Source organism: Sporosarcina newyorkensis (genome assembly GCF_900167515.1).
Classification (GTDB): Bacteria; Bacillota; Bacilli; order Bacillales_A; family Planococcaceae; genus Sporosarcina; species Sporosarcina newyorkensis.
The window spans coordinates 1-115,343 of record NZ_FUYJ01000003.1; the positions used below are offsets into that span (position 1 = coordinate 1).

The 115,343-nt window shown below is 45.2% G+C and carries 109 protein-coding genes, 1 tRNA gene and 1 riboswitch (1 of these 111 running past the window's edge); of the genes, 22 read left to right on the forward strand and 88 right to left on the reverse strand.

What is annotated here, in order from left to right; translation table 11 throughout:
- The 5 genes from glpX to B5D59_RS06755 all read right to left on the reverse strand — a co-directional run.
- Positions 1 to 642 (reverse strand): class II fructose-bisphosphatase (glpX, locus tag B5D59_RS06730; RefSeq protein ID WP_078817377.1); only part of this gene is annotated, 642 nt, incomplete at its 3' end.
- Between the two features lie 141 nt (positions 643 to 783).
- Positions 784 to 2,061, reverse strand: a complete 1,278-nt coding sequence (locus B5D59_RS06735) for a UDP-N-acetylglucosamine 1-carboxyvinyltransferase (protein ID WP_078817378.1) — start codon at positions 2,059 to 2,061, stop codon at positions 784 to 786.
- 267 nt (positions 2,062 to 2,328) lie between these two features.
- Positions 2,329 to 2,976 carry a fructose-6-phosphate aldolase gene (gene fsa, locus B5D59_RS06745; RefSeq protein WP_009766228.1) on the reverse strand — a complete coding sequence of 216 codons (648 nt, stop codon included), beginning with the start codon at positions 2,974 to 2,976 and terminating at the stop codon, positions 2,329 to 2,331.
- A gap of 99 nt (positions 2,977 to 3,075) precedes the next feature.
- Positions 3,076 to 3,933, reverse strand: coding sequence for a class II fructose-bisphosphate aldolase (locus tag B5D59_RS06750; RefSeq protein ID WP_078817380.1), 858 nt, complete (start codon positions 3,931 to 3,933; stop codon positions 3,076 to 3,078).
- A gap of 95 nt (positions 3,934 to 4,028) precedes the next feature.
- A complete protein-coding gene (locus tag B5D59_RS06755; protein ID WP_040758514.1) occupies positions 4,029 to 4,397 on the reverse strand; it encodes a response regulator in 369 nt (122 codons plus the stop codon).
- Between the two features lie 270 nt (positions 4,398 to 4,667).
- On the opposite strand from B5D59_RS06755, the gene B5D59_RS06760 reads away from it, so the two are divergent.
- Entirely contained in the window at positions 4,668 to 5,183 is a 516-nt protein-coding gene (locus B5D59_RS06760; protein WP_009766231.1) for a DUF2529 family protein, read from the forward strand.
- Positions 5,184 to 5,242: 59 nt separating this feature from the next.
- Here B5D59_RS06760 and B5D59_RS06765 read toward each other — a convergent pair whose 3' ends face one another.
- The 9 genes from B5D59_RS06765 to B5D59_RS06805 form a co-directional block, all read right to left on the reverse strand.
- Entirely contained in the window at positions 5,243 to 6,841 is a 1,599-nt protein-coding gene (locus tag B5D59_RS06765; RefSeq protein ID WP_040758515.1) for a CTP synthase, read from the reverse strand.
- Between the two features lie 172 nt (positions 6,842 to 7,013).
- Positions 7,014 to 7,583, reverse strand: coding sequence for a DNA-directed RNA polymerase subunit delta (rpoE, locus tag B5D59_RS06770; RefSeq protein WP_009766233.1), 570 nt, complete (start codon positions 7,581 to 7,583; stop codon positions 7,014 to 7,016).
- A 508-nt stretch (positions 7,584 to 8,091) separates the two neighbouring features.
- On the reverse strand, positions 8,092 to 11,349 hold the full coding sequence (gene icmF, locus B5D59_RS06775) for a fused isobutyryl-CoA mutase/GTPase IcmF (protein WP_078817381.1): 3,258 nt from the start codon (positions 11,347 to 11,349) through the stop codon (positions 8,092 to 8,094).
- Positions 11,350 to 11,414: 65 nt separating this feature from the next.
- Positions 11,415 to 12,032 (reverse strand): TetR/AcrR family transcriptional regulator, encoded by a 618-nt coding sequence (locus B5D59_RS06780; RefSeq protein ID WP_009766236.1) that lies wholly within the window; start codon positions 12,030 to 12,032, stop codon positions 11,415 to 11,417.
- Positions 12,033 to 12,055: 23 nt separating this feature from the next.
- Positions 12,056 to 13,195 (reverse strand): acyl-CoA dehydrogenase, encoded by a 1,140-nt coding sequence (locus tag B5D59_RS06785; protein ID WP_078817382.1) that lies wholly within the window; start codon positions 13,193 to 13,195, stop codon positions 12,056 to 12,058.
- Positions 13,196 to 13,660: 465 nt separating this feature from the next.
- The gene (locus tag B5D59_RS06790) at positions 13,661 to 14,797 is read right to left on the reverse strand and encodes an acyl-CoA dehydrogenase (RefSeq protein ID WP_078817383.1); all 1,137 of its coding nucleotides are present in this window, start codon (positions 14,795 to 14,797) and stop codon (positions 13,661 to 13,663) included.
- A 138-nt stretch (positions 14,798 to 14,935) separates the two neighbouring features.
- Positions 14,936 to 15,784, reverse strand: coding sequence for a 3-hydroxybutyryl-CoA dehydrogenase (locus tag B5D59_RS06795; protein ID WP_009766239.1), 849 nt, complete (start codon positions 15,782 to 15,784; stop codon positions 14,936 to 14,938).
- Between the two features lie 19 nt (positions 15,785 to 15,803).
- The gene (locus B5D59_RS06800) at positions 15,804 to 16,997 is read right to left on the reverse strand and encodes an acetyl-CoA C-acetyltransferase (RefSeq protein ID WP_078817384.1); all 1,194 of its coding nucleotides are present in this window, start codon (positions 16,995 to 16,997) and stop codon (positions 15,804 to 15,806) included.
- 176 nt (positions 16,998 to 17,173) lie between these two features.
- On the reverse strand, positions 17,174 to 19,375 hold the full coding sequence (locus B5D59_RS06805) for a (Fe-S)-binding protein (RefSeq protein WP_009766241.1): 2,202 nt from the start codon (positions 19,373 to 19,375) through the stop codon (positions 17,174 to 17,176).
- Between the two features lie 274 nt (positions 19,376 to 19,649).
- Here B5D59_RS06805 and B5D59_RS06810 point away from each other — a divergent pair, with 274 nt between their 5' ends.
- Positions 19,650 to 20,849 carry an iron-containing alcohol dehydrogenase gene (locus B5D59_RS06810; protein ID WP_078817385.1) on the forward strand — a complete coding sequence of 400 codons (1,200 nt, stop codon included), beginning with the start codon at positions 19,650 to 19,652 and terminating at the stop codon, positions 20,847 to 20,849.
- Positions 20,850 to 20,955: 106 nt separating this feature from the next.
- On the opposite strand, the gene B5D59_RS06815 is transcribed toward B5D59_RS06810, so the two are convergent.
- The 12 genes from B5D59_RS06815 to B5D59_RS06870 all read right to left on the reverse strand — a co-directional run bounded on the left by B5D59_RS06815 (position 20,956) and on the right by B5D59_RS06870 (position 32,180).
- Positions 20,956 to 21,537 (reverse strand): cob(I)yrinic acid a,c-diamide adenosyltransferase, encoded by a 582-nt coding sequence (locus B5D59_RS06815; RefSeq protein WP_009766244.1) that lies wholly within the window; start codon positions 21,535 to 21,537, stop codon positions 20,956 to 20,958.
- The gene (locus B5D59_RS06820; protein WP_040758520.1) at positions 21,534 to 21,923 is read right to left on the reverse strand and encodes a bifunctional adenosylcobinamide kinase/adenosylcobinamide-phosphate guanylyltransferase; all 390 of its coding nucleotides are present in this window, start codon (positions 21,921 to 21,923) and stop codon (positions 21,534 to 21,536) included. Before B5D59_RS06820 ends, B5D59_RS06815 begins: the two co-directional genes overlap by 4 nt.
- Positions 21,875 to 22,468 carry a histidine phosphatase family protein gene (locus B5D59_RS06825; RefSeq protein ID WP_078817386.1) on the reverse strand — a complete coding sequence of 198 codons (594 nt, stop codon included), beginning with the start codon at positions 22,466 to 22,468 and terminating at the stop codon, positions 21,875 to 21,877. The genes B5D59_RS06820 and B5D59_RS06825 overlap by 49 nt, the downstream gene beginning before the upstream one ends.
- On the reverse strand, positions 22,429 to 23,193 hold the full coding sequence (gene cobS / locus B5D59_RS06830; protein WP_078817387.1) for an adenosylcobinamide-GDP ribazoletransferase: 765 nt from the start codon (positions 23,191 to 23,193) through the stop codon (positions 22,429 to 22,431). Before cobS ends, B5D59_RS06825 begins: the two co-directional genes overlap by 40 nt.
- Entirely contained in the window at positions 23,190 to 23,762 is a 573-nt protein-coding gene (locus tag B5D59_RS06835; protein WP_009766248.1) for a bifunctional adenosylcobinamide kinase/adenosylcobinamide-phosphate guanylyltransferase, read from the reverse strand. Before B5D59_RS06835 ends, cobS begins: the two co-directional genes overlap by 4 nt.
- Positions 23,744 to 24,817, reverse strand: a complete 1,074-nt coding sequence (cobD, locus tag B5D59_RS06840) for a threonine-phosphate decarboxylase CobD (RefSeq protein WP_009766249.1) — start codon at positions 24,815 to 24,817, stop codon at positions 23,744 to 23,746. The genes B5D59_RS06835 and cobD overlap by 19 nt, the downstream gene beginning before the upstream one ends.
- Positions 24,804 to 25,766, reverse strand: coding sequence for an adenosylcobinamide-phosphate synthase CbiB (cbiB, locus tag B5D59_RS06845; RefSeq protein ID WP_040758989.1), 963 nt, complete (start codon positions 25,764 to 25,766; stop codon positions 24,804 to 24,806). Before cbiB ends, cobD begins: the two co-directional genes overlap by 14 nt.
- Positions 25,766 to 27,238 (reverse strand): adenosylcobinamide amidohydrolase, encoded by a 1,473-nt coding sequence (locus tag B5D59_RS06850; RefSeq protein ID WP_009766251.1) that lies wholly within the window; start codon positions 27,236 to 27,238, stop codon positions 25,766 to 25,768. The genes cbiB and B5D59_RS06850 overlap by 1 nt, the downstream gene beginning before the upstream one ends.
- A gap of 1 nt (position 27,239) precedes the next feature.
- Positions 27,240 to 28,232, reverse strand: coding sequence for a FecCD family ABC transporter permease (locus B5D59_RS06855; RefSeq protein ID WP_009766252.1), 993 nt, complete (start codon positions 28,230 to 28,232; stop codon positions 27,240 to 27,242).
- On the reverse strand, positions 28,225 to 29,211 hold the full coding sequence (locus tag B5D59_RS06860; protein ID WP_040758522.1) for an ABC transporter substrate-binding protein: 987 nt from the start codon (positions 29,209 to 29,211) through the stop codon (positions 28,225 to 28,227). Before B5D59_RS06860 ends, B5D59_RS06855 begins: the two co-directional genes overlap by 8 nt.
- Positions 29,212 to 29,355: 144 nt before the next feature.
- Positions 29,356 to 29,486, reverse strand: a riboswitch (cobalamin riboswitch).
- Between the two features lie 601 nt (positions 29,487 to 30,087).
- The gene (gene argS, locus B5D59_RS06865) at positions 30,088 to 31,755 is read right to left on the reverse strand and encodes an arginine--tRNA ligase (RefSeq protein ID WP_078817389.1); all 1,668 of its coding nucleotides are present in this window, start codon (positions 31,753 to 31,755) and stop codon (positions 30,088 to 30,090) included.
- Positions 31,752 to 32,180 carry a YwiB family protein gene (locus tag B5D59_RS06870; RefSeq protein ID WP_078817390.1) on the reverse strand — a complete coding sequence of 143 codons (429 nt, stop codon included), beginning with the start codon at positions 32,178 to 32,180 and terminating at the stop codon, positions 31,752 to 31,754. The genes argS and B5D59_RS06870 overlap by 4 nt, the downstream gene beginning before the upstream one ends.
- 160 nt (positions 32,181 to 32,340) lie before the next feature.
- Between B5D59_RS06870 and B5D59_RS06875 the strand changes: the two genes are divergently transcribed.
- Complete coding sequence (locus tag B5D59_RS06875) at positions 32,341 to 34,395, forward strand: transglycosylase domain-containing protein (protein ID WP_078817391.1); 2,055 nt, start codon at positions 32,341 to 32,343, stop codon at positions 34,393 to 34,395.
- Positions 34,396 to 34,716: 321 nt separating this feature from the next.
- On the opposite strand, the gene B5D59_RS06880 is transcribed toward B5D59_RS06875, so the two are convergent.
- The gene (locus tag B5D59_RS06880) at positions 34,717 to 35,235 is read right to left on the reverse strand and encodes a YwhD family protein (protein WP_078817392.1); all 519 of its coding nucleotides are present in this window, start codon (positions 35,233 to 35,235) and stop codon (positions 34,717 to 34,719) included.
- A gap of 67 nt (positions 35,236 to 35,302) precedes the next feature.
- Here B5D59_RS06880 and B5D59_RS06885 point away from each other — a divergent pair, with 67 nt between their 5' ends.
- Positions 35,303 to 35,488: a 2-hydroxymuconate tautomerase gene (locus tag B5D59_RS06885; protein WP_078817393.1), complete on the forward strand. Its 186-nt coding sequence runs from the start codon at positions 35,303 to 35,305 to the stop codon at positions 35,486 to 35,488.
- A 52-nt stretch (positions 35,489 to 35,540) separates the two neighbouring features.
- Here the strand turns inward: B5D59_RS06885 and B5D59_RS06890 are convergent, their stop codons facing one another.
- Positions 35,541 to 36,047, reverse strand: a complete 507-nt coding sequence (locus tag B5D59_RS06890; RefSeq protein WP_078817394.1) for a YwgA family protein — start codon at positions 36,045 to 36,047, stop codon at positions 35,541 to 35,543.
- A 17-nt stretch (positions 36,048 to 36,064) separates the two neighbouring features.
- Entirely contained in the window at positions 36,065 to 37,357 is a 1,293-nt protein-coding gene (locus B5D59_RS06895; RefSeq protein ID WP_078817395.1) for an HD domain-containing protein, read from the reverse strand.
- 1,083 nt (positions 37,358 to 38,440) lie between these two features.
- Between B5D59_RS06895 and B5D59_RS06900 the strand changes: the two genes are divergently transcribed.
- Positions 38,441 to 39,079 (forward strand): RsfA family transcriptional regulator, encoded by a 639-nt coding sequence (locus B5D59_RS06900; RefSeq protein ID WP_078817396.1) that lies wholly within the window; start codon positions 38,441 to 38,443, stop codon positions 39,077 to 39,079.
- A gap of 21 nt (positions 39,080 to 39,100) precedes the next feature.
- Here the strand turns inward: B5D59_RS06900 and lipL are convergent, their stop codons facing one another.
- Positions 39,101 to 39,937, reverse strand: a complete 837-nt coding sequence (lipL, locus tag B5D59_RS06905; RefSeq protein ID WP_078817397.1) for an octanoyl-[GcvH]:protein N-octanoyltransferase — start codon at positions 39,935 to 39,937, stop codon at positions 39,101 to 39,103.
- Between the two features lie 67 nt (positions 39,938 to 40,004).
- A complete protein-coding gene (gene pta, locus B5D59_RS06910) occupies positions 40,005 to 40,976 on the reverse strand; it encodes a phosphate acetyltransferase (protein WP_078817398.1) in 972 nt (323 codons plus the stop codon).
- A gap of 216 nt (positions 40,977 to 41,192) precedes the next feature.
- Between pta and hemQ the strand changes: the two genes are divergently transcribed.
- The 3 genes from hemQ to gerQ all read left to right on the forward strand — a co-directional run bounded on the left by hemQ (position 41,193) and on the right by gerQ (position 42,991).
- Complete coding sequence (gene hemQ / locus B5D59_RS06915) at positions 41,193 to 41,945, forward strand: hydrogen peroxide-dependent heme synthase (protein WP_078817399.1); 753 nt, start codon at positions 41,193 to 41,195, stop codon at positions 41,943 to 41,945.
- Between the two features lie 263 nt (positions 41,946 to 42,208).
- Positions 42,209 to 42,628 (forward strand): cell wall hydrolase, encoded by a 420-nt coding sequence (locus B5D59_RS06920; protein WP_078817400.1) that lies wholly within the window; start codon positions 42,209 to 42,211, stop codon positions 42,626 to 42,628.
- Positions 42,629 to 42,643: 15 nt separating this feature from the next.
- The gene (gene gerQ, locus B5D59_RS06925) at positions 42,644 to 42,991 is read left to right on the forward strand and encodes a spore coat protein GerQ (protein WP_078817401.1); all 348 of its coding nucleotides are present in this window, start codon (positions 42,644 to 42,646) and stop codon (positions 42,989 to 42,991) included.
- A 66-nt stretch (positions 42,992 to 43,057) separates the two neighbouring features.
- Here gerQ and B5D59_RS06930 read toward each other — a convergent pair whose 3' ends face one another.
- The 5 genes from B5D59_RS06930 to B5D59_RS06950 all read right to left on the reverse strand — a co-directional run bounded on the left by B5D59_RS06930 (position 43,058) and on the right by B5D59_RS06950 (position 45,415).
- Positions 43,058 to 43,438: a DUF423 domain-containing protein gene (locus tag B5D59_RS06930; protein WP_078817402.1), complete on the reverse strand. Its 381-nt coding sequence runs from the start codon at positions 43,436 to 43,438 to the stop codon at positions 43,058 to 43,060.
- A gap of 62 nt (positions 43,439 to 43,500) precedes the next feature.
- Positions 43,501 to 43,773, reverse strand: a complete 273-nt coding sequence (locus B5D59_RS06935; protein WP_078817403.1) for a YwdI family protein — start codon at positions 43,771 to 43,773, stop codon at positions 43,501 to 43,503.
- Entirely contained in the window at positions 43,770 to 43,946 is a 177-nt protein-coding gene (locus B5D59_RS18445; protein ID WP_078817404.1) for a uracil-DNA glycosylase, read from the reverse strand. Before B5D59_RS18445 ends, B5D59_RS06935 begins: the two co-directional genes overlap by 4 nt.
- A gap of 15 nt (positions 43,947 to 43,961) precedes the next feature.
- Positions 43,962 to 44,660, reverse strand: coding sequence for a uracil-DNA glycosylase (locus B5D59_RS06945; RefSeq protein WP_078817405.1), 699 nt, complete (start codon positions 44,658 to 44,660; stop codon positions 43,962 to 43,964).
- Positions 44,660 to 45,415, reverse strand: coding sequence for a DUF4230 domain-containing protein (locus tag B5D59_RS06950; protein ID WP_078817406.1), 756 nt, complete (start codon positions 45,413 to 45,415; stop codon positions 44,660 to 44,662). The genes B5D59_RS06945 and B5D59_RS06950 overlap by 1 nt, the downstream gene beginning before the upstream one ends.
- 978 nt (positions 45,416 to 46,393) lie before the next feature.
- Between B5D59_RS06950 and B5D59_RS06955 the strand changes: the two genes are divergently transcribed.
- Together B5D59_RS06955 and bshB2 are read left to right on the forward strand one after the other, a co-directional pair.
- Positions 46,394 to 46,744 carry a YojF family protein gene (locus tag B5D59_RS06955; protein WP_040758534.1) on the forward strand — a complete coding sequence of 117 codons (351 nt, stop codon included), beginning with the start codon at positions 46,394 to 46,396 and terminating at the stop codon, positions 46,742 to 46,744.
- Positions 46,745 to 46,757: 13 nt separating this feature from the next.
- On the forward strand, positions 46,758 to 47,432 hold the full coding sequence (gene bshB2, locus B5D59_RS06960) for a bacillithiol biosynthesis deacetylase BshB2 (RefSeq protein WP_078817407.1): 675 nt from the start codon (positions 46,758 to 46,760) through the stop codon (positions 47,430 to 47,432).
- A 208-nt stretch (positions 47,433 to 47,640) separates the two neighbouring features.
- Here the strand turns inward: bshB2 and B5D59_RS06965 are convergent, their stop codons facing one another.
- From B5D59_RS06965 to B5D59_RS06985, 5 genes are all read right to left on the reverse strand, one after another.
- The gene (locus tag B5D59_RS06965; RefSeq protein WP_009766275.1) at positions 47,641 to 48,735 is read right to left on the reverse strand and encodes a hypothetical protein; all 1,095 of its coding nucleotides are present in this window, start codon (positions 48,733 to 48,735) and stop codon (positions 47,641 to 47,643) included.
- A gap of 59 nt (positions 48,736 to 48,794) precedes the next feature.
- Positions 48,795 to 49,442, reverse strand: coding sequence for a YczE/YyaS/YitT family protein (locus B5D59_RS06970; RefSeq protein ID WP_040758537.1), 648 nt, complete (start codon positions 49,440 to 49,442; stop codon positions 48,795 to 48,797).
- A gap of 72 nt (positions 49,443 to 49,514) precedes the next feature.
- Positions 49,515 to 50,006: a Cys-tRNA(Pro) deacylase gene (gene ybaK, locus B5D59_RS06975; RefSeq protein ID WP_078817408.1), complete on the reverse strand. Its 492-nt coding sequence runs from the start codon at positions 50,004 to 50,006 to the stop codon at positions 49,515 to 49,517.
- Positions 50,007 to 50,232: 226 nt separating this feature from the next.
- Positions 50,233 to 50,820 (reverse strand): hypothetical protein, encoded by a 588-nt coding sequence (locus tag B5D59_RS06980; RefSeq protein WP_009766278.1) that lies wholly within the window; start codon positions 50,818 to 50,820, stop codon positions 50,233 to 50,235.
- Between the two features lie 533 nt (positions 50,821 to 51,353).
- Positions 51,354 to 53,291 carry a cation:proton antiporter gene (locus tag B5D59_RS06985; RefSeq protein ID WP_078817409.1) on the reverse strand — a complete coding sequence of 646 codons (1,938 nt, stop codon included), beginning with the start codon at positions 53,289 to 53,291 and terminating at the stop codon, positions 51,354 to 51,356.
- Between the two features lie 109 nt (positions 53,292 to 53,400).
- Between B5D59_RS06985 and B5D59_RS06990 the strand changes: the two genes are divergently transcribed.
- Together B5D59_RS06990 and B5D59_RS06995 are read left to right on the forward strand one after the other, a co-directional pair.
- A complete protein-coding gene (locus tag B5D59_RS06990; RefSeq protein ID WP_009766280.1) occupies positions 53,401 to 54,459 on the forward strand; it encodes a CMP-N-acetylneuraminic acid synthetase in 1,059 nt (352 codons plus the stop codon).
- An 11-nt stretch (positions 54,460 to 54,470) separates the two neighbouring features.
- A complete protein-coding gene (locus B5D59_RS06995; protein ID WP_009766281.1) occupies positions 54,471 to 54,659 on the forward strand; it encodes an SE1832 family protein in 189 nt (62 codons plus the stop codon).
- Between the two features lie 225 nt (positions 54,660 to 54,884).
- Here B5D59_RS06995 and B5D59_RS07000 read toward each other — a convergent pair whose 3' ends face one another.
- Both B5D59_RS07000 and B5D59_RS07005 read right to left on the reverse strand, forming a co-directional pair.
- A complete protein-coding gene (locus B5D59_RS07000) occupies positions 54,885 to 55,430 on the reverse strand; it encodes an RNA polymerase sigma factor (RefSeq protein WP_040758544.1) in 546 nt (181 codons plus the stop codon).
- A gap of 223 nt (positions 55,431 to 55,653) precedes the next feature.
- Positions 55,654 to 56,913 carry a hemolysin family protein gene (locus B5D59_RS07005; RefSeq protein ID WP_040758547.1) on the reverse strand — a complete coding sequence of 420 codons (1,260 nt, stop codon included), beginning with the start codon at positions 56,911 to 56,913 and terminating at the stop codon, positions 55,654 to 55,656.
- Positions 56,914 to 57,154: 241 nt separating this feature from the next.
- Here B5D59_RS07005 and B5D59_RS07010 point away from each other — a divergent pair, with 241 nt between their 5' ends.
- Complete coding sequence (locus tag B5D59_RS07010) at positions 57,155 to 58,537, forward strand: dipeptidase (protein ID WP_078817410.1); 1,383 nt, start codon at positions 57,155 to 57,157, stop codon at positions 58,535 to 58,537.
- A 215-nt stretch (positions 58,538 to 58,752) separates the two neighbouring features.
- Here the strand turns inward: B5D59_RS07010 and B5D59_RS07015 are convergent, their stop codons facing one another.
- The 6 genes from B5D59_RS07015 to B5D59_RS07040 form a co-directional block, all read right to left on the reverse strand.
- Complete coding sequence (locus tag B5D59_RS07015) at positions 58,753 to 59,346, reverse strand: nitroreductase family protein (protein ID WP_078817411.1); 594 nt, start codon at positions 59,344 to 59,346, stop codon at positions 58,753 to 58,755.
- A 107-nt stretch (positions 59,347 to 59,453) separates the two neighbouring features.
- On the reverse strand, positions 59,454 to 59,939 hold the full coding sequence (locus tag B5D59_RS07020) for an amidase domain-containing protein (RefSeq protein WP_078817412.1): 486 nt from the start codon (positions 59,937 to 59,939) through the stop codon (positions 59,454 to 59,456).
- Positions 59,940 to 59,984: 45 nt separating this feature from the next.
- Entirely contained in the window at positions 59,985 to 60,713 is a 729-nt protein-coding gene (locus B5D59_RS07025) for an amino acid ABC transporter ATP-binding protein (RefSeq protein ID WP_078817413.1), read from the reverse strand.
- 28 nt (positions 60,714 to 60,741) lie between these two features.
- The gene (locus tag B5D59_RS07030; RefSeq protein WP_078817414.1) at positions 60,742 to 61,407 is read right to left on the reverse strand and encodes an amino acid ABC transporter permease; all 666 of its coding nucleotides are present in this window, start codon (positions 61,405 to 61,407) and stop codon (positions 60,742 to 60,744) included.
- A 1-nt stretch (position 61,408) separates the two neighbouring features.
- A complete protein-coding gene (locus B5D59_RS07035; protein WP_078817415.1) occupies positions 61,409 to 62,233 on the reverse strand; it encodes a transporter substrate-binding domain-containing protein in 825 nt (274 codons plus the stop codon).
- Between the two features lie 329 nt (positions 62,234 to 62,562).
- Positions 62,563 to 62,635: transfer RNA gene (locus B5D59_RS07040), tRNA-Ala, on the reverse strand.
- A 73-nt stretch (positions 62,636 to 62,708) separates the two neighbouring features.
- Between B5D59_RS07040 and B5D59_RS07045 the strand changes: the two genes are divergently transcribed.
- Together B5D59_RS07045 and B5D59_RS07050 are read left to right on the forward strand one after the other, a co-directional pair.
- Positions 62,709 to 63,725: a DUF2804 domain-containing protein gene (locus tag B5D59_RS07045; RefSeq protein WP_078817416.1), complete on the forward strand. Its 1,017-nt coding sequence runs from the start codon at positions 62,709 to 62,711 to the stop codon at positions 63,723 to 63,725.
- Between the two features lie 109 nt (positions 63,726 to 63,834).
- Positions 63,835 to 64,293, forward strand: coding sequence for a YusW family protein (locus tag B5D59_RS07050; RefSeq protein ID WP_078817417.1), 459 nt, complete (start codon positions 63,835 to 63,837; stop codon positions 64,291 to 64,293).
- Between the two features lie 659 nt (positions 64,294 to 64,952).
- Here the strand turns inward: B5D59_RS07050 and B5D59_RS07055 are convergent.
- From B5D59_RS07055 to B5D59_RS07065, 3 genes are all read right to left on the reverse strand, one after another.
- Positions 64,953 to 66,770 (reverse strand): ABC transporter ATP-binding protein, encoded by a 1,818-nt coding sequence (locus B5D59_RS07055; RefSeq protein ID WP_078817418.1) that lies wholly within the window; start codon positions 66,768 to 66,770, stop codon positions 64,953 to 64,955.
- Positions 66,767 to 68,485, reverse strand: coding sequence for an ABC transporter ATP-binding protein (locus tag B5D59_RS07060; protein WP_078817419.1), 1,719 nt, complete (start codon positions 68,483 to 68,485; stop codon positions 66,767 to 66,769). Before B5D59_RS07060 ends, B5D59_RS07055 begins: the two co-directional genes overlap by 4 nt.
- 81 nt (positions 68,486 to 68,566) lie before the next feature.
- Complete coding sequence (locus B5D59_RS07065; protein ID WP_009766297.1) at positions 68,567 to 69,514, reverse strand: DMT family transporter; 948 nt, start codon at positions 69,512 to 69,514, stop codon at positions 68,567 to 68,569.
- 134 nt (positions 69,515 to 69,648) lie between these two features.
- On the opposite strand from B5D59_RS07065, the gene B5D59_RS07070 reads away from it, so the two are divergent.
- A complete protein-coding gene (locus tag B5D59_RS07070; protein WP_078817420.1) occupies positions 69,649 to 71,301 on the forward strand; it encodes a sensor domain-containing protein in 1,653 nt (550 codons plus the stop codon).
- 122 nt (positions 71,302 to 71,423) lie between these two features.
- Here the strand turns inward: B5D59_RS07070 and B5D59_RS07075 are convergent, their stop codons facing one another.
- The 10 genes from B5D59_RS07075 to B5D59_RS07120 all read right to left on the reverse strand — a co-directional run bounded on the left by B5D59_RS07075 (position 71,424) and on the right by B5D59_RS07120 (position 85,334).
- On the reverse strand, positions 71,424 to 73,526 hold the full coding sequence (locus B5D59_RS07075; RefSeq protein ID WP_078817421.1) for a beta-propeller domain-containing protein: 2,103 nt from the start codon (positions 73,524 to 73,526) through the stop codon (positions 71,424 to 71,426).
- A 657-nt stretch (positions 73,527 to 74,183) separates the two neighbouring features.
- Positions 74,184 to 77,186 carry a DPP IV N-terminal domain-containing protein gene (locus B5D59_RS07080; RefSeq protein ID WP_078817422.1) on the reverse strand — a complete coding sequence of 1,001 codons (3,003 nt, stop codon included), beginning with the start codon at positions 77,184 to 77,186 and terminating at the stop codon, positions 74,184 to 74,186.
- Positions 77,187 to 77,664: 478 nt separating this feature from the next.
- Complete coding sequence (locus tag B5D59_RS07085; protein ID WP_078817423.1) at positions 77,665 to 77,958, reverse strand: hypothetical protein; 294 nt, start codon at positions 77,956 to 77,958, stop codon at positions 77,665 to 77,667.
- Between the two features lie 460 nt (positions 77,959 to 78,418).
- Positions 78,419 to 80,629, reverse strand: a complete 2,211-nt coding sequence (locus tag B5D59_RS07090) for a YhgE/Pip domain-containing protein (protein ID WP_245799474.1) — start codon at positions 80,627 to 80,629, stop codon at positions 78,419 to 78,421.
- Positions 80,630 to 80,705: 76 nt separating this feature from the next.
- Complete coding sequence (locus B5D59_RS07095) at positions 80,706 to 81,275, reverse strand: TetR/AcrR family transcriptional regulator (protein WP_078817424.1); 570 nt, start codon at positions 81,273 to 81,275, stop codon at positions 80,706 to 80,708.
- A gap of 272 nt (positions 81,276 to 81,547) precedes the next feature.
- The gene (locus tag B5D59_RS07100; protein WP_078817425.1) at positions 81,548 to 82,183 is read right to left on the reverse strand and encodes a hypothetical protein; all 636 of its coding nucleotides are present in this window, start codon (positions 82,181 to 82,183) and stop codon (positions 81,548 to 81,550) included.
- Entirely contained in the window at positions 82,176 to 82,706 is a 531-nt protein-coding gene (locus tag B5D59_RS07105; RefSeq protein WP_078817426.1) for a sigma-70 family RNA polymerase sigma factor, read from the reverse strand. Before B5D59_RS07105 ends, B5D59_RS07100 begins: the two co-directional genes overlap by 8 nt.
- Before the next feature lie 902 nt (positions 82,707 to 83,608).
- Positions 83,609 to 84,295, reverse strand: coding sequence for a YfjL-like protein (locus B5D59_RS07110; protein ID WP_078817427.1), 687 nt, complete (start codon positions 84,293 to 84,295; stop codon positions 83,609 to 83,611).
- 2 nt (positions 84,296 to 84,297) lie between these two features.
- The gene (locus B5D59_RS07115; RefSeq protein WP_078817428.1) at positions 84,298 to 84,843 is read right to left on the reverse strand and encodes a zf-HC2 domain-containing protein; all 546 of its coding nucleotides are present in this window, start codon (positions 84,841 to 84,843) and stop codon (positions 84,298 to 84,300) included.
- Positions 84,840 to 85,334: an RNA polymerase sigma factor gene (locus B5D59_RS07120; protein ID WP_078817429.1), complete on the reverse strand. Its 495-nt coding sequence runs from the start codon at positions 85,332 to 85,334 to the stop codon at positions 84,840 to 84,842. The genes B5D59_RS07115 and B5D59_RS07120 overlap by 4 nt, the downstream gene beginning before the upstream one ends.
- A 384-nt stretch (positions 85,335 to 85,718) precedes the next feature.
- Between B5D59_RS07120 and B5D59_RS07125 the strand changes: the two genes are divergently transcribed.
- From B5D59_RS07125 to B5D59_RS07140, 3 genes are all read left to right on the forward strand, one after another.
- A complete protein-coding gene (locus B5D59_RS07125; RefSeq protein ID WP_078817430.1) occupies positions 85,719 to 85,913 on the forward strand; it encodes a helix-turn-helix transcriptional regulator in 195 nt (64 codons plus the stop codon).
- Positions 85,914 to 86,393: a hypothetical protein gene (locus tag B5D59_RS07130; protein WP_078817431.1), complete on the forward strand. Its 480-nt coding sequence runs from the start codon at positions 85,914 to 85,916 to the stop codon at positions 86,391 to 86,393.
- 1,052 nt (positions 86,394 to 87,445) lie between these two features.
- Complete coding sequence (locus B5D59_RS07140; protein ID WP_078817433.1) at positions 87,446 to 88,171, forward strand: dihydropteridine reductase; 726 nt, start codon at positions 87,446 to 87,448, stop codon at positions 88,169 to 88,171.
- Between the two features lie 275 nt (positions 88,172 to 88,446).
- Here B5D59_RS07140 and B5D59_RS07145 read toward each other — a convergent pair whose 3' ends face one another.
- Positions 88,447 to 89,631 carry an aminotransferase class I/II-fold pyridoxal phosphate-dependent enzyme gene (locus B5D59_RS07145; protein WP_078817434.1) on the reverse strand — a complete coding sequence of 395 codons (1,185 nt, stop codon included), beginning with the start codon at positions 89,629 to 89,631 and terminating at the stop codon, positions 88,447 to 88,449.
- A 156-nt stretch (positions 89,632 to 89,787) separates the two neighbouring features.
- Between B5D59_RS07145 and B5D59_RS07150 the strand changes: the two genes are divergently transcribed.
- The gene (locus tag B5D59_RS07150) at positions 89,788 to 90,669 is read left to right on the forward strand and encodes an SDR family oxidoreductase (protein WP_078817435.1); all 882 of its coding nucleotides are present in this window, start codon (positions 89,788 to 89,790) and stop codon (positions 90,667 to 90,669) included.
- A 247-nt stretch (positions 90,670 to 90,916) separates the two neighbouring features.
- On the opposite strand, the gene B5D59_RS07155 is transcribed toward B5D59_RS07150, so the two are convergent.
- From B5D59_RS07155 to B5D59_RS07185, 7 genes are all read right to left on the reverse strand, one after another.
- Positions 90,917 to 92,110 (reverse strand): acyl-CoA dehydrogenase family protein, encoded by a 1,194-nt coding sequence (locus tag B5D59_RS07155; RefSeq protein WP_040758566.1) that lies wholly within the window; start codon positions 92,108 to 92,110, stop codon positions 90,917 to 90,919.
- Positions 92,111 to 92,135: 25 nt separating this feature from the next.
- Positions 92,136 to 93,278 (reverse strand): saccharopine dehydrogenase family protein, encoded by a 1,143-nt coding sequence (locus tag B5D59_RS07160; RefSeq protein ID WP_009766312.1) that lies wholly within the window; start codon positions 93,276 to 93,278, stop codon positions 92,136 to 92,138.
- Positions 93,279 to 93,302: 24 nt separating this feature from the next.
- On the reverse strand, positions 93,303 to 94,778 hold the full coding sequence (locus B5D59_RS07165; protein WP_078817436.1) for an aldehyde dehydrogenase family protein: 1,476 nt from the start codon (positions 94,776 to 94,778) through the stop codon (positions 93,303 to 93,305).
- A 188-nt stretch (positions 94,779 to 94,966) separates the two neighbouring features.
- Positions 94,967 to 95,212 (reverse strand): hypothetical protein, encoded by a 246-nt coding sequence (locus B5D59_RS07170; RefSeq protein WP_078817437.1) that lies wholly within the window; start codon positions 95,210 to 95,212, stop codon positions 94,967 to 94,969.
- Between the two features lie 131 nt (positions 95,213 to 95,343).
- Complete coding sequence (locus B5D59_RS07175; protein WP_078817438.1) at positions 95,344 to 95,562, reverse strand: hypothetical protein; 219 nt, start codon at positions 95,560 to 95,562, stop codon at positions 95,344 to 95,346.
- Between the two features lie 173 nt (positions 95,563 to 95,735).
- Entirely contained in the window at positions 95,736 to 97,586 is a 1,851-nt protein-coding gene (locus B5D59_RS07180; RefSeq protein ID WP_139365970.1) for a tetratricopeptide repeat protein, read from the reverse strand.
- Positions 97,587 to 97,665: 79 nt separating this feature from the next.
- Complete coding sequence (locus tag B5D59_RS07185; protein ID WP_078817440.1) at positions 97,666 to 99,168, reverse strand: MDR family MFS transporter; 1,503 nt, start codon at positions 99,166 to 99,168, stop codon at positions 97,666 to 97,668.
- Positions 99,169 to 99,343: 175 nt separating this feature from the next.
- On the opposite strand from B5D59_RS07185, the gene B5D59_RS07190 reads away from it, so the two are divergent.
- Entirely contained in the window at positions 99,344 to 100,228 is an 885-nt protein-coding gene (locus B5D59_RS07190) for a TetR/AcrR family transcriptional regulator (RefSeq protein WP_078817441.1), read from the forward strand.
- Positions 100,229 to 100,278: 50 nt separating this feature from the next.
- On the opposite strand, the gene B5D59_RS07195 is transcribed toward B5D59_RS07190, so the two are convergent.
- The 7 genes from B5D59_RS07195 to B5D59_RS07225 are packed head-to-tail and all read right to left on the reverse strand — an operon-like array spanning position 100,279 to position 105,241.
- Positions 100,279 to 101,241 carry a 2-hydroxyacid dehydrogenase gene (locus B5D59_RS07195; RefSeq protein WP_078817442.1) on the reverse strand — a complete coding sequence of 321 codons (963 nt, stop codon included), beginning with the start codon at positions 101,239 to 101,241 and terminating at the stop codon, positions 100,279 to 100,281.
- 13 nt (positions 101,242 to 101,254) lie between these two features.
- Entirely contained in the window at positions 101,255 to 102,274 is a 1,020-nt protein-coding gene (gene moaA, locus B5D59_RS07200; protein ID WP_078817443.1) for a GTP 3',8-cyclase MoaA, read from the reverse strand.
- Complete coding sequence (gene mobA / locus B5D59_RS07205) at positions 102,271 to 102,873, reverse strand: molybdenum cofactor guanylyltransferase (protein ID WP_176132521.1); 603 nt, start codon at positions 102,871 to 102,873, stop codon at positions 102,271 to 102,273. Before mobA ends, moaA begins: the two co-directional genes overlap by 4 nt.
- Positions 102,840 to 103,073, reverse strand: coding sequence for a molybdopterin converting factor subunit 1 (moaD, locus tag B5D59_RS07210; RefSeq protein ID WP_078817445.1), 234 nt, complete (start codon positions 103,071 to 103,073; stop codon positions 102,840 to 102,842). The genes mobA and moaD overlap by 34 nt, the downstream gene beginning before the upstream one ends.
- 2 nt (positions 103,074 to 103,075) lie before the next feature.
- Complete coding sequence (locus tag B5D59_RS07215; RefSeq protein ID WP_078817446.1) at positions 103,076 to 103,516, reverse strand: molybdenum cofactor biosynthesis protein MoaE; 441 nt, start codon at positions 103,514 to 103,516, stop codon at positions 103,076 to 103,078.
- The gene (mobB, locus tag B5D59_RS07220; protein ID WP_078817447.1) at positions 103,503 to 103,997 is read right to left on the reverse strand and encodes a molybdopterin-guanine dinucleotide biosynthesis protein B; all 495 of its coding nucleotides are present in this window, start codon (positions 103,995 to 103,997) and stop codon (positions 103,503 to 103,505) included. The genes B5D59_RS07215 and mobB overlap by 14 nt, the downstream gene beginning before the upstream one ends.
- Positions 103,985 to 105,241, reverse strand: coding sequence for a molybdopterin molybdotransferase MoeA (locus B5D59_RS07225; protein ID WP_078817448.1), 1,257 nt, complete (start codon positions 105,239 to 105,241; stop codon positions 103,985 to 103,987). The genes mobB and B5D59_RS07225 overlap by 13 nt, the downstream gene beginning before the upstream one ends.
- Before the next feature lie 60 nt (positions 105,242 to 105,301).
- Between B5D59_RS07225 and moaC the strand changes: the two genes are divergently transcribed.
- Positions 105,302 to 105,793 (forward strand): cyclic pyranopterin monophosphate synthase MoaC, encoded by a 492-nt coding sequence (moaC, locus tag B5D59_RS07230; protein WP_078817449.1) that lies wholly within the window; start codon positions 105,302 to 105,304, stop codon positions 105,791 to 105,793.
- A 142-nt stretch (positions 105,794 to 105,935) separates the two neighbouring features.
- On the opposite strand, the gene B5D59_RS07235 is transcribed toward moaC, so the two are convergent.
- The 11 genes from B5D59_RS07235 to B5D59_RS07285 all read right to left on the reverse strand — a co-directional run.
- Complete coding sequence (locus B5D59_RS07235; RefSeq protein WP_078817450.1) at positions 105,936 to 106,457, reverse strand: MogA/MoaB family molybdenum cofactor biosynthesis protein; 522 nt, start codon at positions 106,455 to 106,457, stop codon at positions 105,936 to 105,938.
- 13 nt (positions 106,458 to 106,470) lie between these two features.
- Complete coding sequence (locus B5D59_RS07240; protein WP_078817451.1) at positions 106,471 to 107,490, reverse strand: ThiF family adenylyltransferase; 1,020 nt, start codon at positions 107,488 to 107,490, stop codon at positions 106,471 to 106,473.
- Between the two features lie 42 nt (positions 107,491 to 107,532).
- On the reverse strand, positions 107,533 to 109,047 hold the full coding sequence (locus tag B5D59_RS07245) for an MFS transporter (protein WP_009766328.1): 1,515 nt from the start codon (positions 109,045 to 109,047) through the stop codon (positions 107,533 to 107,535).
- Between the two features lie 70 nt (positions 109,048 to 109,117).
- On the reverse strand, positions 109,118 to 109,651 hold the full coding sequence (locus B5D59_RS07250; RefSeq protein ID WP_078817452.1) for a hemerythrin domain-containing protein: 534 nt from the start codon (positions 109,649 to 109,651) through the stop codon (positions 109,118 to 109,120).
- Positions 109,652 to 109,667: 16 nt separating this feature from the next.
- Entirely contained in the window at positions 109,668 to 110,318 is a 651-nt protein-coding gene (locus B5D59_RS07255) for a response regulator (protein WP_009766330.1), read from the reverse strand.
- Positions 110,299 to 111,381, reverse strand: coding sequence for a sensor histidine kinase (locus B5D59_RS07260; RefSeq protein WP_078817453.1), 1,083 nt, complete (start codon positions 111,379 to 111,381; stop codon positions 110,299 to 110,301). Before B5D59_RS07260 ends, B5D59_RS07255 begins: the two co-directional genes overlap by 20 nt.
- Positions 111,362 to 111,841, reverse strand: a complete 480-nt coding sequence (locus B5D59_RS07265; protein WP_078817454.1) for a GAF domain-containing protein — start codon at positions 111,839 to 111,841, stop codon at positions 111,362 to 111,364. Before B5D59_RS07265 ends, B5D59_RS07260 begins: the two co-directional genes overlap by 20 nt.
- A gap of 30 nt (positions 111,842 to 111,871) precedes the next feature.
- Positions 111,872 to 112,567, reverse strand: coding sequence for a respiratory nitrate reductase subunit gamma (gene narI, locus B5D59_RS07270; RefSeq protein WP_009766333.1), 696 nt, complete (start codon positions 112,565 to 112,567; stop codon positions 111,872 to 111,874).
- Positions 112,560 to 113,129 (reverse strand): nitrate reductase molybdenum cofactor assembly chaperone, encoded by a 570-nt coding sequence (narJ, locus tag B5D59_RS07275; RefSeq protein WP_078817682.1) that lies wholly within the window; start codon positions 113,127 to 113,129, stop codon positions 112,560 to 112,562. Before narJ ends, narI begins: the two co-directional genes overlap by 8 nt.
- Positions 113,122 to 114,732, reverse strand: a complete 1,611-nt coding sequence (gene narH / locus B5D59_RS07280) for a nitrate reductase subunit beta (RefSeq protein ID WP_009766335.1) — start codon at positions 114,730 to 114,732, stop codon at positions 113,122 to 113,124. Before narH ends, narJ begins: the two co-directional genes overlap by 8 nt.
- A protein-coding gene (locus tag B5D59_RS07285) for a nitrate reductase subunit alpha (protein ID WP_078817455.1) crosses the window boundary here: on the reverse strand, positions 114,722 to 115,343 show its 3' portion. Its footprint extends 3,053 nt past the window's final position; only the last 622 of its 3,675 coding nucleotides appear in the window; its start codon lies beyond the right edge, outside the window; its stop codon occupies positions 114,722 to 114,724. The genes narH and B5D59_RS07285 overlap by 11 nt, the downstream gene beginning before the upstream one ends.

The following is a 115,343-nucleotide window of genomic DNA, read 5'->3' on the forward strand; positions in this document are numbered from 1 at the left end:
ACCTTCAGGAGCCCCGCCTCTTCCGAATAAAATATCAACGCCTGTATCGTCAAAAGCCGTATTCAAAGCGCCTGCTACATCGCCGTCTTCAATCAACTTGATACGCGCGCCAGCTTGGCGAATTTCTTCGATAATATCTTTATGACGTTCACGATTTAAGACAGAAGCAACGATATCGGAAACAGATTTATTTTTCGCTTTTGCTACAGCTTTCAAGTTATCTGTAACGGACGCGTCAATATCGATTTTGCCAACTGCTTCCGGACCCACCGCAATTTTATCCATATACATATCAGGTGCATTCAAAAGGTTTCCTTTATCTGCAACAGCAAGTACCGCAAGCGCATTCCAGCCACCAGCAGCGACAATATTCGTACCTTCTACAGGATCGACCGCAACATCCACTGCCGGTCCATGGCCCGTTCCTAGTTCTTCACCGATATAGAGCATTGGCGCTTCATCCATTTCGCCTTCACCAATAACGACAACACCTTCCATCGGAATTGTGTCGAAAACCGTCCGCATGGCTTCTGTTGCTGCATCATCCGCTTCATTCTTCAAACCGCGTCCCATCCAGCGAGCTGCCGCAACGGCTGCCGCTTCTGTAACACGTACTAGTTCCATCGATAAACTACGTTCCATACTGTTTTGTTCCTCCTGTTTGCGGTAAGGCGCTCGACGCGTTTTACCTTCATTTGCCTACGTCCGCATCCATCATTACTTAAATGACTTTACTCTGGATGTGTCGTTGCAGTCTATTATACACGAAATCGATAATTGTCGTCACTCAGAAATAGAAGCTGTTTTGAGTCCTTCTACTTTGTTGATATCAGCACCGAGCATTTTTAGCTTCGGAATAATTTGGCTATAGCCGCGTTCGATATGTTCAATTCCCTGGATTTCTGTTTCTCCGCTGGCGATCAATCCCGCAATTATCAATGCTGCACCAGCCCGCAGATCCGTTGCGCGTACTGTAGCAGCCTGCATTGCTGTCGGTCCGGTAATAATTGCCGAGCGACCTTCCACTCTTCCATCTGCGTTCATTCGGCGAAGTTCATCTATTTGTTTGAACCTTGCCGGATAGATAGTGTCAGTCAGGATTGATGAACCTTCCGCTTGTGTTGATAGCACACAGAACGGCTGTTGGAGATCTGTAGGAAACCCTGGATAGACGAGTGTTTTGACGTCAACCGCCTCGAATTTCTCTGTCTTCGGAATGTAGATTTGTTCTTCTCCGACTTCTACTTTGACGCCCATTTCACGAAGCTTGGCGGTGACTGCTTCAACATGCAGCGGTATGACGTTGTCGATCGTGATGCCGTCTCCGATTGCCGCTGCCATAATCATATAAGTACCCGTTTCGATCCGATCCGGGATGATTGTGTGCTTAGTGCCATGAAGTTTTTCCACACCTTCAATCCGAATGACGTTCGTACCGGCCCCTTTGATATTCGCGCCCATATTCGATAATAATGTCGCTACATCAATGATTTCAGGCTCTTTCGCAGCATTTTCGATAACTGTTTTTCCTTTTGCCGTGACAGCGGCCAACATAATATTAATGGTGGCACCGACACTGACTACGTCCAAATAAATTTTGGCACCGCGCAATTCATCTGCCCGCAAATAAATGGCACCATGTTCATTCGTGACTTTTGCTCCAAGTGCTTCAAAACCTTTGATATGCTGGTCAATCGGCCGAGGTCCTAAGTGACAACCTCCAGGCAAGCCAATCACCGCATGCTTGAACTTGCCGAGCAGCGCGCCCATCATGTAAGAAGAAGCGCGAAGCTTTTTCACGTTGCCATTCGGAAGTGGCATGGAAACGATTTCTGAAGGATCGATCGTCATCTTGCCTTCTTCTATTTCTACATTTCCACCAATCTCTTCCACTAGTTTTTGCAATGTCATAACATCTGAAATCTCCGGAAGACCTGCAATCGTTACAGGTGAGTCAGCAAGAATGGCTGCGGGAATAAGAGCAACCGCACTGTTTTTCGCACCGCTTACTCTCACCTTCCCCTGAAGCCGATTTCCGCCTTTAATTTTGTAAACGTCCATTTCGATCTCCTTTTATTTGAATTCAGCAGTCTACCACACTTCTATATGTGGCGGTAAGAATGCAAATGTTTTTTTCAGTTCAGCGGGTGTTCTAAGGCCCGCTGAATCCAAATAAAAGCCTCCGGCGGATGTCATGGATTTTGTAAGGAGTATAAAATAGGAACGCAGTCTTTGCTCCACATTGTACAGCAAAGACTGCATGACCTGCATCATGCAGGCCTCGATTCAAAATCCAGACGCAATCACACCGCGGCATGATTGATTTCGTCACTTATTCGTTCTAGTTTCCCAGTCTTTCAAAAATTGATCGATTCCTTTAGCTGTTAACGGATGTGCGAATAAACTCTTCAACACGTTGAATGGTGTCGTCGCGATATGAGCTCCTGCTAATGCGGCGGCGGTAATATGCTGAGGGTGTCTGATTGAAGCTGCAATGATTTGTGTATCTAGATCGTGGATTGTGAAAATGTCAGAGATGGTTTCGATTAATTCGACCCCGTTTTGACCAATATCATCCAAGCGCCCAATAAAAGGCGAGACGTATGTTGCGCCTGCACGCGCTGCAAGCAATGCTTGATTGGCACTGAAGACGAGCGTGACATTCGTTTGAATGCCTTCCGCTGCGAACACTGAACAAGCTTTCAATCCTTCAGGCGTCATCGGTAGTTTCACGGTAATATTTTTTGCGATGCTTGCAAGTTTACGTCCTTCTTCAATCATACCTTCCGCGTCGAGCGAAATGACTTCCGCGCTGACAGATCCTGGTACGAGAGCCGTAATTTCTTTTAAGCGATCGTGAAATGAAATATTTTCTTTTGCTACAAGTGAAGGGTTGGTCGTCACGCCGGAAACAATGCCCCAGCTGTGTGCTTCTTTAATTTCATCAAAGTTTGCGGTATCTATGAAAAATTTCAAGTGAATGATCCCCCTGCTAGTTTGTTTTTTGTCTTAATTCAAATATAAAAGAAGGAGACATAATTTGCTCCTCCTTTTTTCTATCCGGTTATTCCTGATTTACGCTTGCTGAGAACTGCCAAATTCACGCATCTTGCCGATGACAGTTTGTTTGATTGCTTCGCGCATTGGGCCAAGATATTTACGTGGATCATACACTTCAGTATCTGCTCCAAGTGTTTCACGCACTGCTTTCGTGCCTTGAATCTGATTTTCAGTGTTGACGTTAATTTTAGATGTGCCCAATGAAATCGCACGTTGGATATCCTTTAACGGAATCCCTGTGCCGCCATGCAATACGAGTGGCAGATCGCTTTGGCTTGAGATCTCTTCCATTTCTTTGAAACCTAAGTTCGGCTCCCCTTTATATGGTCCGTGTACTGAACCAAGCGCTGGAGCTAAGCAATCGATACCTGTCTTTTCCACCAATTCTTTACACTCAGCAGGATCTGCGTAGATCACGCCGTCTGCAATGATGTCGTCTTCCTGTCCACCAACGACTCCAAGTTCAGCTTCTACGGATACGTTATGCTGTTTTGCGAAGTCCACTACCTGCTTCGTGATTTCGATGTTTTCCGCGAGTGGTTTAGAAGATGCATCGATCATGACGGATGTGAACCCGGCTTCAATCGCTTCTTTACATTTTTCGAAGCTGGAACCGTGGTCTAAATGAATGGCAACAGGCACAGTTGTACCGTAATCTTCCATTAGTCCTTTAACCATCATAACAACGGTTTTGAAGCCGCCCATATAACGAGCCGCACCTTCGGAAACTCCTAAAATGACTGGCGATTTTTCCTCTTCAGCAGCCTGCAAAATCGCTTGTGTATATTCTAAATTATTTAAGTTGAATTGACCGATTGCGTATCCTTGCTTTTTTCCTTGAATCATCATTTCTTTCATCGAGACGAGTGGCATGCAAAATTCCTCCTTGAGTTGTCTACGGGTTTCTGTCTGTTTTCATTATACTTTCTGCTCTCTAGCATACCAAATCCACTTCATTATTACTACTGTCATGCGTCCTGTGTTTGCAACCTTTTTAAGACCGTGTCCCGTACTTCAAATATATCAAACGGCTTGGTGAAATGATTGTCAATGCCGAGTCTCCCAGCTTCTTCTGTCAACTCAATTTCACTGTAAGCTGTCATCATCATGACAAGAGCATTTGGAGTTCGCTTTCTAATTTCGCGCAGAACTTCAACACCGTTCATGCCAGGCATTTTCATGTCCAGCAAGATACAGTCTGGTTGCAGGTATTCTAATTTATCCAAGGCTTCTTTTCCATTTGAAGCTAATGTCGTTCCGAGACCTGCTTGTCTGAATATTTCTTCCAACAGCAACCGAATGCCTGGCTGGTCATCAATTATCAATATTTGCTTCAATCCATTCACCTTCTTTATTTATTTCATTAGCAACAAGATTTTGCAACAGTACATACAGTGTAACCGATTTGCTGAGAGGATGAAATTACCTTTTCGAGTTCCAACGCTTTAATCTATTAAAGCGTTCAAGGGAATTTCATATCTAAAGTTTGTCTATACTTCTCTATTGTATATTATTCGCAACAATCCAAAGTTTTCCTTCTTTTTTCAGCAATCTGTTTTTGCACTTCTAACTCTTGTCTAATATACTAAATCTTTGGAGGGATACAATTGAAAATATTAACGACACAGATCAGAGGACTTTTAGAGCGGATCTCAGGATCTCAGGAGGAGGCAATCGAGGAAACAGCTCGGCTGCTTGCACAGGCACTAGTAGGTGAAGGACGGATCATCCTTGCTGCTTTTGATGAGATGGAAGCTGTTACAGCTACCGCTTTACACGGTGCGGAACCATTGCGGCAGGCTGTTCGCTATACTGGCGATATTTCCCTTACTACAGCCGATCGCGTTTGGCTGATTGTTAGAAAGGCAGATCATCCTGCAGCCGTTCAATTGGCAAAACAACTGGCGGATCAATTCATTCCATTCGCTGTATTGGCAGCCGATTCAGCAGAGGACTCCAATGAACTTGCCGATCTTGCTTTAACGTACATATCCACCGGCTTGAAAAAAGGACTTCTTCCCGGACCAACAGGTGAACGCATTGTCGAGCCACACGCACTCGCTGCTCTCTTCATTTATGAAGCTGTAAAACTGTCGCTGGATGAATTATTGGATGATGAATAAGTTAAATAAATGTGAAAAAGCCAACAGAATTCTATAGGATCCTGTCGGCTTTTTCCTTTTTAACGATGATCCAATGCAGCGCGGATAAATTCGCGGAACAATGGTTGTGGGCGTGTCGGACGGGATGCAAACTCCGGATGGAATTGGCAGCCTACGAAGAATGGGTGCTCTTGCAGTTCCATAATTTCGATCAAGCGGCCGTCCGGGCTGATACCAGAAACGATAAAACCAGCTTCTTCCAACTGCGCACGATAAGCTAAATTAATTTCATAACGGTGACGGTGGCGTTCATAAACAAGTTCTTCACCATATGCAGTGTACGCTTTCGTATTTTCTGAAAGTTTACATGGGTATGCGCCAAGACGCAATGTGCTGTCTGCTTCATCCGCCGTACGGCAATCCGGATGGAATGTCGTAATTTGGTGTTCTGTATTTGCGTCAAACTCCAAGGAATGAGCATTTTTCAAGCCAAGAACGTTTCGCGCGATATCGGTTGCTGCTAGTTGCAAACCTAAACTGATTCCAAAAAACGGAACTTTATGTTCGCGTGCATATGTGATCGCTTCGATCTTCCCATCGATTCCGCGATCTCCGAAACCACCTGGAACAAGAATTCCATCGACATCTCCAAGGAATTCTTCAACATTCTCTGCAGTGACTTCTTCGGAATTAATCCACTTGATCTCCACATCTGTATCGAAGGCATAACCTGCGTGACGCATAGCTTCAACAGCAGAAATATACGCATCTTGTAGCTCTACATACTTTCCGACAAGACCGATTTTCACTTTTTCTTTCAGTGATTTAACCAACTTCACAAGTTCTTCAACTTCTGCCAACTCTGGCTGTGGTGTTTCCAATCCAAGGAAATCGACAACAATTTGGTCCATATGTTGTTCGTGCAAACGAAGCGGCACTTCATACAATGTTTCTGCGTCCAGTGCTTCGATCACTTCTTCTGGCTTGATGTTACAGAATAACGCAATTTTATCTTTCATTTCTTGCGGTACAGGGTACTCACTGCGCACCACAATCATATTCGGCTGGATCCCAAGACTTCTCAGTTCCTTAACGCTGTGCTGAGTTGGTTTTGTTTTCATTTCGCCTGCTGCATGGAGGTATGGAATTAATGTGTTATGGATGTACATGACGTCGTCTTTGCCTAAATCTGTCTTCAGCTGGCGGATTGCTTCCAGGTAAGGCAAGGATTCGATATCGCCGACACTTCCCCCGATTTCCGTGATGACTACGTCAGCGTTCAACGTTTCGCCTGCACGTTTAACGAGTTCTTTAATTTCATTTGTAATATGTGGAATTACTTGTACAGTAGCTCCTTTATATTCACCGCTGCGCTCTTTTCGTAAGACTAGGTCATAGACTTTCCCCATAGTGACGTTGGAGTAGCGATTGCATTTAATGTCGATAAAACGCTCGTAATGTCCGATATCGAGATCCGTTTCCGCGCCATCTTCCGTTACGAACACTTCACCGTGCTGGTATGGACTCATCATGCGCGGATCGATATTGATGTATGGGTCGAATTTTTGATTGGTTACTTTCAAACCGCGATTTTTCAGCAATCTCCCGAGTGATGCAGCGTTGATTCCTTTACCTAAGGACGAGACAACGCCGCCCGTAATAAAAATATATTTTGTCATGTGTGGTTCCTCCATTTGTTCTTTTTACATGCTCGAAGGCTAAGATGAAAAATCAAAAAAGCGCCCCAGTTGTAGCATAACTACAATAAGGAGCGCGTATACACGAATTCATGTGTCCTTTTCAGGAGCCCATACAAATCTTATATTTTCAGGCGCCAAAAGTCAAGTCTTGTTATTCTTCTTCCTCGAAGTCTTCCTCTTCTTCATCGTCCTCTTCATCTTCTTCATCAAGGTCGATTTCTTCATCAGGAATTACTTCCAAGTCGTCATCCGGATCAATCAGGTCTTCTTCGATTTCGATAACTTCCTCGTCTTCCTCTTCGTCGTCCACATCTTCCTCGTCTTCTTCGCCGAGTTCTACATATTCTTCATCGAAGAGTTCTTCGTCCTCGTCATCTTCTTCAATCTCTTCTTCGTCATCGTAGTCCTTTTTCTTCTTTTTCTTTTTGCGGACTTTTACGACAGGTGCTGTTTCTTCTTCGATTTGGTCGACTGGATACCATTCGCGTAAGCCCCAGCGGTTGTCTTGGATAGCCAGGAATCTGCCATCAATGTTCAGATCTGTATAGAATTGAACGAGGCGTTCTTTTAGGTCTTTGTCGGAAACACCCGTAAGTTTTTGGATTTCGTCCATCAGTTGCTGTAGGGTAAGAGATTCACGTCGTTCAGTAAGGATTTGGAAAGTAATATTAATGAACGACTCTTCTGCTAATTGTTCTTTTGTCATTTCATGGATATTCAATGTATGGCACGTCCTTTCTTCAACACATAAGCATAGTTTACATTATATACAGTTTGTGTTCCAATATGCTACATTCTTTTGCTTCTCTTTACGTTTCTGTATTCTTTGATAGTCAGACACCCTAGGTAGATGGCTGTGAAGGCGAAGGGTATTACTCCTAGACCGCTGCTATAAAAGATGAATGTGAGAAGAAATAGAAGCACAATTATGATCAAATGATAATACCATCTCACCTTCAACACATCCCTTTCTATTCGTTCTTTTCATTATACAGATAAAATTACCAGTTTATCCACTTTGATGTGAAGTGATTTTGTATGTAGGGTTGTTTATGAGCGCAGAACAAGGTCCTATGAGCGTGGCGAGTGGCTTTACGAGCGTGAAACGGGACTTTATGAGCGCTACGAGTAGTTTTATGAGCGCGGAGCAAAACCTTATGAGCGCCGTTTCACACTCCACCCTGCAATCTCAAAAAAGCTGCGTGATTCACGCAGCTTTCTCGGGGTAATTACATATTTCTTCGGTACTGGCCGCCTACTTCATATAAAGCGTTGGTGATTTGACCTAAGCTTGCGACTTGTACGGTTTTCATCAATTCCGCGAAGACATTGCCTCCTGAAACAGCTGTTTGTTGAAGATTCCGCAGTGCCTGTTCAGCTTCTTCTGCGTGCGCCGACTGGAAAGCCCGCAAGTTGCGGATTTGCGCTTCTTTCTCTTCCTTTGTTGCGCGTGCCAGTTCCATATTGTCGATATCTTCTTCAGATGGCGGATTCGGGTTCAAGTACGTATTGACGCCGATGATCGGCAGCTCACCTGAATGTTTTTTCATTTCGTAGTACATCGATTCTTCCTGGATTTTACCTCGCTGATACTGTGTTTCCATCGAGCCCAGTACGCCCCCGCGGTCATTCAGACGATCGAATTCTTGAAGTACCGCTTCTTCTACTAAGCTTGTCAGCTCCTCGATGACGAATGCTCCTTGCAGAGGATTTTCATTTTTCGACAATCCATGCTCTTTGGTGATAATCATCTGAATCGCCATCGCACGGCGTACAGACTCTTCCGTCGGTGTCGTGATCGCTTCGTCGTACGCATTCGTATGCAGCGAGTTACAGTTATCCTGCAAAGCCATCAATGCCTGCAATGTCGTGCGGATATCGTTGAAGTCGATTTCCTGCGCGTGCAAACTGCGGCCCGAAGTCTGGATATGGTACTTCAACTTTTGGCTGCGTTCATTGGCGCCGTATTTATCGCGCATCGTAACAGCCCAAATGCGACGAGCGACACGTCCAATCACCGTATATTCCGGATCTAGCCCATTCGAGAAGAAAAACGACAGATTCGGTGCAAAATCATCAATATTCATTCCGCGGCTCAAGTAATATTCGACGTACGTGAAGCCGTTCGCCAATGTGAAGGCCAGCTGGGAAATCGGATTCGAGCCTGCTTCCGCGATATGGTAGCCTGAAATCGAAACAGAATAATAGTTACGAACTTTTTTATCAATAAAATACTGCTGGATATCGCCCATCAGTCGCAATGCAAATTCCGTAGAGAAAATACAGGTGTTTTGACCTTGGTCTTCTTTCAGGATGTCCGCCTGCACTGTGCCGCGTACCGTTTGGAATGTCATTTCACGTACATCGGTGAATTCCTCGACAGTCAGCGGACGACCGAGCTCTTGTTCTTTCTTCCGTACTTGCTGATCGACAGCAGCATTCATGAACATTGCCAAGATGATCGGTGCAGGACCGTTGATCGTCATCGAGACCGAAGTGGACGGTGCACAAAGATCAAATCCGGCATAGAGTTTTTTCATATCTTCAAGTGTACAAATACTAACGCCCGATTCGCCGACTTTACCATAAATATCCGGACGTTCATCTGGATCTTCTCCGTAAAGCGTGACGGAGTCGAATGCCGTTGATAAGCGTTTCGCGTCATCGTCTTTCGATACATAATGAAATCTACGGTTCGTACGCTCCGGTGTCCCTTCACCCGCGAATTGGCGCTTCGGATCTTCACCTTCACGTTTGAATGGGAAAACGCCGCCCGTGTAAGGGAATGAGCCCGGCACGTTTTCACTGTAGACCCAGCGTAAGATTTCTCCATAGTCTTTATACTGTGGCAAGACCACTTTCGGTATTTTCAGCCCCGATAGACTGACCGTATTGAGTGCAGTCCTAATCTCTTTATCTCGGATCTTGACGACATATTCGTCTTGTTTATACGACTCTCTCAAAGACTGCCAGTTCTTCAACGTGCGCTTTGATTCACCTGTCAGCTGCTCTTCTATACCTTCTTTTAAACTAGTCAATGAATTCAAGAGCGCTTCATTGGAATCAGCTTCCTTGACAGCTTCAATTGCACCTTCCAATTGGAACAGTCGGCGCGCAAGCTCTTCTTGCTGTTTGGATTTCGCATGGTAATTACGAACGGTCGCGGCGATTTCACGCAAATAATGACTGCGGTCAGGCGGGATGATGACTGTCTGTTTTTGATTCGTCACAGATTCCGCGTAACTTGTTGTCCAGTCGAGGCCAGCTGATTTATTCAACTGTTCGACCAATGCTGCAAACAGAATATTCGTTCCTCTATCATTGAATTGGCTGGCGATCGTACCGAATACCGGCATGTTTTCCAACTCTTCGTCAAATAACAGATGGCTGCGTTGGTACTGCTTGCGGACTTGGCTCAATGCATCTTCAGAGCCTTTACGTTCGAATTTATTGATGACAATCAAATCTGCAAAGTCGATCATATCAATCTTTTCAAGCTGTGTCGGTGCGCCAAATTCACTCGTCATGACATACATCGAGACATCGGAAATGTCCGTAATCTGTGCGTCACCTTGCCCGATACCGCTCGTTTCAACGATGATCAAGTCGTAGCCTGCCGCTTTCGTCACATCAAGCACATCATGAATCGCAGTCGTCAACTCCGAACGTGAACCCCGCGTTGCCAAACTACGCATATAGACGCGGTCAGTGAAAATGGCGTTCATACGGATTCGGTCACCGAGCAACGCACCGCCTGTTTTTTGCTTCGTCGGATCGATGGAAAGAATGGCGACACGTTTATCAGGAAACTCTTGCAAGAAACGTCGAATCAATTCATCAGTTAATGAACTTTTTCCCGCCCCCCCAGTGCCCGTGATTCCGAGTACCGGCGTCTGCTTGGAAAGACTTCGTGCATGCGCAAGCAACTGTTCAGCTGCCTTATCCTTATGCAAATGCTTTTCTTCAACGTAGGTAATCAAATTAGCCAGGATTCCCGGTGTCTCTGCTGTGAGTTTTTCCAGATTGGCTTCTTCATTTTCGGGAGTAGTGGAGAAGTCGGATAGCTCCATGATGCGGTTGATCATTCCTTGAAGACCCATTTTCCGCCCATCCTCCGGAGAGAAGATCCACTGGATGCCATATTCATGCAGCTCTTTGATTTCTTTCGGAATAATGACGCCTCCGCCACCACCGAAGATTTTGATATGAGAAGCACCGCGTTCTTTCAGCAGATCATACATATATTTGAAATACTCAACATGCCCGCCTTGATAAGAAGAAATTGCAATGCCTTGTACGTCTTCCTGAATGGCAGCGTTTACAACTTCCTCGACAGATCGGTTATGTCCAAGATGAATGACTTCCGCTCCGGTCGATTGTAAAATTCTTCGCATGATATTGATTGATGCGTCATGCCCGTCAAATAAACTGGATGCCGTCACAAAACGGATATGGTGCTTTGGTTTGTAAATTTCCTCAGTTGCCATTTGCTCTCCGCCCTTCCTAAACAATGACTTCCGCCACAGAACAAATCCGCAGCGGAGCCTTTTATTTATTTCGCAAGTCCATTAATGATTTGATCCGTCTGTATCTGAATATACCGTTCAAGTGAATAAGTGTTGCGCAGCGCCCATCTTCGGAATGACCACATTTGACCTTGCACAAGAATATGATGCGCTGCGAGCGATACTTCCTCAGGACCGATGCGCAGATTGCCTGCTTCCATACAGCGCCGCACAATCATTTCAAACAATTCCACCATTTCAAGTTCTTTCGTCAGCACATAACGCAGTGCTTCACTCGGCAAGGACTTCGATTCCTGATACATGACGACAAACTCATCGGACATGTCATCAATCAGTTCGTAGTACTTCGCTATCGCCATTCGCAACCCTTCCACCGTGTTGTCATTCGTATCCAATTCAGAAAGACGGATCTTCACTTCGTGATAAATATGGTCACAAACGAGATATAAGACATCTTCCTTCGTACGAATATACTCATACAACGTACCGATGCTGAAGCCGGCTTCCTTGGCGATTTCGCGCGTTGTCGTTCGATGGAACCCTTTCGCGATAAATAGTTTCACGGCGCCTTGGCTAATTTGTTCGCGTCGTTTCTGAATCAAATCTTCGTCTTTCACGGTAGATTTCACTTCATGTTTTGGCATTGGGTCCCTTCCCTTCCCCTCTGTTATTTTGTCAGCATACGAGAGATGACGAGACGTTGAATTTCTTGTGTTCCTTCGTAAATTTGAGTGATCTTCGCGTCACGCATATAGCGTTCCACTGGGTAGTCTTTTGTATAACCATAGCCACCGAATACTTGAACCGCTTCTGTCGTGACTTTCATCGCTGTATCCCCAGCCATTAATTTTGCCATGGCGGATGCCTTACCGTATGGCAGGTCATTGGATTCCAGCCATGCTGCCTGATACGTCAACAGACGGGATGCTTCGATGGAAGTCGCCATGTCTGCCAGCTTGAAGCTGACACCTTGGTTCGCAACAATCGGTTTTCCGAATTGTACACGTTCTTTCGAGTAATTCACCGCTGCATCGAGTGCGCCTTGCGCAATACCGACTGCTTGTGATGCAATCCCATTTCGTCCGCCATCGAGCGTTTTCATTGCGATAATGAATCCGTCGCCTTCTTCGCCGAGAAGGTTCTCTTTCGGCACACGACAGTTATCCAAAACGACTTCTGTAGTAGGTGAAGAACGAATCCCCATTTTCTTCTCTTTCTTACCTACTGAGAATCCTTCAAATGAACTTTCTACAATAAATGCACTCGTCCCTTTATGTTTTGATTCTGGGTCCGTTACAGCAAAGACGATATATGTGTCCGCGATGCCGCCATTGGTGATGAAGATTTTCGAACCATTCAGTACATAGTCATCGCCATCTAGTTTCGCTGTTGTTTTCATACCGCCTGCGTCTGAGCCGGAGCCCGCCTCCGTTAAACAGTATGCACCGACTTTCTTACCTTCCGCAAGAGGACGCAGGTATTTTTGTTTTTGTTCTTCGTTGCCGTATTTGAATAGCGGCCATCCTGCCAGTGAGGTATGTGCGGACAGGACGACGCCTGTGGATGCGCAAACGCGTGAGAGTTCTTCGACCGCGATGACGTAGGCCAGATAGTCGCTGCCGATGCCGCCATATTCTTCAGGCCACGGGATTCCCGTTAGTCCAAGTTCGGCCATTTTGTGAAATATGTTCATGTCGAAGCTTTCGTCTTCGTCGCGCTGTGCCGCGGATGGCGCGACTTCCTTTTCTGCAAAGTCGCGTACCATTTTTCTGATCATTTCATGTTCTTCTGATAGTTTAAAATCCATTTTTTCTCCCACCCTTTATGTTTGTTTAAAGTTGTTTTCTGGTTAACAATGGCTTGTGGTCCGGGGATTTGCGCTGCAGGCGGACGCTTTCCGGAGGGCGTGGCTTGAGCCGCTTCCTTCGCTTCGCTCAGTCCAGGGTCTCAAGGCTCACGCTGATCCTTCCGGAGTCGCCGCCCTCCGCTACAATCCCTAAAAATATATGTTAAGATACTTTGCAAGCTCACTGTAGCTGGTAAGTAATAAAGATAGTCAAGTTCACCCCGGAACGAGCGTATCTTTTGTAGAAACGCACTATTCTAGACTCGAAACGCACCAATCATGGTGAGGAACGAGCGTAACTGTTGTTGCACCGCACCTTTCCTGTTGAGCAACGAACCAAACCTATCTAGGAACGCGCCAATCGTTCGGTGAATCGTGCGTAACTCGTTGTGCAACGAACCAATCCACGTACGTACCGTGCTAAATCTAATTTGTTAAGTGCTTGGCTATGACTACTCTTTGAATTTCGCTGGTGCCTTCGTAGATTTGACATACTTTGGCGTCTCGGAAATAACGTTCTACCGGATAGTCTTCGGTGTAGCCGTAGCCTCCAAAGATTTGGACGGCTTCGATTGAGTTGTCTACGGCTGTTTGGGAGGCGAAGAGTTTGGCCATGGAGGCTTCTTTGCCGCATGATTTGTTTTCTGCCCGTAGCCATGCTGCTCGGTAGACTAGTAGTCGTGCTGCTTCCGTAGCTGTGGCCATGTCGGCTAGTTTGAAGCCTACGCCTTGATTTGCAGCGATTGGTTTGCCGAATTGTTCCCGTTCTTTTGCATAGGCAGTCGCAGCTTCTAGTGAGGCTTCAGCAATGCCCAGTGCTTGGGCTGCGATGCCGATTCGGCCTACATCCAGGTTCGCCATGGCGATTTTGAAGCCCTCACCTTCTGCTCCCAGTCGATTTTCTGCCGGCACTTTCATGTTATCGAAGTTGAGCGCTACGGTTCGCGAGCCATGCAAGCCCATTTTCTTTTCATCTTTGCCGATTGAAAGTCCAGGTGTATCTTGATCTACAATAAATGCCGAGATGCCGTACGTTCCTTTTTCCGGTGCTGTATTGGCGAAAACGATGTAGACATCTGCTTCTCCTCCGTTTGTGATAAACATTTTAGATCCATTCAATACATAGTGATCATCTACTCGTTTCGCTTTGGTTTTCAACGATCCAGCGTCGGACCCCGAAGAGGTTTCCGTCAGACAGAACGCACCTAAGTATTGACCTGACGCCATTTTCGGCAAGTAGCGATTTTTCTGTTCTTCATTACCGAAGTAGAGGATGGGATTCATTCCCACTGAAGTATGAACAGACAAGATGACCCCCATGACAGCGCTTGCTTTAGATAGCTCATGTATGGCGATGATATATGACAGGAAGTCCATTCCGGCCCCCCCATATTTTTCAGGTGCCGTTATCCCCATTAAACCGAGTTCACCCATCTTTTCTAGCAGCTCGCGCGGAAATTCTCCCGCTTCCATCCGTGGAATCCAAGGTTCAATTTCCTTTTTTGCGAAATCACGGACCATTTGGCGCATCATTTGTTGTTCTTCTGATAAGTTGTAATCCATCTTCTTCACCTCTTGCTTCCGGCATTAGTTAATAAATCATTTGTTTGATTACCCATCGTTGATTTCCGTAGAAGGCAGACGCTTTCCACGGAAATAATCTAAGCGAACTTTTTGCTCATGAAAAACTTTACTTCATCATTAATAAGTATAAAACCCGCGTCCGGTCTTCTTGCCGTGCCAGCCTGCCTTAACATACTTACGTAGCAGCGGACATGGACGATACTTTGAATCTCCGAAGCCTTCATAGAGGGTTTCCATAATATATAGACATGTGTCAAGTCCAATGAAATCCGCTAATTGCAGGGGTCCCATCGGATGATTCATTCCCATTTTCATGACATCGTCAATCGCTTCTTTTGTCGCTACACCTTCATACAGTGTGAAGATCGCTTCGTTGATCATCGGCATTAATATGCGATTGGCGACAAAGCCTGGGTAGTCATTTACTTCGACTGGAGTTTTCTTCAGCTTCTTCGTCATCTCTTCCACTGCTTCGTAAACCTCATCGTCTGTTGCGAGTCCGCGGATGATTTCCACTAGCTGCATAACAGGCACCGGATTCATGAAGTGCATGCCGATCACTTTTTCAGGCCGCTTCGTTGCTGCGCCGATTTCGGTAATCGGTAAGGAAGATGTGTTTGAGGCTAAAATCGTATGAGCTGGGGTGATTTTATCCAACTCCGCAAAGATAGATGTTTTCACTTCCATATTTTCGACAGCAGCTTCAATGACGATGTCTGCATTTTTAGCATTTTGTAAATCTAGTGATTTTGTGAAACGGCCGAGGACTGCTTGTTTCTCTTCCTCCGTCATGCGGCCTTTTTCTACGTTGCGCGTTAAGTTTTTCGTGATAACTTGAAAACCGCGTTCGTAGGATTCTTCATTGAGATCGTGAAGTGTTACTTGGTAGCCTGCTTGAGCACAAACTTGTGCGATGCCTCCGCCCATCTGGCCTGCCCCTATGACAAATACTTGCTGGATCGTCATTTATAATGCCTCCTGTCCATTAGTTTTTCGGTACTTCGATCATGATCGCGTCACCTTGCCCGCCGCCTGAACAAATCGCTGCAATGCCGATTCCACCGCCGCGGCGTTTTAGTTCATTGGCAAGTGTTAGGACGACTCGTGCTCCGCTCGCTCCGATCGGATGGCCAAGCGCGACTGCGCCTCCATTGACGTTCACTTTGTCTTCATCCAATCCGGCAATTTGCGAACTGACAAGTGCAACTGCGGCAAAGGCTTCATTGATTTCGAATAAATCGACTTCTTCTAATGACTTCCCTGTTTTCTCAAGTAACGCTTTGATGACGTGACCTGGAGTTTCAGGGAATCGCTCTGGCTCAATCGCAACTTCCGCATGACTTAGAATTACGGCAAGTGGTTCTTTACCTAGTTTTTTCGCTTCGTCTTCATTCATCAGCACGACTGCACATGCTCCGTCATTGACGCCAGGTGCGTTACCCGCTGTAATCGTACCGTCCTTATCGAAAGCCGGGCGCAGTTTCGCCAATGATTCTAGTGAACTACCTTTGCGCGGTGCTTCGTCTTCGAAAACGACAAGTGGCTCGCCTTTACGCTGCGGGATGCTGACCGTTACGATTTCTTCTTTGAAAAATCCATTATCCATGGCAGCAAGCGCGCGTTCATGGCTTCTTAATGACCATTCATCTTGCTTTTCGCGGCTCAATGAAAATTCATTCGCTGTGCTGTTGCCGTATGTACCCATATGAACACGGTCGGGTGAAAACGCACAGGATAGTCCGTCGTAAATCATGCCATCGACGAGCGTCGCATTGCCCATCTTCAGACCGGATCGAGCGCCCGGCAAATAATATGGAGCATTGGACATCGATTCCATTCCGCCTGCTACGATGACGTTTTCTTCCCCTAATCGAATCAACTGATCGCCAAGCGTAATACTGCGCATTCCGGAAGCGCATACTTTATTGATTGTTTCCGTCTTGACATTATAAGGAATACCACCTTTTGTCGCCGCCTGTCTTGAAGGTATCTGGCCTTGCCCTGCTTGCAATACAGTTCCCATGATCACTTCATCGACTTGGTCGGCTTGAACCCCTGACTTCTCCAATGCAGCCTTGATCGCCACTCCCCCTAGATCGCTGGCTGTCCGCGAGTGCAACGCGCCCCCTAATTTCCCAAATGGTGTTCTTGCACCTTGTAAAATAACAGTTCTCGTCATTCCATTCCCTCCCATTTTATACTGACTGAACGCTCACTCGACTAGATCTCGATAAAAAGAGGGTACTAAGACCCTCTGATTTATCTATTATCTAATTTGTCTGCGTTTTAGATACTCTAATTGTACTGTATTATCATGTTATTCGCAATATTTTAATTTGACATTCTATCCGTGTTTTACGGTGTTTCATCCACCTTTTCGACCGTTGCAGCCATTTCAGTCTCCAACTCTAGTTCTTCAACTAGTTCCTCCGCTGTTTCAGGTTCTAACTGTTGTTCACCGAAAATCGAACGTTCCAGCAATTCCGCGATATCGTATGTGCCGACTTGCTCTTCCACTTCCACAGCTTTTGTTCCGTCAGATAGCATCGTCAAACAATATGGACAACCAGAAGAAATGATTCCCGGGCTGACTTCGAGCGCCTGCTCGGTACGCGCCACGTTGACGCGCTGACCTGTATCTTCTTCCATCCACATCATCCCGCCGCCTGCTCCACAGCACATGCCGTCCTGACGATTCCGTTTCATTTCGACCAATTGCACTCCAGGAATTGCTTTAAGGATTTCCCGCGGCTGGTCATAGACATCGTTGTAGCGTCCTAGATAACAAGAGTCATGGAACGTGATCGTTTCATCGATTGCATGCTTCGGAACTAATTTGCCCGCCATCACCAACTCATACAATAATTCCGTATGGTGCTTAACGATTGCTTGCAATCCGAAATCCGGATACTCATTCTTAAAAATATTGTATGCATGCGGATCGATCGTGACAATTTTCGAGACGTTTGCTTTCTCGAATTCTGCAATATTAGCAGTCGCCAGTTCCTGGAATAAAAATTCATTTCCTAAGCGGCGTGGCGTATCTCCTGAGTTCTTCTCTTTGTTGCCGAGAATCGCAAAGCTTACGCCCGCTTCATTCAATAGATGTGCGAAAGATAATGCGATTTTCTGCGAACGGTTATCAAATGCACCCATCGAACCGACCCATAGCAAGTATTCGAAGTCCTCGCCTGCTTTTTTCGCTTCTTTCACTGTCGGGATGTGCAAGTCAGGACGAGCATCTCTCCAGTTCTCCTTCTCTTTACGGTTCAAGCCCCACGGATTCCCTTGACGTTCGATGTTGGTCATCGCGCGTTGAGCGTCCGCATCCATCTTTCCTTCTGTCATCACAAGATAACGGCGAAGGTCGATGATTTTATCGACGTGTTCGTTCATAACCGGGCATTGGTCTTCACAGTTACGGCACGTCGTACATGCCCAAATTTCTTCCTCTGTAATGACGTCGCCAATCAATGAAGGACTGTACAATTCATCGATGGAGACACCTTCCGCTCCCGCTGCGAGTGCCAGTTGATTACCTTTTGTCTGAGTGAACATCAGTTGCGGCACCCATGGCTTTTGCTTTGTCATAACAGCGCCTGTATTCGTCAAGTGGTCACGTAATTTCGTAATCAAATCCATCGGTGACAACATTTTCCCTGTACCCGTTGCCGGACACATATTTGTACAGCGTCCACATTCTACACATGCGTAGAAGTCGATCATTTGAGCTTGTGTAAAGTCTGTGATCTTACCTACTCCAAGTGGAGGCATGTCCTCTTCATCTTCAATTTCCTCGAGCGCTGCAAAATCAATTGGCTTCAAGTGGCCGGCATTGTCGAGACGATGGAAGTAAACGTTTACAGGACCCGCGATCAAGTGCGCGTGTTTCGATTGCGGCACGTAGACCAAGAATGTCAGCAATGTCAGTAAGTGCACCCACCAGCCTATGAAGAAAACAGCTATTGCTACACCTTCAGGAACTCCGCTGAACGCCATGGCTATAAGCGAGGCCATCGGTTCTGTCCAAGTTGCACCTTCATTGTGCCAAATCATGTTCGCTCCGTTTGCTACAAGCGTAGAAACCATCAATGAACCAATGAAAATAAGGACCAATCCTGATTTCCAACCGCGTTTCAACCGGACAAGTTTCTCAACATAACGGCGATGGAATGCCCATACGACTGCAACTAAAATTAAGAATACGACGATTTCCTGGAAGAAGGTAAACGCGGGATACAATGGGCCTAACGGCAAATGTGATCCAGGTTTTAATCCTTTCCATATTAAATCGATTGCGCCGAATTGAACGAGTAAGAATCCATAGAAAAACAGGACATGGATTGCCCCACTCTTTTTATCTTTCAATAGTTTCTTTTGTCCAAATACGTACACCCAGATTTTTCTGAGACGTTCTTTGACGTTGTGGTCAAATTCTTCTTTTCTTCCTAGTCGAATAAATTCGAACCGGGTTTTCAATAGATAGAGAAATAACCCGACACCATAAACGGTTACTGCTAAAAACAATATCCAGTTTGCGATGAGTAACACATTCATTTTCTTTCTCCCCTTCCTCTGACTCTCCCAAAGACCCCTTACGAGAAATCGCTTACAAGTATTTAATATATGTACAGTGTAATTTATGAATGAGCATTCAGTCAACCATTTTCCGAAAATTTATTTTTAGAATAGTCAATTGTATATGCGAGGAATGCCTCCAAATTCGAAGTGAATCATTAAAAATAATTGAACAATTTAACTACAGTAAATATTCCGACTCTATGCTACTATTTTTATTATACATGAAATAGATTTGAAAGGGGTGGGTTAAATGTACGATTTATATGCCCGTTTGTATCAGCGAACATTTAAGTTGGGGATGAATTTTTTGCCTTGGCGAGATCCGGAGCTGTTGGAAGGACCTGGCAGTCTCGGTCAGTTGCCGCAGAAGATTAAGGATTTGGGGATCGGCATTGTATTGGTCATTACAGATCGGGAAATCGCGAAGCTCCGGTTGATGGATGGGATGTTGTGTGCGCTGGATGCATTGGGAATCAAGTATTTGGTCTATGATCGCACCGTTCCGAATCCGACGATTGATTCTATTGAAGAGGCTCGCAGCTTGTACGTGGCGAATCAATGTGAGGCATTGATTGCGTTTGGTGGTGGTTCACCGATCGATTGCGCGAAGGCTGTCGGTGCTCGGATTGCGAGGCCGGATAAGAGTATTCCTCAATTGAAGGGAATGTTCCGCGTACAAAAAGCTATTCCTCCGTTAATTGCAGTGCCGACTACAGCGGGAACCGGAAGCGAAGCAACATTAGCTGCAGTCGTGACGAATAGTGAGACGCATGAAAAATATGCAATCATGGATACGTCACTGATCCCGCACTATGCCGTGCTTGATCCGTTGCTCACTCTTAAATTACCGCCGGCGATTACAGCGGCTACCGGGATTGATGCGTTGACCCATGCGGTAGAAGCATATATCGGAAAAAGCAATACAAAAAACACGTGGCAGTGGAGCCGAGAGGTTGTTCAGTTGGTTTTCGAGAATTTATTCGAAGCGTATTCCAATGGGAAAAATCTGGAAGCACGCACAAATATGCTAAAGGCGGCTTACTTGGGAGGCAAGGCGTTTACTCGGGCGTATGTCGGCAATGCCCATGCGATAGCACATACGCTGGGCGGATTTTATAATGTCCCCCACGGAAAAGCCAACGCGATCATCTTGCCATATGTTTTGGAGTATTACGGTAAGAGTGTCTACCAACCGCTATCTGAGCTTGCAGATCTTATCGGAATTACGTTGCCAACCGACCCGAAGCAAATGAAAGCGCAGAAGTTCATTGAGGAGATCAAAAAGTTGAATCGTGCGTTGAATATTCCGGACAAGGTGAGTGGTATTGCGGAGAAGGATATCCCTTTGATGGTCAAACGGGCCGCGGCGGAAGCCAATCCATTGTATCCAGTGCCGGAAATTTTGAATAGGAAGCAATTGACGGAGCTTTATTATTTGATTAAGGAGTAGGTTATGAGCGCGGAACACAGGAGTATGAGCGCGAAAAGTCACACAGCACGTCAAAAACAGAGACTTGGGATGACGCGACGCCAACCAAGTCTCTGTTTTTAATTGCTCACTTTTCTTTCTTCTCACTCGTGCGGAATACTTTCGCACTGCGAACGTATTCGTTGTCGGAAATACCAAGGCGTGCGTTGACGATTCGGGCTGCTACGAATAGGTAGTCGGATAATCGATTCAAGTAGCGCTGAACTATCGGGGAAACGTCGTCTGCCGCGTTCATCAGCGTCACCGTCACACGCTCTGCGCGGCGAGTGATCGTGCGGGCGATGTGCAATGTAGCGGCCGCGGACGAGCCGCCAGGCAGGATGAAACGTTCCAGTTCCGGTGCTTCTTCCATCAACTTGTCGATGCGCTCTTCAAGCACAGCAATTGGCGCTTCATCCAACTTATAATGACGCTCTTTCATGACGTTCGCCAAGTCGCCGCCACCGTCGAACAATTCATTTTGGATGGTCTCCAAATCGGTCAGAATATCTGAGAATTTATCGCCTTCCAACTCAGTCATTGCTTTTCCGATAAACGAATTCAATTCATCAATTGTTCCGTATGCTTCTACGCGTAAATCATCCTTTGCGACGCGTCCTCCGATTAAACTTGTCGTGCCTTTATCACCTGTTTTTGTATAGATTTTCATAACAGTCCACTCCTTTTGATAGTTTGGGGAATACCGTACCAAATCCGTATGATGTCTGTTGCTTCTGCAAATAATTGCTGATACAACCGGCCGCACCGATCACGCAAGTCACGTTGTTCTGATCCGAGCGGGACAATGCCGCGGCCCACTTCGGTTAAAATGAACACAGTATCAGGCGAGCTGATTTCGCGAATTGCATGAAGCGATTCCGACTCACTTAATGATGTAGATTGCAGCCAATCATGTAGATCCGAGATGACGAGCCGTTCGCCAGGCGCTGCAGAACCTGCTGTTTCCATTGTACAGAAGAACGATGGTTGATCTCCAATCCAGCGCCTTACATATTCTGTTTTGCCGTTATAGGCACCACCGATAAAGATGTGCATGGCTTCCCTTCTTTCCATTGCTGCTCATTTTCCCACTCGAATTGCCAAACCGAACCGTTCCCTACATGCCATTCCCAGAATGAACGTGAATCCGTTGAGAATGCTTCCAACAGTAATCGAATCACCCCGCCATGTGTCACGACGACCGCTTCATTCGGCAAGTCATACAAGGCGTCGAAGACCCGTGTTTTCACTTGCAGCAAAGTTTCTCCATTACGCGGAGCCACTTGCCACGGTGCTTCCAACCAGCTGCGGTAATCGGTGTCGTCCTTTAATTGTTCATAGGTTTTACCTTCAAAATCTCCAAAGTGGCACTCTCGCCAACGTGAATCCTCATGATAGGCAGCTTCAGGAAAATAGATCGCTGCCGTTTGACGTGTTCTTTGCAGATCACTTCCATACACTTGGTCGACACTGTTCGGAAATTCAACGGGAACTCCTTTAGCACAAGCCAACTCAACATCCGTCCATCCGCAATATTGTCGTTTTTCATTGGCAGCTGTTTTCAAATGCCGAATGATAAATAAACGATAAGGACGAGCCATAAAAGCACCTCCATTCCTTCAATGAACGCGCCGCATAGATCTCCTGTCACACCGCCAAAATGTTTGACGGTCCAACTTCGATAAAACAAAACAGCTATGATTAGTGTCAGCAACGCGACGACGATGATGCCCAATGAACTGTACAGCAATCCTACCCCTACTGCAGTTAGAAGACTGACAGCAGCCGCTGCTGCCACCATACGCTTCCGCAGGAAATGCTGTTTAAAAAAGTACGCCAGGCCGCTTTGCTTCGCTGTTTCTGTCGTTACGAAATAGAAGACCATTGCCGCTCGAGACAAGATCGGCACCGCAACAAGCAAGACCCAGCCATGTTTCATTCCCAAAATTTCCATGAACAGTCCAACCTTTAATCCAAGCAAGACAAGCAGCGAAAGGGTGCCAAATGCGCCGAGTCGGGGGTCTTCCATGATCGTCAGTCGTTTTTCACGGTCTTGATAGGAAAAGAAGGCATCTCCGAGATCTGCGAAGCCGTCCACATGCAGCCCGCCTGTTGCGATGATTCCTGCAATCAGTATGAGCATCGCGGCTAGGAAACTATTGAAATCACTGAAGACCATTGCAGTTCCCGCAAGCAGCAAACCGATTCCCCCGCCAATGAGCGGCAAGGCGATATACATGCCGGACACTTCGTTCTTTCCGAGTGGCAATTCTTTCCTGACAGGCAATGAAGTAAAAAATTGGAGTGCCAATAAAATGCTACTCATCGAACGTCACCCTTCCAAACGACAGGTAATCCGTGATCCATTTCTATTGCCGCGTCCGCGCACTGAACGATTTGCTGGTGCGTCGTGCCGATTGCGTTCCGATAAAATTCTGTTTCTTCATCATAATGCGGCCATTCATCGAGCACTTCATTGGAAACAATGACGAGATGGGCGGCAATCTCTCTAATTTGCTCGATGGTGTGTAACAGTTCACACCTTTTCTGATCTAGACAATCCGGACGTTTCCAACATGGCGCACCGTCTTCAATCCCCTTATACATTTCATTCGTCAACCATGTTGTCAGGCAATCCCACAACACGAAATCGCCCTGTTGTAAAAGAGGAACTACTTGGTGAAGATCCACCGGCTGTTCAATCGTTAGCCAGGCATGGTCTTTCCGGTCATGCTGATGTTTCGCGATCCGTTCTTCCATTTCATGATCAAATGCCACGCCAGACGCAATGTAGACAAGTCGCCCCGTCGCCTGTGCAACGAGCAGTCGTTCAGCATATGCGCTTTTCCCGCTGCGGGCACCGCCGCTAATGAAGGTTACTGTGCCTTGAGCCATTTTGTCATCGCCTCCCGCAGCCGTTCCATCATCGTTTCTGATTTCATGCCAACCCGCAACCATTTTCCTTCCAACCCGAGAAAGTTCTCTGTGTGACGAAGAACCATGCCTTGTTCCAATAAATTTCGATACAACTCTCTCGCATCTCGTTGCGGTTTGAACAGCAGGTAATTCGCTGCCGAATCAATCACTTTGCAATCATGTGCACGCAGGAATCTCACCATCTTCAAACGTTCAGCTTCCGCATATTGAATCGCTTGCTCACGATATGATGCTTCTTGCAAACATAGCACCCCAATTTCAGCAGCCAATCCATTCACATTCCAATGAGGAGCCTGCCGTTTCACATCCGCAATAATTTCAGGATGGGCTACCATATACCCCAGTCGAATTCCAGGTATGGCATACATTTTCGTCATAGAGCGCACAACAATCACGTGAGGATATGCTTCGAGATGCTGAATAAATGAATAGTTTTCATCAACAAAATCAATAAATGCTTCATCCAGCACCACTTCCGTTCCGCTCGACTTGGCTGTAATGATAACTGCCAGCAATTCATCAACGGACGGCAAAATACCTGTTGGATTATTCGGCGTGCATAAATATATGGCCGCTGCACCAGGCAAAGCCTTTTCAATTTCTGCAATGGGCAATGTGAAATCTTCTGCCTCACTCGCCTGAACCGATACAACTTCCGCTCCATTTGCTTCCAATGTAGCGCGGTATTCGGAAAACGCAGGGTCAATCAGCACTACTCGTTTCCCGCGGTAACGCCCGGCAAGCAAGGACAATAATTCTGCTGCACCGTTGCCCACAAGCACTTGCCGTTCGCTGACGCCGTGAAATTGAGCAGCAGCCGCCTTGAATGGTTGACCATCCGGATCGGGGTAATTCATTAATTTCGTTATTAAATACGGCCATGCTTCCACGATCAATGCAGGCGGCCCTGCTGGATTACAGTTCTCGCTAAAATCCAATACTTCATCCGGCACGGACAAACCAAACACCTCGTACAATCTTGAGCTATTCGCGCCATGTTCAGGCAATTGCATACATCAACACTCCAATCGCTGTGAATAGGAACCAGAAGATCCATGAAACGACGTGCATTTGGTTAATGGAAGAGCGGATATGGGAAGCAGATGTCGGAACGAGATCCTTGAGCGGTCCCATCTTCGCGCGTTCCGAAGTCACGCCGCGGTATGTATTTTTACCCCCTAGCTGAATATTCAGTTGCCAAGCTGTTGCAGCTTCCAAATATCCACTGTTCGGACTCGGGTGACGCTTGGCATCACGCAGCCATCCTCTAAAACGTTTACCGAGCGATAAGCCGCCTTCATTCAAAGTGAATAAAACAATCAGCAAGCCCGTAATCCGCGATGGTATGACATTGAACAAATCGTCCATTCGCGCCGACACTTTACCGAATTGCAGATAGCGATCATCTTTATAACCGACCATTGAATCGAGCGTATTGACCGCCTTGTATAGCCAAAGACCCGGTGCTCCGAGCAAGAACGCCCAAAATAACGGAGCCGTAATGCCGTCTGATGTGTTTTCTGATACCGTTTCGATCGTTGCACGTGAAATTTCACCGGCATTTAACTTATCCGTATCTCGCCCGACTATCCAGCTGAGTTTTTCACGCGCTTCTTTCATTTCTCCTGACTGCAATGGTTCATAGACTAGCAGAGCTGCGTCCCGCAAACTCTTTTGCGCAAGTCCCGCTGCAACCAGAATTCCTTCCACCGCAATTCCTGCAAGTAAATGAAGGCGATACGCAAAGCTGACAAGCCAAATGACCAAAAGAAAAGTCACTCCGCAAATGATCAGCCAGAGCAATGCACCTTTCATCGTACGCAGCTTCCCTTTATTCAGCAGCTTCGTCAAATTATGTATCGATGTGCCGATCCACTTCACTGGATGCGGCCAATTAGGAGGATCACCGATGATTCGGTCAAGTACTATGCCAATGGCAATCGCAATAAAATGTGCAGGAATCATTCTGCTTCATCCTTCGCTTGTCGGTACGAATGAATCGCGTGTACAGTGCATTCATAAACCCCACGGCCAATCAATTTCCCAAGCTGCGTAATCGGCCCAGCGTAAGGAAGCGAAGCCCCTTGCTGTGTCGACGCGATCAACAAACTGTCTGTTGAAGTGCCTGTTGCAATCGTCTTTGATTCGGGATCGATGACTTCTTCGTCCTGTAAAGCTTTCGTTTTGGCTTCGGTTGCTGTAATCATCGCTTGAACGAATGCTTCTTCTGACAGTAAGCCATTAATGAAAATCCATGTATTGATTGTGCCAATATACGGCAACTCTTCGCGTTGCCAAGCTTTCGAAACATCCACCGCATTGCCGATTCCTACTGTCACCGCAATCACGATCGATCCGAATTCCGCTTTGAACTCCTGCACGTTGACATACTCTGGGCTGACGGCCGTCATCATCGCGACCGTATCCGTCAGCTGATAATCATATGACAACAAGTAATCCGCCAGCTCACTTTGTACATCATCGCAGTGATAATCGTGCCGCACCCCACGGTTAATAAAGGTTCGATACCAGCCCATGCCCGCATTGTGGACAGCGGATGAAATTGTCTTGAGTGGCTGTTGCGCCTGCAAAACTACATGATCTTCACGAATTTTCACATCTTCTTTCATGATCCGGAACTGCTCTGTTTCTTCTTTCAAATCCGGCAATAGCGTCATTTGCGGTTTCGGCATTTCTGGGTGAGGCTGTGTTTTGACGCGCGCCTCATAAACCGAGCGGATTTCCTGTTCAAGTACAACTTCCTGTGGTGTTCCGATTGCTGCCACTTCACCATTCTTCATTAACAGCAATCGATCACAATAAAGCGCCGCTAAGTTAATATCGTGGAATACAGAAACAACGGTGATGCCCTTTTGATGCGCTTGATTGCGAATGGTATCGAGCAATTGTTGCTGATGCGCAATATCCAGATGATTCGTCGGTTCATCGAGCAATAAAATCGGTGCTTCCTGGGCGAGCGCTTGGGCAACAAATACACGCTGTTGCTCGCCTCCCGACAATAACTCAATCGGCGTATCTTCATAGCGCGTGATACCTGTATAGTTCATCGCTTCCTGTACTGCACGTTCGTCCTGATCGGACCAACTGGAGAACAGCCCGGTCTGATGTGGATATCTCCCGAGCCCGACGGTATCCTTCACCGTATGGGAAAATGCATGGGCATGAAGCTGCGGCAACACTGCCACTTTTCGTGCAAATTGTTTCTGTGTATAAGCGGAAGCGGATTTTCCATCAATCGTGACCTTTCCGCCTTGCTTCGGTAAAATGCCTGAAATAATTTTCAACAGCGTGGATTTCCCACTGCCATTCGGTCCTAAAATTCCAAGGACCTCTCCTTTTTCTACGTGGAATGACACCCCCCGTACAACCGGTTCCTTACCGTATCCTCCTGACACTTCATCTACCTGCAGCATGTCACATCGCTCCTTTTCTGCGTTGCTTGTAAAAGATGTAGGCAAAGACTGGAGCCCCGATAAATGCCGTAATGACACCAACAGGCAGTTCAGCCGGCGAAATAATCGTCCGCGCCACTAAATCACAAATAATCAATAAGGAAGCTCCGTTAAATAAGGACAACGGCAAGACATGCCGATGATCCGACCCCCACATCAAGCGCGTCATATGCGGAACAACCAAGCCGACAAAGCCGATGGTCCCGGAAACTGCAACCGCAGAGCCTGTCAGTACAGAGCCGCCGATCAAAATCATCATTTTACGGCGTTTCACATTGACTCCTAAATGATGTGCACGCTCTTCACCAAATAGCATGGCGTTCAGTTCCCTGCGATTAAGCCAAAGAATGAATGAACCAATGATGAAAAACGGTAACACCATCGTGATATATTTCCAACCGCGCATGGAGACACTACCGAGCAGCCAGCCAATGATTTGGCGCAGCTCTTCTTGTGTTAACGCAATCATCAAGGATAAAACAGAACCTAAAAACGAACCAAAAATAATACCTGTTAAAATGATCGTTTCCATTTTCATTGACCGATCGACCAGACGGGCAAAGCCGATGACCAAGAACATCGTCGCAGCTGCCCCGACCATACTGAAGACGGGTAAGGTAAAGGCGCCTAAGAACGGCAGGGAGATACCAAAAAAGAGTGTAATCACAGCGCCTACAGAGGCACCGGATGACACTCCGAGGGTGTATGGATCTGCTAATGGATTTTTCAACAATCCTTGGAAAGCAGCGCCTGAAATTGCAAGAGATGCGCCGACAATTCCAGCCAGCAGCACACGCGGCATGCGGATTTTCCAAAGAATATTGCTCGCAGTTGCATCTGCATCGTTCCATAGCGTCTCAATCGGTATCTTCACTGTGCCGATCGATACACCGAGCCAAATTGCCACAAGTAGCGTGGCAATTGACACAGTATAGGCGATAGCCGTTTTACTCACCAAACACCTCTGGATAGATCGCTTTTGCATAAGCTTCCAATCCGTCCGCTAAACGCGGACCTGTCCGGCTTGTGATATTTTCATCCACTTGAATGACTTGATCTTCTTTCACTGCAGTGACCGTATCGAAACCGTCACGCTTCTTAATGTTTTCAACAACATCCGGCACATAGCTGTAGGACACAAGAATGACGTCCGGACTTTCATCGACGATCGTTTCAGGACTGATCATCACCCATCCTTCTTCTGTGATGATGTTTTCTGCATTGATTATGTCCAAGAACTGCTGCGGGAATGTGTTTTTACCAGGCGCATAAATTTCTGGTGCATCTGAGTTTTCCACTAACACCGTTTTCTTGTCTGTGATATCCGCTGCTTTCGCTTTGATATCTTCAACCTTTGCTTTCATATCTTCTACGATCTTATTAGCTTCCTCATTTTTATCCATGATTTCGCCGAAGATTTTAATCGTTTCATATGTTTCTTCGAATGTTTCTGCAGTCGGTATAACGACTACCTGGATGCCCGCGTCGCGAATTTGGTTCAAGCCTTCTTCACCAGAGCCTAACATCATATCATGCGCGAAAACGACATCTGGTTTCAATGAAATAACTTTTTCCACGTTGACGTTATAATCTCCGACTTTATCGAGATCTTTCACTTCTTCTGGAAAATCATCGTTTTCCGTGACAGCGATCACTTTATCACCTGCATCGATGCCAAATAAAATTTCTGTATTGCTTGGAATTAACGAGATGACAGTTTCCGGAGCTTTTTCAAATGTGATATCTTCTCCGACTGCATCATTGATTGTATATGGATAGCTGGAAGAATTTCCTCCTGCTTGTTCTTCCTGTTCCGTTTCTGCTGGTTGATCAGAATCGACTGGTGTTTCTTCTTTCTTGCTGTCGTTACCGCATGCTGCAAGCACAAGGACTGCCAGCATCGCTGTCAGCAACAGCTGCCAAAACTTCTTCATGTGATTTCCTCCCTTTGCGTTCATTACTTATTACGTAGTCTGCCGCAGACATAAAAAAAATCCTTCGGTCATTTCGAAGGATTGGACAGGATGAAATCTATGTCAGATTACCACCACTGTGCCTATCCTCGTAGGCTGCTGCGGAACTTCATTTCCTAAAAGGCAGGTACCTGGCTTGTGCATGGAGCACGTACAGTGGCGGGACCGCATCGGCTTTTACCGATTTCCCTTTTCATCTCTATTTGACTTAGAGAACCTTTCGGAATTATGTAATTTGTAATCGTGCTCTATTATACTATAAAACAAACTGTTGTACAGCCGGAGTGCGCGCTAAAGCTTAATTTCACTGCTTAGGAAAGGTGGGCCTGGGTGTTATGTCCAGGGATTTAAGGCAAAGATGTGTTCCTAACGCTTCGCTTTTACTCGCAAAAGCCGTTCTTCGCTACAGCTTTCGCTCCAACCCTAAATAAATAGAGGAGATATAAAGTGAAACCATTGTATGTAATGAGTAAATAAGTATCGCCCATTGAACTCACTTATAAAAAGAATACCTAACGCTATACATTCGCCTCTAGAAGGTATCTATTCTAAGCCACTTTCATTAACCTCTTTACCTCATAATCAAACTAGAAAGACAGAGGACCGAACCAAAGTGTATGCGAACCGAGCCACCCCTCACATTAACCGTGCCAAACCTGGTGCAAACCGGACATTTCCTACACTACGACAAATGTCTAAAAAGTAAAACGGACTTCCTCGGTACTCTCATTGAATGAAAGAGAGTTCCTAGAAAACGAATCAGCATCAGAGCGGAAATAAAAAACAAGCAAGAGTTGTCGATAACTCTTGCTTGGCTTGTTTAATTTGAATCCGGAATTACATCCGTTCAGGTGCTTCTACGCCGACTAGTTTCAATGCATTGGCAATCGTAATGCTTGTTGCAGTGACCAAGGCGAGTCGCGCTTCGGATAGTTCTTTGTTTTCAGGGTCGAGCACTTTATTGGCGTTATAGAAGCTATGGAATGCAGCAGCGAGTTCTTGGATATACGTCGTTATTCGGTGCGGTGCGCGCAGACGCGCGGCGTCGCTGACGAGTTTCGGGAAGTCGCCGATTTTTTTCAACAGCTCCAGTTCTTTTTCGTCTTGCAATTGAGTGACGTTATCTGTTGAAGCTTTTAAGTTTTGCTCTTTTGCTTGACGCAAAATTGAACAGATCCGGGCATGCGCGTATTGTGCATAGTAAACCGGGTTTTCATTGGACTTGGAAACTGCCAGGTCGAGGTCGAAGTCCATTTGGGCATCGCCTGAACGCATAGCGAAGAAATAACGTACGGCATCAAGTCCTACTTCTTCGACTAGTTCACGCAGCGTGACGGCTTTCCCTGTCCGCTTGCTCATCTTGAACTTTTCACCGTCTTTGTATAGCTGAACCATTTGCGCTACTTCCACTTCTAACGTGTCGCGATCGTAACCCAGTGCTTGGATTGCTGCTTTCATACGCGGGATGTAGCCGTGGTGGTCCGCTCCCCAAATATTGATGAGCTTATCGAATCCGCGACGCAGTTTATCTTCGTGGTACGCGATGTCCGGCGTCAAATATGTGAATGAACCGTCTTGTTTTATCAGCACGCGGTCTTTGTCATCGCCAAATGTCGTGGAACGGAACCAAGTTGCTCCCTCTTCTTCATAGACATGGCCATTTTCACGCAGCTTATTCAGCGCTACTTCAATTTTACCGTTGTTGTACAACGATGTTTCAGAGAACCAGTTGTCGAAATGAACTCGGAAATCAGCCAAGTCCTTCTTTAATTTATCCAATTCAATTTGAAGACCGTGCTCACGGAAAAATGCCAGGCGTTCTTCTTCCGGCATTTGTACATAACGGTCGCCATGTTCCTCCGCCAGCCCCTTTGCAATCTCAATGATATCAGGTCCGCGGTAGCCATCTTCTGGCATCTCTTTATCCAAACCGAGCGCTTCGAAGTAACGGACATCAATGGACAATGCCAGGTTATTGATTTGATTTCCTGCATCATTAATATAATATTCACGCGAAACATCATAACCCGCTGCGTCAAGAATATTACAAAGTGAATCGCCTAATGAAGCTCCACGTGCATGTCCAAGGTGCAAATCACCTGTCGGGTTCGCAGAGACGAATTCCACTTGGACTTTCTGCTGCTTACCGCTTTCGGAATGACCATATGCTTCACCTTGATCAAGCACCGATTTGACAACATCTGCGAGACTGTCAGCTTTTAGACGGATATTGAGGAAACCAGGACCTGCAATTTCGATCGTTTGGATTGCCGTGTTAGACGTGTCCAATTGCTCTAAAATCGCCTCTGCAATTGCGCGCGGCGGTTTTTTTGCAAGTTTCGTAAGCTGCATCGCGATATTCGCTGCGTAATCCCCGTTCTCCTTATTTTTCGGTGACTCCAGTTTAATTTCTGGCATCTCTGACTGTTCAACGAGCCCTGTCTTCTCAACCGCCTGCTGCAATGCCTCTTTAATTTCGTGCTGAATTTGTTCCACTGCGTTCATTTCGTTACCTCCGAATAGGTTATTGTCAATTGATATTTCCCTAATAAATTTCCTTCTGCATGCAAATCATAGGTTACTGAAAAAATCCCTGGTGTCCACTGAAGTTTTTTCGTTTCGACCAACAAATCCATGATGGCTGGGCCGTTTCCATATGTACCAAACCTCGCATCATCCGTTCGGAACGGCAATCTCATCTGAACGCCGCCTTTTCGCATGATAAACGCGTCTTCCGCATGAAGCTTCACTGTCGTACGGACAGACGGCATACCTTCTGTCTGTTCTTCAAACAATAGATAGGCCTGTCCTTTTTTTTCAATGATTTGTCCTGTCGCCTGCATTTCATGTGTTTCCGCCGGCTGTCCCGGATGCTGAATTTTAGAACGGAGCTGGACAAGCACCGCTTTTTGCTGTTTTGGCGCTTCCATTCGTTCACCGCCTTATGTAGATAGATTTACTCATTATACACTTCTTTCACTGCCACTTTCAATGTTACCGAATCCAAACTTTTTTGCAGGCGCCGTTTAATCCAAACCAATCCTTCCCATACTAGCAAAAGATACTGAATGGAACGGGATGGGATGTTCAATGAAACGTACCGACTATAAAAAAACGACGAATCGGAAAAAGTATAGAAAGCGTATTTTTTCGATTTCCATAACATTGATTACGGCTGCGGTCACAGTGATGATCGCGTTGAGACTCTACGCTCAAATACTTGGGGCTCCGTCACTGAGCGTTCCGAAGGCTTCGCTATTTTTGGATCAAAATGGTCATCAGATCGGAGATCACTTTTCACAGCAGCGCCGTTACTGGATAAAATTAGACGATGTTTCCCCTTTTTTAGCAGACGCCTTCATCGCGACGGAAGATCGGCAATTTTATGAGCATAATGGTTTTGATTACTCTCGAATTGCAGGAGCTGTTTTGAAAGATGTCAAAACGATGAGTAAAGCGCAGGGTGCCAGTTCGATTACTCAGCAATATGCGAGGAATTTATATTTAACTCATGAGAAGTCCTGGACACGAAAAATTCGGGAAGCACTCTTTGCCTATCGGTTGGAAGTATTTTACGATAAAGATACGATTTTAGAAGGGTATCTGAATACAGTTTATTTCGGTCACGGTATGTATGGTGTGGAAGCAGCAAGCCGTTTCTATTTTTCGAAATCGGCTAATGAGCTAACGTTGGAAGAAGCTGCGACGATCGCAGCAATCGCCAAAGGACCATCGATTTATTCGCCGCTTGATAATCCGGAAAGATCACGCGACCGCCAGCTTCTTGTGTTAAATCAAATGGAAAAGTACGGATACATCACATCTTCTCAAAAAGAACGTGCTTCTACAGGGGCCATCGTGTTGAAAACGGAAAGCTGGAAAGAAACGAAACAAGTCGCACCGTATTTTTTAGATGCGGCCTGGCAGCAAGCAGAGGAAATATTGGCGGAAAAAGGGCGTGTGCCTGCTGAAGGAGGTTGGACGATCCGCACGACGCTGGACCAGCAACATCAGCAAACCGCAGAAAATGTCATCAAAGAATGGATGCCAGAGAACGAATTGCAAGTCGGTTTCGTATCCATGGAGGCAGACACCGGTTATATCACCTCGATGGTCGGCGGTGTGGATTTTGCGGAAAGCTCATTTAACCGGGTCACACAAGCGAAACGACAGCCTGGTTCCGCGATGAAGCCGATCTTGTATGCCGCCGCGCTGGAAAAAGGATTCAACCCGCTGACGTTTATGACTGCGGAGAAGACCATCTTCACGTATGATGACGGTCGCTCAACGTATGAACCGAGCAATATTAACGGGAAATTCGCAGGTAAGCCGATTTCATTGGCACAGGCTATAGCGATTTCGGATAATATTTATGCCGTGAAAACGTTGGAGGAAATTGGCTATAAACAGTACACCAAAATGGCACAGCGTCTCGGCATCGACGTATCGTTCCAGGAATCCCCTGCAGTTGCGCTCGGAACGTCTGACGTGACACTGTTGGAGATGACGACTGCCTATAATCGGATTGCATCAGAAGGTGTTCAAGTCAAACCGCAAATGGTCTTGTCGATTACAGATTCAACCGGGAAAGTGGTTTATGAATATGAGTCAAAGAAACCTAAACAGATCATATCGAAACAAGATGCATTTGTGCTGACGCATTTGATGACGGGGATGTTTGATCCGGTATTCAGCGACTATTTATCCGCTACAGGTTTGTCCATGCGCCCGAAGCAATCACGGCCTTATGCAGCTAAATCCGGCACGACGATTTCCGACCAATACTTGATCGGCTTCTCCCCTTCATTGACGGCGGGGATTTGGACAGGATTCGACCGGGGAAAACAACTCGAAGACTTGAACGACAAAGCCGCTTCGAAAAAGATTTGGATTGATTTTATGGAGAAAGTACACGAAGGCAGCACACCCGAACCGTTTCTGCCTCCATCCGGAGTCCAAGGAGTGATCGTGGATATCGAAACGGGCGGCATAGCAGTCAATGAATGCACAAAGCAGCGACTTATGTACGTCCGTGATAAGGATGTACCGAAAAAACTATGCACCGATCGTTCGTTGCGCGAGCAAAATTCCGGAGAACAGGAAAATTCAAAGATGGAGCTTTTCCCATTTTCATTTTTTGAGTGAATGTATTGATTCTGTCTGCGACGTATTCTCTCAATCAGCTATATTTTTAAAAAGAAAAAAGCCTCGCTCTCCGAATCCGCGGAGAGTGAGGCTTTTTTGACTACAGCAAACCAATTGTATAAATTCGCCCGCTTGGGTTTTGTGGCTTCCTTACACAATATGAATCTGCAATAGTTGTCCTAGTTTACAGCAGCAAAGCTGTATGTTCAGTTTACTTCCTTTCCAGCAGACATTCAACCTCAAAGAGAGTCCAAAACAAATTGTCACATCTTTGACGTATTTGACTGGACATCTGCTGGTACTATTCCCTTGGTCAACGATTTACTCCGTGCGCAGACCTTCATGCAGTTCCGGTGTGCTGCGTTCCCATAGTTCCATATTATGCGTTTGCAAGAAGTCCGCTAAAATCTTCTTAGAACGGTCATCCATATCATCCACCATTATATGTCGTTTCATTGATTTATCCATACGATTCACATGATCGGCCAGAACTTTATAGCCACGTCTCTTTTCGCGATTGACGACCATTTCACAAGCTGTGACACCAGCGTAATAAGGCCCTTCCTCGCGGTAATCAATTGTTACCCAAACGAGCCAATACGGTTTTCCGCCTTCTGAATCCTCGCGATTGATCGTAAATTTGATTCCTCGTTCTGTATCACTGCGGGCATGCATTGCCCCCATTTCTACTTGCGCGGTGCCTGCTTCCACATCAATAATCACTGGTGAAATATTTTCTAATGACAAAGATCCGATGCCAAATCCTTTATGGCCATCTGTCGGGTCATTTTTAATAATCGTAAAGCCTAACTTCGGCTTGGAGTTTTGCTCACTCGCCATATAAATCTCCCTCCATCTCTGTTATTATATGTACTATACCTGAATTTTCTGCTAAGGAGGAAGCAAAATGCCATTCGTAACAGTAAAAATGTTCGAAGGTCGCACAGATGAACAAAAACGTGCACTTTGTGAAAAAGTAACCGAAGCTGTAGTCGAAACAACCGGTGCACCTTCTGAAAATGTCGTTGTCTACATCGAAGAAATGCCGAAGAACCATATGTCCAAGGGCGGCGTCAGAGCAAGCGACCAATAAATGATACGTTAAAAGGATTCCCATCTCGAGAATCCTTTTTTTCTTTGTCGATTCAGCTCGCAGAACAAGCTTGTAATTCTTCAATAAACGCGAAAGCTTGATCCATTTCCTGATCTGTAAAATTCAATTTATTTTTCACGATACGCACTTTAGCGATTTGCTCTTCTTTGTCCAACTGATCGAAAAACAACAACGTCGAAACCAATTCAAGAAAACGAGAAGACTTACCATTCAATCGTTCGATACAGACAGGTAACTGCATTCTCGGTTCCTCTGCCGTGCCAAGGAACTTTGACCCTTCATCTGTCACTTGATAGCAATATTGCTTGTATGACCCCTTGTCTTCAAAACGCTCTGCCAGGAAACCCATTTCACATAATTCCTCTACACGCAGCGTCAACTCCTCCGAATACGGTCCGTACATATGGAGCTCGTACTTTTCCGCAAACGGGAAATCCATCTTCTTCAGGATATAAATCATCTTCTGCATTTTCTTGCGGCCATTCACTTCATTCGCCAACGACACAAACTGAACGATTTTTGCATGCTCTTGCAGCAACTCGCGCAACCCCTCTCTTAACCTCGTAACACTTCCAAAATCTCTTCATGCAATAAATTCGACCCATCCATCAAAATGTCTTCGGGATAGTAAATCTTATGGTCTGTCCTTCGTTTACCTGAAATCGCATCGACGACATCGGACATCCGTGACAGTTCCCGCAAATCTCCATTTTTCATTTGCAAATAAATCGGCACGCGCTCATTCTCTTCGCCAGGCCGGTAAAAATCGTAAGGTAAATCGGATGAAGAATCCGTCACTAAATAATACTCCGGATCAAGTCCCGCTTGTTGGAATAATTTCATAAGTTCGCCGATTTTCATATATTGGGAAGCCGGATCGAATTCGGCATATTGAAACAGACGCCGATTGACAAAGCGATCACACAAGTCCGAGAGTATCGGATCTTCCTCTTCCATCCATAGCTGGAAATACGTCAATAACACACTTTCGTCGAGTGCTATGTATTGTTTCAACTTAAATTCCTTCTCGAAGAACGAAATGAAATGTGTGGGCTCTTGAGTAAATGCATACCCTGTTTCGTGCAAATATCTCGCACGATGCAAAATTTTCATCAAAATGACTTCGGCACTGCGGGAAACCGGATGGAAATACACTTGCCAGTACATTTGATAGCGGCTCATGATGTAATCCTCCACTGCATGCATGCCACTCTCTTTAATGACGACCTGTTCCTCTGTCGGCCGCATGACACGTAAAATGCGCTCCATATCGAAATGACCGTAGGAAACGCCTGTATAATAAGCGTCGCGCTGCAGATAGTCCATCCGATCCGCGTCGATCTGGCTGGATATCAAGCTGACGACAAGTTTATCGGGATAGGTTTTGTTGATGACGTCCGCTACTTTTTGCGGAAAGTCAGGTGATACCCGGCTCAGCACTTCGTGTACCTCTGTCTGACCCAATAAAATTTCCTGTGTGAAGTGTTCGTGGTCCAAATTGAACACTTTTTCGAATGCATGAGAAAACGGACCGTGTCCTAAATCATGCAAAAGGGCCGCACAAAGGGTGACGAGTCGTTGTTCTTCATTCCATTCAGCGCGTCCGCTGAAGCCGTCGTCGATGATGCGGCGAACGATTTCATAGACCCCTAGCGAGTGCTGGAAGCGGCTGTGTTCTGCGCCATGGAACACCAAATAAGTCGTGCCGAGTTGGCGGATTCTGCGCAGCCGTTGGAATTCACGCGTGTTGATGACGTCCCAGATTACGCGGTCACGAACGTGTATGTAGCGATGCACCGGGTCTTTGAAGACTTTCTCTTCCGGCAGTTTTTCATTTTCGTACGCCATGTCGTCACCTCATCCTTCATTCTTTCCAGTATAGCAAAAAACGACGAAAGGTGACATAGACTCAATGGCGGATTTTAGATCAATTTCTGTGCGTTGTGTTCCTACAACGTGTAAAAGATTGGTGTGTGGCTGGCAGGAGTGACGTTACTGAATACACTGCGGTGCTGGCGGATGGTGAGTGCAAGCTAATGATATACCTTCTAGCAAAAACATTTTGTGAGACTTGCCAGATACTAATACAAAAATAATGTAACGTCACTGAACACACTTCGGCGCTGGCGGATGGCTCCCGCAATAAGCCAGTCAGGAAGGTCGCCTGCCTGTCTCATCGCTCCGCCTACCGCTTGTAAGGCGCCTTCGTTTGATGAGTAGAAGGAATAGGTAATCTGTTTTTACAAAAGCTAGCTCTGACTACTAAGTAGTTACTCGCACAGGCTTCGAGACAATCAATAAAGTGTTGTCATTGTACACAATTCCGTACTTACGAATGCCGATTTTTTCTATTTTAAATACCACACTCATTTATCCCAACCGCGCCAGCGGAGCCGCAACTGCGGGGTCGGCCGTAGCCATAAGACAGCTAGCACGCCCTTCGCTAGCTGGCTTATGGCGGGAGGCAATCCCCCAGAGGCGCAGCGGTGACAATGTGCAACCCTTTATCTGTCTTGGATATATTAAAAGTTCGAGCGACGAGACAGACTATAACTAAATGATGTTGCTAAACTTACTTCAACGCTTGCAGAAATCATTTTTTCCTTTTAAAACACCACACTCATTTTTCCCCACCACACCAGCGGAGCCGCAACTGCGGGGTCGGCCGTAGCCGTAAGACAGCTAGCACGCCCTTCGCTAGCTGGCTTATGGCGGGTGGCAATCCCCCAGCGGCGAAGCGGTGACAATGTGCTACCCTTTCTATATACGAAGTCCAAAACAAGTCGAGCAACGACCCAAAACCCTCTCAAAACGGCGCTTTCCACTTTTGCACAATACATATTTCATAGAATTTTGTGAGTCTCTGAATAAATGTTTCGTTGTCTGTCCATAATGGCAGTAGAAAGAGAGTACAAGACAGGAGGCATGGAGATGGTGAAAGTTAGACAAGATGCATGGTTGGAGCAAGATGACGAGCTGTTGGCAGAGACGGTGCTTAGACATGTAAGAGAAGGAAGTACGCAATTGAGCGCGTTCGAGGAAGTTGGGGACGCACTAAACAGGACGGCGGCAGCATGTGGCTTTAGATGGAATGCAGTCGTACGAAGAGAATACGAGGGTGAGTTGGCAGAAGCGAAGAAAGAGAGAAAACAGACGCTGCGTGTGCTAGGTACAGATTTTAAAAGACGAAACCAGCAAATGTACAGCTCAGAAGCAGGAGCAGAAGGCCAAGAAAAAATTCAAGTTCCGCTTTCCGCTTTATCGCTTGATACTGTAATCGCGTATTTGATTCGCATGCATCATAACGGCGGTGCCGACACAGACGCACTTCGCTGGAAACAGACGGCAAAAACTGCGACAGAACAGTTAAAAGCAATGGAAGCAGAATTGGATGGATTGAAAAAAGAGAATCGTACATTAAAAGACGATTACGAACAATTCGTCCAAATCATGAATCGTGCGCGCAGACTCATTGCGCTCAACGAAGAAAACGAGCATGTGGCGCCAATCTTCACGATGGAGCCTAATGGCAATCTAGTGTCATCAAAAGAGCCACCAATCAGTCATTGATTGGTAGCTCTTTTTTCTGTTTCAAGACAACATTTTTTTATTCCGATCCCAAACGCGCTGCAAATAAAAACCGTACAAATCGAGTTCTTCATCCGTTAATCCGCCATGCTGTACATCATCGGTCAAGGATCTCAACAACAATTGCAGACGAATGACTACTTCATTAACCGTCAACTGAGTACCGAGAATTTCCGATAGAGACGCCATCACATCCGGCTGGATATCAGGATAACTGAATTTTGTCGGCTGCCCTTGCAATCCGGTTTCATAGATTTCCCGGATCACCTTCGCCCGTTCTACTCCGCTTCCTTCTATGCACAGGTACACTTGCACAGCCACACCTGAGCGCAAACGCCGCTGCGAGATACCGGCGAACTTCTTACCATCGACACTCAAGTCATAAGAGCCAGGACAATACGAACCGACAATTTCATAGGCTTTAATCTGCTCGCCTAATTCAGGGAACAGTAGTTTTACAAAAGCAAGCATTGCCTCATAGCCTACCGGAATATCGATTGCGGACTTTTCCTCAGAAAAAATCAATGAAACATTCAGTACACCTTCGTCGAGTACCACTGCCAGACCGCCAGAATTACGTACGATCGCTTGGTACCCATTCTGTTCAATTCCTTCAATTGCTTGCTGAATAAAAGGCATGCGATGATCTTGTATGCCTAACACAATCGTTCGATCATGCACCCATGTCCGAACGACTGGCACACTTTTCTGCTGGCCTACCAATTGGCACAATGCATCATCCATCGCAAAAGATTCCAGCGCAGATCTACTGCGCGCCGTGATGGATTCGTCAATGAAACGCCAAGCAGATTGATTCAATAAATTTTTATATTGTGACATGTCCAGTTCTCCCACTGTTGTTCATCTAATATGTATGTAGACGTTTCACAATCTTGGCTTTTGCGGTTTATAAGCTTTGCGCTGCTGTAATAAGTGATAATTTGTAAACATCTTCCGCAGAACAGCCGCGTGACAGATCATTTACAGGCCCATTCAAGCCTTGCAATATCGGTCCGATCGCTTCATATCCACCTAAACGTTCCGTCAACTTATATCCGATATTTCCCGCATCCAATGTCGGGAAGATAAAGACATTCGCATCGCCTTTAATAACGGATTCCGGTGCTTTCTTCGCCGCCACACTTGGAACATAAGCCGCGTCAAATTGGAATTCACCGTCAATCAGCAATTCAGGTGCCATTTCTTGTGCAATCTTCGCCGCTTCAACCACTTTTTCAGTTTCTTCCGTCACGGCAGAACCTTTTGTCGAGAAGGATAGCATCGCAACTCGTGGATCGATACCGAATGCTTTTGCGGTTTTTGTACTTTCCACTGCAATTTCAGCCAATTCATTCGCTGAAGGATTCACTGTGATTGCACAATCTGCGAAAATTAAACGCTGTTCTTCCTTCATCATAATGAACGCGCCGCTTGTCTTCGTTATACCAGGTTTCGTTTTAATGATTTGCAAAGCCGGGCGTACCGTATCCGCTGTCGAATGGGCTGCACCACTCACTAAGCCGTCTACACGTCCTGTATAGATTAACATAGTTCCAAAATAGTTTACATCCTTCACTTGCTCACGTGCTTGCTCAAGCGTTGCTTTCCCGCCGCGGCGCTCCATGAACTTTTCGACCAGCTCATCAAAATAGGAAGCGCTTGCAGGATTGATTAGCTCTACTTCGCTAATGTCGAAACCGCCTTCTTCTGCCGCTTTCCCAACCGCCTCTTCATCGCCCAGTAATAACGGTTTCACGATACCTTCTTGTTGAAGATGTACAGCTGCTTCAAGTATCCTAACGTCTTCCCCTTCCGGCAATACAATTGTCTTTCCCTTTCCTTCCAATCGCTCTCGAATTCCATCAAAAAGATCTGCCATGTGTAAGCCCCACTTTCTGTTATATTTTCCTATTCATCATACCTGAATTAATTGTAGAATTCACTACTACTTACGAAAATTTCAGACATTTTTGTGTGCAGGCACAATTTTGTCATACCTTCGGAGTTACCACCATCTTAATTCTTACTGTCTAAAGTCTGTTTATGCTACACTTGAATGAGAAAACATTTTGTAGTTAAAGGAGACTGAATTCAAGTGAATGAAGCAGCAATTACATTAGACGGTTGGTATGTACTTCATGATTTTCGAACAATGGACTGGGCTTCTTGGAAGTTAATTTCAAAAGAAGAACGTCAAGCAGCAGTCAATGAATTCTTAGCCTATTTGGAGCGTCTGCAACAGGCAGATGAAGCGAAAACAGGCAGTCACGCGTTTTATACAGTCGTTGGGCAAAAAGCCGATTTCATGCTCATGACACTACGTCCGACAATGGATGAATTACAGCAGCTTGAAGCAGAATTCAATAAACTAACGATTGCAGATTACACAATCCCGGCTTACTCTTACGTATCAGTTGTAGAGTTATCAAATTACCTAGCTGGCGAATCAGATGAAGACCCGTATCAAAATCCATATGTGCGCGGCCGTTTGTATCCTGAACTGCCACGCAGTCAATATGTATGTTTCTACCCGATGGATAAGAAACGCGAAGGCGACGATAACTGGTACATGCTCAATATGGATGATCGCAAAAGCTTAATGCGCAGCCATGGCATGATCGGTCGCGGCTACGCTGGAAAAGTGAAGCAAATCATTTCCGGTTCTGTCGGTTTTGACGATTACGAATGGGGCGTCACACTATTCTCCGATGACGTGCTGCAATTCAAGAAACTAGTCTATGAAATGCGTTTTGACGAAGTGAGCGCGCGTTACGGCGTGTTTGGTTCATTCTTTATCGGCACGATTCTAGAAGATGACAAACGAGCTGCATTTTTTGAAGTGAAATAAGAGAGCATTCAGGGCTGTCCGGAACATCATTGCAAAATGATGCCCTGGGCAGCTTTTGTTCTTTTATTACCTCACTTGTCTGTCCACGATCATAAAGCCGCACCAAGCCGCTCATAAAGCTGTTTGCCCCTCTCGCGTCTGATGACTAACCCCTTTCTGTCGACTGGAATCGAGCATAACCCAATACACTAGAAATCCCCGTCCAATTTTTTTGTCATGCCTAGCTTCTTCCGTACATAGGATACAAGCAAGGGGGTTTTGCTTTGGCTGTCATCGCGACAAATGCAAAAGGAATCGATTTGCTCGCTCGTTTAATGCGTGCGGAAGCGGAAGGCGAAGGTGAATTGGGGATGCTCATGGTTGGAAACGTTGGTGTCAATCGTGTGCGTGCCAATTGTCTGGATTTTAAAGGCATTCGTTCGCTCAATGATATGGTATACCAACGACCTGGAGGGTTCGAGGCCACTACGAAAAGTTATTTTTATCAGCGTGTGCGGGAACGTGATCGCAAACTAGCGAAACGCACGATCGATGGAGAACGTTTCCACCCAGCCCAACGCTCCCTGTGGTTTTTCATGCCAACCGGAGACTGCCCAGTCCAATGGTACAACCAGTGGAATACCGGTCGCTACAAATCGCACTGTTTCTACTCCCCGACGGAACAAGACTGCCCACTCATTTAGAGAAAGGATGTTGAAATGGTTCAATATTATTGGAATCCCGGCTATGGTCAACAACAAATGATGCCGCCACAAGTGACCATCCCAAGCGGCAGACCAAACACGCCTCCATTCAGAGAGGAATCGTACATCGAAAATATTTTGAGGTTAAACAGAGGGAAACCTGGAGTCTTTCATTTTTCATTCGAGAATGCCGTAAATGCTGGCGAGAATACAATAGCCGTCAACGGATTGGTCGAGGCGGCCGGACGAGATCACGTGATCCTCAGTGAGACGAACACGGGACGCCGTTACTTATTCCCAATGATCTACTTTGATTATGCAGAATTCGATGAGGAATTGAATTACTTTGATCAAACACCGTAAGTCCATGTGAAAACAACCGCTCATTGCATATGCAATGAGCGGTTGTTTTCATAGTGAAGAAAAACTTCAGTTTCCAAACTTAATTGCAGCTAAAATCAGCATGATCCAGCCAACTATGAACGCCACGCCGCCAATTGGCGTGATTGCACCTAAAATACCGACTCCCGATAAGCTAAGCGCGTAAAGACTGCCTGAAAAAATGATAATACCTGCAAGCAGTAAATAACCAGCCCATGTTAATTGGGTTGATGGTCCAAGCAATGCGCTGCTCATCAAAATGCCCACTGCCAGCAATCCGATGGCATGAAACATTTGATACTGAACCGCAGTTTCCCAAACGGCCAAATAATGTTCAGATAGACGATCTTTCAAAGCGTGGGCACCAAACGCCCCGAAAGCCACTGCGATGGCGGCATTGATGGCCCCTGCTATAATAAAAAATGGCATGATAATTCCTTCTTTCTCGCAACTTGTCAATAACGTACTATACTATATTCTACCATATTCATTCAAAAATCAAACAACGACTCCCCATTTGCGTCTTCTTCACGCAGTGGTTGTTCTTGTAATGTGGAAATCATCTTGATTGTTGAAGGCGCGCTATCAAAAGATGCTACAGGAATAGTGGGTGTGTTAATAGCTGATGCATTGTCGCTCAGCAGTACATTACATAATGCCCGCACAGCATAGACCGCTTCTCTGCGCGTTTGTTCATTTGCCGCATGTTTAGCCAAACGGACTTGCTGCTCCATTTCCTTCAGCAGTTGGTCAGATGAAATCATCGGAATCTCGCTCCCTTTTTCGGTTCAAACTTCAAGCACTCCATACCTGACGAGCGCTTGACAACGATAGATGGCAACATTTTGGTCTTAAATCCATATGCTTTACAACCTCGCGGATTCGCTGGGTCCCATGTCGTGTAGAAATATTGACACTCAAAGCAGTTGACCGCCATTATACCACTTCCTTTCTATCTGTTTAACTGTTCTGCTGATGTTTTGGACCAATCAATCGGTTGGTCCCCCCATTTCCGCAAATAGTCATTCGCCTGAGAAAACGGCCGGCTGCCGAAAAATCCGCGTGCTGCGCTGAATGGGCTTGGATGTACGGATTCAATGATCGCATGCCGCCTGCGGTTGATCAAAGCCTTTTTTTCTTGTGCATGTCGACCCCATAAAATGAAGACAATCGGTTCCCTGCGCAGAGACAATTTACGGATCACTTCATCTGTAAACAGTTCCCACCCCTTCCCGCGATGAGAAGCAGCTGCGCCTTCACGCACCGTCAATGCTGTATTTAACAAAAGTACGCCTTGTTTAGCCCAACCTGTCAACGTGCCGCTGTCAGGGATAGGAACGCCGATATCCGTTGACAACTCCTTGAAAATGTTGCGAAGACTAGGTGGAACCTTAACGCCAGGCTGGACAGAGAAACTCAACCCTTGTGCTTGATTCGGACCATGATAAGGATCTTGCCCTAATATGACGACGCGAACGTCATGATAGGATGTTAACTCAAAAGCGGTCCACATATCTTGCATTTGCGGATAAATAACATGTGTAGCATATTCCGATTGCAAAAATTTCCGTAGCGTTTGATAATACGGCTTATTAAACTCATCCTTCAGCACCGTATCCCAATCATTGTGGAATTTAGGTTGCATCTGCATCACTCCTCAAATTCAATCTCCAACTCATAACCCGCGAATGAAAACATATCTTTCAATGTTTTCTCAGCATTGCGCTCAGCCGTCTGTAGGACGCCTTGTTCAGATGCTTCTTCCAGGATCAAGTTCTTCGCCTCGTTAGCAAGTTCGTATCCTTCTTCTATATCCGCTTTTCCGCGAAATAATCCTGCTACCGAATAAACTTCTACTTGGTCGAAGAAGATTTCTGCTCCTCCAAGAAATTCAGCTGCCGGTACAGTTAAACGAGCTGTCTTCTCGTTTTCATCTATTTTCAAATTATTTTCAGTTATGCCACTGAGGTCAATCCCTGCTTTTACAGATCCGGGGATGACGACCAGTAGATTTCTTTTTGTGCCCGGTAAGTTGACGCCGATGCTTTGACCGAATAATTCATTGTCAGTGCGTTCTACCAATACTTTCGTGTAAGCTTCGGCTGTCGTCAGTTCTTGCAGTTCTTGTACCTGTTCGACGAAAGCACCTTTTTGTTCGGTAAAAGTGGAGCCAAGTTTTATTAGATAGAAGCCGGCGATCGGCAGGATAATGATAGCGGCAACGAGCAGTAGGATGAGGGAGAGGTAGGTTTTTCTCCAAGAGGACCATAGAGTTAGTCCCAGTTTCCAGAATCCTGTTTTGCGCTTGCGTTTAGGCTTCTTTATTTCATCGACCGTGACGGCTGATTGAGCTTCCGCCAGTTCGATTTCTTTTTTCTGTCGCCCAGATGAATCATGCTTGCTCATGGTTCACGACCTTTCTTTATAATAAAGTGAGATTGGACATCAGGCGTGTTGATTAACCAATATTTCACATGATTTTTTTGTGGCCTGTACATTGAAATGCAACTCGCGAGTTATCATCTAGTGAGCGTGGCAGTGGTGTATCCGTGGGGATTTGCGCTCCAGACGGTACGCTTTCCGGAGGGCGTGGCTTGAGCCTCCTCGTCCGCTGCGCTCCCTGCGGGGTCTCAAGACACACGCTGATCCTCTCGGAGTCGACCGTCTTCCGCTCCAATCTCTAAATTGCGTATATCAGCCAATTTGATTTCCGTTTAAAATCCGTTAAAACAACTGGTGCTTTTTAAGTGCTGGAATTCTTCTTTTTTACGAATGAACTCCTTTTCACTCTCTAATTCCCAGACAATAATCATCGCCTTCCAGAACAAAAAGTTGGGGATTTTCCTGGAAGGCGGGGCGACTCTGGGAGGATCAGCGTGACGGGTGAGACCGCCAGGGAGCTTGCGACGGCGGACTCACCGCGCGCCCTCCAGAACACGTCCCCGACTGGAGGGCAAATCCCGAGGACTACACCTTTCTCCTCATTATTTCTTCCTTTTTTCCAAAACAGCACACGAATTAGTTGGCTGAATGCGAAGTGAATAGCTTATAAATTGGCTAATCAACACGCCTGATAGAGCATCTCACTAGCAGACAAAATACCTGATAAATCTACAACTATTTGTACGTTTCACAAGGTAATAAGTTTCATTGGCTGCTAATGTAATTCTATGGAATTTCATGTAATCGGGAGGTTTAGCGATAGGCTTCATTTAAATAAGTTTAGGAAAATTGCACTCGGATTTTTTGTGAGCCATCTAATCGCATTCAAACGAGACTTTCTATATACTGATACTAGATGGACTGCAGACAAATCATTGCACATAATTTGTGCAGTCATTTGTCTGCAGTTCGTGAATGACCGCGCTACATAGGAGGATGGGTATGCAAACTGTTGAAGTAAATCATTTGCAGGAGTTACTGGACTCCTTTGCTAATAAGGACGTATACATTCATTTGGAGACGACAAATGGATCGTATGCTTCTCATTTTCAAGAAGGTTTTTTTAATGCGGGGGCCTTTATCCGCAATATCGTGATTCGCTACGAACTTGGAAAAGTTGCGGGCGACTCCCCTCACCGCATCGGACTAAAATTGCCGAGTGGCTGGATTTACGCACAAGGTATCACACATTATACGATGGATGAGCATGATCGTTTATTAATGGCGGGTCTGGGACCTGACGGCAAACTTGCCGTTGCGCTTGAGATTAGCGAAACGCCATTTGCTTATTAAGAAGGGAGATTTTTTGATGTTGCAGAAAGAACGACATGTATTGGTCATTTTCCCTCACCCTGACGATGAAGCGTTTGGCGTGTCGGGAACGATTTCAAAATATATTGAGATGGGCGTGCCTGTTACATATGCCTGTCTGACACTCGGTGAAATGGGGCGGAATTTAGGGAACCCTCCATTTGCCAACCGCGAAACGCTGCCGCAAGTCCGCAAGCAAGAATTATTGGATGCTTGTGCGGCTATGGGACTGACGGATTTGCGGATGATGGGATTACGTGACAAAACGGTTGAATTCGAGGATCCTGAAAAACTGATCAAGATGATGACCGATTTGATTGAGGAATTAAACCCTTCTCTCGTTATCACATTCCACCCTCAATTAGCTGTGCATCCGGATCACAATGCTACAGGTCTGGCTGTCGTGGATGCTGTGAGGCGGATTCCTGAAGCGAAGCGCCCTACGTTATATGTCAAGGCGTTCGACAATGATACGGTCGAGAAAATCGGTGAACCAGACGTAATTCACCATACTGCTGATATGCGGGAAAAGAAAATCGCTACTTTGCGAGCGCATGCTTCCCAAACTATTTGGATGCTTCCCGATATGGAAAAGCGTTGGGCTGAAGATGATGAAGAAGCACTCGATTGGCTTCACAACGAAGCCTTTTATACGTATAAATTCGACTAAAAAAACCGCAGAAGTTCTGCGGTTTTTTTGCAATGAGATGGATTACAGAAGTAGCATTGGCGCGGTAGTATCGTGGATTGGTTCGGTGCCTGTCGTTTTTGGTTCGGCATGGGGCAATTTTGGTGCGTTCGCAGATTCATTTCGCTCGCTAATCTGCTCGATTGGTGCGGTGGTATAAATATTTGGTGCGTTACTTTCATGGAATATGTTAATTCCCATCCATCGCTTTAATCAGCGCATAAAGACTTTTTAATTTTCCCTCAAACTCTTCAATGTTTAACGTACGGTCCATCTGTACTCTGGCGCTGTTCTGTGCTTTCATGGCTGTTTGCATATAGCCTCCAGCGTCTGCGATCTTCTCTTGATAACGATAGCGGATATCTTCAATTTCTTTCTCAATCTTCTCATCCTCTGCGCATAACGAAACGATATCCACTAATTCGTCGCGAGGACTTTCGGCATCATAGGCATGCGGTTTTGTTGCATCGAAAAGACAAATGGACAGCTCAGGGAATAGGACCAGATCGATACTCGCCGGATCAAGACCACACCAGCCGTAGAGCACATCTATTCCCCTTTTTTCTGCCTCTTCGCCAAGCGCGCGCATCATCGTCGACTTCCCTGTACCTGGTAAACCTTTGATCAGCAATCGACGCCGCATTCGCTTCGTAATCGACGGTATGAAATCGTGCGCCTTGCCAGCGGATAATGAGCCCACGATACGATGGGATATATGCGCTTCTTTTGCCAGTTCAATCGTTCCGAAAATTTCATCCTTCAATTCTTCCGTTATTTCTGTGAGGCGTTCCCAATCCATTCGTTGAATATTGGCCACTTCCCACTCATCATGGATCGCTTTTGCTTCTCTCAGTGCAACCAAAGACTTTTCAAAGCTGCTTTTTCCCTCTTTCAGCAAATTGCCCACTTCACCGTGCTGTTGGAAAAGGTGTTCTTGATGGTAGACATCATAAAAGCAGAATACTTTATGACGCCCGCCTAAATCCACCGGTTCAAATGAAATTGGATGAGATGCTTGCAAGATTAATAAACTTAATTCTTTTACAAAGATCGCATCCGTTTTATCCACATGTCCCGGATTCATGAAACGATCTACGGCATGGCCTCTTTTAACAAAATAGATAGCTAAATCATTCAATGCTTGGGATAAGGAGTGGGTAGGCAGACATTTCAGGAAAATGGTCTTCCTGGATTCCTCCATAAGCTCCCCGTACTTATGCACGATGCCTTCTCCTGTATACGCCGTTCCCATGTATTCTGTAATATGCCCGTATATGCTAACCATCCTTTCTTTCGTCCTTTCATTCTATGTTTAAGCATAAAAAAAAAGCACAGCGTCTCCGCTTATGCTCCTTTGTAATGCCATAATACTTTTTCGTCCTCTTGATCTGTTATCTTCAATAATATCTCACGGCACTGTGGCAGGGCGATTTGTATGAGCTGTCCGCAAAACAGTACGACCAGCAGCGTACCGACCCCAACCGGACCACCAAGTAAAAAGCCAACCAATGTCACTGTCGCTTCGATTCCTGAACGCACCAATCGAAGACTCCAGCCAAATTTCTCGACGAATAATAACATTAAACTGTCCCGCGGTCCCGCTCCAAGATTTGGAGAGACATAGATCCCTACGCCATATGACAGAACCAATACACCTAGCACAAAACTAATGATTTGCGCAGTCAGTGACGTCAGATCGGGCAATAGCCAATTGAAAAAGTCGATAAATAACCCAATCATCATCATATTTAACCAAGTTCCCCATCTAGGCCACTGTCTAAGAACCAATGAGGTAACCGTAACAATTATAAATCCTGTGATGATACTCCAAGAACCGATCGTCAAACCAATATTTTGGAACAGCCCAACATGCAAAACATCCCAAGGACCGATTCCGAGACGCTGTCCTTTTATTGTAAGTGATATACCAAGAGACATGATCATCATTCCACCGATGAAGAAAATCCATCTCCAAGCTAATAAATTGCGCATATACATTCTTCTTTCCTTAGTTGTTACAATCTCTCTCTATCTATTGTAACAGAAAAGCCCCGATATGTTACTTCAATCTTTGACCACATTCACAAACTGGGCCCTTGTCACTTGCGCTAAGTCACTCGGAGTAAGTTTCATCTGCAAGCCGACTTTACCGGCGCTGACATACAGGTAGTCAAGGATTTGTGCCTGCTGGTCAATAAATGTCGGGAATTCCTTTTTCATGCCGACTGGTGAGCAGCCCCCTTTTACGTAGCCTGTTTCTTTCGTTAGCTCTTTCATCGGCAGCATGTCTATTTTTTTGAAGCCGGCTGCTTTTGCGGCTTTTTTCAAGTCAAGTTCGTCGGATACTGGAATGATGAATACGAGCAAGTCTGTTTTGCTAGCCATGGCGACAAGTGTTTTGTAGACGTGTTCCGCAGGTTCGTTGGTTTTACTCGCTACGGAAAGTCCGTCGTTGTGACCGTCTGCTATTTCATAGCTGCGAGTTTCATATTGAATCTGTTCACTTTCAATAATGCGGATTGCATTGGTTTTGATAGATTTGTTTTTCTTTGCCAAGTTCTCGTCTCCTTTTTCGCATAAATCAGCTTTAACACCGTTGATTTCTGTTCCAGATGGGCGCTTTCTGTGAGGCTTGGGATGAGCCCACTGGATTCGCCCACCTTCGACCCCAATCAACTAGAGACGCTGTAAATCCAAAAAGCCCATTTCACTAAGTTTTAGCAAAATAGGCTCCAGTTTAGACATAGCTTTTCAATAACAATGACACAACCGGTTTTTCCAATCAAACACTGATATTCATGGCTGGCGATTCAATTTGGTAGTGGTTGATTTTCGCCTGGTTTTGGAGACTGTAGGCGGAGAATGCGTTGTCGTAACGTTTTTGGATGTGATCCGCTCCTGTGTCGGTCATGACTTCTAAAGGCGTAAACACAGCATTCGAGGCTGACATTTGGTCGCGAATAGTTTTAGCACGGTTGTGCAAGGCCAGTTGCAGTTCTGCCTGGGCAATTTTTGCTGAAGCCTTACTGCCGAGTTGGTAATCTGCTGTCGTAGGTTCTGGCACAGAATATGCTTCTCTTCGAACATCACGCCATAGGTCAATTGTTTCTTCTAAATTGTTTCCAAGCGGGATGGCAATATTCTTTACTTGGCCGGCATCAAGTTTTTGGAATCTCGATTTTTCTTCCGACGCTTGTTCTACAGGTTCTTGTACTCCGCGTAACAGCGCTTCTAGATCTTCTTTTGTTTTATTTGTGTGTTCGCGAAACTCGGATTGCCGTTCATAGGCATTTTCAGCATTCCTTCTGCGGACTGCATCGTATCGTTGCAGTTGTTCGGCAGCGCTTGCAAATCCCATTACAGCATTCATAGCATTCACCTCCGTTTTAAAATTTTCGTTCAGGATTTTTACTTACTATTTTACGCAAAGTCATTTAATTAACCAATCCACCTAAAGAACGCATTCTTAATTATCAATTATTTCATACTGACTTGACATAGTCTTTTTTATTCTGAATCATTCTCATCCAACAGGTTAAAATTACTAGTCTTTGCAGTTTTCATTTCGGGTAGATACCCTTATAAATGGAAAGACAAACCTGCTATATATATCGAAATAAATAACTTACGATCAAAGTAAAACGTTAAATCCGTTGATTTCCGTTGCAGGTGAACGCTTTCCACGGAGCTCGCGGTGAGCTAATCCCGCAGGAAAAGCCGTAACGTAAAACGGCTTTTACGATCAAAAGCATAGTGTTGAAAGCATATCTTTGAATGATCATTAATTTGATATCAGCTGTAAATTTAGTCATTAAAAAACTGCACCTCCAATTGTTAGATTGTGTCTAACAATTGGGGTGCAGTTCAGTTAGGCGTACTTTTTAACATTCTACCAAGGAAGCATCACTCAGCAGTCTTACTGATTTTTGGCGGAGCTTCTCCTGGGATAGCAGGTTTTTCATTCGTCGGTTCTTCTGAAAACTTAGTTTCAACCATCTCTTTTTTGACGTTGGATTTGCCGTCTTTTCCTTCAAGACGATCAATCGTCCGTTCGATCGTTTTATTCGGTGTGGATAACGTGACGATGGTATCTCCAGTTTGTGCTTGCAACTCTTTCTCTGCAGTGTAAAACTCGAGCTCACCATCAGCCCGCATGATATACAGTAAAATGGATTGGTCATCCCTCTCCCGCAAGTACTGCGTGTAACTGTATTGATTCGTTAATAACGTTTTACGGAAAACAAAGCCTGAGGTCATGCGCTCTTCTAATTCGTTGATCGATAAATTGGGTGTGAACAGAAACTGGCCGGTCGTTAAATTGAACTGCTGTCCTGCACTGCGTTTATGCGTGGACGTTTGGAACAGTAAGTCACGCCCGAGATCTGGAGTGAAGTCTGCGCATACATGAGAATTGTAGACGTCCACTTTAGTCATTGCCAATATATACCGATACGGCGTCAAGTCCAAATGGTAGCCGGTATGCTCCGATAAAATATCTCCCATATAGGTCGGGAGACCGATTTTTCGGGCATTGGACAAGCCGCCCCAAGAATCTTCGACAACCAGCACTTGGTGTTCCGCCTCCTGAATGTTCTTGGCAAGTTCCGCTACGAAACGAGAACTTCCGATGAGCACAACGCCAGATTCTTCCGGTGTCGTCAAGTTCAACTTCTTGGCTAACCAGCCAATTGAAAAACCGTGCACGACAACAGTAGAAAATACGAGCGCAAATGTCAACGCCGTCAGTAGTTCGGCATCCTCGTAGCCGTTATCCAGCAAAATGGTCGCAAAATAACCGGACACCGTTAAGGCGACAATTCCTCTAGGAGCAATCCAACCGATCAGTGTCCGCTCCCGATTCGTTAGATCCGTACCGATCGTTGACAACCAAATCGATAGTGGTCGGACAATAAATAACATTGCCAGTACATAAAGCACGATCTTCGGATTCAAAATTTCAATTAAAATATGCGGATCAAGGGAGGCGGTCAACATGACGAAAATTCCGGAGATGAGCAATACGGAGATATTCTCTTTGAAATGCCGGATATCCTGCAAGGTCGTCAGTCGCATATTCGCCATCGTCATCCCCATTGCTGTTACAGCCAGCAAGCCCGTCTCGTGCATAATTTCATCAGAAAGCACAAAGACAAACAGCACGAGGCCGAATAAAATCGGTGCTTTTAAATATTCTGGAATCCTGCCTTTTTCAAACGCTGATCCTAACAAGCGGCTCGTTCCCCATCCAAGGAAGACCGAAAATAGTGAAGCTCCGACGAAGAGCATCATCGCTTTTGCTGTCACTTCATCATTGATAAATTTTATAGTTTCAAATGCGAAAACAGCAAGTAACGCACCAAATGGATCTACTACAATACCTTCCCATTTCAAAATCGCTGCAGGACGCGGTTTCAACCGGGCCTGCCTGAGTAAAGGCAAAATGACAGTAGGACCCGTGACGATGAACAAACCACCGATAATGAAGGCCACTTCCCACGAAAGTCCCGCGATATAATGCGCTGCCAATGAGCCTGCAATCCAGGCAATGAATGCGCCAATCGTTACGATTCGCGCAACCGGCCGCCCAAACCCTTTAATTTCCTTAAAGTCCAGATTCAAACTGCCTTCAAATAAAATAATAGCAACTGCAAATGTAATGATCGGTCCGTACAAGTCACCCATCGATTGCTGGGGATTGATCCATCCGAAAATCGGTCCGACCAGCAAACCGGCAATCGCCATAACTACAATTGCAGGCATCCTTGTACGCCATGCCACCCACTGGGACCCTACACCAATCAATACGACAAACATTAAATCCATCAACAATGAATTAAACATGCAAGGGTCTCCTCCTTCCTTATCTAGCAAGTAAATTCCACCGTTCCCCATTGTAATAAACTCTTTTCCATTTTCATAGGCTAAGAGGAACGTAGCAGGTTCAGAAAGGGTGGTTCCAATCGAACAACAAGTCAAAAAAAAAATTGCGATGTATCTCTCTATAACAGACGGAAAAGGAAGTTATCCTCTCCGACGTGCAGCCTCGTTGGCAAGCATCTTGAAAACTGAAGCAGAAGTCTTCTTTCTGCATGATCGAGAAACAGCAGTTCCTGAAGGTGATTTTGCTTGTTATCCAGTGGAAGGGCCTTCTTCCCTCATTCAGCTTATAACCCATCTGCAACCCGACCTTTTAATTCGAGACAGCGGTGTTAGCCATAAAGAAGAAGTGTCCAAGCTTCAAGATTTAGTCCCTAGTCTGCTGCACTTCGACGATTTTGGCGAAGGAGGACATCTTGCGGATTTAGTCATCCAAACATTATATGCAGAAACACATGAGCCGCTCCCAGACCATTACATCGTCGGCCATGAAATGTTTGCAGCAGACGCTTCACTCAAGCCGCACCACCAGGCGGGATTGAAGGAAAAGCCTTTCGCCTCTTCACCGCATCTCGTCATTTCATTTGGAGACGAGGATCCTGGTAACCTGACCTATCGCGCGTTGAGACATATTAAGCAATTACAAATCCCTCTGCACGTCTCTGTTTTAATTGGCTCAAATTATACTCATGACGTCAGTGAAATTCAAATGATGGCTCTCAGCCGCAGAAATACGAAAGTTCTTCGGTCACCTGACAATCGGGCAGAAATTTATTCGCAGGCAGATATGATTTTATGCGATGCCTGCTATACCCCTTATGAAGTCGCAACAATCGGTGTACCTTGTATTGTCCTTGCCCAAAACGAGTTCGAATCAAACCTGGGCTTCCCTACAGAGAGCCACGGCTTCATCCATCTCGGGCTCGGTCGTAAGGTGACACAGTCAAATTTGCTGAATGCCATCATGGAGCCGTTATTGCATGAGGCACGGAGAGAACGAGCTGTGAAGCGGCAACTTCAGTTGAATGTAGGCAATGGCGAGGAGAAAATCGTGGAGGCGATCCGCTATTTATTGGAGTTTCCAAAACGGACAAGATCAGGATATGTTACACTAAGGGAAAATGGTAGATAGGAGTTTTCCCAATGACTAAAAACCAAATCGAACAAGAGATTGCACAACTCAAAATGGACTACATCGGTTTGCAAGGCGATATCGAAAAACTAGAATCCACAGGTCACAGCAAGATGATCGAAAACGCGGAACGCCGACTAGCCGGCATGGAAGACCGCTTAGCTGAGTTGAACAAGCAGCTGGCTGAAGCAACAGAGTAAAACACCAAGGGGCTGTTCAAACTTTCTGAACAGCCTTTTTCGTTGCCGACAATCATGAATAACCCATTTGCGATCATAAACTCTAGTCAGCCGCTCATAACCAACCTCCTTGCGCTCATACTCCCTCTTCAAGCAATCATAACAGCACGGAACTCGCTCATAAAACCACTGCGCGCGCTCATACACGTACTTTTTCAGCTAAAAAAAGCTCACATAAAGTGAGCTTTAAGCCATAACATATTCCGTTGCTGCTTGGTCCTGCACTAATAGTTCCTTCAAATACTTCTTTGCACGGAACAAACGTGACTTCACCGTGCCGATGGACACTTTCATGATACCGGCAATTTCGACTAATGAATATTGATTGACGTAGAAATACTCGATAGTCTTACGGTAGATACCGTCCAGCTGTCCGATCTTCTGCTGAACCAACATTTGAATATCATTTTGTTCAATCAATTCCACAGGAGTTTTTGCATCACTGGGAACCAAATCTAGAAGCGGAACGTCTAATGTATCAGGCTGGTTCATCACGTACTGGCTGTGTCGTACATTTTTTCGGTAGCGATCTCGGAATGTATTCATACAAATCGTTGTCAACCAAGCTTTCATGCGATTGACTTCGTTCATTTCACCACTGTATCGAACCACTTTCACCCAAACATCTTGCATGAGATCTTCTGCTTCTTCTTTATTTCGAGTCAATTTAAGACATAAATGATATAAGTATCGGCCATATTCTTCATATAATGCGTTTAAGTCAGTATTCATAATAAGTACCTCCGTTTGAACTGGTACCTTTATTATGTCAGACATCTACATTACTAACTATTGCTTTCTCTTTCAGCAACCTTACATTTCTGTAAGGTTGCTTTATCTTTATTCAGCAGAAGACTCCCACCTTTATAGGTGGTAAGATGAATGCAGTTTTTTTCCTGTTCAGAGGGTGTTCAAACGCCTGTTGAACAAAGATAAAGCCTCCGGCGGATGTCACTTAAGCTTCGATTAACTCTTCTTGTTCTTTTGGTTCCTCGCGTTTCGTGATCCGCAAACGCAGAATACGCGTCCTGTCCATCTCTTCAATCTCAAATACTAAAGAGTCGAAAGTGAACTGCTCGCCTTTTTCGGGGATATGTCCAATTTCCGAAAATACAAAACCACCAATCGTTTCATGGTCGGTCGGCAACTCGACATCAAGCAACTCGATCACATCTTCAATCCCGAGACGTCCTTGGCACACCAGACAGTTTTCATCCTTTTCAAAGACCATTGACTCTTCTTCAACGTCCGTTTCGTCTTCTATATCCTGTCCAATCATCTCTTCAATAATATCTTCCTGCGTGACGATCCCCAGTGTTCCGCCGTATTCATCCAGCACGATGGCCATATGCTTTTTCTGTGTCAGCATGCGTTTGAATACCAATTCCACACTCGCTGTCTGCACGACAAATAAAGGTTCATGGTCAATCATTTCTGAGAACTTCTTCTCGGGATACATCGACCATTCAATCAACATTTTCGAATAAAAAATACCGACAACCTTGTCGATACTTTCCTCATATACCGGATAGCGTGTATAAAAATACTGCAGTACAACATCTCGAACGTCTTCATATGTGGAATCCATCGATAAAGAAATGACATCCGTCCGATGGGTTTCCATCACATCCATCACATCTTTTTCACGAAAGTCCAGAACACCTTTCAAACGAATCGATTCATCCTGACCGAACGTTCCTTCAGTAGATGCGATATCTACCATAGAACGTACGTCTTCCTTCGTAAGCGTCGCTTCTGTTACAGCCCCTTTAGAAATCAGTCGAACGAAGAAATTGGTAAACAGGGCCAGTATTGCAGTCAATGGAATGAGTAATTTAACGAGAAATGTAATGGGCGGTGCAACGACATAAGCGATTCGATCCGCGAAAGTAGCAGCGATCGTTTTCGGCAGCACTTCACCGAATATAATCAGAACCACCGTCAGTATTCCCGTCATGATCCCAACACTCAAGCCTTTATCAATTGCGATCATCGTTACGATTGTGGGCATCAAAATGTTCGCGATATTATTGCCGATTAATATGGCCGTAATCATCCGATCCGGCTTTGAAATTAATTGCCGTAATTTAATTGATTTCTTATCCCCTTGATCTGCACGCAGCTGAATCTTCATGCGATTCACAGCAGTCAAAGCGGTTTCACTTCCCGATAAAAAGAAGGACAAAAACAAACAAAGTCCTAATGCAATAAACAATTGCGTCTCCCCCAGCATCTTCTTCATTAAGCTTAGTTAATAAAATATGATATTCCCTAAATTTCTCAACTTCTTATTTCAATAGTATAGCACAAAGTCAAAACGATCCGTTAATTCGAAACAGACCTGCACACCCACTTTTACACATCGTTTCCCTTCTTACTAAGCGTCTAAACCTTATCGTTCATGAAATTCTGCTATACTGTGGAATATAAAATACGTACAGAAATGAGGGCTTCACATGAGCACATTACAAACATTGGATCACTATTTCACAGAAAACCGTGAGCGTCACATGGAAGAACTGAAAGCATTTTTGGAAATTCCAAGCATTAGTGCTTTATCGGAACATCAACCGGATATGCAAAGGGCTGCTGAATGGTTGGCAAGCGCTTTTAAAGACACAGGTCTTGAGAATGTGTCAATTGAGGAAACAGCCGGGCAGCCTGTCGTCTATGCCGACTGGCTGCATGCGGAAAATCAGCCAACTATTCTGATCTATGGCCACTATGATGTACAACCTGTCGATCCCCTTCATTTATGGGAAACACCACCGTTTGAGCCATCCATCCGTGATAATAAATTGTATGCACGCGGTGCGAGTGATGACAAAGGGCAAGTGTTTATGCATGTGAAAGCGATCGAGGCCCTGATGAAATTAGATGGAAAGCTTCCTGTTAACGTTAAGCTCATCATTGAAGGCGAAGAAGAAATCGGAAGCCCTAGCCTCGAAGCGTATATTCGGGAAAATCAGAACAAGCTGGCTGCTGATTTGATCGTCATTTCCGACACAGGTATGTACGGGCCCGGACAACCTGCCATTTGCTACGGACTGCGCGGCTTAGCCGGCGTACAAGTCGATGTGAAAGGTCCTAAAGGAGATCTTCATTCAGGATTGTACGGCGGAGGTGTACAAAATCCAATTCACGCCTTAGTTGAAATCTTGGCTTCGTTCCGAGACAAAGAAGGTACGATTGCGATTGATGGTTTTTATGATCAAGTTCGAGATCTGACAGACGAAGAGCGTTCTGCATGGGCAGCTTTAGACTTCGATAAGGAAGCGATTAAAAAGGAAGTCGGCGTGAAGGAGCTTACCGGCGAACCCGGCTATTCTTATACGGAACGTACGTGGGCTCGTCCTACATTAGAAGTCAATGGCGTATTCGGTGGATTTTCAGGAGAAGGAATCAAAACGGTTCTGCCGTCGGAGGCAGGGGCAAAAATCACTTGCCGATTAGTACCCGATCAAGATCCTGATGATATTGTCGCTAAGTTGCGCGCGCATATCAAAAAACATGAGCCTGTCGGTTGTACGGTGACGGTGACCGATTTCGATAAAGGAAAACCTTATTTGACGCCTTATGACCACGAGGTAATTCAAGCAGCAGGAAGAGCTTATGAACAAGTGTATGGCGTACCGACTGTTTATACCCGTGGCGGCGGTTCCATTCCGATCGTAGCTGCTTTTGATGAAATTCTTAACTTGCCTGTCGTTTTGATGGGCTTCGGTCTCGATACAGAAAACTTCCATGCACCGAATGAACATTTTCATTTGGAAAACTTCGACAAGGGCTTGCGCGTGATCAGCACTTATTATGGAGAAGTTGAAAAGCTTGGGCTTTGAAGTAATAGCGAGCTGTAATTAAAGGAAGCGGTAAGCGGTAAGCGGTAAAAGCATCGTTGATCTGCGTTCCATCTGGAGCGTAAATCCCCGGACAATCAGCCTATATTATTTTGCTTTATTTTTCCCTCTGGCACTATCCAGACCAACTATTTCTGTATTTTGCCTACAAGTCAAAACAGGCTGTCCTCAACAATACGAGGGCAGCCTGTTTTTGTTTATTCCACTGAACCTTCTTCACTGTCGCCGAAATACGTGATGATTTCTTCGACAGGCTTGCGCGGGTTGGCTTTGGGAGCTGCGTCGAAATAGCCGAATTGGAGCATGCTGATGATTCGTTCACCGGGGTGTATACCTAAGCGTTCACGGAATTTCGGGTTGTCCAGGAAGCCTGGTGTCTTCCAGCATGTCCCGATTCCCTTATCCCATGCCAGCAATTGAATGTTTTGAATCAACATGCTAGCTGCCGCGTAATCCTCTAGACGCTCTTTTTGACGAGCGTCTTCAGGCACGATAACAAAAACGGCTGCACTGGCAGACGTAAACTTTTTCATTTGCTTTTCTAAGTCTTCATCCGAAAGCTGCTTCCAGTTCGCCACGCCGAATTCTTTCAACACGTCCAGAATTTGCTCATATTGCTCGCCTGCTGCTACAACTAAGCGCCAAGGATTCCGGTTTCCATGGTTCGGTGCCCAAACGGCATCTTCTATAATTTCTGGTATAATTTCAGGTTCGATTGGCTGTCCGTTAAAGCTTTTGATCGAACGCCTTGAGATAATGGCTTCTCTTACCGATAATGCTTGTTCATTCAAACTCAACCTTCTCCTTTGTAAGTAAAGTATTTAGCTACAAGTATACCCCAACTATATAGGTTGTTACTAGAGGCTAAGCGAAAACACTTCGATTCAACGACCGTGACTCAAGAAAAGTTGTCGTTAATTTTGAAGAAAATATACGTGGCATTGGGCGAATAGGCATAAGAATCTTTATAATCCCACGTTCGGTGATATGCATTATAAGTATGGGCATTGACAAGCGGTATCCTGCCATCTTTAGCTGTGACGATGGTCGAATGATCAAATCGCCCATCGCCCTGGAAGTCATAGGCGATGACGTCACCGAGTCCGAGCTCTTCCGCCGAACCGACTTGCGTAGCTGTCAATCCTTTTTTAGAAGTGGCTAAATACCAGCGCAATGAATGGGCGACGGTGAAACTGAAACTCCACGTCCCATTGCGCATCCACCATCCTTTTTCACGGTTCGGATAGCCATGCATCGGTGCACCGCCTGCCAATAAACACTGCGATATATAATTCGTGCAATCATCCTCCACGATCGGAAAAGCAGGATTTCTGCTATTCCACCATTTATCTGCATATCGGACAGCCGCTAATCGATCATACAAAAAAACCCCTCCTTGCCAAACTATATGACAAGAAAGGGCAGCTCATTAATGATTTAATACTTTAGACAAAAAGTTCCGGGCACGCTCTGTGTTAGGGTTTGAGAAAAACTTGTCAGGTGATGCTTGTTCCACGACTTTTCCTTCTGCCATGAAAATGATTTCATCACAGATCTCTTTCGCGAATCCCATTTCATGGGTCACCACCACCATCGTCATCCCATCTTCTGCCAGCTTACGAATTGCATCCAGCACTTCCGTAACCATTTCAGGATCCAGTGCAGATGTCGGTTCATCAAACAACATCACCCGAGGTTCCATTGCTAACGCTCGAGCAATCGCTACTCTCTGTTGCTGCCCGCCAGACAGTCTATTTGGGTACGCATCAAATTTGTCACCCAAACCTAATGAAGTCAGAAGTTCTTTCCCTCTCTTCTCCGCCTCTCCTTTACTCAGCCCCTTGACGTTTATTGGAGCTAACGTCACATTTTGAAGTGCAGTCAGGAATGGATAGAGATTAAAGCTTTGAAACACAAACCCAATTTCCGATCGCGCTTTATTAATATCTACTTTTTTATCATGGATGGAGATCCCATCTACAATGATTTCTCCATTATCGATTGGTTCTAACGCATTAATTGTACGAATCAACGTGGATTTGCCTGCACCACTCGGACCGATAATCGCCACTACATGGGATTTAGGCACTTCCAACGAAACATCAGTCAGCACTTGATTCGTACCAAATGTTTTATTGACATTTTTTACAGCAATCATTTACGGCACTCCTTCACATCGGCAATCATCAATTTTCCCTCGAAAAAAGTCGTTTTTCAATAACACGGATAATCATGGACAGTGTAAATGTCATAGCAAAATAGACAAAACCAACGAATGTCCATACTTCGATTGAACGGAATGTGGTAGAGACCAGGTTTTTCGCATTCAACGTCAATTCCGTTGCACCAATTACAGAAATTAGTGAAGAGTCTTTAATGAGCATGATAAATTGTGAAGCAAGCGGTGGAAGAACTCGACGGAATGCCTGTGGCAAAACGATGAGCCGCATAGCCTGCCAATAACTCATACCCGAAGAACGGGCCGCTTCCATTTGACCTTTCGGCACACCTTGAATTCCGGAACGAACGATTTCCGCAATGAAGGCTCCTGTAAAAATTGCCAAACCGATGATGGCCCCCCAATAGGAGCCTAACTTCAAAAATTGGCCTAATACAAAGAAAATCCAAATCAGTAAAACTAACAGCGGCACGCCACGCATGACTTCTACATAAGCTGAAGAAATTAGACGGATAAATTTATTCCTGGAGATCCTGCCCATTCCGAATATAATACCGATCGGAATAGCAAGAAGTAAAGCAATCGCTGAAATTTCAAGCGTCTTTAATGTCCCTTCAATAAAAATATCCTTGTTTTGAGAGATGACACTGAAGTCATAATCATAGCTTCCCATATTAATCTTCCGTAACCTTCGTCAGCCAGTCACTTTCTTCAAACCAGCGCGTTCTGGATTCCAATTCTTCCGGGCTATCGATGTAGCCATGCAAAAATGAATTCAACCATTGCAATGTTTCAAAATCATTTTTCTTCACAGCAATCCCCAGATTTTCAGCAGAAAGCAAACCTTCTACCTGATGTACTTGTCCTTCATGCTCCAAGCGCCATACCGCGATAGCCGGCTCATCGTAAACGACTGCGTCAGCTTGTCCTGAACCCATTGCTGTAGCAGCTAAAGGGAAATCTTCAAAGTCCACGACTTCAGCATTTTTGAATTGAGATTTCGCCAGTAACGCACCTGTTGTTCCTACGCCCACTGCAATTTTCTTTCCTTTTACGTCCAGCTCTTCCCAAGACTTAACATCTTTATTGGCAGCTGGAACCATGATCGCCTGACCTGTTTTGTAGTAAGGATCCGACATACCGACCGCCAGTGCACGGTCTCCTCGAATCGTCATCCCTGCGATGACCATATCTACTTCTCCGGTTTGGAGCGCTGGTACTAAGCCGTCAAATACGAATTGTTTAAACTCCACGTCAACTTTCAACCATTCACCAACTGCATTTGCCAAGTCGATGTCATACCCTACATAACCGCCCTCTGTGCTCTTCATCTCAAAAGGGAAATAACCCGGTGCGATCCCGACCACCAGTTTCTTCTTGTCCTGGATGTTCTTTAAGGTGGATTTCTCTGTTGTGCCTGCTCCACCTCCGTCATTATTACTACAGCCTGCAATAATTAATACGAGAATGAGTAAAAGTGCCGAAACTGTCTTTTTCATTCGTTTCCCCTTCTTTCTTTAAAGTGATGTCAATCTTCTAAATTAAAATAATTATAAGTTATTGGAAGAGAGCTGTCTACAGCTGTTTGAATAGTATATTCATAGTGCAATGAATATTTTTTTAACTCAATTGGCTATAGCCTGCTACCGATGTCTTTTAGTATACTTAATATACAACACGGTGAATAAATATACAATAGCTATTATAAAATAATCATAAATTCTCTAATTTTTGAGGATTTATCGGGTAAGAACAGAATTTATTTATCATTAAAAAATGGCAGTTCCCGAAGAAATTCTTCAAGAACTGCCATCTGCTATTCTATATATGGAGCATAGGGGGCTCGAACCCCTGACCTTTGCACTGCCAGCGCAACGCTCTCCCAGCTGAGCTAATGCCCCTCGTTTCTGATACAATATAGAGTATAGCAAGTGTTCGATGAAAAGACAATAGGCAAGAAAGGTGGTAGGACAGATGCAGCATGCAGAAAGAGAACTGACCGAATCCGTGGTATTATGCGATTCAAAGGGTCTTCTCAATCCTGAGTCAATTGGATTTGCCCGAAGTCCTTTAGTAATCAGTAATCTCAAAGGGCAGTTTATGAAAAAGAAAAGGTGGAATTATTGGTGTATTTATGGAGAAGATTTATTATTTTCTACGTCAATTGTTCATCTGGACCATAAAGCTATTTGTCAAATTTACATACTAGATTACGAAACCCAGCGATTCTATGAAAAGTATCTGACCTTGCCACTGGGTAGACGTGTCAAAATGCCCGAAGAACCTTTGAACAGCATCAAGTTCATTCATGACCAACTTACTGTTCAGTTCGTCCACATGCAAGGTGAAACGCATCTGTCTGTCACTATTCCTGACTTCGACAACGAAACGTTGCATGCAGATCTGCACATCATCCATCCTGAAAAAGATGAATCATTGAATGTCGTCATTCCAAAAAGTCGCGACATTTTCCATTTTACTTCCAAACACGCCATTTTACCTACCGGTGGCTTTGTAAAAATTGGCGATCGACGATACGATTTCAATCCCTATTACAGCTTCGCGGTCCATGATTATGGCCGAGGTGTTTGGAGCAGTATGACGGATTGGAGCTGGGCGATGGCATCCCAACGGACAGGCGGAAAACGAGTGGGCTTGAATCTAGGCGGAGGCTGGACAGACGGCACAGGCTTAACAGAAAATGCAGTGTTTGTGGAAGGGACAATGTATAAGATCCACGAAGATGTATTATTTGAAAGAAATATTGAAAACCCCTTAAATCCTTGGCGTATTCAATCAAAATTTTCAAATGATGTCAACTTAACATTCAAACCATTCTTCCAGCAACATACACTTGATCGTTATTGTATTCGCAAGATGTCAGTTAATCAAATGGTTGGTTATTATCACGGAAAGATTCGTCTGCCGAATGATCAAATATTGCCGATCAGACAAATGCTCGGTTCCATTTTACAGCGCACAGATCGATAATCCAGGCATTTAGGCATACTCTATTCTCTTCATACCTTGAATTTGTGGTTTAGCTCCAGCCTTTTCAGGTCATAATATAAGTACTATGAACTTTGAAAGGGTGGCGCTCATGTCATTTTTACGAATGGTATCAATTGTGGGTTTTTCATCAGTTTTAATTTTGGGAGGCTGTTCTTCGAAAAAAGAGGCACCTAATAATGACGATCCGACAATCGGTTACGAAGATGAAGATAAAGGCAGTTCCATTAACACAGGGGACGGTTACGGTTTCACAGACTTCGATTTGTCGATCAAGAAAGACGGCAAGAAGATTGAAGTCGATTATGAAGACGTCAAACCTTCCGATGCGGAATACATCAATGAGTTTCAGGAAGTGAACAAAGAAGGCAACGATGCAATTGATAGTATGCACAAGATGTTTATGGAAGTTCTGCTAGACAGTGATACGACAAAAGAAGAAGCAATCGAGAGAATTTTGAAATGGTACGGACTTGATGATTATGATGAGTTCGAACTAGACGTGAAGTATACAGATAATAAATCGCTAGACATTGAAGAGAAGAAATAACACAAAAAGCCATCGATCCTTCATTGGATCGATGGCTTAATTTATGGATAAACATCAAAATAATAAGTTGGAATCCAAAAACCATGAGTAGTACATTGGCTTACGATACAGACGAGACGCTTTCCGTGGGACGTGGATAAGCCGCTTCCTTCGCTTCGCTCAGTCCGGGGTCTCATCATTCGAGCTAAATCCCTCAGGAAAAGCCGTCACGAAGAACGGCTTTTGCGAGCATAAGCAAAGCGTTGGGAGCAAAATCCTTGCTTTTCGCCCGTCTTTCGCTTCAATCCCTATAATGTGAACTGTTATACATAGCGAACTCACTGTATGTAGTATGAGTTTTCGTTTCTTTGGATTGAAAAAATCTGTGCATATACTTGGACGTTGGTTCATGTATTTACAACTATTCATATTAAGCAATCGACTCACTAACTTCAGGGAAATACGCTAGTTGATCGTAGTGGAAGGCGGCGACTCCTGCGGGATTAGCGCGACAGGTGAGACCCCGCAGGAGCGGTAGCGACGAGGAGGCTCACCGCGCGCCCCGCGGAAAGCGTCCGCCTGGAACATAGATCAACGGTGCCTTTACCCTTCACAACTTTTGGATAAGAACTCACATCATTTATCCCTGATATAACAGCGAACAGATGGCTTTTTTGCATTCAATCTATATTTTCCAGCATGTCGTAGAACATTCCTTTGCGTTCGAGTAACTCCGCATGGCTGCCTGATTCCATGATTTCTCCGTCCGCCAGCACATAGATCCTGTCTGCTTTACGGATCGTGTTCAAGCGATGAGCGATGATGAAGCTAGTCCGGCCTGTAGTCAAGCGTTCCAGCGCCTCTTGTATCGCTAGTTCTGTCACAGTATCGATACTGCTGGTGGCTTCATCCAATAGTAATAACTTTGGATCTGCCACCAACGCGCGGGCAATGGAAAGCAGTTGTTTCTGACCTTGGGAAATTTCTTCTCCTCCTGCAGTCAACACCGTATCATAGCCTTTAGGCAAATTGCTGATGAACGCATGCGCATTCGCCTGCTTTGCGGCTTCTTCCACTTCTTCATCGGTTGCATCCAACTGTCCATAGCGAATATTCTCCCGCACAGTTGCTTCGAATAAAAATGGATCTTGTAAAACGAATGCCATCTGACTGCGCACAGATTGCCGCGGCAGCTGATCGATCGGCACGCCATCCAGCAAGATCTGTCCGCCATCCACTTCATAAAATCGAGAAAGCAACTGCATGATCGTCGTCTTGCCAGCTCCGGTTGCTCCGACAAAAGCGGCCGTTTCGCCTGGTTTGACGTGAAAGTTAATCGAATTGAGAATCACTTCCTCATCGTAGCCAAATGTTACGTCGCGGAACTCAACATCTCCTTGAAGCGTGTAAGTTTGTTCAGCGACCTCATCCTTCTCTACTGGCTCGTCCATAATTGCAAAGACACGTTCCGCTCCTGCGACTGCAGATAACACGGTATTGAATTGATTGGCTAAATCATTGAGAGGTCTTGTGAACTGTCTCGCGTATTCGCTGAAAATAACAATTGTCCCTACCGTTACACCGCCGTACCCTGTCACCGCAAGCAAGCCGCCCACACCGGCCACGATGGCAAACGACATATTATTCAGCGTGTTCATCACTTTCGGAATGAATCCCGAATACGTCTGAGCCCAAAACCCAGCCAATTTTAAACGCTCACTTTTTTCAGCGAATTCGTCAATGACATTCTGCTCTCGAGAAAATGCTTTGACTACACGTTGACCTGATACAGTTTCTTCGATCATTCCATTCAACTCACCAATCGCCCGCTGCTGCTCTTTGAATAAAATACCTGTCCTTCTTGTGATCCAGCGCATCGCAAGAAACATCAACGGCACAATAATCATCGTCAGCAACGTCAATAACGGACTTAAATAGAGCATAATGGACACCGTACCGACCAATGTCAATACACTCGAAAACACTTGGATAAGCGAAGAGTTCAAGGTCTGACTGACACTTTCAATGTCATTGGTCATACGACTCATCAATTCGCCATGCTGTCGTTTATCGAAAAAGCGAATGGGCAACTTCTGCAGCTGACCGAATAAGTGAGTCCGCATCCGATAAACCGTTTGTTGAGCAATACCGACCATCCAGTAGTTCTGCAAGTACGTCGCAACGGAAAAACTGGCATAAACAGTAAGCAACCAGCCGATTTGCATTCCCAAACCATCCACTTTCTTCGGAATGATGTAGCGATCAATAATATTCCCGATCATCAAGGGACCGACCAAAGCTAGAGCAGAACTGGCGAAAACAAGAAACAATACGGCAATGAGCAGACCGCGTTGTTGATCGATTAATCGCCAAATACGCAAGAGTACCGATTTCCAATCGCCTGCCTTCTGAACTTTTTTACGACTGGATTTACTTAAATCATCCTTACCGATAATCGGTTCATAGCCAAATGGCTTGGTAAAAGGCTTCACCATCATTCCACCCCTTCCGCCTGTTGCGACTGCACGATTTTCCGGTAGAAAGAGGAAGAATTCAGCAGTTCATCATGCGTCCCATGACCGACGATTTTTCCATCTGAAAGCAATAACACCGAATCTGCAATTTGTGCGGTCTGAATCTTTTGCGTAACAATGAACATCGTCGTATTTTCCTCCGCGAGAGCTTCCCACAACGCCGCTTCCGTTTTCACATCCAACGCACTGGTGCTATCGTCTAAAATCAAAATCGATGGTTTCCGAATCAACGCACGAGCAATTGACAGACGCTGTTTCTGACCTCCGGATAAATTGACGCCTTTCTGTCCGACTCGTGTGTGATAACCATCGGTAAACCGCATGATCGATTGGTGGATTTGTGCTTTCTTCGCAGCTTCCTCCACTTCCTCCAGACTAGCTCCTTGCTTACCCCACGCTAGATTGTCAATGATTGTCCCGGTAAACAACATAGATTGCTGAGGTACATAGCCAATCATCTTCCGCAACGTATCAAGCTGCCACTCCCCTATTTTCTTGCCGCCGACCAAAATAGTACCATTTGTCGCCTGGAACATCCGCGGTATCAACTGCAACAGTGTAGATTTACCGGAACCTGTCGCGCCCATAATCACAAGCTTTTCACCTGGTCTCACTTCAAAAGATATATCTTGCAGTACATATTCATTCGTATCGGGATAGCGGAATGAAACCTGTTCAAAACGTACTGCGGAAGCACCATCGTATGAATTATCCGTGGCTTCAAGCACCTCCAGCTGATCGTCCGTCGTCAACAATTCTTCCATTCTCTCAGAAGATGCTTTAGCGCGCGAAAAGATCACAATCAAAAAGGAGAACATGGAAAATGCACTCGTCATGCGCATCGCATAGTTGACAATCGCCACAACGTCTCCTACAGGCATTCCGGAATTTCCTACTTCATCCGCTCCGAACCAAAGCACCGCCATGAAACTGGCATTCATAATAAACAACAATACAGGCAAAATCAATTCCATTAAGCGCATTGCATGGACACTGTCTTTCTTCAAGTCTCCAGCAGCTTTTGAAAAACGACTCGTTTCGAATGCGCCACGCAAATAGGCCTTAATCAGCCGAACTGCCTGCAAGTTTTCTTGTACCAATCGATTGACCGAATCAAGACGACGTTGGACTATTCCAAAGAGCCGCACTCCTTTGCGGGCCATGATGACCAGAAAAATCGCTAAAAATGGCGCTCCTGCCAATAAAAAAATGGCTAACTTCGGATTGACAACGAACGCCATGGCAAGACTTCCGAACACCATCAGAGGAGCCCTCGCCATGATGCGCAGCCCCATGAACAATGCATTTTGCACAAGTGTCACATCGCTCGTCAGTCGGGTGATAAGGCTGGATGTCGGAAAGCGTAAAAAAGCAGTGAGCGACATTGTCTGCACTCTTTTAAATAACGCCTGACGCAAGTCAAACCCAAAGCTCTGCGCCGCATGTGAAGCGAAATAGGAGTTGACGACTCCTGAAAAGAGCGCAACGAAGGCAAGGCCCATCATGACAGCTCCCCATAGTCCGACAGCGCCGAGGTCTTCCTGCATGATGCCTTCATCTATAATTTTACCGATCAGCAAAGGTTGGATCAGTTCGACTGCCAATTCCAAAAGCATTAGGAATATAGCGATCATCATAGACCATTTATAAGGTAACGCAAAACGAAAAACCGTCTTCATCTGTTCCACCTCTTACTCCCCAACTGTATTTCATTTATTTTATTATGTCATATTCAATCGCGGGGTGTACAGATGAAGACGCTACATATCATACGGCTCATACGGCACTACCGGCTCTGGCGGCGGCACAGTTTTTTTCTTACTGTCACCGCCTATGGATAACCAAACTACACCGAGCAACATGATTATGGCGCCGCTTATTTGCCACCCTCCCATCATTTGGCCAAGCCAAAGGACCGAGACTACCATTGCTGTGAGCGGTTCGAAACAAGACAGTACACTTGTCTCTACAGGAGTGATGAACGTCATGCTTTGTAAAAACAGGATGAAGGCGAGCGTTCCCATGATGGTGACAAGTAGCAACATTCCCATCATCGGACCATCTAACAGCAAGGAAAGATTCATTAAAAAGGACGGGAGATTGATGATAAACAACACTACCCCGCCGATGAACATCCCCCAGCCCACGACCAGCAATACACCCCATTCAGCCATTAAAACGACTGGATACAACGTATAGAACGTAAAGGCAAATCCAACTACTACTCCCCAAATAATCGCTTCCGTATTCAATGTAATACTGGAAAACGAGCCATTCGTCAGCAGTAGATATAAACCGAATAAAGCTACAACCATGCCGATCACTTGGCCCGCAGGAGGAAAGGACCTCTGTGCAGCGGAGAGTAAAATGATGATGTAGACCGGCGCGACGAATTGAAAAAGCGTGGCCACGACCGCGTCACTATGCGCAATTGTCTGGACGAAGCCGAACTGAACACCCAGCATGCCAAAGACACCGAACATGACCATTTTGCGTAACCAAAGCTTTTGCCTCATTGGCCGTCCCACTTGCACCCCTTTAGCTTTCAATAAGAAGAGGAGAGCAGCGCCGGCAATCATCAAACGCAGAATCAGCAGCATGGAAACGGAAATATCACTATTATGCAAAATCCATTCCATCATGGGTCCTGTAGCCCCCCACAACATGGAACCGACAATAATCATCATTATCCCTTTCAATCGCATCATAAACCATTCCCCCTAATGAAAGAAATCAACTATCCATCATAATTTATAGTATAAAGTTCATACATACTATATAGACATAGATGATTTTTATACTATAATAGTTATATAGTAGAATCGGAAAGGAGCATTCACTAATGAATACAATTAACTTCCCGGAAACTAAAGAACAAACCTCATTAGTCAATAGTCTCGATAAATTTCAGTTAGTCACTCATACAGACAGTGAGGGACTAATAACCTATGCAAACCAAAACTATCTGACGATCAGTGGCTGGACACCTAAACGAATTATTGGGAAATCCATTTGGCAAATGTTCTCAGATGATCCGAAGAACCAACAAACCGTCAACTCGATTTGGGATTGTCTGTTATCCGGAAAGTCATGGTCCGGAAAAGTGGAAAAAATGACTCGCGGAGGCGAACCATTTTATGTTAACACGCTCGCCGTCCCTACCATGTCAGAAGACGGAGAACTGCAATCCACCCTCTTCGTAGAGCTGGATATTACAGAAGATATCCGTCTGCAAGAAAAATTAAGTGAAATCGCGTTTATTGATATAGAGACCGGTCTAATGAGCCGGCATAAACTAGAGCAAGTTGTGAATGAATCGATTAAACTAGGCCAGCATTTCTCATTCGTTTATTTGACGATCGACCATTATTTCTCTATGAAAGAGCAGCAATCCCCAGAATTTGAGACAGAGCTAATTCAAGAGTTCACCAACCGTCTGAAGCGATACTTCCAAGACAGCCCAGTGGCACGCATTGATACGAATAGTTTTGTCGTGCTGACCGCTTTCGGTGATTGGTACATACAAGGTTTGTATGACTTCTTGAAACAACAACCGATTTACTTGAGTCACAATGCACAGACGCTTTCGGTTAGCGGCGGTATCGTTCGGTATCCGGAAGATCAACAAACGTATATGCAGCTATACAAAGTGGCCATAACTGCTGCCGATGATGTCATCAGCCAAGGCGGAGGACGAATTGCTTCGTTGTCTGCTGAATCCCATAAAATTCTGAATCGTCGTTTAGAAATCGATCGAAAAATGTACACTGCATTGGACCGTAATACGTTACAAGTCGCCTATCAGCCCCAACTCGATATCAAAAGCAACAGCATTAATTGCTATGAAGCGTTAATCCGTTGGGAAGATGAAGAGCTGGGTGTCATCAGTCCGGACGAGTTAATTCCTATTGCGGAAGAGAATGGCTTGATCGAAGAAGTTGGTGCATTTGTGGCAGAAGAAGCGATGACGTTTGCGACGAAATGGCATCGCGCCGGCACAGAAATGAACATCTCGATCAACTCTTCCATTCGAGAATCCCTAAATCCACAGTGGAAAAACCGTCTACTCTCTATCTTAAATGAAACAGGCTGTCCGGCAAATAAAGTCTCTTTAGAGTTCACGGAGAAGTTCGCGCTTAAGGCAGAAGAAGAACAATCTGTGATTACCCAAATGTCGGAACTCCAAAGCCTCGGTCTGCAATTTACGCTTGATGATTTCGGCTCAGGCTATGCGTCTCTACGCTATTTACAGCACTTGCCGATCACAAGCATTAAATTTGATCGCGTGTTCATCGACACTTTACTAAGCAATTCGAAAACACAACAATTGATCGAAGGTATGATTCAATTCTCTAAGACAATGAATTTGTATACGATCGCAGAAGGCGTGCGCAATGAACAGCAATTCGAATTGCTGAAAGAAATGGGCATCGACGCGGTCCAAGGTCATTTTATAGGAAAGCCGGTACCTGCAGAGCAGATTGAAATCAAATAACTGTTTTTGACCAAATGAGATGGAGCTCCTTTCATAAAGAAAGGGCTCCATTTTTTTCGTGCAAATTTTAATTGGTACTGCTACTTAAAGCTTAATGGACGAATTGCGAAAAGACAACCTTTTCATTCCTTTTCCAATTCATCTAACAACGTAAAATCATCCAATGAATAGCTTTTTATTTCATTTGCAGCAATCGTGTAAACGGTGTCTCCGCTGTAAAGCAGGCGCTGAACCTCTTTTTCCCAATCCACATAATCGTTTGAAAATTTTTCCGTCAGGTCGGCTTTTTCAATAATTCCTTTGTCTGCCGATATTTCGTAAATCATCGCCCCAGCCTTTTCAGAATTCAAGAAATTTTCACCTTTGACTTCCCGATAGATCGTAACCGGAAATCCGTACAAATTCCTTGCCGGATGTAAAAACAAAGCGTGATGATCATGTTGGACAGGTGAATACGTACCTTGACCGCCAATGATTTCAGTTGCCTTTTCTTTCGGATTCGCGAAGTCCGTGACATCAAACAATGAAATCTTCATACCTTGTGTTTGAATGATCGGCTCGCCACCTTGAGGATTTTTCTTGGCTACTGTTTCGTAACCGAACCCAAGCAAATGCCTTTCGTCCAATGGATGTAAATAGTTGCTGAATCCGGGGATCTTTAATTCACCGAGCACTTCAGGGTTCTGCGGGTCTTCAACGTCCATCACAAATAAAGGATCTGTTTCACGGAATGTCACCATATAGGCTTTATCCCCCATGAACCGTGCCGAATAAATCCTTTCATTTTTCGCAAGATTTTCAACAGATCCAACTTGCTTCATTTGGTTATCTAAGATGAATAAATGGTTTTTCGCGATGTTTTTCTCATCCCAGAGATTGCCTTCCGTTGTGACCGCTCGAAAGTATCCGTTATATTCATCCATGGAAAACTGGTTCAAGATGGTGCCTCTCATTTGCGCTGCCTGCAAGAAATTGATGGCCGTTCCATTCAGCCTAAATTTGAAGACTTCGCTGTTTCCTTGCGTAGCTTGGTTTCCATAGAGAGTGGCTATCAAATAGACATGATCCTTCGACATATAGAGTTGTTCGCCGCTGCCAAGATAGGCCTTCGTCTCGACACCACTCTTGTCACCCGAATGAATATCGAGTGCTGTGATAACAGAATACGACGGTTCCATTGCACCTGGCAAAATGGAGACTTGATCGATCTTCATTGGCTGCACCGAATGGTCGTCCGCGGAGTCAAACACCTTTGGCAACAACTCTTCACCCTCAGGCAAATCGTTCTGAATCCAATACATCGGACGATTATTCGTCACCATATACACATGCCGGCCAATTTTTCGTGTCCCTATGATATAGCCTTCCGCTCCTGTTTCACGAATTAGCTTCGGCTGCTTTCGGTCCGTCACATCGTACACCCGAATCACGGATAACTCTTGTGTCGGCATCATCCGTTTCGCTTCATCAGCGGTAACAGGTTGATCGTGCTGCTTGCTGCCGATGACTACGAGAAGATTGTCGTCTACATATAGTTCTCTTGGATAAAATGTCCCGTCAAAGCCCGTGATGCTGGCATTCACTAGCTTCCTCGGTTTACGGATATCGGTAATGATCAACTGCTCGTAGTTCGTGATATCGTAAATGAATTTACCATCCGTTTTCACAAGATCCGCTTCATCCACACCCTCAACTTGCTGATTCGTTTGAGAATAAGCAGCACCACCTTGGCTAGACGCCTTGTCTTCCGAAGAAGACTCCACTTGGTCATCACTTTGCATAAAATTGTTAGTTTGTTGCTCTGCTTGCCTAAAGAATGTTTCAATCTCTTTAATGGATCCGACAGGCAGGACGGACTCGATCACAGCGAATGAAAACGTGGAGTCCATTGTTCTTTTCCAGCCTCTGAAACTGTTATTCGGCACATGCAGTTCATAGTCTCCAGGCTGCAGCGCTTCCACTTTCAAAGAGGTCCTCCCGCTTCCGTAAGACAGCTCAGCAGAAATTTTTTTCCCATTACGGTCGGTCACGTAAAACTCTGATGCCTCCACACTTGGTTTGACCGGTGCCGTGAAATACACCGTCATCGGCTGGTCGGCAAGTGCCGATCGGGCGGAAGTGGTATTTACTTTCGGCCAGAAAAAGAAACTTGCCAGCATGAGCACACCAACTCCACCGACAGCTATAAACGTCACGATCCATCTGCTCTTGTTCATTTTATTCATCCTCTCTCCACTTGTTGTTATTGGAGTAGACTGAATTTTTCTGATTTGGTTACAGATCGAGTGGAAATAAGACGGAGTGAAGTACCTTGTAAATATTCTTCATCACGGATGCCGTAGCGGCACCATCGCTAGTGTGGTATAGAAAATAAGTGTGGTAAGTGGTATTCGCAAATGCCGAAGTGACTTCAATGACGTTACACTTTTGTTGTCACGTTGCTCGAATTTCAGTGTGTCCAAGAAAGGGTGCGGGGTTGTACACTATCACCGCTGCGCCGCTGTGGGATTGCCTCCCGCCATGAGACAACTAGCAAAGGGCGCTAGCTTACTCATGGCTTCGGCCGACCTCGCAGTTGCGGCTTCGCTTGTACGTACAAATTAATGAGAGTAGTGTTTAAATATAGAAGATACTACAGCAGCCAACTTATTAGTCAGAATCCAAAGTGCAAATAGATATTCATAGTGCTTTCACTTACTAAACGTAGGCGCCTTACAAGCGGTAGGCGGAGTGATGAGACAGAAAGGCGCCCTTCCTGACTGGCTTCATCGCGGGAGTCATCCGCAAGCGCCGAAGTGGGTTCGGTGTAGGATTGGGTTTTAACAAAAACGGCAATTATCCGCTGAAATCGGATAATTGCCGTCCATCATAATTAAAACATATTAATTCGTTTCATCTGTATTCTTATACGGCTCCAAAAGGTTATCCATCAAATACACTTTCCCGTTTTTCATGACCATTTGAACATTAGCAGCATCATCAATATTTTGAAGAGGGTCTCCATCTACGAAAACTAAATCTGCTAATTTCCCTGATTCAATCGTTCCAAGGTCATCTTCCGCTCCGAACCTCTTCGCAGGGAGGTATGTTACTGTCCGCAATGCCTCATAAGGAGTCATGCCATAACGAACCATGGCGCGAATGTTTAAATGAAGACTCACCGCAACATTATCTAGCGGCATATCCGTTCCGCCCAGTATCGTTCCTCCAGCATCCATGATGTCTTTCAGCAAGGATACCTCTCTCTCTAATCCGGTTCTAGTTACGGTCTGGTCAGTCGTTGTAGCATTACTGTAATGTTTGGTGATTGCTTCGTATTGATATGGTGTATACAATGTTTTAACTCTAGGATCTGAAAGTAAAGCTGGATCGAATTCAAGTAACGTTTTTGATGAGAAAAGAGTTGAAGTAACAGCCATTCCCGATTCCGCAGCCAGTTTGGTGACATCTTCATATGAAAGTTTCGTGAAGCTTTGTGAACGGGAAAAACCTAAACGTTGCGTTGCTGAAACATGAGATGTTCCGTCCTGACCGAAGCCAATGGATGGATAGAAATAATGTGAGAAAGTAGGAATTCCCAGTTCATGTCCGTAATTAATCGCGATCGTTTGATAATTAAACGGCATTCTCACATACGTTTTTAGGATATCATAATTCAATTCTTCCGCCCTCTTAAGCTCCAGATTGATTAATTGATCTTCACTGGTAGTCGGTCTCATAAAATTATAGTAAACACGTGAACCATCAATTGGTTCTCCTGATGCAAAGAACCGTGGAGCGACACGTGCTCCTGAAGCGCTTGCTTCCCTGTCTTCAAGTGCTAAATAGGCCGGTTCTCCCATTGAGACGGTGCTCGTAATACCAAAGGATAATAATTGTCTTCCTTGTCTTGATCCTAGAAAGGCCGATTCAAGTGCCTGATGGACATGGGCATCCCATAACCCTGGAATGACTGTTTGATCACTTGCATCGATGAAGTTGTTGCCGTGGTGAGGTTTTTCATGAGGTTTAATTTCTTTGATGCGGTTTCCTTGTACAATGATGTCCATATTGTGCTTGAGTTCTTTGCTTTCACCGTCCCATAACTTGCCTGCATGGATCACTGTAATGCCATTCGGCTGGTCAGCTTTCCAAGTCATTTTGAACGGTACTTTCTTTGGAGCGTCACCATTCATTTGAATGGTCCGTAATTCGCCATTCGACACGTATAACAACGTTTTCGAATCTCCGCTCCAGCTAGGTGACTCAGCTACTTCTTCGGTTATTTTTCGGGCTTGTCCCATTGGATTACCCTTTTGATCTACCGGCATGACCCAAAGCGTGCTTTCAATAATAAAGGCCATATGCTTTCCGTCCGGTGACCAAACGGGACCTGAATTCGAACGGTTACTCAACGATTTAGATTTTGCAGGATCTACATATGTCTGTTCCCCTGTTTCCAGGTCTACCGTCAAAATTTGACTCAGCCCTTCTCTGAATCTATTAGAAAATTGCTTTAAAGCTGCAATCGCAATCGTTTTTCCTTCCGGTCCCCACGTTGGATGCCCCGGCTCCCACATAGGTTTAAGAATTTGTTCAATCTCGCCAGTTTCGATAGTGATAATATACGTTGCACCCTCTTGATCTTGGAACGCGATTTTCTTTCCATCCGGTGACCATGATGCAGCCACTTCTGCCCCGGCTTCCGATGTTAGCCTTTGTTCGTTACCGGTCTTCACGTCCAAAATGTATATATCCTCCGATCCGGCTTTATCAGAAGAATAGGCTAGCTTCGTACCGTCTGGTGACCAATCTGGATTTGCTTCGAAGTATGAATCATTAGTTAATTGCTTAGGCTTGTTCTTGCCAACTTCGAGTAACCAGAGATCATTTAATGCTACAAAGGCGATCGTCTTTCCATCTGGAGATAACTCCGGGTCAACAATCCCCGTAACAGGCATCGGCTTCTTAGAATCAAAGTCGTACTTTTTATGATTGTATTCCGGCTGATCAATTGGAATCTCTGCTTCAAAAGGGATGGATCGGCTTTCTTGTTCATTTAAATTGCGCTGTTTAATTTTTCCGTCCGCTGTATAGATCATCTCGTCGCCCGAGGTCCATTTCACCGGGAACGGGAATACATCCTCCCCTCCAGTTACATTTTCACCGTCAATGATCAGTTCACTTCTACTGTCTACTTGCAATACATAAGCTATATCTTTTCCATTTGGCGACCAAGATGGAGATAAAACTTTCCCATCTTCCACTGTTGTAATCGTGCGGCGTTCGTTATTTTCATTCACCACATCAATGCGCTTCCCGTTACTATCTCCGCCGACAACAAAGGCAATTTCTTTTCCATCCGGTGACCACGTAGGATAGAATTCTTCTTCCGGGCTATCGGTCCATTGAGTAAGTTCCTCTGTTTTTAAATCCAATACCCAAATATCGTAGCTACCGTCACGGTCTGCTGAAAAGGCTACACGCGAACCGTCCGGAGAGTAGCTTGGTTCCCGATGGTCATAAATGCCTGTCGTCAGCTGCTCTTTTTCTGAACCATCCGGATTCATTGTCCAAATGTGATAGTTGCCGCTTCTATATGATTGATAAGCGATTTTACTTCCATCCGGTGACCAGTCAGGTACAGATGGGTCGTCAAGGTTATCTGATATTCTCTTCGCTTCCCCGCCTTTCCCGGAAAGCGACCATAACCCACCCTGCAATTCGATCACTAGACTTTTGCCGTCAGGGGAGACTGCAACACTCATATTCGTCCCTTCCTTGACTCTAATTGTTTTATTCTTGGAGTTATTTGTCTCCTCTGCCGCAACTCCCATGTGAATTTGACTGAATGTTAATACAGTAATTAATACAGATAAAATAAAGTATCTTGTCCACTTCCTCATAAAAAAGAACCCCCTCCTAATTATTGGTTTTCCTATACTTAAAGCAACCTCCTTTTTCGAATTGTGTACACTTTAACAAATTTTCAAAAATTATTGTTCCCTATTTTTTAATCTAGGCACTACTTACCACATATTGGATTAATAAAAATCTCGAGTGACATAGGATTAAGAGCCCCCCTCACTTGCCATCTTTAAGCGTTATACTACTTTAAGGGTAGGCACTAGGTCTCGAAATAAATCAGAAGTGCTTCCGAATTGCTTAAAGACTTGGTAGCCAAACTCTTTTTACAAAAAAGAAGCCTTCCGACCGATTTTTCGATCAGAAGACTGCTCTCTTTGTACATTATTAAATTGTCAGAGTCATGTCTAAATTTTGTAATGTATAGATATTCTCAGTTTAAAAAATTGTCGTCACCAAAATAACTATAAAGCGCTTTAGATATTTTTATTGACCAGTAATTTTTAGCTTTTAGACCATTTAATTAAAATCAAAATTAATTAAATGTGTGCCTGTACTTACCAGTCGTTCAGGTATTGTATAAATGTTAGTTGAAATGGCACCGGAAATTATAGCTATAACCCAGAAAAAGATTTTTTGACTCACCGTCAAATCTGAAAAACTAAGTATGATTGCCATAAGAAATAAAAATCCAGTAATAAGATTCATTAAACAGCCTGAAATTGTTGTGAGTAATATTAAACCTTGTCCCAAAATTACTAACAAAAAACCAATAATCTTAAGTATAAATTTCATTATTATTTTAATAATCATCTTTAACCTCTTTCAATGTTTAATAAGTTTCATCAAGTATTAAATTTATTATTAGCATACATCATCAACCGGAACCTCAGGCTCTTTGCTTTCCACATCATGTAAATCCCGCTTACCTCCCAGCCACCTCTTTTGTTTTCTGAACACCTCTATAAGATTAAATTTCTCGAAATCAATATCCCGATAGTTCGACTAGTTAATACTATTTTCCACCTCCTGTATAATCCGGGATACTAAAAATGCCGTTAAACAAGCTGGCCCGATTGCCGAATCTACCAATATATTACACCAATACTATCATATTCATCCAACTACTCAAGTTCTTATAAAGGAACGAACCTTTCACAGTAATTCCAATAGGACATCCTTAACTTAATTTGAAGCAAAATAAAAAAGGACTGCCCAGGAAGTCATGTTTCATGACTTCCTGGACAATCCCTTTAGGACAATGCAAACTCTCTTACGCTTCTACTGTTGTTGCTGCTTTTCCTGAATAACGCTTCTTGAAGACGAGTGCGAAATAGCCAAATGTCAATGCTAGGCACACGACCATGAAGCCGATCAGAACGCCGTTGTTTGCCCATAAATGCGCCATGTCTCCAGTGGAGATCGTCGCTTTAAATGCCTGGACAGAATATGTCATCGGCAATAATGTGTTGAAGATTTTTAGTGGCTCTGGAATTAATTCTAATGGGAATGTTCCAGCGCTCGTTGTCAATTGCAAAATCAAGATTAAGATCGCTACGAAACGTCCTGCATCCGACATGATGGAAACGAGTACTTGGACGAGAGCTATGAATGTGTAACTTGTGATGATTGCAGTCAATATGAACATCGGCGTATTGACCGCTTCCATACCGAGCCAATATTTAACGACAGCGACTGCGAGTAACGCTTGAATCAATCCGACGATCGCCAAGACGGACACTTTACTCGTAAACCAACCTAATGCACCTGTCGGCGGAGTCGCTGGTTCCACTAATGGGAAGACGATCGACACAAGCAATGCACCTACAAACAATCCTAATGAAAGGAAGTATGGTGCGAAACCTGTTCCGTAATTTGGTACTTTGTTAATGCTTTGCTGTTCCACATCAACAGGTGAAGCCGCCATATTGTATGTCTTGTCTGTCGGATTCACTTCACCCGCTGTTTCATTGGCTTCAGCTAGTTTTTCTTGTAATGTTGCTGTTCCTTCGTTTAGTTCCGTAGCACCTGAAGCGAGTTTTCCGGAACCTTCTGCCAAGTCTTTGGATTTGGAGACGAGCGTGCCTGTTCCTTGCTGCATCGTTCCTGCACCTGTTGTCAATTCATTCAAACCATTGGCTAATTCTTTAGAACCTGCTGCTGCGCTTTGCACGCCGCCAACCAACTGCTTAGATCCTGCTGCCAATTGACTGTTGCCGTTAGCCAGAGCATTTGAACCTTCCACTAACTTCGCAGAATTGCCTTGAAGCTTTTTCAATCCAGCAAGTGCTTCCGCATGTGCACCTTGTAATTGACCAGCTGCACCGTTTAATTGTGAAGCACCTTGCTGAAGGCCAGCTGCTCCTGCTGATAACTCGCCTATTCCACCCGCAACTTGAGCACTTCCTTGCTTTAACTCACCTAGTGCTGCCTGCAAAGCTGCTTTTTGTTCATCCGGCAGTTGAGCTAAAATTGGTCCTAGTTGGTCCGATAACTGATTGATTCCCGCATGAACACTTTGAGAACCTGCCGCTAACTGATCGGAAGCATTTTTCAGGCTGCCTGATTTATCGGCTAGAGTACCAATACTGCCTGCAAATTCCTTCTCTTTTGCTCCGATTTGCGAATAGCTGGCAGCCAATTTATCAACGCCTGCCGTATATTCTCCAATACCTGCTTTTAAGCTCGAAGCGCCTGCTGCCGCTTCGTTTGCGCCGTTTTGCAGATCACTTGCCCCCGCCGATAATGTGCCCAGACCTTTTGATAGATCATTTGCACCCTTTGCGGCTGTATTTGCACCTTGCGCTAATTTAGTCGAACCATCGGACAGTGCAATACTGCTTGACGCGAGTTGCTCAAGATAGCCTTTGAGGTCGTCTGTACCGTCTGCCAATTTCTTTGCACCGTCATGTAATTCTCCTGCGCCGTCTGCTGCTTCGCCAAAACCTTCGCCCATTTCATTGATGGAATCGAAAAGCTTTTCTGCGTACGTCGAAGCTACTTGCTCATTTACTTCCGCTTTGATACGGTCCATCGCTGTTTCACCGATTTGGGCAGATAAGAAGTTGAAGCCTTCATTCGGTTTATAAAGTAGATTTAATTTCTGCGGTTCTTCTTCTAATAAAGTGGTTGCGTGTTCAGAGAAGTTTTCAGGGATTTCAATCGTAATGTAATAATCCTGTCCTTTTAACCCTTTCTCCGCACGTTCTTTTGTCACGCTTTGAAAGTTGAACTCCTTACTGTCCACTAACTTATCCGTTAGTTCCTTCCCTATTTCGAGCTGTTCTCCATCCATTTCAGCGCCCTCGTCCAAATTGACGACCGCAACCGGCAATTGGTCCATGTGGTCATACGGATCCCAAAATGCCCATAGGAACATCCCAGCATACAATACAGGAATAAATAAGATTGCAATCATCGGCACAATCATTTTGCGTGTGCGCAATAATTGCTTCCATTCAGCAAATGTCATACTTTTCTTCATTAGTTTTCCTCCAATTTCACTTCGGACCAATTGACTATAAGGTTCAAACGGTCATTGCGTTGTAAAAATAAAAGTCTCAAACTAAGAGACTTGAAAAAATCGTATCGCTTAATAACTGTGCGATTTCTTCTTCTGACAGCTGTCGATCATGGGTTTTCGACCAATCCACGACGAGTGCCAGATAGGATTTGAATAACAAGTAAGCGACCAGTTCGCTGTTACACGGCTTGAGCTCTCCTTTTGAAATTCCTCGCTCAATTTTCTGTCGGACGAATTCGATGATTTCTTCCTCTATAGATGCCAGTACTTCGCTGACCATCGGTGTCCGCAATTCTTTTTCTTCTTCAATCAGCTTAACATACAGCTGATGAGTTTCTCTGAATTTTAGCAGTTGCATGAGCCGCGCATGGGCATTTACTTCAAATGAAGCGCCTGCTATTGTACTTTCTTCGGACACTCGCCGCATTTCTTCAACCATTTGCCTGACGATGGCTTGGAACAATTCTTCTTTGTTCGAGAAGAATGTATAGATGGTTCCTTTTCCGACATTGGCAATTTTTGCGACTTGGTCCATGGTGGTGGCTTTGTAGCCGAATAGTGAGAATGATTTTTCTGCTGCAAGTAAGATTTCCTGTCTGCGATCCACTTCTTCACCTCGCCTCGCTCATTGACCGTAAAACGTTTATGGTCACTAGGTCATTATATTACACTGGATTGCGAGAAGATGCAAGGGGTTTGAAAAGTTTTTTTGTAACATTGTTAAATACCTTTTGATTAATGATTGAATTTCAAAAAACTGGGCTTACTTTTCCAACAGCCTGGCGTTGACCAAAATGAGAATCGGTGTCAGGACAGCAACTTGTCAGCTGAGATTATTCCAAAAAGCAGTCATTGGCAATTCATTAGTCTTGATCACTTTTATTCAACGTTTCCTTCACCATTAATAGAACTGTTTGATTGGTGCGCACTAAAGATATTTTCTGGTTTTAATTCATCCAAGTAACCCACCAAATCGAGGGTGGCGGAGCTGGTATTGACATGAACTTCTTTAAATATGCCGGCGTCCGTGATCATCGGTATCGTAATTTTTTGTCCTGCTTCTATGTCTTGCGGGATTCCCCAAGATTGCTTAAACGGATTTCCTGCTATACCGTTTTCTAATTTTATATCGAAGCTGATGGATACGACAGCCTGTCGGATATTTCGCTTCGTACCATTGTTTACCTCGATCATATATTCAGTAGTGCCGTCATCTAGTTTCTTTTCCTCTAGCACATTGAGTTCCAATTTTTCCATCCCATCATAGAAATCGTCTGGCAGTGGTGATCCAGAGTCTTGTTCTGATATTGATTGCTGCAACAACGGTATTGTCAGAAACAAAAACAATGCGGCGGCTGCAACGGCTACGGTCCAGGTGAAGTAGCTTCTTTTTCTGGTTTTGTCGGACGGACGCCTAATCTCCCTTTGCACTTGTTCTTTTCCTTGATCCGTCAATGAAATCCCTTGTACTCTTTGCTTCATTTCTCTTGAGATTTTACGGTCGAATTCATCCAATCCAATCACTCCTTTCGAGTTTGTCTTTCAAGGCTTTTTTTCCTCTTAGCAATCGTGATTTTACGGTGTTGTGGTTGATCTGCAGTACTTCACTAATTTCCTTCATCGTCAATTCTTCGTAATAAAATAGAATGAGGACTTCTTTGTATTTAGCTGGCAGTTTCGCAAGTTGCTGACTCATTTCATAGGACGATTCCTGTTCTATGTATAGGTTTTCCGTTAGGTTTTGATCATGGACTTCATCCAGTTCTTGCCGGTAGAAGATATTACGGAAGCTCCAGCGTTTGGTGAAGTCTTTGCATTGGTTGATGGTCATTCGGATGAGCCATGTTTTATAAGTACAGTCATGACGGAATTGATCGAGCTGATGATAGCTTTTGATCAAAACTTCTTGGACAACGTCTTCACTTTCCGCCAAGTCGTTCAAGTACAGGTAGGCTATGCGTTTCAGATCATCGCCGTAATCACGGATGAATGAGTCCAGCAACGCTCTTTTGTCGAGTTCTCCGTCATCATTAATCATGTATTTTGTCCCCCTTCATTCATTAGACGATTGTCGGGATTGGTTTGACCCATCTTTGTTTACAATTAAAAAAGAAGAGCAGTAAACGGTTTTATTAAAAGTAAAGAGTTAACATGTTTCTCTTGATACATCAGCATCCTTCATATAATATATAACATTATATAAGCTAGATTAATCGAACAACAGGAGATCGTCATTGACGATCTCTTTTATGTCGTATCGGACCATAACGTGTAGTAGAAACATTTAGCACGTAGCACTTTTTTGATGCCTAATAAACGGGTAAATATGGTACTATGATATTGATAGCTCTTCAACAAACGAGCCAGATTATTGATGCGAAATGTTCCTGATTCAAATGAAATATGGTCTCACAATTTCGTTAAAGGTCAAGCAGTTTTGGGTTTCTAAAACTGAAGGGTTATGTCGAGGAATCGAATGAAGAAGTAAAGATCTCCTTGAAAAAGTTTGATTATTTTCATCCTAAAATTTTCTGCAATCGTTCCTCGATTTCGGAAAGATCTCATCTTTTAGTTGAAGCAATTCCAATATAGCACATTACAAATTCACTTCTTATGCAGCTCTGTCCGCTTTATTTGAGAGACTGGACAGCCCCTCGGTTTATAATTGATATGTATAAACTATTGATGCCGGTTTATTCCCCCCTACTATATTTAAATAAAGTTCCCAGCTTTTGATAATTAGCTGGGGAATCCGTCGGGTAAGTTATGGCCGAAAAAAAGCACTACAAACCAAAAGATAGTGTTAAAATTCACTTTGTGCGTTTACTCTTCTTAAGACAAATTGTAAAAGCCGATAATGGGATCAACTCTATCAGATCACTGGACATGCTTATAGTGTTTTCAAACTTTTATTGACTAAATGTTTTTATTCCTTACCGTTTAATTTACATCTTTTATGGTTAATTCCTGTTCTGGTGTAAAACTAACGTAACAATTATAAGTTTTTTCACCATTGATGACGCTAATATACCCTACCTCAGCTAAAGAATAATCGATGGATTTACTATTCAATTGCTTCTGTATTTTCTTGCTCTGTTGTAGCATTTGTTCTTTCGTCAAATCGCCTTTTTCAATTTCCAACATGATAAGAATCGGCTTGGGTGTTTTCAACTTCGGCGTCCATTCCATAACAGCTTTGTCGTATACTTCTACATCCGTGTCTACCGAATCGATTTGCGGAACTTTTTTCCGGAGGAGCGTTAGAAGATACTTCTCTGCCTCTGCGCTTAGCTTTTCGGATGCCTCTTTGTCTATGTTGGATTCATGGATCGTATCACTAAAAACTTCATACGGTTCGAAAGCAGAGACATAGAACGTATAAGTGGTTTCAACTCCTGCTGTTTCCTTTTCCACTACTTTAAAACGATAAGTACCATCAGTCCATCCATACCCTACGGACCGCTTGATTTCGTAGTCCAAGTCCGGATAAGTTTGTTCTAAAAACTTTTCCAGACTCTCCTTTGCCTTGTGTTTGTCAATTGTATTTCCGCTGAATTGCATGTAAGCGAACACTGTGACCGCAATTAATGTAATTGCAATTACACTGTATATTATTTTCTTTTTCATAATTAAATTTCCTCTCTTGTTTTAAGAATGCTAAAGCCGATAATGATTCCGATAAAAGTAAATAGCAGGTGGACAATTAAGCTGGTCAGTGCTATTTGAAGAGCTTCCGAAAAACTTTCAGCATAAAATTCGCCGAACCAATCCGTCATATATAACAAGCAATTCCATATGAAATTCGGTACCCCCGCAAGCAGGACCGTAATGAGGACCGATCGGTAAAACAGAAACGATACCGCACCCAAAGTGGTATAGGTTAGGATAAAGCCACTATTATTCATAATGGCCGTGCTCATCGCCAATATAAAGGCAATTGCTACAAAGAAAATCTGTATTGTCGTCAATTTCACGGTTATATTCCGAATCATTTTTTTAGAAGCACCGACGGGATTTACTTCCGCAGGCAGGGGAATTTGTGATTGCTCTGCGATATGGCGGCATTCTTGGCAACTTTTCAAATGCTCCTCGATAAATTGTTTTGTCTCCGCTTGCAATAAGTCTTCTTCGTGTAACGGCAAAAGGTCTTGCACAATTGTACATTCTTTGTTCATAAAGTCACCTCCATTAATTTTTGGATCTTTAATTTCAACCGATGAAAAGTCACACGTGTATAGTTCTCTGATTTGCCGACCAAGACGCCAATTTCTGCAAAACTCAGTTCTCCGTAAATGCGCAGCAATATGATTTCCCTTGAGGCGTCATCCAGTTTCGAGATATGATGTAAGAGTATTTTTGTGTCTTCATTAATTTCTGCCAACTCTTCCAGTGAATGAACTTCAATCTCTGGAAGAGTTGCAAGTTTTTGCATTAAGCTTTGCTGATACTTGTTTTTTCGGTAATACTTTTTTAATAAATTAATCGCAATCGAGAACACCCAAGTCGACAAGGTGGAATGTCCATTATAAGAGACAATATTTTTACATGATTCATAAAAGGTATCGTGGCAAAGATCTTCAGCAGTCATCCGATTTCCTGTTTTGGAATAAAAAAACGCATAGATTTTCGGATGGATCTCTTCATATTCTTCCTCTAGCTTATTCATAACTGCCCTCACTTTCTTGTTGTTCATAGTATTAATACCTCAACCAACTATTTCGTTACAAATTTTTTTAAATTTATCTTTTATCTATCATTCCATAGACTTCTCTTAACTGGCGTTTTAAAGGTTTGGGGACACAGAAAACCCATCACAAACAATCAGGCGCAATTCTTGAAGAAGGATTTGCGCCCTTTCAACAATTGGGCCATTTTGTGATCTGGGTTAAATTATTGTAGGGTGGTTATTCACAAAGGTAGGGGACGATTTCTTTTATAAGAAGTCGGCTTTTTTAATTTCACGCAATATTTATCTTGCATTTCAGCAAAAATTAATGTAAGGTAAACTTAACAGAATGTTAGATATATATTTCATTATGTAGGTGAGCATATGGTAAGTAAAATGAAATTGGCAAGAGTAGAAACAGGTTTAACCCAGGCGCAACTTGCGAAACAAGTAAATGCAACAAGGCAAACAATTGGATTGATTGAAAAAGGAGAGTACAATCCCAGTTTGAACTTGTGTATCGCAATTTCCAAAGCATTAAATAAAACATTAGATGATTTATTTTGGGAAGGTGATTAAGTGATACTTTCATTTTTAAATGTATTTTTACCAGAAGATGAATACAAACGATTAAGGGTTTTATATTTTATGGCCGAAGCAGCATTCCTAATGGGTGGGCTATTGATGTTGGGATCTGCTTTAAACAATTACTGGTTAAAGTGGAATTTGGACTCAACAGAAGTAACTTTTATTCTTATGATGTTTCCAATGCTTATGGTAGGATATACGTATTTTCGTTATATATTTTCAGGAATAGAACATACAGAAGTATCGAACAAGCGAGGCTATAAGGAGGAACGTCGTGTTGCTGGCAAGCGTGCTTTGTTAGTCGGTGTTCTATTTTTCATTATTTTCGTAATCGTTAAAGGGATTCCAACTAACTACTATGAAAGAATAGACATGATTGCTCTTCCAATAGTTTTCACTCTTTTATATTTCCTTTTCGATTTGGTTTCTTTAAAGCGTTCTGCTAAGAAAAATAATGAATTAGAGGATTAAGCAATCGGGCGCGATTGTAGAACAAGATAGTTAAAATAGCCTTGTTAAATAATTTAACGAGGCTATTTTTCAACTCATTACTCATCTACTTGAACTGATCAAATTGATTAGTTACCCATCGCTCTTGGTTTTCTATAACGGATTTTTCAACTGCAATTAACCTATTCACCAATTCCTCTTTCTAATATGCACTTTAAATAAGATGTTGCAAAACTCTTATCAACTCGCCCTAAACAATCTTGGTCATAATCTGTCAAAGGCAGAAAGGGCTGGTCATCTTTAAATACTAATAGCGGATATTTACTTTCAACATGTTTCGGACAATACTCATACCAATACAATTATTAACCCCTACAATATAGAACGTTGGTTCTAATCTAATGCTTTTCTTCGTAAGTGTAAAATGTTTAACCTTTTAATAAAACTATACGGAAATGTTAGCCAAAATAAAAATGCGTATTACTAAAATTTACTTTTAGTAATACGCATTTTTATAATGTGTGTAACATTATAAACAAGCCATGATGAGATAAGTCACCATATACCATTACTTATCTTTAATATTACAGAGTACCCTTCCATTCTTCCTTCCCCCGCCGTACAAAAAATACTTCCTGAAACCATGACAACGCCTGCTTGTTTTTTTGCTTCAAAAAGAATTGTTTGTCGCTTATCGCCAATGGATAATTTACCCAGAAAAACATGCCGCCAGCAGTCGGCGTAGTTTCTTAGCCAAATTTCACGAGGCCTCCATTAAAGTAGGATTTTTTTGGAAAGCACAGCGCATAGATAATTGATGCATTCTTCTCCGTAATCGAGTGCAATGACCGGCGCTTCTTGAACCAGGCGAATATTTCGCGCCGTGCCTGCACATCAAACAAACACGAATATTAATACTTTTATGGTTGTTTAAACTATCATGAAGTTTGAACAAACATAATAGTTACCTGCAACTGATTAACTGAAATAACAATCCGTTTAATTGAGAATCATTATCACTTATGGTATATTGGATGTTAACAACATATATAATTGAATAAGGAGACTATCTAATGCAAATATACTGGACTAAAATAAACCGGATCATTGAAGAAACGCCTGAGGTTAAAACGTACTTGCTCGACTGCCCGGAAGGCTTTACATGGGAAGAAGGTTCCCACACCCACTTCGCATTGGAAGGTTTTAATGCCGGAGATAAACCAAACCGCAGCCTGATTCGACACATGTCAATCTCTACTTTACCGAACGAAAATTCAATCGGTATCACCACACGCATCAGAGAAAAGTGCTCTGAGTTTAAAATGACTTTAAGAAATCTTGGAGTCGGTGATGAGGTTGCAATATTTAAAACACATTCGAATGTACCGCTTAAAAGAGAAGACAAAAATGTTTACCTGCTGTCATCAGGTGTTGGACTGGCAACTTTCAGACCGCTTGTACTTGAGTATTTCAATAGTGCTCAACACGTCAATCTAATGCATTCCTTGAACATCGATTCATCAAAAGATTTCTTATTCACTACTATTTTTGAATCTGCACCTGACAAGAAGTTCACATCACAGTTCGTCGATAATCGTAAAGACTACTATGAAGAAGTGAAAAATCTTGCCGCCGACAAGGATGGACTCTTCTATGTAGTCGGCAGCGATGAATTCCTCTTGCAGAACATCGAAGTACTGCGTGAACAAGGCATCAAGCCGGAACAGATTATGCTCGACAAGCGTGAACAACAACTGCCCGATTTTTTATCATTTGATTTGCCAATTAAAGCGAGATAAACATATTCTCGGTAAGTACTAAATAGATGTACCATTAACGGGCAACACTTTTGATAAAGGATTTTAGGAAAGGTTGCTGCTTCTCTTAGGCAGAAGCATTATCGGTTGACACTGGATTTCAGGACACGTATCTGCTGGTGAATAAATTAAAGTTTGAAAACGCCTTTCCTAGTCGGATTGGCGTTTTTCGTTTATGAATAATGTCTTCTATAAATAAATCCTCATAGTTATGCCTAGAGATAACTAAGGCTAGTTCTCCGTTTGTAACGTGGTATTTAATCTACTTTTACGCTTTCAACAGTCACCATTTTCGCGAGCTGTTCAATTGCCTGCTCAATCAATTCCACTTTCTGCACTAGCGCAATTCGTACATAGCCTTCCCCCGCCGTGCCAAAAATACTTCCTGGCACCATGACGACTCCTGCTTGTTTGATGGCTTCGAAAACGAATTGCTTATCATCCATTTCAAACGGGTATTTCGCCCAGACGAACATACCGCCGGCAGATGGAGTAGTTTCCCAGCCGAGTTTCGCAAGGCCTTCCATTAAGGTGTGATGGCGTTTGGAGAATTCCGCGCGCAAACGATCGGTGATTTCTTCGCCGTGGTCGAGTGCGACGGCCGCGGCTTCTTGGATCGGTCCAAACGTACCATAGTCGAGATTCGACTTCAGTTCTCGTAGGACTTTAATCATCTCTGCATTCCCGATGAAATATGCAATCCGTGCACCTGCCAGACTGAAGCTTTTCGATAGAGAGTTGATTTCCATTCCTACTTCTTTTGCGCCTGGTGTAGTCAGGAAGCTTGCAGGCCGTTCACCCGTGAAATAGTATTCCGAATACGCTGCATCATGCAAGACGATAATTTCATGTTTCTTCGCGAACGCTACGACTTCTTTGAAGAACTCTTCACTCGGCATTGCGGGTACCGGATTACCTGGTAAGTTCAGGATGAGGAGTTTTGCTTTTTTCGCGACTTCTTCCGGGATTTCATTCAAATCAGGCAAGAAGTCGTTTTCTGATAGTAACGGCATGTAATAGGGCACGGCCCCCGCTAATTTGATGCCTGCGTCATAGGCAACGTACGCAGGGTTCGTTGTCAAGACATAGTCCCCTTCATCACAAAATGCAAGCGGCAGATGAACGAGACCTTCCTGTGAGCCCATTGTCTGCAGTATTTCTGTTTCAGGATCGATAAGGACTCCCGTTCTTCGTTTATAGTAATTTGCGACAGCTTCATGGAATCTCTTTGTTCCTCCAAGTGTATAGCCGTACGACGATACCAAGGCGCTCTGCTCGGACAGCGCTCGGCGTACGCGCTCGTCCGGTGGAAGGTCAGGACTGCCTAGGCTCAGATCGATGACATTCTCTCCCGTCGCTTTCTTCGCTGCCGCCGCTGCCTTCAGTTCACCGAAAATCGTAGGCGGGAAAATCGACATTTTTTTGGAAGTTTTAAAATTCATAAAGACGCACTCCTTAGCTGTTATAGAATAGTTGATTTCCTCATTGTACCATGCAGAGTTGTTGCTTGGAAAAATTTTATTGCCAGTACGGCATGTTTGTCCGATTACAATTCGGGAATACTACTGGTAGTGAAATTCTATTGAGGAGGATGCAATATGGCGAAAGATAAATACGAAAAAATAGACGAACAAGTACCTGGACAGACCCAATCCGAGCAGCCTGGTGTAGAAGAAGAGATGCACCCTGCTCCGATTTATGATGATCCGAACTTCAAAGGTGCCGATAAATTGAAAGGAAAAACGGCCCTGGTCACTGGCGGGGATAGCGGGATCGGACGTGCCGTGGCAGTTGCATTCGCAAAAGAAGGTGCGGACGTGGCGATTGCCTACTTAGCCGATCAGGAAGATGAGGATGCGGATAAAACCGTCGAATTGATTGAGCACTATGGAGGTAAGGCGAAGAAATATCAGATTGACATAAGCAAAGAAGAGAATTGCCAGCAGCTGATTCAGCAAGTTATCCAGGACTTCGGCAAATTGAATGTCTTGGTCAACAATGCAGGAAAACAGTTTCCTCAAAACTCCATTGAAGACATTTCGAGTGATCAGCTGAAAGAGACATTCGAAACGAATTTCTTCGGTCTGTTTTATCTATCAAAAATCGCGGTCGGGCATATGAAGAAAGGCGATTGTATCATTAATACATCTTCGATCACGGCCTATAATGGATCGCCTGGTTTGATCGATTATTCCGCAACAAAAGGTGCCATTACAAGCTTTACGCGTTCATTGGCACTCAGCTTGTCAGAGCAAGGTATTCGAGTCAATGCCGTGGCACCCGGGCCGATTTGGACGCCGCTCATCCCCGCGACATTCGATGCGAAGAAAGTAGCGGAACACGGAGCGGACACGCCTATGAAACGACGCGGTCAGCCCGCTGAAAATGCGCCCGCCTATGTATTTTTGGCTTCGCAGGATTCCAGCTATATGACCGGCCAGACGATTCATGTTGATGGTGGAGATTTTGTTGGTTCTTAATGGCTTTTGGTGCAGTTCATTCAAGGTATCTGGAAATGAAATAGTACTTTATGAGCTCATTTGAGGCTGTTATGAGCGAGCGGAGTATCTGTATGATCGAGATCCATGCTAGTATGATCGCACTGAAGTAGAATATGAGCGCATCTAGTGGTTTTATGAGCGCGGACTGCACAAATATAGTAATAGCATGAACAGGGACTGCCCGGAAAGTCTTTTCCCCATGACTTTCCGGGCAGCCTTTTTGCTATTATCCCTCAAATGGCCACTTTGGCAACATGCGATTTAATTTTTTATCGCTGCGTTCGCCAAGGACATATTCCGCCTGCATGATTGTATGAATTTCCCGAGTGCCTTCATAAATAACCGGCGCTTTCGAATTCCGCAAATAGCGAGCGACCGGATATTCATCCGAATAGCCATACGCACCGTGGATTTGGACTGCGTCATCTGCGGCTTGATTGGCAAAATCACATGCTTGCCATTTTGCGAGGGATGTTTCGCGCGTGTTTCGGATTCCTTTGTTCTTCAATTCGCCTGCACGATAGACGAGAAGACGGCTCATTTGGTAGCCGGCCTCCATCTTCGCAAGCATCTGCTGGACGAGTTGATGATCACCGATTTTCTTGCCGAATGTTACGCGGGTCTTCGAGTACTTGATGCTTGCTTCGAGACAAGCACTCAATAAGCCGACAGCCCCTGCTGCTACAGTGAATCGGCCATTATCAAGAGCGGCCATCGCAATCTTGAAACCTTCTCCTTCTTCACCTACCAAATTCATTGCAGGAATTCGAACATCTTCAAAAAATAGTTCGCCCGTATTTCCTGCACGGATTCCGTATTTCCCTTTAATTGCTTTCGATGAAAATCCCGGCATTGTCCGCTCGACAATGAAAGCGCTGATGCCATGGTGTTTTTTAGACTTATCAGTATAGGCAAAAACGAGGAAATGGTCTGCCGAATCACAGAGCGAAATCCACGTTTTCTGTCCATTCAATACATAGTCGTCTCCATCACGAACCGCAGTTGTCTGAATCGCCGCCACATCTGATCCAGCACCTGGTTCCGTTAATCCGAACGCGCCGATTTTCTCACCTTCCGCCTGTGGAACTAAATATTTTTGTTTCTGTTCTTCCGTTCCCCATTGCATAAGTGTCATAGAATTTAAACCGATATGCACGGAAACAGCTGTACGAAAAGCCGTATCACCGCGTTCCAGTTCCTCACATAAAATCGCCAAGGAATTATAGTCCATCCCGCTGCCGCCATATTTTTCGGGAACACAAACACCCATAAATCCTAGGTCGGCAAGACGTTTCCAAATCGTCGGATCAAACCCACCCTGTGCATCCCATTTCGCGATATTCGGCATAATTTCAGCATCCACGAACTGCCTCGCTGTCTGCCTTAGCATTTTCTGTTCATCTGTAAATGTAAAGTCCATCTTCATGTCCTCCTTTACAATGAATCTAGTTTTCCTCGATGACTACTCCGCGCTTTTTCATTTCTTCAATGTATAATGCTCCCGGCACAATCTGCTCTGGCGGAAGGGCACCCCTTTTCGTGATGATGCCGTTTCCGATCATCTGCGCCACTACGGAAATTGTGTTGGCAGTCGCACGAGCCATTGCGGTTTCATTTGTTGATGAATCTTTTTCTGTGATCATATTGAACGTAATTGTTTTTGGTTGGCCATCCTTCGTTCCGCTCACGTGCACACGCAACAGTACGGCGTCCGACTTATCTCCAAGACGCAATTGCGGGGTCAGATGCGCCATCATGACATCACGCACACGCAGCGGTCTGCCGTCCACTTGGATCGTGGATTCTCTTGATAGTAATCCAAGATCCACGAGCAACCTGGCCTTTTCCGCATGTCCCGGATAGCGGATTGTCTTGTATTCGAGCGTCTGCACGGCAGGAAATGACTCTAGTAAAGTGGATGTACCGCCAGACGTATGGAACGCTTCCATCATGCCATAGCGATCGAATTCCAGTGCTTCCACTTCTGATAAAGAAGGTAATTCCTTAATACTGCCTTGCCGGATGACACGGGACGGATCGGTATAATGGTCGAATAACCCTTCCAATGAAAATACGACATTGTAATCCAGCGGCGGTTTCGGATTCACAGGCACACCGCCTACATAAAGTTTAATCGTTTCCGTTTCATCAAGTTTCGAAGCGCCGTATCCTGTTAATATATTAATCATTCCCGGCGCCACACCAAGATCTGGAATGAGCGTCACGCCTTTAGCGGCCGCTTGCTCATGAAGGGCCAGCACCTTCTCCGTCGCACCGCCGATATGTCCGCCAAGATCGACGACATGCACGTCACGTTCCACTGCACAGCGGGCCACTTTTTCATTGAATGTGTAAAATAATGCATTGACCACAATGTCTCCGAGCCCGATGACATCGCTCAGCTGAACATCATTACGTGCATCAAGCAATAAAATATCGAGTTTGTCGGACATCAGTTGCTCCGCAAAGTCCTCTGCCTGCCGAATTGCCCGGTCCGCCAAATAGACTTTCTTCACTTCGTCCTGCTTTACTAAATCTCGTACGACTTCTTTACCCATCAATCCTGCACCTAATACGACAACTTTCATCTGCTCATCCCTTCTCTCTGTAGTTCATTCCGTGTCGATTTGAGCACGCTGCAGCTTGCCGCTGTAGTCGATGTAAATACTCTTCCACTCCGTAAAGACGTCAAGCGCCGCTACGCCTGAATCACGATGGCCGTTTCCTGTCCCTTTCGTCCCGCCGAACGGCAAATGAATCTCCGCGCCTGTCGTTCCTGCGTTAATGTAAACAATTCCCGTATCTAGATCTCGTTGTGCTTGAAACACTTTATTGACGTCCTGAGAGAAAATTGAGCTTGATAATCCGTACGCAACGCTATTATTCACTTCAATTGCTTCATCCAAGCTACTGACTGCGATAAGAGAAACGACCGGACCGAAAATCTCTTCTTGTGCCAAAAGGCTATCCCACGCAACATCTGAAAATAACGTCGGTTCGAAATAATGTCCTTTGGCATATTCGCCTTCATTTAAAACTTTTCCGCCCGCCACTAATTTTGCACCTTCCTGCTTGCCGATTTCGATGTAACTCTCGATTTTCTCCAGCGCTTTCACATTGATGACTGGGCCGACCTTCACCGATTCATCCAGTCCATCTCCCATTGTCAACCCCTGCATGCTTTCAGCGAGGCGTTGCTGCAGTTCTTCTTTGACGTCTTCATGTACGATGACACGGCTGCATGCAGTACAGCGCTGGCCTGCTGTTCCGAATGCACTCCATAAAATCCCTTCGACAGCCAGATCCAGATCCGCATCATCCATGACAATGACCGCATTCTTGCCGCCCATTTCCAATGAAACCTTCTTCAGATGGCGGCCGCCGAGTTCCGCGACATGACGACCGGTTTCCGTTGAACCCGTGAAGGAAATAACCCGCACATCAGGATGTTCGATCATCGCCGTTCCGACATCAGCTCCGGATCCGAAAACGATATTCGCTACACCATGCGGCAAACCGACTTCTTGAAAAATCAATGCCATCTCATATGCCATCAAAGGCGTCTCGGTTGCAGGCTTCCAAATGAATGCATTGCCGGCGACGATTGCCGGAAAGGACTTCCATGTGGCGATGGCGATCGGGAAATTCCAAGGCGTGATTAATCCGACTACGCCGATCGGTGCGCGGACGCTCATGGCGAATTTATCCTGCAGTTCGGACGGGACTGTTTCCCCGAAGAGTCTGCGTCCCTCGCCTGCCATATAATAGGCCATGTCGATTCCTTCTTGGACTTCGCCACGCGCTTCCTCGATCACTTTGCCCATTTCTTTTGTCAGCACTTGTGCGAGATGTTCTTTTTTCTCTTTCATGATTCGGCCGATTTCATAGAGGTAGTCTGCACGTTTCGGTGCCGGGACGAGCGCCCATTTCTTTTGTGCTTCCTTAGCAGCCGCTACGGCTTTTTCCACGTCTCGCGCTGAGGATAACGGGACTTGTGCGAGTTCTTCTCCGTTTGCTGGGTTCAGTACAGCGGTGTAGTTAGCGGCTTCCTTTTGCCACACACCGTCCACATAGTTTGTCAGTTTCATTCGTCTTGCTCCTTTCTAATTTGCGTGATTTTCGTTATTGTCCTTATATAGAATTGTTCGACAATATACTATCCTATTCCTTTAATGTGTAGGGTATTCCGAGCTTTTGTCCTCTTAATAATCTGGGTTGACATGTTGTTTTCTGTTCCAAATCCTTGCTTGGGATAGCTTGGGTGTAGTCATTGAACTCACTTCGGCGCTGGCGGATGGCTCCCGCAATGAGCCTCAGGAAGATCGCCTGTCTGTCTCATTGCTCCGCCTACCGCTTGTAAGGCGCCTTCGTTTAGCGAGTGGAAGCAAAGGAGCTCATTCTCTACGCAAGCTAGCTTTAACAAAAAATGCATACTAGATATTTCTACTTTAAACACCACATCGATTACGTTGACCACACCAGCGTAGCCGCAACTGCGGGGTCGGCCGTTGCCATGAGACAACTAGCGCGCTCTTTGCTAGTTGGCTTATGGCGTAAGGCAATCCCCCAGCGGCGAAGCAGTGCAATGTACAAACCCTGCACCTAGCTCGGACACTTTAAAAAGTCGAGCAACGGGACAACAAAAGAGTGACGTCACTGAACCCATTTCGGCGCTGGCGGATGGCTCATCGCTCCGCCTACCACTTGTAAGGCGCCTTCGTTTAGCGAGTGGAAGCAAAGGAGCTCATTCTCTACGCAAGCTAGCTTTGACAGAAAATGCATACTAGATATTTCTACTTTAAACACCACATCGATTACGTTGACCACACCAGCGTAGCCGCAACTGCGGGGTCGGCCGTTGCCATGAGACAACTAGCGCTCTCTTTGCTAGTTGGCTCTTGGCGGGAGGCAATCCCCCAGCGGCGAAGCGGTGTCAATGTACAAACCCTGCACTTAGCTCGGTCACTTTAAAAAGTCGAGCAACGAAACAAAAAAAGCCGCTACAGCAAGTCTGATGAATGACTTGCCGTAGCGGCTGAATTTACTTACATCAAGTACCAAATATATTGTGCTTCATCCGGAGTGCCGGGTTTAAGGTCGGCGCTTCTTGGATAGTTTATTTTATCAGCTGACGTATGGATCAGCGCACCTACGTATGGGTTGGCTTGTTCAGCACGCTTGAATAGCTCTGCACTCTGTTCCGAATTCCCTTGAGATTTTTCCATCTCGATCAGCCACGCCAGATATAGATAAGCTGCGTCGCCTTCGGAAATTTCCGCACCCGCTTTCAGGACTTGTTCGGCTTGTCCAATTTCATTCTGATAAATTAAGGATGAAATCGCCAGATAGCGTACACCTTGGTGATCGTAGAGATCAAGTGTCAATATGCGTAAAAACAGTTCGCTCGACTCCATGTAACGTTCTCTATCATAAAGCCAGACACCGTAGCTCAGTAAAGCACGCAAGTATGGACGGTTCGTCGCGAACGCCCAGGCGTCTTCGGCACGGTCATCAAATTGCTTTTCGCCAGAGAAAACGGCTTGCTTCAAGAATTTTTCTTGCTCTTCATTGGAATCGGTCATTTGAGCTTGCAGCAATAATGCATCGACGTTCGTCGGGTCAGCACCATATGCTTGCTGCGCGAAATCGTAGCGCTGTTCCGCAGTCTCTGCGGCGTATGCCATATAGCAGAGCATCTGTGCTTCCTGCTGACGATTTTCCGGTTCGAACGGGTGCTGGATCGCTTCTTGGATATGGGCTTGCGCTTCTTCCATCGTAGCGAATTCATGCTTTGTGGACAGCATATGTACATGCCAATTCGTCTGTTCAATCGGGCGTGGATCGGTGCCGACATAATAAGTCGCCGAAGTATTGCCTTCCTGCATCATCGTTTCCAATTCACCGATTTTCTCCAGCAAGACATCCGTATGTTTTCTAAATGAAGAGACAGAAACTCCAAACAATTTTCCTACTTCTGCCTGCGTATACGTTTTTGCCATCATGCTTACCTCTATTGCGAGCTGAAATGCCGCCGCTGCAAGTACTTCGGGCTTACGGAATTTCGGTTGTTTTTCCGTAAAGTAATAGGCCATCAATGAAAGCAGCATCTCATAGGCGCCTGGATGTAATTCCTCATTCTCGAGCTTCGCATCCAGTACCTCGATCACTTCACGCTGCAACGGCGTGAAATTCTGCTCAACGACTTCCATCATTGTCTGTGCATCCAACTGACAGACGACTTCGTAAATATCCATAAGATAGTTTTTGAAGAAATCAAAGCTGTTCTTTTCATCGCTGACCTCTGCAAGCTTCTGCACTTTCGTTATTAATTCTTCACTCATATGCTTATTGACCGCAATCGCAGAAATTGGCATGACCCAGCGTTCGTCATTGCGCCATTCTTCCAGCACGATCGCCAAAACAGCCCGCACATCTTCCGGCTCTCCCGGTTCTCTTGCCAATAAATATTCACCGTCTCCAAGAATCTCTTTCATTCGGTAGACATGTTCGTCGGACGAAGTCACTTCAGCAAAAGTAATGAAGGCGTTTTGCCAACTTTTCAGTATAGTGCGCACTGCTTTGTTCTGCGTCCGATTCAGTGCCTTCACGATATGACGGCGCCAGAGGTCTTTTCGGACGATGAAGAAATAATAATCACTGACGTTCGTCACCAACTCTTTTTCTTCCATCCACTCACCAAGGTGCTGGCCCCATTCCGCTAACAGGCCTTCCAGCTCTTGAACTTCTGCAGGTGACAAGGAAGTTTCATAGTAGTTGTTCAGAACAGTCTTCAATTCTTCTTGAATTTGATTCTTGCCCGGCCCATCGGTTCTGCCGCAGCAGTCCTGTACGATCTTTTCACTTCCGCACGGGCATTTCTCTTTATTTCCTATCACATCGAACACAACCTTTTCTTTTTACTATAACATAAAAAAAAGAAGCCCCGCATGCCCACGACATGCGAAACCCCTTCTTTTACTTCTTAAATTCTTCGACAGCATCTGCAGAAGGTTCAAATTTTGGCGGAACCACTCGTTTAATGAAAAGCGCCAATATTAAGGCCCCAAGCGTAATGAGGGTAGAGATGAAGAAGGCATGATTGACGCCGTCAAGCATCGCAGTTCGTTCAATCTCCCCTTTCATTGCTGAGATGTCAACACCGGAAGCCATCAATTCTTTCGCCTGATTGGTAGCCGACTGCTCCAAGCGATTAGTCATGATAGTCAGCAACAATGCTGAACCGATAGCACCCGATACTTGCTGCAATGTATTGTTCATCGCTGTTCCGTGCGGATTGGATTTCATTGGCAATGAATTCATACCGTTCGTCATAATTGGCATCATGACCATCGACATGCCGAACATCCGGATCGTGTATAACATCATCAAATAGTAATATCCAGTATCAAGCTGCAGACGACTCAGGAAATAGGTCGTGACGACAGATATGGTTAAACCGGTATACGCAAGTGCACGCGGTCCATATTTATCAAACAGCTTTCCTGTAACCGGCGACATGAGCCCCATAACCACCGCGCCCGGCAACATGAGCAACCCCGCATGGAATGGAGAGATTTCCCGGACTTTCTGCACATAAAGAGGCGTCAGAATCATCCCGGAGAACATCGCAATTGATAGAACGATGGAAACTGCGGATGCCAAGGCAAACATCGGATGCTTATAAATACGGAAATCCAACATCGGCTCTTCCATTTTCAGTTGCTTCACAACGAAAATGATAAGGGCGATGGTTCCAATTGCGATCGTACCGTATACTTCAAGTGCTCCCCAGCCCTTATCGGCTGCAGAACTGAAGCCGTATAACAGACCCCCAAAACCGATACTTGAAAGCAAGAGTGACAAGAAGTCTAATTTGACATCACTATTCGGCGTAATGTTTTTCAATTTGAACACCGCAAGGACGATCGTCAAAATTGCGAACGGCAAGACAATTTCAAACAGTGTCCGCCATGAGTAGTTCTCCACAATCCATCCGGACAGCGTCGGCCCTATCGCTGGAGCCGTGAACATAACCAAACCGAACATGCCGAGTGCAGCTCCCCTTTTCTCGATCGGGAACGCTGTCAACATCACATTCATCAGTAAAGGCATCATCAAAGCAGATCCCGATGCCTGCACCATACGTGCCACGATCAGTAAGCCGAACGTAGGCGCGACGATTGCCAGAAAGGTCCCTAACGTAAAGAGTATCATCGCTGTGAGGAAGATTTTTTTATTCGTGAATTTCTGTATAAAAAACGCACTGGCTGGAATCATGATCCCATTGACCAGCATATAACCCGTCGTCAACCACTGTACATCGGATGGACGCACCGAAAATTCATCCATGATGACAGGCAGAGCAATATTGAGCAATGTATTGTTCAATACGGCGACAAAAGCACCAATGAACAGTATGGCAATAACCCCATATGGAGGTTTTTCATGCATTTTTTTAATATCTAATGATTCTTCCATAGTATCCTCCTAAACTTCATAAAAATTATATCAAGGATTCATTTTATACCGATAGTCCATTTATTTCAACTAAAAAAATTGAAAGTCTAAAAAAGTTGATAACAAAGGGTTTATTGTTTACTATACTAGTTGTACCCAAAGTATAATTCAAGTTAAAAGACATAGGTGATTAAGAGTGAATGATCGAAAAAAACATGTACTGCAAACTGCTAAACAACTGTTTACAGAGAAAGGTTTTCAATCTACATCCATTCAGGACATATTGGATGAAGCCTCTATTTCAAAAGGGACTTTCTATAACTATTTCTCTTCGAAAAATGAATGTTTGATGGCTATTTTGAGAGATGCGTACCACCTATCCTATTTACGGAGGAATGAACTCGCCATCGGGAAAGACTTGACCGATCCCCAGCTTTTATCCGATCAGATCCAAATTCGCCTGACGATGAATCGGGAGCAGAATTTGCTTCCTTTATTTGAAACGATTGTCCATTCGCCTGATGATGAACTGCGGCAGTTCGTCAAACAGATGCACTTCAGGGAATTGGCTTGGATCGCTAAGCGTTTGGTGAATATATATGGAGAAGAAGTGAAGCCTTATTCGTACGATTGTGCTTCTTTATTTTTTGGCTGCGTGCAACATTCGCTGCATATCTGGAAGGGTTCAACTACTGAACACCTAGATACGAAACAGCTAGTGGATTATGTCATGCAACGCATGGAAGCCATCGTTCCAGATGTCGTTAAAAAGAATGCGCATTTTTTGCCGCAAGATCTAGTGGAGAGGATTCTGGCGCATGCGGAATTTCATCCGATGACGCAAGAAGTGCTCGTCGGGGAACTGCGGGATTTCATCGGACAACTGCCCGCCGACGAAAATACCGGAAAGCTCTATGCACAGTTTCTTTTTGAAGAAATGACGAGTGAATCCCCCCGGATGTATTTGTTAGAATCGGTCGTACGCTCTTTCCGCCAGGCCTATGAAGGCACCGACCTGCAACATCGTACAATTGAGCTATCCGCTGCGATATGGTTGTTTATTGATAAAACGGATGGATAAAAAGCGCGGATAATCCTAATGGATTATCCGCGCTTCTTCATGTAGTTAACTTAAGTTACTCGATTGTTCGGTTCTTCGCCTTTGGCCCATGCCTGCAGTGCTTGTTCATTGAGTTTCATCATAGCCAAACGTGTTTGGACAGTCGCACTTCCGATATGCGGCAGTACCGTCACATTCGGAAGCGTCAGCAATGGATGATCTAGGGGAACAGGTTCCGTCTCGAAGACATCCAATCCGGCTGCATGGATTTTTTTCGTATGCAACGCTTGGAACAATGCCTCTTCATCGACGATCCCGCCACGTGCGACGTTGATCAGAATCGCTGTCTCTTTCATTTGAGCCAGTTCTTTTGCTCCAATCAACCCTTTTGTCTCCTCGCTGTACGGCACTAAGATGAGCACGAAATCAGATTGTGCAAGCAACTCGGGAAGCTCGGCGTACTGACAGCCGTACATTTCTTCCATCTCCTGTTTCCTGCTGCGGTTATGGTACAGCACTTTCATATCGAAACCTTTCGCACGGCGCATGACAGCTTCACCGATCCGACCCATGCCGATGATGCCGAGTGTCGAACCATAGACATCAACGCCTGTAAAACCAAGCGGCTCCCACGATGTCCATCTGCCTTCACGCAATGCATTTTCCGCCCCGATCAGATCGCGAGCAGTTGCCATCAATAAAGCAAATGCCAAATCCGCAGTTGTTTCCGTCAGAACATCCGGTGTATTCGTCACGATGATACCTCGCGCTTTAGCCGCTTCCACGTCAATATTATTGTAGCCGACTGCCATGTTCACAATGATTTTTAGATGTGAAGCAGCCTCCAGCACTTCTTCATCAATTTGATCGGTAATAACCGTCCATAACGCATTTGCGTTCGTGATTTTTTGCACCAGCACATCGCGCGGCACCGCCTCACTCGTGGATTGCCACATCTCCACTTCGTATAACTCACGAAGCGGTGCGATGAGTTCATCCGGCATTTCACGACAAATATACAATGTAGGTTTCATAGAAATCGCTCCTTCAGCCACCGATATAGTTCATATCAATTTTCTTGCGGTTCTTCACGGTCTGCTCTGATCGTTCGTCCGAATATCGATCAGTTCTCTTTCTCCAAACCGCTGCAATTTCATCCAGCAACTCCTCATCCGTCTTGCCTGAGCGAATCAACTTTCGAATGTCAAAGCCTTCGGATGCGAATAAACACGTATACAACTTACCTTCTGAAGACAGGCGCGAACGCGTACAAGTTGAACAAAATGATTCGGAAACCGACGTGATGAAGCCGACTTCCGCTCCTGTATCCGTGTAGCGATAGCGTTTTGCCACCTCGCCGTAATACTCTTCTTCCGCAGGCTCCATGTCATAAACCGCGGCAAGCATCTCATAAATTTCCTTTTTAGTGACCACCTTACCGAAACTCCAGCCATTGTCATTGCCGACATCCATGAACTCGATATAACGTAACGTGATCCCCATATTCTTGAAATACGTAGCCATCGGGAGAATTTGGCTTTCATTGACTCCCTTTTGGACGACCATATTTACTTTGATCGTAAAGCCGATATCTTGTGCCTTTTTAATATTTTTGAGAATGAGATCCGGTGAAATGCCACGGCCATTGATCTGACCAAACAGTTCTGCGTCGAGGGCATCCAAGCTAATGTTCAAGCGCCGCAAGCCTACATCGTATAGGGGCTGCGCATACTGCCCGAGCAATACCGCATTCGTCGTCAACCCGATGTCTTCAATTCCTTTGATGTCATGCAGCTTTCGGATCAATTCAGGTAAATTACGGCGCATCAAAGGTTCACCGCCGGTCAGCCGGAGTTTTTTTACGCCCAGCTCAGCAAAGATCCTTGCCAGACGTTCCAACTCTTCAAATGACAGCAACTCATCCTTCGCTAAAAACAGAAAATCGTCACCGAAGATTTCTTTCGGCATGCAATACGTACAGCGGAAATTACAGCGATCCGTCACTGAAATCCGCAAATCCCTGATTGGTCTTCCGAGCTGATCTACGATGGCATCCATCTTCCTCATCTCCTTTCTATTTCACATGGCGTATTAACATTTTTAAACACGAGTTTTGGTGAATCCGTCAGCGAACTTCCTTCAATCCATCGCCCGTTAAGCTGCGCCTGAACATGCATAACGCGACGATTATCCTCTATTAATGCCCGACGGATCATCGGTTTCGCAGAGGCTTGCCAAATCGAAACAAGCGGATGGCGTTTCCCTTCCACCGTCACTGCCGAAACGTCTCCAGAATGCTCGTCCACTAAACGCGCGATTACGCGTTGTTGTATGAACGGCATATCACACGGCAAAACAATATAATGATCGGCTTTGACTGCTTCCATGCCAGACAATATTCCCGCCAACGGTCCCATCCCAGAAAATTGTACGAGATCGGTTGTGACGCAAAGATCTTTCGGAAATTTATCGACAAACTCAGTACGCGTAGCGACAATAATTTCTTCACAAAAAGGGTTCAATGCCTGTAATGAATAGTGATAAAATGGAGCCCCTTTATATTCCGCAAATGCCTTTGGGGAACCGAATCGGCGTGACTGTCCGCCTGCCAATAAAATCCCGGCCGTCCGCTTCATCCACCACTCACCGGCGGAATGAATGCACACACATCGCCCGCTTGAATCACGTCTTCTTTCCGGGCATATTCTTCATTTACCGCCACATGAATCGTGTCTTTTCCAAAACCTGGATACGTCGTTTCCGCCCAATCCAATAATTCTTCCACTGTCAAAGGAGCACGATCCAATGATTCCTCTCCTTTACCCGTCAACTCTCGCAGCCTTGCAAAGTAATGAACTGTAATCATTGTTACCTGCTCCCTTTCTCTGGATATTTCTTTTGTGCACCGATCCACTCTTCGCCATCTTCCCAGATTTCCTTCTTCCAAATGGGCACAACTTCCTTGATTCGCTCGATCGCGTATTCATTCGCTTCATACGCAGCCTTTCTATGAGGTGATGAAACTGCGATCACGACGGCAATATCCGATATTTTCAGTTCGCCGATCCGATGCGCCATCGCCACTCGAACGCCCGGCCACTTCTCTTCCATCTCCTCACCGATTTCCGCGAGTTTCTTTTCCGCCATCGGAATATATGCTTCATACGAGAGATATAATGTACGAACGCCATGCGTCCATTCGCGCACATGCCCTGTGAAGACAGTCACTGCGCCAGCTGCTGGATGCAAGACGAACTCGCTGTATTTCTGCGGATCGATTGGTGTATCCACTAGTTCAAATTGTTTCATCTGTCATCGCCTCCTGAACCCATTCTTGCAGCCAGTTATCCAGTGCCATCTTGTCTGCGAAGATTTCCTCTGTGTTCACTACTTTGATGATTCCAGAGAGTGATTTCAACTCCGCCCAATCTTTTTCATGACGAATGAGCACCACTTTATCTCCGGCTTCCTTCTTATAGCCTTCTATCAGCAAAACATCCGGTTCCGCGGAAGCTGCCAGTGCCTTAAGCTCTTGAAATGAATGTTCTTTCTGTTGAATCAATTGTATCATACCCCCACCCGCCACTACGGTCGAGATGGCTCCTGCTTTCAGAAATTGTACCGTATCGGTATGATTGGGAGGCAGCTCAGGCGCGCCTCCGTGTCCATGATGCTTCAATACGGCGACCTTCATCCCAAGACGCTGAAGCACGGTAATCCAATGGGAGACCAACGTCGTTTTGCCGCTGTTCTTGTAGCCTACGACATGCAGTGTTTTCACAGTTCCCATCGCTCCACACCCTGCTCCGCTCCGAGTAAGAGCACGTCCACGGTCATTCCTTTTTCGAAGCCGCGTGTTCCGCTCGGCAAGACGATGATACAGTTGCCTCGTGCAATGGAAGACACCGCGCTTGATTTATTGAAACCAGCAGGTGTTGCGACAATCCCCTCAGATGTCATGCTCCAAGATGCCCGGACAAAACGAGTGAAAGGATTCGCTTTCTTGAAATCATCTCCGAGTTTCGCTTGGATCCGCGGCATAAACGGTGCAGTGCAACCCATCATTGAAAGGATGGCGGGACGTGTAAACAATTCGAATCCTGTAAAGCATGCGGACGGATTACCCGAAAGCCCAAACAGCAACTTTTCACCAAGCACCGCCACTGTCGTCACACTTCCCGGGCGCATAGCCACTTTATTGAATAGCACTTCCGCTCCAAGCCGCTCATATATCGCCGGCAAATAATCATAATCCCCGACCGATACTCCGCCTGTCGTAATAAGGAAATCCGTCTCCTGAAGCGCGCGCTCAACAATCTCCGTACACGCATCCAAGTCATCTTCCATCATGCCGTATGATTTCGACTCGACACCCATTCGCGTCAATTGTGCACGGATCATCGGACCATTGGAATTCCGGATCTTCCCCGGCACCAACCCATCCGCTACGTCGAGCAACTCCGTCCCAGTCGACAACACGCCGGCAATCGGCCGCTTCGCAACACGCACTTGTGAATATCCAAACGTCGCAAGCAGTGCAATCGTTCCGGGATGAATGACTGTCCCCGCTTCGACCAATCGCTCACCTTTCTTTGCGTCTTCCCCTTGTCGTGAAATATTCTCACCCGCTTCAAACGGCTTTCGCAACGTGAAGCCCTTTTCATTTTCCACCGTCTGCTCAAGCATAACGACCGCGTCCGCCTGTTCCGGAATCAGTGCTCCTGTCATGATGCGGTAGGATTCCCCTTCTTCAATCGACCGGTCCGCCACATGACCCGCTCCGATTTCACCAATTACTTGAAACGATTTGCGAGCATCTCCTGAAGCACCTGCTGAATCCGCCGCGCGAATCGCAAAGCCGTCATACGGTGAACGATCAAAAGGAGGGACATCATGCTTCGCGATGATCGGTTCCGCGAGCACTCTGCCGTATGTATCTTCTAAAAGAAGCATTTCTGTTCCCAACTTATGCACATGTGACATGACGCGTTCCACAGCTTCTGCCATTTGAATAGGTTTTCGAATTTCTACCACTTACATCTCCTCTTTCTTTTGATATACTAACGAGTACAATGAAATGAAAGGATGTTCAACATGTCCGAACTCACTCACTTTAATGAACAAGGTCGCGCCAAGATGGTTGACGTATCAGGCAAGGAAATCACTTTGCGCACCGCCATTGCGACTTCTTCGATCATCGTCAACGGGTCAATCCATGAACAGATCACCCACGGCACGAATAAAAAAGGTGATGTCTTCGCGGTCGCTCAAGTGGCCGCGATCATGGCCGCTAAAAATACGGCAACGATCATTCCGATGTGCCATCCATTGCCGTTAACCGGCGTCGACGTCCGATTTGATTGGGAAATTGACGAGGAAAACGCCCATTACGAAGTCCATATCCAAGCCGAAGTCAAAACGAAAGGTGTAACCGGCGTTGAAATGGAAGCTTTGACCGCCGCTTCCGCCGCCGCCCTCACCATTTACGATATGTGCAAGGCTGCCGGCAAAGAGATGGTCATCGGACCAACCATGCTGCAAAACAAAACTGGCGGCAAAAACGGAGACTACCAACGCGCAGACTGAACGTCGCGCGTTTTTTTATTGGCTTGGTTATGGAGTGGAAAATCTGTCAGCCCGCGATCATAACAACCGCATTACCGCTCATAAACAACCCAGACTCGATCATAAACCTCGAATCCACGCTCATACACCCAAACCAAATCACTCAACCTTCCAAATGCTTCGTCAACTCATGCGCAATATGCGGCAACTCCGGCAGAATCAACTTGTCCATCGCAAGCGCTACCGCTTTCGAAGAGCCTGGAAGCAAGAACACCACTTGCAAACCAATCGCCCCCGCCGCCGCACGACTCAACAACGCCTTCGAACCGACATCTTCGGTATAGCTCAAAAAGCGAAACAATTCGCCAAATCCATCCAACGGCTTCGTAAAATAAGGAGTTACCATCTCCACCGTAATATCACGTGCTCCAATGCCCGTCCCGCCTGTGAAAATCATCGCTTGAATCGAGGAATCCGCCAACCAATCCGATAGTTGCTTCACAATATGCTCACCTTCGTCCAAACAGATGCCATATTCCTTCACCTGATGCCCTGCATCCTCCAACTTCTCCCGAATGATTTTCCCGCTCTTATCATCCGCTTCTGTCCTTGAATCACTTATCGTCAATACAGCGACCGCAATGGACTTCTTGCGCGCTTGCTTTGGTAAATGAGATTCTTCCATATTCTGCTCCTCCTTAACCGAATAATGAATGATACAATTTCCTTCCAGTCCGCATGTCCTTCAGTCCATGTATGAGTAACCGACCATTGTCGAATAAAATGCAGCGATAATTCTCCGCATGGAACTCTACGAAAAATGGCGTTTCACGATATTTCATCCCAAGTTGCCGGGCGACACGCACTCCATCCGCTACCGTCAATTCGCGATCGGCATCCGGTATAATCTGTACGGTGTCGCGTCCGCAAAGCACTGCGTATTGCGTGCCGGATTGCGCATGCAGCGCAGGGTATGTCGGATGACTTCCACACGTTTCACAATCAGGGTTCTTCATTCGACTAATTCCCGCTTCGACAGATGTATTGTTCCACACATCAAAATGCAGAAGTTTCGTGCGCATGGCGGACGTATTTCCTGTCAGCCATTTCAACGCTTCTGCACTTTGATGTGCCGCAGATATCTGAACGGCAGGCGCGATGACTCCTACTGTATCACATGTTTCATTAACAGCAGGGAGTACTGGAAGCAGACAGCGAAAACAAGGAGTCTCGCCCGGAATGAAAGGAAACGCGCTGCCGGAACTGCCGACAACTGCGCCATAGATCCATGGAATATTCAGTTTCCAAGCCGCATCATTGATCAGCAAGCGCGTCTCGAAATTATCCGTCGCATCGAGCAGCAGGTCAGCATCTTGGGAGATCTCTTCCAAAATGGGACCATCCACATGATCGAGCACCGTCCGGATTTCTACATTTTCGCGGATCGATCGCAATCGCCGTTCTGCCGCCACCACTTTCGGCACGCTTCCTTTCGCATCGGCTTCATTGAATAATTGTTGCCGCTGCAAATTGGAAGCTTCTACATAATCACGGTCAGCCAGCGTCACTTTGCCGATCCCCGCTCGCACAAGCGTCTCGGAAATTGCAGAACCGAGTGCACCGCAACCGATAATGACTGCATGCGCCTCCGTTAACTGGCGCTGCCCGAATTGCCCGATTGGCTGAAATAATGTTTGTCTCGAATAGCGATTTTCCACTTCATCTACTTCCTTTCATTTGACAAGAAGCAAGGGCATCGGTTAACTAAACCGATTGCCCTCGCCTGCAACAGGACTGATATCACTGAACGATCCGACATATCGGACCACGTCCCCCGTTCCATCTCTCACGGCACTGATAGAAAGGAACTCCAAATACTCTTCACCGTTTTTCTTCTTGTTCCAAATCTCACCATGCCAAACGCCCTCTTCTTCGATCTGCCGCCACATATCATCGTAGTATGCTCTCTCGTGCCGGCCGGAACTCAAGACGTTCGGACTTTTGCCAAGCACTTCCTTTTCACTATATCCTGTCAGTTCCGTAAACGCCGGATTGACCGATACAATGACCCCTGTCTGATTCGTCACGAGAATCCCTTGCTTTGTCGAATCAAATACTTCTTTTGACAGACTCACACGGTCCATGTAATAAAGCCAAACAACCAATACAAGACTGGCGAGTGAGACTTGAGAAAACGCCATGAAACCAATCGAATACGAACCTGTCATCGAGAAGATCGTCGCCAATAACAATGGAGGGAAAAATCCACCGAGACCACCCATCATCGAGACAATCCCATTGACCGTACCGGCTTGCTTACTGAAATAAAGCGGAACCAGTTTAAAGATTACACCATTGCCGATTCCTGCTGCAGCCGCGATCAGTATGCTGCCCACTGTATAGAGCGCGATATCAGGTGAAAATGCCAGCACAATGGAAGCCGCCGTCAGACCCGCAAAACAGCCCATCAATAAGAATAACGGCTGAAACTTGTCACCCAACCAACCACCGACCGGTCGCAGTAACGTAGCAACGACGATAAAGCCCGCTGTCCGGAGTCCTGCATCCACTTTCTCAAGTCCAAAGTAATTGACGAGAAAATTCGGCAAAAATACGGTAAATGCCACGAATGAACCAAACGTGATGAAATAGAATAGCGAGAAAAACCAAAGCTTTTCATTTTTATAAACACCTTTAATTTGCTCAACAATCGGTGCTTTTACCTTCACTTCCTTGCGGTCACCGAAGAAAAAATTCAACGCGATGAACACAAGCAGCAAGACGAGATACATTTTGACAGTCAACGACCAGCCAAACTTCATAGCGAGCACAGGTGCAGAAAACGTAGTGATCGCCGTTCCGATATTCCCCATGCCGTATATACCGTTGACCAAACCATGTTTTTCCTTAGGATAATATTTCGGAAGCGATGTAACCCCAACGGAGAAAATCGCTCCGCCTACCCCAAGCAAAGTACCGCCAATCAATAGCCCTGTCACCGTTGAGGTCTCACTTATGTAGTAGACAGGAAATAATAACACGATAAAACTGATGAAGAACATAACACGTGCTCCATACACATTGGCATAATAGCCAAGCGGTATCCGTAAAATCGAACCGAGCACTACCGGGATTGCTGTGATGATGGCCACACGTTCAGGCGGGATATTAATGTCTTCACTGATGAACGGCAACAGCGAAGAAATAAGCACCCAAACCATGAAACCGACAACTAGATTCGCCGTCTGAAGCGGCAGTTGGATCTTTTGTGTCATAGGAATCCATCCAATCTGAAGTTAATTACTAAACAACCACAACATTCTTTTACTCTCTCGTTCTATTTGCTCAAGACTTAGGCAAGATCGATGTATATATTTGCTCAAAAAGTTCATCTTGCTCTTTCGCCCGCAACACAGACTCCACCATCGGGAACACCACATTTTCTTCCTTGACGAAATGAATCATGATGACCTCAAATGCCTCGCCTGCATCTTTCACCACATCTTCCATCATCTCAAGTGTGAACTGAGACAAATCTCCTCTTGTATGGTGAAGGAAATGACCGATATATGCATCGATTTCTTCGTGCTCCTCTTGAACCGCCTGGATCGGACCTTGCTCACTTCCGACATACTTTGAAAGCATTGGAAACAGATAGCCTTCTTCTTTTTCCGTATGGTTTTTCAACGGATCAATGAATTCGATGACCAACTTGCGCAATTGCTTGAGCGCATCCAACCCCTTCTCGCGGGAGTAGATTCCCTTTTCGAAATCCAGCACAATCGCATGCCATTCGTTCATCAAATGCGATAAGAAACGATGTTCATTTTCCAGCACACGCAAAACCGGCAGCGAATACGTAAACCCCGGGTTGACCATCTTCCTTCACCTCCTATCAGAAATTCAAAAACTTCTTACGCAGCGCATATTCGACCAATTCGGGACGATTCTTCAAATGAAGTTTGTCCATCATCTTCGACTTATGCGCTTCTACTGTTTTTACTGAGATATAAAGCATTTCTGCAATTTCCTTATTGCCGTAACCTTTCGCGACGAGCGGCAGGATTTCGATTTCCCGTTTTGATAAAATCTTGAACGGATCATCTTCGTCAGCCAGTTTCCTGTCTTTTTGCACAAACTCCCGCACAAGCGAAGTTGCCATGGACGGATGCACATAGGTTCCACCATCGTATACTTCACGAAGGGCGCTGATCAATTCTTCATCAGGCGCATTTTTTAAAATATAGCCTGACGCTCCATTTTTCAGGACGTGAAACATATACTCTTCGTCATCGTACATCGTTAAGATCACAATCTTTGTTTCAGGAAAGTCCTCATGTATTTTGCCTGTTGCAATCAGACCGCTTTGTCCGGGCGGCATGCTCAAATCAAGCAAAATGATGTCCGGCCGATGTTTGGCAACCAATTCATATGCTTCCAATCCATCTGCTGCCGTCGCTACGACTTCCATATCATCTTGGTAATTCAGGATATGCATGAATCCTGTGCGGACGACTGCATGATCATCAGCGATTATGATTTTCATTCGTTGCTCTCTCCTTCTTCACCGGAATCTCCACTTGGACTTTTGTTCCAGTTTGAGCACCGGATACAATCGTCAAGTCTCCGCCAACGAGCTCTACGCGTTCTTTCATTCCATAAAGGCCAAGACCCGTGCCCTGCGGCGTAAAGTTATTGACGTCGAAACCCACACCTTCGTCAAACACTTGTAATTGTAAAATCCCTTTTGTTTCCTTCAAATTCAAGTACACATCTTCCACTTCCGCGTACTTCATTGCATTCAAAATCGCTTCTTGACCGATTCGATATACTACCGTTTCGATTTCACCTTCATAACGTTTTTTCTTCAGGTCCGAGTCTAGATGAACATACAGACCATAATTCTTTTCCAAGCCTTTAATATGCGTCCGAAACGCGGCCTCCAAGCCAAAATCATCCAGGACAGCCGGCCGCAACTCGACAGACAGATGGCGGATTTCATCTAACAACCGCATCAGTGACCCTTCCGTCTGCCGCAGCTTTTCGAGTGCCTTGTCATTCACATCCATGTATTTCAAGACGCGCAGATCCACAAGAGAACTCAACATTTCTTGGGCCACGCCGTCATGCAATTCTCTGGAAATCCGTTTGCGTTCGTTTTCTTGTGCCAGAATTACTTGCTGCATGCGTAACTTTTGGTGCAATACTTCCTGCGTCTGCGTTTGTTGAGTTAAATTCCGCAACATCAATACAGAGATCTGTTGCTCTTTGTCTATCACTTGATACGTAGCACTATAAGGCAAGACGCCCAAATCTCTCGTCTCAAGATACAGTTGAAATGATGTCAGCGTTTCTTGCGGATTGGACATGAAACAAGAGACACATGTCATTTGCTCCTCTTCACTCGTATAGCCGCGGCACGTCAGGCAGATAGAACGCGCATCTCCTTCCAGCATCTTCTTATAGATTCCGGGTTCAATAATTTCCTTGGCCGCCTCGTTCATCGACAGGATTTGACCATCAGCTGCAAAGAAGAACATCGCTTCCGTTGTACGGTCATATAGTTTTTGCAGCAAGTTTGTTAGGCTTTCACTGTTCGATAACGTCATCTTTCATTCGCTCCTTAAGGTAAAACGGTCCGAATTGCGTCCCGATTGCTTGTTTGAACTGTTCAAATGTTTCCTCCGTCATTTTGTTCGATTTGCGATACCCGATGAGCAGCACACCTTGCACATGATCGCCTTGGAATAATGGCATTGCTCCAAAGCTTTTGAGCTTTTCGAATAGAACAATCGGGTGGTTGTATAGATCTTGCGGATCCAACTGCGCCTCAACGTTCTCAATCATAATCGGTTTGCCCATCTTGAAAACGAGTCCCGCAACTCCTCTTCCCGATTGAAGGACGATCCTTCGATAACGAGTACTCAAGTTTCCACTGACATAACGCCACTTCAATTCATGACGTTTCTTACTGATATCCACAAGCGCCAACCCGACGAAGTCAAGCTGAAATGTCTCTCTGAGTTGTTCGATGGCCGACTGGAAATTAAAGCTCTGTTGTCCTTTCATAGACATGATCTCCTATTTCTCATCATCCGCTCACCGTGGTGTGTTTTTCGTCGGCTGATGTTTTCTATATAGAATATAACTTCTGCCTACATAATTCAACGGCACACTCCAGACGTGCACCAGACGTGTGAACGGCCACATCGCAAAAATGAGGAACCCGGTTAAAATATGCAACTTGAACGCAATCGGCACAGCGGCCATATACGCAGCTTCCGGCTGGAAAATAAGCAACGAGCGAAACCATACGGAAATAGTTGCACGATAGTCAAATCCCGGTGTTATATTATTGGTGATCAATGAGCTGTATACACCGATGAACACGATGAACAGCAACAACGAGTTGACGATCAAGTCGGAAGTGGATGATAATTTCCGAACGTTCGACTTCGTAAAACGGCGAGACGTCAAGATGATCATTCCGACAAGCGTCACGACACCAAAGAAACCGCCACCCCATACCGCTCCGAGATGGTACATATGGTCACTGATACCCATCGCCCGTGTCCACTCCATCGGAATTCCTAACCCCGCGACATGTCCCAAGATTACCGGGAAAATCCCGATATGGAACAGCAAGCTGCCGATCATCAATTGCTTCTTCTCAATAAACTCACTGGATTTCGCCGTCCAGCCAAACTGGTCGTTACGGTAGCGAAAAATATGTCCTACAATGAATACTGCCATACAGATATAAGGAAAAATGACCCATAGAAATTGACTAGTCATTGGCAGAAACCTCCCGTTGAATACACGATTTACATGTTTCACGCAGCGCCCGAATCAAATAGAAATAAGGGCTTTCATACTTTTCTAGCGCCTTCATCAAGAAGTAGGTCCCGTCTTCGATGACCGCTAGCAGCATGGAAAAGCTTTGCTGCGCTCGCGGATCACCCTTCCATTCGGCTGCGTAGATAAATTCGCACATCAACGGAAGTAAATCAGACAGTTCTTCATCCGGCATACTCAAACCGAACATTTCATACAGCACTTTCAATCTCGCCAGCATTTGTCCTCGCTCTTTGGAGTCCTCAAATTTCACAAATGTCATAAAAAGCGTGGCATCCTTTTGGAAGTCGAATGTGTATGTGTACAGCTCCTCAATTTCATCCAAACTATACGTCTTCATAGCTTCCCAATACGTTTGCAAGTCTTCATAACCTGCTGTGTCGGGTGTTACAAATTCTTCCCACATATTCGGATGAAACGTTAGTTTTTCGGGATAATTCAGTTGATTGGAGAAGAAACCGAAAATTTTTTTCTTTTCATATAAGAGGTCGAGATTAATCACGCCAGATCCCCCCATAGAAATTCTCCTCGTATATTTCCTTGCCTGTCTTCACAGGAGCCCCTGGAGACGCAGGCCCGCAGCCATCACAAGCACCGTCCGCGCCCATCACAGAATAGGTGTACGGGCTTTGATTCGGCACTTGTTCACCGTATGTGCCCATGCTGTCATACCCGGCGGAACCTTGCGAGCGGTAGACGTTCATCTGCCCCTCTTTATGGGAAGTCGGGATGACGAAACGATCTTCGTATTTGGCAATCGCAAGCAAACGATACATTTGCTTCGTCTGTTTCGCCGTCAAGCCGACACGCTCAAGCTTTGTCTCATCAAATTCCTTGCCGGAAGAAATCGCACGCATATAGGAACGCATCATCGCCATACGCTGTAAGCCACCTTTCACCGTTTCTACATCCCCCGCCGTCAGCATATTCGCCAAGTACTGGAGCGGAATACGCATTTCTTCGATAGCCGGGAAGATCATATCCGGATTTTTGATGGAGTCTTTTCCTTCAAAATAGTTCATGATCGGGCTAAGCGGCGGTACATACCACACCATCGGCAACGTCCGGTATTCCGGGTGCAATGGGAAAGCCAGCTTATATTCGATTGCTAATTTATAAACAGGTGAATTTTGTGCCGCTTGGATCCAGTCTTCTGTAATCCCGTCTTTGATCGCCTGCTCGATGATTTCAGGATCGTTCGGGTCTAGGAATAAATCACACTGCGCTTGATACAAATCTTTCGGATCGGGCGTAGCAGCCGCTTCCTGTACGCGGTCCGCATCATATAGCAAGACGCCGAGGTAACGGATACGCCCTGTGCAAGTTTCAGAACAAACCGTCGGCAATCCCGATTCCACACGCGGGAAACAAAATGTGCATTTTTCGGCTTTATTCGTCTTCCAGTTGAAATACACTTTTTTATACGGGCAACCTGTCATGCAGTAACGCCAGCCACGGCAAGCTTCCTGGTCAACTAGCACGATGCCGTCTTCGTCACGTTTGTACATCGCACCGGAAGGACAAGAAGCCACACAACTCGGATTCAGGCAGTGTTCGCATAGTCTAGGCAAATACATCATGAACGCTTGTTCGAAATTGAACTTGATTTCTTCTTCAATTTTCTCGATATTCGGATCAGTCGGTCCTGTAATATGCGCACCAGCCAACTGGTCTTCCCAGTTCGGGCCCCACTCGGGATCCATATATTCGCCTGTAACGACAGATTTCGCACGAGCGACCGGTGTATGCTTTTGATCCGGCGCGGCCGTCAACTTTTCGTAATCATACGTCCATGGCTCATAATAATCTTTCATCTCTGGCATATCCGGATTGTAGAAGATTTTACCGAGTGCGATCTTGGACAGCTTGGAACCCGATTTCAGTTCTAGCTTCCCCTTTCGCAATTGCCAGCCACCCTTATAAAGCTCCTGGTCCTCCCAACGTTTCGGATAACCGATACCCGGTTTCGTTTCAACGTTATTGAACCACATATACTCGGCACCTTCACGGTTCGTCCAAGTCGTCTTGCACGTCACACTGCACGTATGACACCCGATACACTTGTCTAAGTTCATTACCATTGCAACCTGCGCTTTAATTTTCAAGCCAGTTGACCTCCTTCATCTTGCGGACCGCGACATACACATCTCGCTGATTTCCGATAGGTCCGTAATAGTTGAATCCATAACTGAGCTGAGCATAGCCGCCCACCATTTGAGTCGGCTTCATGTGAATACGCGTAGGTGCATTATGGCTTCCCCCGCGCTGCTCGGTAATTTCCGAGCCCGGCATCTGAATATGCTTGTCTTGTGCGTGATACATGAACATGGTCCCTTTCGGCATTCGGTGACTGACAACCGCACGTGCGTTGACGACACCGTTCCGGTTATAAACTTCCAGCCAATCGTTATCGTCGATGCCGTGTTCTTCAGCGTCCAGATTCGATAGCCAGACTGTCGGACCCCCACGGAACAATGTCAGCATATGCTGATTGTCTTGATACGTGGAGTGAATGTTCCATTTACCGTGCGGCGTTAAGTAACGTAATACGAGTGCATCCTGACCTCCGGTAATTTCCGCGTCCCGATCCGCAAAGACGAAAGGCGGCAGTGTCGGTTTGTAGACAGGCAACGCTTCCCCAAATCCAAGGAAGAATTCATGGTCCACGTAGAAGTGCTGTCTGCCGGTCAATGTCCGGAACGGAACCAACCGTTCG

Coding starts and splice junctions, on each gene's coding strand:
- B5D59_RS07125 (WP_078817430.1), top strand. CDS start 85,719: ATGGTAAGTAAAATGAAATTGGCAAGAGTAGAAACAGGTTTAACCCAG.
- mobB (WP_078817447.1), bottom strand. CDS start 103,997: ATGGGAACTGTGAAAACACTGCATGTCGTAGGCTACAAGAACAGCGGC.
- B5D59_RS07255 (WP_009766330.1), bottom strand. CDS start 110,318: ATGAAAATCATAATCGCTGATGATCATGCAGTCGTCCGCACAGGATTC.
- B5D59_RS06950 (WP_078817406.1), bottom strand. CDS start 45,415: ATGAGCAAGCATGATTCATCTGGGCGACAGAAAAAAGAAATCGAACTG.
- B5D59_RS06860 (WP_040758522.1), bottom strand. CDS start 29,211: ATGAAGAAGTTTTGGCAGCTGTTGCTGACAGCGATGCTGGCAGTCCTT.
- moaA (WP_078817443.1), bottom strand. CDS start 102,274: ATGAGGAAGATGGATGCCATCGTAGATCAGCTCGGAAGACCAATCAGG.
- B5D59_RS06835 (WP_009766248.1), bottom strand. CDS start 23,762: ATGGCTCAAGGCACAGTAACCTTCATTAGCGGCGGTGCCCGCAGCGGG.
- cobD (WP_009766249.1), bottom strand. CDS start 24,817: ATGCAATTGCCTGAACATGGCGCGAATAGCTCAAGATTGTACGAGGTG.
- B5D59_RS07025 (WP_078817413.1), bottom strand. CDS start 60,713: ATGATTGCTGTAAAAAATGTCAATAAAACATTTGGTACGAATCAAGTG.
- B5D59_RS06785 (WP_078817382.1), bottom strand. CDS start 13,195: ATGGATTTTAAACTATCAGAAGAACATGAAATGATCAGAAAAATGGTA.
- B5D59_RS06900 (WP_078817396.1), top strand. CDS start 38,441: ATGGTGAAAGTTAGACAAGATGCATGGTTGGAGCAAGATGACGAGCTG.
- B5D59_RS07105 (WP_078817426.1), bottom strand. CDS start 82,706: ATGATTAATGATGACGGAGAACTCGACAAAAGAGCGTTGCTGGACTCA.
- B5D59_RS07035 (WP_078817415.1), bottom strand. CDS start 62,233: ATGAAAAAGACAGTTTCGGCACTTTTACTCATTCTCGTATTAATTATT.
- B5D59_RS07185 (WP_078817440.1), bottom strand. CDS start 99,168: ATGGAAGAATCATTAGATATTAAAAAAATGCATGAAAAACCTCCATAT.
- B5D59_RS06815 (WP_009766244.1), bottom strand. CDS start 21,537: ATGAAAATCTATACAAAAACAGGTGATAAAGGCACGACAAGTTTAATC.
- B5D59_RS07155 (WP_040758566.1), bottom strand. CDS start 92,110: ATGGACTTTACATTTACAGATGAACAGAAAATGCTAAGGCAGACAGCG.
- B5D59_RS07010 (WP_078817410.1), top strand. CDS start 57,155: ATGAGCACATTACAAACATTGGATCACTATTTCACAGAAAACCGTGAG.
- B5D59_RS06985 (WP_078817409.1), bottom strand. CDS start 53,291: ATGTTTAATTCATTGTTGATGGATTTAATGTTTGTCGTATTGATTGGT.
- gerQ (WP_078817401.1), top strand. CDS start 42,644: ATGGTTCAATATTATTGGAATCCCGGCTATGGTCAACAACAAATGATG.
- B5D59_RS07090 (WP_245799474.1), bottom strand. CDS start 80,629: ATGAAGAAAAGTATGACATTTGCTGAATGGAAGCAATTATTGCGCACA.
- B5D59_RS07050 (WP_078817417.1), top strand. CDS start 63,835: ATGTCATTTTTACGAATGGTATCAATTGTGGGTTTTTCATCAGTTTTA.
- B5D59_RS06735 (WP_078817378.1), bottom strand. CDS start 2,061: ATGGACGTTTACAAAATTAAAGGCGGAAATCGGCTTCAGGGGAAGGTG.
- B5D59_RS06980 (WP_009766278.1), bottom strand. CDS start 50,820: ATGAATGCTGTAATGGGATTTGCAAGCGCTGCCGAACAACTGCAACGA.
- B5D59_RS06930 (WP_078817402.1), bottom strand. CDS start 43,438: ATGCCATTTTTTATTATAGCAGGGGCCATCAATGCCGCCATCGCAGTG.
- pta (WP_078817398.1), bottom strand. CDS start 40,976: ATGGCAGATCTTTTTGATGGAATTCGAGAGCGATTGGAAGGAAAGGGA.
- B5D59_RS07070 (WP_078817420.1), top strand. CDS start 69,649: ATGAATACAATTAACTTCCCGGAAACTAAAGAACAAACCTCATTAGTC.
- B5D59_RS06800 (WP_078817384.1), bottom strand. CDS start 16,997: ATGACGAGAACTGTTATTTTACAAGGTGCAAGAACACCATTTGGGAAA.
- B5D59_RS06805 (WP_009766241.1), bottom strand. CDS start 19,375: ATGAATGTGTTACTCATCGCAAACTGGATATTGTTTTTAGCAGTAACC.
- B5D59_RS07060 (WP_078817419.1), bottom strand. CDS start 68,485: ATGAAGACGGTTTTTCGTTTTGCGTTACCTTATAAATGGTCTATGATG.
- B5D59_RS07085 (WP_078817423.1), bottom strand. CDS start 77,958: ATGATTATTAAAATAATAATGAAATTTATACTTAAGATTATTGGTTTT.
- B5D59_RS07165 (WP_078817436.1), bottom strand. CDS start 94,778: ATGAAACTGACAAACTATGTGGACGGTGTGTGGCAAAAGGAAGCCGCT.
- B5D59_RS06885 (WP_078817393.1), top strand. CDS start 35,303: ATGCCATTCGTAACAGTAAAAATGTTCGAAGGTCGCACAGATGAACAA.
- lipL (WP_078817397.1), bottom strand. CDS start 39,937: ATGTCACAATATAAAAATTTATTGAATCAATCTGCTTGGCGTTTCATT.
- B5D59_RS07080 (WP_078817422.1), bottom strand. CDS start 77,186: ATGAGGAAGTGGACAAGATACTTTATTTTATCTGTATTAATTACTGTA.
- B5D59_RS06935 (WP_078817403.1), bottom strand. CDS start 43,773: ATGATTTCATCTGACCAACTGCTGAAGGAAATGGAGCAGCAAGTCCGT.
- B5D59_RS07265 (WP_078817454.1), bottom strand. CDS start 111,841: ATGAAAGGACAACAGAGCTTTAATTTCCAGTCGGCCATCGAACAACTC.
- moaD (WP_078817445.1), bottom strand. CDS start 103,073: ATGATTACAGTTCATTACTTTGCAAGGCTGCGAGAGTTGACGGGTAAA.
- B5D59_RS07075 (WP_078817421.1), bottom strand. CDS start 73,526: ATGAATAAAATGAACAAGAGCAGATGGATCGTGACGTTTATAGCTGTC.
- B5D59_RS06750 (WP_078817380.1), bottom strand. CDS start 3,933: ATGCCACTCGTCTCGATGAAAGAAATGATGATTCAAGGAAAAAAGCAA.
- B5D59_RS06765 (WP_040758515.1), bottom strand. CDS start 6,841: ATGACAAAATATATTTTTATTACGGGCGGCGTTGTCTCGTCCTTAGGT.
- B5D59_RS07250 (WP_078817452.1), bottom strand. CDS start 109,651: ATGGTCAACCCGGGGTTTACGTATTCGCTGCCGGTTTTGCGTGTGCTG.
- B5D59_RS07145 (WP_078817434.1), bottom strand. CDS start 89,631: ATGAATTTTAAAACTTCCAAAAAAATGTCGATTTTCCCGCCTACGATT.
- B5D59_RS07000 (WP_040758544.1), bottom strand. CDS start 55,430: ATGAATACTGACTTAAACGCATTATATGAAGAATATGGCCGATACTTA.
- B5D59_RS06875 (WP_078817391.1), top strand. CDS start 32,341: ATGAAACGTACCGACTATAAAAAAACGACGAATCGGAAAAAGTATAGA.
- icmF (WP_078817381.1), bottom strand. CDS start 11,349: ATGGCAACTGAGGAAATTTACAAACCAAAGCACCATATCCGTTTTGTG.
- B5D59_RS06790 (WP_078817383.1), bottom strand. CDS start 14,797: ATGGATTACAACTTATCAGAAGAACAACAAATGATGCGCCAAATGGTC.
- B5D59_RS07150 (WP_078817435.1), top strand. CDS start 89,788: ATGGCGAAAGATAAATACGAAAAAATAGACGAACAAGTACCTGGACAG.
- B5D59_RS06895 (WP_078817395.1), bottom strand. CDS start 37,357: ATGGCGTACGAAAATGAAAAACTGCCGGAAGAGAAAGTCTTCAAAGAC.
- B5D59_RS06780 (WP_009766236.1), bottom strand. CDS start 12,032: ATGCCAAAACATGAAGTGAAATCTACCGTGAAAGACGAAGATTTGATT.
- B5D59_RS06945 (WP_078817405.1), bottom strand. CDS start 44,660: ATGCAGATGCAACCTAAATTCCACAATGATTGGGATACGGTGCTGAAG.
- B5D59_RS06825 (WP_078817386.1), bottom strand. CDS start 22,468: ATGGCTCGTCCTTATCGTTTATTTATCATTCGGCATTTGAAAACAGCT.
- narI (WP_009766333.1), bottom strand. CDS start 112,567: ATGACTAGTCAATTTCTATGGGTCATTTTTCCTTATATCTGTATGGCA.
- B5D59_RS06955 (WP_040758534.1), top strand. CDS start 46,394: ATGCAAACTGTTGAAGTAAATCATTTGCAGGAGTTACTGGACTCCTTT.
- B5D59_RS07260 (WP_078817453.1), bottom strand. CDS start 111,381: ATGACGTTATCGAACAGTGAAAGCCTAACAAACTTGCTGCAAAAACTA.
- B5D59_RS06810 (WP_078817385.1), top strand. CDS start 19,650: ATGTACGATTTATATGCCCGTTTGTATCAGCGAACATTTAAGTTGGGG.
- B5D59_RS07110 (WP_078817427.1), bottom strand. CDS start 84,295: ATGAAAAAGAAAATAATATACAGTGTAATTGCAATTACATTAATTGCG.
- B5D59_RS06820 (WP_040758520.1), bottom strand. CDS start 21,923: ATGCACATCTTTATCGGTGGTGCCTATAACGGCAAAACAGAATATGTA.
- B5D59_RS07120 (WP_078817429.1), bottom strand. CDS start 85,334: ATGAATAAGCTAGAGGAAGAATATGAAGAGATCCATCCGAAAATCTAT.
- moaC (WP_078817449.1), top strand. CDS start 105,302: ATGTCCGAACTCACTCACTTTAATGAACAAGGTCGCGCCAAGATGGTT.
- B5D59_RS07045 (WP_078817416.1), top strand. CDS start 62,709: ATGCAGCATGCAGAAAGAGAACTGACCGAATCCGTGGTATTATGCGAT.
- B5D59_RS07245 (WP_009766328.1), bottom strand. CDS start 109,047: ATGACACAAAAGATCCAACTGCCGCTTCAGACGGCGAATCTAGTTGTC.
- cobS (WP_078817387.1), bottom strand. CDS start 23,193: ATGAGTAGCATTTTATTGGCACTCCAATTTTTTACTTCATTGCCTGTC.
- B5D59_RS06795 (WP_009766239.1), bottom strand. CDS start 15,784: ATGACGATCCAGCAAGTATTTGTCATAGGGGCAGGCCAGATGGGCGGA.
- B5D59_RS06995 (WP_009766281.1), top strand. CDS start 54,471: ATGACTAAAAACCAAATCGAACAAGAGATTGCACAACTCAAAATGGAC.
- B5D59_RS06970 (WP_040758537.1), bottom strand. CDS start 49,442: ATGCGCAATTTATTAGCTTGGAGATGGATTTTCTTCATCGGTGGAATG.
- B5D59_RS07235 (WP_078817450.1), bottom strand. CDS start 106,457: ATGGAAGAATCTCATTTACCAAAGCAAGCGCGCAAGAAGTCCATTGCG.
- B5D59_RS06965 (WP_009766275.1), bottom strand. CDS start 48,735: ATGGTTAGCATATACGGGCATATTACAGAATACATGGGAACGGCGTAT.
- B5D59_RS07215 (WP_078817446.1), bottom strand. CDS start 103,516: ATGAAACAATTTGAACTAGTGGATACACCAATCGATCCGCAGAAATAC.
- B5D59_RS06880 (WP_078817392.1), bottom strand. CDS start 35,235: ATGGCGAGTGAGCAAAACTCCAAGCCGAAGTTAGGCTTTACGATTATT.
- B5D59_RS07160 (WP_009766312.1), bottom strand. CDS start 93,278: ATGAAAGTTGTCGTATTAGGTGCAGGATTGATGGGTAAAGAAGTCGTA.
- B5D59_RS07140 (WP_078817433.1), top strand. CDS start 87,446: ATGCAAATATACTGGACTAAAATAAACCGGATCATTGAAGAAACGCCT.
- B5D59_RS07195 (WP_078817442.1), bottom strand. CDS start 101,241: ATGAAACCTACATTGTATATTTGTCGTGAAATGCCGGATGAACTCATC.
- B5D59_RS07115 (WP_078817428.1), bottom strand. CDS start 84,843: ATGAACAAAGAATGTACAATTGTGCAAGACCTTTTGCCGTTACACGAA.
- B5D59_RS07055 (WP_078817418.1), bottom strand. CDS start 66,770: ATGATGGTGAAGCCTTTTACCAAGCCATTTGGCTATGAACCGATTATC.
- B5D59_RS07065 (WP_009766297.1), bottom strand. CDS start 69,514: ATGATGCGATTGAAAGGGATAATGATGATTATTGTCGGTTCCATGTTG.
- B5D59_RS06870 (WP_078817390.1), bottom strand. CDS start 32,180: ATGGAAGCGCCAAAACAGCAAAAAGCGGTGCTTGTCCAGCTCCGTTCT.
- argS (WP_078817389.1), bottom strand. CDS start 31,755: ATGAACGCAGTGGAACAAATTCAGCACGAAATTAAAGAGGCATTGCAG.
- B5D59_RS07030 (WP_078817414.1), bottom strand. CDS start 61,407: ATGGGAAGCTATGATTATGACTTCAGTGTCATCTCTCAAAACAAGGAT.
- B5D59_RS06850 (WP_009766251.1), bottom strand. CDS start 27,238: ATGCTGCAGGTAGATGAAGTGTCAGGAGGATACGGTAAGGAACCGGTT.
- B5D59_RS18445 (WP_078817404.1), bottom strand. CDS start 43,946: ATGGCGGTCAACTGCTTTGAGTGTCAATATTTCTACACGACATGGGAC.